Consider the following 115343-nt stretch of genomic DNA (forward strand, 5'->3'; position numbering starts at 1 on the left):
CGTCATGGCATCGATATGCGGCTCGAGTGCTGCGTAGTCATAGGCCAGGGCCGTTTGGGCGAAGCCCGTGGCCAAAAGGGTGCCTGTCTCCTCGTCTTCTCCATCCCCACTACTGCAGGCACTTAAAAAAGCCGAGCCGATGACACTACTGCCGATGCCCAGCGCTAAAGTGGCCTTGGTGCTTCGCTGTAGAAAGCTTCTGCGCGAAACATTCCAGGTAGTTTTTTTCATAGAATAAGGTTATTTTTGATTAACAATAGATTGCTACTTCATAGAATACCTGCTTAAAGGTAATAGAAAGGCAGTACATTTAAAACCGCTCTCGGACATTTAGTCGCTTTTCCTGACAAATGTTTATGTTTGCAGAACCGATTTAGCTTGGTTTAGTTTTTGTTCCTGCCTACTCTTATGAAACAAGACCTCCCTTTTTATAAATATCAAGGTACTGGAAATGACTTCGTCCTCATCGACGGCTTTCGGGAAACCTTCCCCTATGCGGACCTAGAACGGGTGCGAGCGCTCTGTGATCGGCGCATGGGCATCGGGGCGGATGGACTGATCGTCATCCGACCTGCGGAAGGATACGATTTCGAAATGGTCTATTACAATGCCGATGGCTCCCAGTCCATGTGTGGAAATGGTGCGCGCTGCGCCGTGGCTTTCGCACATTTCTGTGGGCATATTCAGGAGAGTACCTCCTTTCTGGCAATCGACGGCCCACATGAGGCGCATTTCAGTCCCGACGCGGTGCGCCTGAAAATGGGAGAAATCAGCTCCATCTCTTCTGTGGGTGAAGATTTTTTCGTGCACACAGGGTCGCCCCACCATGTCTGCTTTGTGCCGGATGTGGCGCATTATCCCGTGGTGGAAAAAGGGCGGGAGATTCGCTATGCTGACCACTATACGCCGGGGGGAACGAACGTGAATTTCGTGCAGGAAATGGGGCCAGATCGCCTCTTTGTGCGCACCTATGAGCGTGGCGTGGAGGACGAAACGCTTTCCTGCGGTACAGGTGTAACGGCCGCGGCATTGGTTTTCGGACAACAAAAAGCTGTCAACCAAGTACATATTCATACGAAGGGAGGGGATCTTCGGGTAGAATATGACTGGGATGCCGAGACGGCTACCTTTCGAGAGGTCTGGCTGACGGGGCCTGCGCAACAGGTATTTCGAGGAGAAATCAACCGAAGGGAGGACTGAATGCGGTCTTTCTTGGATTAAATTGTCAAAAGTAATAAATAAGCCCTAATTTTAGGGGTTGAAAAGTGAACCTATATGTTAGATTTTGTCGCAAAAGGACTGGCTAAAATCTTCGGAACGAAGTCAGATAGAGATATTAAGGAGCTGCTCCCGAAGGTGAAGCACATCCATGCTGCCTATGAGGCCTTGCAAGTAATTTCGGATGATGCCCTGCGGGCCAAAACAGCGGAATTTAAAGGTCGGATAAATGAAGACCTAAAATCCTTCGATGAGCGGATCGCCCAGCTGAAAGCAGATATCGAAGCGCTTTCGGAAGAGAAGGTGCAGGAAAAAGATGCGCTTTTTAACCAAATCGAGCAGGTAGAAAAAGAGCGTGATGAGGCCTTAGAAGTTTCCTTAGAAAAGGTGATGTTCGAGGCCTTTGCTGTGGTGAAGGAAACGGCCAGAAGGCTGAAAGAAAACAAGCGCCTGGTGGTTACTGCCACGGATCTAGATCGCATGCATGCTGCTGCCAAGCCTCATGTGGAGCTGGAGGGTGAGCAGGCGATCTGGCATAATAGCTGGATGGCAGCGGGCACCGAGGTCGTCTGGGATATGGTGCACTACGATGTGCAGCTGATCGGGGGGATGGTACTCCATAAAGGAAATATCGCCGAAATGGCCACAGGAGAGGGAAAAACCCTCGTATCCACACTGCCGGCCTACTTGAATGCACTTGCCGGCCGAGGCGTACACTTGGTAACGGTAAACGACTACCTGGCCAAGCGTGATAGCGAGTGGAATGCACCGCTTTTTGAGTTTCACGGCATGCGTGTAGATTGTATCGATAAATATCCGCCGAATTCTCCGGAGCGCCGAAATGCCTATACGGCAGATATCGTTTACGGCACAAATAATGAGTTTGGCTTCGACTACCTGCGCGATAACATGGCGCGCGATGCGAATGACCTCGTGCAGGGCAAGCATCACTTCGCGATGATCGATGAGGTGGATTCTGTCTTGATCGATGATGCCCGAACGCCGCTCATCATCTCTGGACCGGTGCCGCGCGGCGATCAGCATGAGTTCGCCGAAATGAAGCCGAGGGTGGCGACCCTAGTGGATGAGCAGCGTAAAATGGTGCAGAACTTTCTCACCTCAGCGAAGAAGTTAATTGCCGAAGGCAATGAAAAAGAAGGTGGCCTGGCACTTTTCCGCGCTTTCCGTGGGATGCCAAAATACAAGCCCCTTATCAAGTACCTTTCCGAGCCGGGAATTCGCGTCATTCTCCAGAAAACAGAAAATTATTACCTGCAGGACAACAAGCGCAATATGCCGGAAGCGGATCAGCCGCTCCTTTTCACGATCGAGGAGAAATCGAATGGAGTGGAGCTCACCGATAACGGTATCGAGGTGATCACGAAGAAAAACGAGGACCCTAGCTTCTTTATTCTTCCTGACATCGGCGTGGAAATCGCCGAAATGGAGAAAGATGAGAGCATCGACGAGCGTGAAAAGTTAATCCGAAAAGAAGAGATCATCAAAGACTACAGCATCAAGGCACAGCGTATTCACACCGTGAACCAGCTACTTAAGGCCTACTGTATGTTCGAAAAAGATACCGAATACATCTTGGTAGATGGCAAGGTAAAAATCGTCGATGAGCAGACGGGGCGTGTGATGGAAGGTCGCCGCTATTCGGATGGCCTACACCAGGCGATCGAGGCGAAAGAAAATGTGAAGGTAGAAAATGCTACGCAGACCTACGCCACTATTACCCTACAAAACTATTTCCGCATGTACCACAAGCTTTCGGGTATGACCGGTACTGCCGAAACGGAAGCGGGAGAGTTTTGGGAAATTTATAAGCTCGATGTGGTCGTCATCCCGACGAACAAGCCGATCGTACGGAAGGATATGGAGGACAAGGTCTACAAGACCGTCCGTGAGAAGTTTAATGCGGTAGCGGACGAGGTGGTAACGCTGACGGAGGCTGGCCGCCCCGTGCTGGTAGGTACTACTTCTGTGGAGATTTCCGAGCTCCTCAGCCGTATGCTTACCATCCGTAAGATCAAGCATCAGGTGTTAAATGCCAAGCAGCATGCGCGTGAGGCCGACGTAGTAGCTGAAGCAGGTAAGCCTGGCACCGTGACCATCGCCACCAACATGGCAGGTCGTGGAACAGATATTAAGTTGACAGCAGAGTCCCGCTCGGCGGGTGGCCTAGCCATCGTAGGCACAGAGCGCCACGAGTCTCGCCGTGTGGATCGACAGCTCCGTGGACGCTCCGGCCGCCAAGGGGATGTGGGTTCTTCCCAGTTTTTTGTCTCTCTGGAGGATAACCTCATGCGTCTCTTCGGCTCCGAGCGTATCGCTAAGCTGATGGATAAAATGGGGCTGGAAGAGGGTGAAGTCATCCAGCACAGTATGATCACGAAGTCCATCGAGCGCGCACAGCGCAAAGTAGAGGAAAACAACTTTGGCGTTCGGAAGCGTCTCCTCGAGTACGACGATGTGATGAATTCCCAGCGGGAAGTAGTCTACAAGCGTAGAAAGAATGCGCTCATCGGAGACCGCCTGGAGCTGGATATATTGAATATCATGTACGATGTGAGTGAGGGTCTGGTAGAGGTGGCCAAGTCCTCTGAGGATATGGATAACCTCCGTATGAACATCTTTAGCTCGCTGGGTATCGACTATCAGTTCGATCCGAATGATATCAAGACGAAGGACAGTGCCGAGCTGACGTCTATGCTATTCGATGCTGCACGTAAGCGCTACGCGGAGAAAAATACGCGTATTTTAGAGAAGGCGCTTCCTGTGTTCCAAAATGTCTATGAGCAGCGTGGTGGCACAGTGAAGGAGATCATGGTGCCGATCACCGATGGCATCAAGCAGATCGGCGTGGTCGTTAACCTAGAGTCTACGCTGGCGAATAAGGGACGCGAGCTGATCCGCGCGATCGAAAAAAATGTGACCCTGGCCATCATCGATCAAAACTGGAAGGAACATCTCCGGGATATGGATGATCTCAAGCAGTCGGTACAAAATGCCGTTTACGAGCAGAAGGATCCGCTTTTAATTTACAAGTTCGAGTCCTTCGAAATGTTTAAGCGCTTCGTAGGCCGATTAAATGAAGATGTGATTTCGTTCCTGGCGAAAGCCGAGCTGCCTACACAGGATCCCGGGCAAGTGCGTGCCGCACAACAGGCACGACCGAAGTCCGAACCGAAGGTGGAGGCATCGAAAGAGGAGGCGAACAGTGCACTGCAGGCGGCATCAGCACGACAAGCTGCAGCTGCGGGGGCAGCCGTGGCGGCGAGCCGCAAAGCAGAGGCGCAGGTGGTGGCTCCACGTGCTTCGGATAAAGTATATGGTCGAAACGATCGGGTTACCGTCAAGTATGCCGACGGTAAAGTTAAAAAAGACGTCAAGTACAAAACAGTAGAACAAGATCTCCAAGACGGAAAATGTGTAGTTCTCGACGCATAAAGCCTGCACCAGGTTTTAGCCTCGCGGTTTCGCGCAGGCTTTTGCCTTTTCTGCTGCTCACACTCCTAGGAAGTGCCTGTAGTTTGCTGCGTCCAGCAGCTTCGGATAGGGATGATTTTGCGAGCTGGGAGGAAGATCTAGGGCCTTTTCTGCCCCGTTTCGATGCCGATGCCGAGGCGGTAGAAGAGGCACTGAGTAGCAGCAGCCCCTCGGTGATCGCTTTTGACCCCACTTTAGCAGAGGTGGCGGAGGCTTTGCGCGAGCAGCGCAGCAAGCAGCCCTACTACAATGCCTATACGGTCCTGGTCTTTAGTGGTATTAGTCGGGAGGGTGCTTTTACTACCCGAGAAGAGATCCAAGAGGATTTCCCTGAGTATGAGGTCATCATGCAGTACCAAGACCCGCGCTACCTCGTGAAAGTAGGCAAGTTTTTGCATCGTTTTGAGGCATTGGAGACGTATTTTCAGTTGAAAGCACAGTTTCCGATGACGCGTATCATTTCCGATCGCTTCGTGCGGGAGGGATATAAATTACCTGAAATAGAAGAAATAGGTGAAGGAGAAGATTCAGGCCCTGGCGAAGGCCTATAAGCAGGCATTTATCGCCGATAGAAGACATTTACATGCACACCCGGAGCTTTCCTTCGAGGAGCACGAGACGGCAGCCTATGTAGAAGCAGCTTTGGCCAGTTATGGAATCACAGCGGTGGAGCGCAAGGCGGAGACGGGAATCGTGGCCCTAATTGAGGGTAAAAACCCGAGAAAAAAAACCATAGCCCTACGCGGAGATATGGATGCCCTACCCATTATCGAGGCAAATGAGGTGACGTATCGCTCTACTCGAGAGGGTGTTATGCATGCCTGCGGTCATGATGTGCATACAGCCTCCCTTTTGGGCGCAGCCCGCATTCTGCAGGACTGCAAAGAGGATTTCGAGGGGACTATCAAGTTACTTTTTCAACCTGGAGAGGAAAAAATTCCAGGTGGTGCCTCCCTGATGATCAAGGAGGGTGCACTCCAAAATCCTGCCCCCCAGGCGATTTTAGGGCAACATGTGATGCCGCTGATTCCAGTTGGGAAGGTGGGCTTTCGCAAAGGGATGTACATGGCTTCAGCCGATGAGCTATACATCACTGTCCGAGGAAAAGGGGGGCATGGCGCTATGCCGGAAACACTAGTGGATCCTGTTCTGATAGCGGCACACCTAATCGTGGCCCTGCAGCAGGTCATCAGCAGAAACTGCTCACCGAAAGTGCCGGCGGTACTTTCTTTTGGCCGAATCGAGGCCTTAGGCGCCACGAATGTCATTCCGAATGAAGTGAAAATTCAAGGTACTTTCCGCACCATGAACGAAGTGTGGAGAGCAGATGCTCACGAGAGAATGGTGAAAATCGCCACCGGCTTGGTGGAAGGCATGGGGGGAACTGTGGATTTTGAGGTGCGAAAGGGCTATCCTTTCCTCCAAAATGCCGAAGACCTCACGGAGCGCGCTATTCAGGCGGCGAAAGATTATTTGGGAGAAGAGAACGTCCTGCCTCTTGATTTATGGTTGGCAGCGGAGGATTTCTCCTACTACACACAGGAAATGGACGGCTGTTTTTACCGCTTGGGAACTCGAAATGAAGCCCGCGGCATCACCAGTGGTGTTCATACGCCGACTTTCGATATCGACGAAGATGCTATGGAGATCGGCGCAGGGCTATTGGCCTACCTGGCTATTCAAGAACTATCATCTACTTCATCTTAAACATGAAACATTTAAAATCGCTTAGCCTGACGCTCGTTTTTGTGGTCGGCTTATATGCTCAAGCTTCTGCTTGGGGCGCCTTAGGGCATTATGTGATCGGTCAACTGGCAGAGTGGCAAATGAAGCCCGTGACAGTACAGCGCGTGGAGGCCATCCTGCAGCAGCAGTCTATTTCGGGTGTAGGCGTCTGGATGGATAATATCCGCTCGGATGAACGCTATGCCTATACTTATACTTGGCACTGGGTGACTACAGTGGATGGTACCTACGATCCGTCCATCCAAGAAGAGGCGGGCGATGCCTACGAAGCGTTTCTGCGCATAAAAGATATCCTCAAGAAGGGCGGCCTAAGCCCTGAGGAAGAGCGCGACTACCTGCGCATGCTGATCCATATCACCGGCGACTTACACCAGCCTTTTCATGTAGGGAAACCAGGAGATCGTGGCGGAAATGATGTGAAGGTGAAATTCTTCAACAAGGACACGAATATCCATGCGGTGTGGGATTCCGACCTGATCGGAACCAAGCAGATGAGCTACTCCGAAATGGCCAAGGAACTCCATAAGCGCGTGGACAGTGAGATGGTGCATAAGTACACGGCAGGCACTCCGGCGGACTGGTTGAAGGAAAATGTGGCCCTTCGTCCTTTCATGTACGATATCCCGGAGGACGGCCGCATTGGTTACCCGTATATCTACAAGTATTACCACCATGTGGAGGAGCGCCTAATCGCAGCAGGTATCCGCCTGGCACAGGCATTAGAGGAAATCTACGGATAAGGTCTTTTGTGCGGAGCACAAAGGTCCTGTACCTCACCTTTTCCTGTGGGAATGAGGTGGGGTATTTTTGTTTTCTGGAGGCTGCGCGGTGCTCAGAAAAAAACCTTCGCAAAGGATAATTTTAGTATTTTTACACTCTTAAAATCGTGTGGTCACCCCCTACGGTTGATCCCCCTTATCTCCTTTGAGCCGTTTTTTTGAGCAACATATCGAATACCTGAAGGGCGTGGGCCCCCAGCGGGCTGCCCTGCTGGAAAAGGAGCTCCAAATCCGGACCTTCGGAGACCTGCTGCAGCACTATCCCTTTCGCTATGAGGACCGCACCCAGTTCTATAAGGTAGCCGACCTACAAGAAGGAATGGAAACGGTGCAGTTGATTTTGCGCCTGCGCCCTGCACAGACAGTAGGAGAAGCGCGTAAAAAACGGCTGGTGGTACAGGCCTACGATGAAACGGGGGTGCTAGAGCTGACCTGGTTTAAAGGGTTGCAGTGGGTGCTCAAATACCTGCAGGCGGAGGTGCCTTATGTCGTCGTGGGCAAGCCCGCACGCTATGGACGTCAGTTTAGTATCGCCCATCCAGAAATGGAACTGCTGTCGGAGGCGCGGCAGCGGGGCAATGCCTTTACGCCTGTTTATGCTACGACGGAAAAGCTGCGTGCCCGCAATTTAGACCCGCGCGGTATCGGCAAGCTCCTGCAGCAGGTGATTCCGCTGGCGATCCCTCACTTGCGTGAAACGCTTCCTGAAGCGCTTTTAAAGGAACACCGTCTGATGCCAAAGGCGGAGGCGATTCGCCAAATTCACCTACCCGAGGATCAGGACAGCCTGCAGCGCGCCCGCTTTCGCTTGAAGTTTGAGGAGTTTTTTTTCGTGCAGATTCGGCTGCTCCTATTGAAACTTACGAACCGTGAGCGCTCTCCGGGGCTTCGGCTAGGCAGCACCCATCTGGTAAGCACTTTTTATGCGGAAAAAATCCCTTTTGACCTCACAGGAGCACAGAAGCGGGTCATCCGCGAGGCATTCGAAGACATGCGCTCCGGTCAGCAGATGAACCGACTGATTCAGGGAGATGTCGGCTCCGGCAAGACGATGGTGGCCTTTATCTGTGCGCTTATCGCGATTGGCTCTGGTGCGCAGGTATGTCTGATGGCGCCCACCGAAATTCTCGCCCAGCAGCATTATGAGGGGCTTAAAGGTTTCGCAGCCAGTATGGGCCTGGAGCTGGCGCTGCTCACCGGAAGTACACGTAAAGCCCAGCGTCGTGTTATCCACGAGGCGCTGCTGGATGGAAGCTTGAAGTTGCTAATCGGCACACACGCGCTGCTGGAAGACGTGGTCCGCTTCCAAAACCTCGGCCTGGCGATTGTCGATGAGCAGCATCGCTTTGGCGTAGCCCAAAGAGCCAAGCTGTGGGCTAAAAATGAGCGAGCTTTTCCCCACGTGCTCGTCATGACGGCCACGCCCATCCCGCGGACACTGGCCATGACCCTGTATGGAGACCTGGATGTCTCCTTAATCGATGAGCTGCCGGCAGGAAGAAAGCCCATTCAGACCGTGCACCGCTATGAAAAAGATCGGCTGACGATTTTCAGCTTTCTTCGCAAGCAGATCGAGGAGGGCAGGCAGGTATACATCGTCTACCCGCTGATAGAGGAGTCCGAAACGCTAGAGCTAAACAACCTGATGGAAGGTTTCGAGAGCATCTGCCGTGCCTTTCCAGAGTATCCTGTGAGCATCGTGCATGGCAATCAAAAGCCTGCGGATAAAGAGTTCGAAATGCAGCGCTTCGTGAAAGGGGAAACGAAAATCATGGTAGCCACCACCGTGATCGAGGTGGGTGTAAATGTACCGAATGCCTCGGTGATGGTCATCGAAAATGCGGAGCGCTTCGGACTCTCCCAGCTCCATCAGCTGCGTGGTCGGGTAGGGCGGGGCGCAGCCCAAAGTTTTTGTATTTTGATCACTAAATATGCCCTTTCGAAGGACAGCAAAGTCCGGATCGAGACCATGGTGCGGACGAATGATGGCTTCGAAATCGCCGAGGTGGACTTAAAGCTGCGTGGCCCAGGCGACCTGATGGGGACGCAGCAGAGCGGTGTGGCCGATCTTATCATCGCGGATTTAGCCCGCGATGGCGCGATCCTGCAGCTGGCCCGACAGGCTGCTGAACGAATTCTGCAGACAGATCCCAGCTTGGCACTCCCCGAAAATGCCCGCATCCTCACCCAAATTCGTGCACAGGGCAAGCATCAGCTCAACTGGAGCCGGATTTCTTGAGGGCTTTTTTTATCACACGTTAAGGGCTGTTGGTACACAGAAATAAACAGTGCTCTAAACTGCTGCCCTGTTCGGTAGGATATCCCGCTGTATTTCTGTAACTTTCTTTTTGAGCGCAAGCGGATAGTGAGTACAGACGAAAAGCTTCCGCTCCTTTGATTAAAACCACGTTTTCAAACAACCGCTTTATCCATGAGTAAAGAAAAGTACACCGTGGAGCAAATTCTCTCCATGGATCTCCCCAACATCATTTTATACGCTGCACCAGTCATGTTCGTGCTGGTAGCTGCAGAATGGATACTTTCCGCCCGCCAAAACCGGCACTATTACGATGGTAAAGATACGTTAGCCGCGACTTTTATCGGCTTAGTAAATGTGGGCATGAGCGCCGCCATCAAGGTTCTAACCTTTGGGATAATTTTATTCTTTTACAACCTAGTACCCTGGACCATACCGCACACTTGGTGGGCCTATGTGCTCTGCTTCGTGTGGATCGACTTCTGGCGCTACTGGGCGCATCGGATCGCCCATGAAAATCGCTTCTGGTGGGCCACACATGTGACGCATCATAATTCTCAAAAGTACAATTGGTCCGTCAGCTTCCGCCTTTCTTGGACCCAGCACATCAAAATCGTCTTTTTTATCCCTGTGGTGTTGGCGGGTTTCGATCCTATTGTCTTCTTTATTTGCCATCAAATCGCCGTCTTATATCAGTTCTGGATCCACACGGAGTACATCGGCAAGCTGCCCGCGCCGATCGAGTATATTTTCACGACGCCTTCGCATCACCGGGTGCATCATGCCACGAACGCGCACTATCTAGATAAAAATTATGGCTCCACATTCATCATCTGGGACCGCATGTTTGGGACTTTTCAGCCAGAGGAGGAGCGACCGACCTATGGCTTGACCGAGCAGGTAGAAAGCTACAACCCGCTAACACTTAATTTTCACGAATGGCAGGCGATCGTGCAGGATGTCCGCGCGAGTCGCTCTTTAAAGGAAGCCTATGCCATGGTGATGAGCCGGCCGAGTGAGCTGAAGGCAGTGAAAGCCAAGTTCGAGGAGGAAAAACGGGTGCGCGTTTAGGGGCTTTCCGTGTTTTTTTATGGATGGAGGAACCTGAGGAGGTCTTTTCGGTTTAGGGTGTAGGAACTTTCTAAACTGACCCCTGCAGCTATGCGCTTGGCCTCCTTTCTTACCTTTGTATGTTTGTTTGTTTTTTTTGCGCTGGAAGCGCAAACGGTCCTACAGCTCCGTGATCAGGGCAGTGGTGTACCCATTCCGCTCGCGCTGGTGCGGATGGGAGAGGTCCGCCTGGTGAGCGATGAGCAGGGGCAGGTCATGGTGCCCGAGACGGTGGCGCTGGCTGGGCAGGAGGTACAGGTGCAGCATCTGAGTTTTGCGCCTTTCCGCATTCGCCTGACTGCTGAGCAGCTAGGTAAGGAGGTGGAGCTGGCGCTGGTACCCCTAAGTCAGTCGCTGGAGCAGGTGACGGTGCAGGGTTTTGACTCCCCCAGAGGCTTGCGTGAGCAGGCGGGGGCCATTTCCCGCATCAGTGAAGCCGAGTGGAAGCGTTTCGATGAGACTTCCCTGCGAGCACCCTTTAATACGCAGCCCGGCATTCGGGTGGAAGAGCGGGCGCCTGGATCCCTGCGCGTCTCCATTCGCGGCAGTGCCCTGCGCTCCCCTTTCGGCGTGCGAAACACTAAAATCTACTGGAATGATATTCCTCTCACGGCGCCCGATGGAACGACGGACTTAAACCTGCTGGACATCGCGAATGTGGCAGACACGGAGGTCATCCGTGGGCCTGCGGGCAGCATCTATGGTGCCGGAAATGGGGGTGTCATTAATTTTCGCCCACGGGGTGAGGTGCAGGAAGATCTGGTAGAAGCCGCCTATCAGGTGGGGAGCTTTGGCATGCAGCGCTATCGGTTCGGGCTGGAGCAGAAGATCGGAGAAACCTCCTTGCGTGCTTCCTATGTGCGCCAAAGCGCAGACGGCTACCGCGAGCATTCGGCGCTGGACCGCCAGGTGCTGCAGCTGCAGGCGATATTACCTGAGCAGCAGACGGGCCAACTTTCCCTGCACCTTTTGTACTCCGACCTGGACTATCAGATTCCAGGCGCCTTAAATGCGGAGCAGATGGCAGCGAATCGCCGACAGGCCCGACCGGGATCTGTGGAACAAAACAGCAGCATTCAGCAGCAAAGCCTCTTTGCGTCGGCAGTCAATGAGCTGCGCTGGGGTGCGGAGGAGCGCTGGGCGAATACCACTTCCTTTTATGTGGGCACCAAGGAATTTGAGAACCCCTTTATACTCGATTACAAGCGGGAAACGGCCTTTTTCTATGGCGGGCGCAGCACTTTTTCTTTAGATACAGAGATGCTGGGGCGCTCCTTACGCTTGGTGGCAGGCGGGGAGTATCAGTACGGCTTGACGGCGGCGCTTAACTTCGGAAATGTGAATGGGGTGGCGGATACGGTGCGCTTTGCGGATGATCTGCGCACGGTGCAGGGCTTTTTCTTTCAGCAGGCTGAGTGGCAGCTAGACGAACGCTTTTTGGTGACCTTTGGCGCGAGCCAAAACTTTACTACTTTCGGCATCGACCGCTCGATCGATGCGGGGGGAGGTCCTACGGGTGCACTGGAGCGGCGGTTTAATCCGGTGCTTGTGCCACGGGTGGCGCTGGCCTATACCGGTCCGCGTGCGCGCATGTGGCATGCCAGCATCAGTTCTGGCTTCAGTCCCCCGACGATCGCGGAGGTACGCACGAATGAGGGCAGTATCAATGAGGACTTGGAGGCGGAGCGGGGCATCAATTATGAGCTTGGGCATCGGGGCACCTATGCGGGCATCGAGTTGGACGCAACAGCCTTCCTCTTTTTGCTCTCCGAGACCATCACCACGTTTACGAATGAGCAGGGCGTAGTGCTCTTTCGAAATGCAGGAGCGACGCGGCAGCGGGGGATCGAGATTTCTGCGCGCAAGGCCCTTTACAGCTCCAGCAGCACCTGGCTTTCACAGCTTAGCACGGGGCTAGCCTATACGGGACATTTCTTTAATTTTGCCGATTTCGAAAGTGGCGGTAATGATTTTTCGGGCAATCAGCTCACGGGTGTAGCGCCCCATACGGTGGTGGTGACGCTGGATGTACGCTCACGCCCAGGGTTTTACCTGAATTTCACGCATCAGTTTGTGGATGATTTACCGCTAAATGATGCCAATACTGTTTTTCAAGATTCCTTTCAGCTGATGACCTTCCGCTTGGGCTGGCAGCGCTTACTCCGTTCAGGCATGGTGCTAGAGGTTTTCGGCGGCATGGATAATGTTTTGGACGCGGAGTTTAGCTTGGGGAATGATTTAAATGCCTTTGGCGGCAGGTTTTTTCAGCCCGCGCCGGGGCGCAATGTGTTTGCAGGCTTGAAGCTGGGTTTGCGCTAGCTTTTTCGCGCGAAGCGGCCGGGATGAAAGGCTTCCAGGCTAATGGAGGGGCTTTTTCCCGTGATTTTTTCGGCTAGGAGCAGTCCTGTGGCGGGCGCCATGCTGACGCCCATCATGCCATGGCCAGTGCCGACAAAGGCATTATCGCTACCGGGGAGGGCGCCGATATAGGGCATGCCATCAGGTGAGCAGGGGCGGTGTCCGGTCCAGATGGCCTCTTGTTTGGGAAATTCGAAAGGGAATTCGGGATAGAAGTTTCGGGCGGCTTCGTAGATTCCCTGTACCCGAGGCTGGCGGATGCGGTTATCGGTGGTGGCTTGAATTTCGAGGGTGCCCCCAAAGCGTACTTTTTGCCCGTAAGGGCTGACGGCTACCTTCGCTTCACAGAGGATGGCGGCTTGGCGGATGCCGGGCGAGGGGTTTGTTTGGAGAAAGCTGTAGCCTTTTCCACCCAGCAAGGGCAGTTTTAGGCCGAGCTGCTGGGTGAGGGTGCTCGTCCAGGCGCCACCGCAGAGCACGAGGCTGCTGCAGTTCCAGCTATTTTCTCTGCTGTGCACGCGTAGGATCTGTCCGCTAGTGCTGCGCTCGATTTTTAGGACTTCGGTGTCAGTGTGGAGGAGGATGCCGCTGGCGCGCAAATGGTTTCTTAGGTACTGCATGAGGGCGGCGGGGTCGAGGTGGGCATCTCCGGGGAAGAGGATGCCTCCGCGGGCGTTTATGCGGGTTCCCGGTTCAAGGTGGGCGATGTCAGCAGGGCTTAGGGCATGTGCTTCTATGCCGTTTTGGCGGGCGAGTGCTCCGAATGTGAGCTCTTCCTTTTCCATGGCGGCGGTTTGATAGAGCATGAGCAGGCCTTTTTGCTGGAGGGTGAAGGCTGCGGTTTCGGGGGCATGTTTGGTGAAAAATTTTTGGTATTCCCGTAGGCTGAGCAGGGAGATATTTTTCAGGTGAGGGATGGCACGCTGTACCTGTTTGGCGGTGGCGGCGCGGCGGAAGCGGAGTGCCCAGTCCAGAAGTTGCCAGTTCCAGCTGGGGTGGATGTAAAAGGGGCTTTTAGGCGAAAACATCCAGCGGATGCCTTTTTCGATCATGCCGGGAGCGGCGAGGGGGACGATGTGGCTGGGGACGACCATGCCTGCATTTCCGGTGGAGGTGCTTTCGGGGCTGCTATTTCTGTCAAGGAGGATAACTTCGCGGCCCATTTGGTGCAGGTAATAGGCGGTGTAGAGGCCGATGATGCCGCCACCGATGATGAGGATAGGGGCTGCGGAGTTAGGGCTGTTAGCGCACTTGGAAGCCATAGGCGTAGGGGTCTTGGTCGTCGATGAAGAGGGTGTTATAGCCGTGGATGCGTGCCCATCCGCTGATGCTGGGGATGATGGCGGGGAAGTCACCTACTTGGCTGAGTGCCTCGATTTTTCCGGTGAAGGTGGAGCCGATGATGCTTTCGTGGATGAAGTTTTGGTTTGGGGCCAGGCGCCCCTGGGCATGCCACTGTGCCATGCGTGCGGAGGTTCCGGTGCCGCAGGGGGAGCGGTCGAGGGCTTTTTCGCCGTAGAAAACGGCATTTCGGGCGCTGCTGTCGGGATGGGTGGGTTTTCCTGTCCACATGACATGGGAGATACCTCGGATGGTCGCGTTTTCGGGGTGGATGGGGGTAAGGGTTTCACGCAGGATGCGGCGTAGGGAGCGCGCTAGGGAGGTGAGTTGTTCAGCGCTAAAGTGTTCCATGCCGGGGAAGTTGTGCTGGGGGTCGATGATGGCGTAGAAGTTTCCTCCGTAGGCGATGTCGGCATGAAGGGTTCCTAGGTCGGGGTGTTGGACGGAGACCTTTTCTTGATAGAGGAAGCTGGGGACATTGGTGATGGTGACCGAGGTGATGCGATTTCCTTCGCTGGAGTAGCGTGCTAGGACGAGTCCAGCGGGCGTTTCGAGGCGTAGTGTTCCGGGGGTTTTTGCTTGGAGGAGACCTTCTTCTAGTGCGATGGTCACGGTTCCGATGGTGCCATGTCCGCACATGGGCAGGCAGCCGGAGGTTTCGATAAAGAGGATGGCGGCGTCATTTTCGGGGTTTGTGGGGGGGAAGAGCATGGCTCCTGACATCATATCATGTCCTCGGGGCTCGAACATGAGTCCTGTTCGGATCCAGTCGAGGTGTTGGATGAAATATTCTCGTTTTTCGGCGATGGTTTTTCCGGGGAGGAAGGGCACTCCTCCTGTGACGAGGCGGACGGGATTTCCGCAGGTGTGCGCATCGATGCAGGCGAAGGTTTTTTTCATATGTTTTTTGGGTGGGGGAGGTTTTCGGACAGGAAGGTAGTATTTAATGAGGAAAGGGTCAAGGGGATTTTTTATGGGTGTTTCGGTTGCTTTATATGATCTACACGAATAGGCTAGGAAAATGAGCGGATCTCCAATTCCCCTTCTTTGTCACTATAAAATGGGGGGGAAAGACTGCCGCGAATAGCCTGACTTTGAGGGAAGCGCCCTGCATGAGCAAACGACAAAATAAATGAAAGATTAATGGGTTAGCAGTTAGTAAAGTCATTTGATTATTGACATAAATTTACTATATTACTTTTTTAAATCTTTTTATTATGAGATTCTTATTACTTATCCCCGTATACTTCTTTGCTAATATTGCGCTATATGCAGATGAGGAAAGAATAGTTTATTCTGCAGGTATTGCCTTCATTAGTTTACTACTTCTTTTTTTCTGGATCCCAGATTATCGCCGTCGTCGAGATGAAAATAGAAGAAAGGCAAGAATAATGCAGGAGTTGAGATGGGAGTATGAGCAAAGAAGAGCTTTAGAAAAAGAGTTTAAGCGAAGATACAGATAAAGGATTAGTTATCTTTAAATCAGGTCTTTATTTTTCCTTTTTGCTGCCACTTATAGTTTTTGCAGTGAGGTCAATACATCCCATCCACTAAAACAACGGACGCGGGAGCGGAAGGGAGCTGCGGCTGAGCAGCCCCGTTAGCGTGCATGCCGAGAGAAGGGGTCTTCAGGACTAAGACCTGTGAAGCAAGCGATAACACGGAAGAACCTTACGTAGTGGGCCGAAGGACGTTATAGGACCCACCTAGCATTTTTAGTAGTTTTTTTAAAACGAAAGCAAACGAAAGCAAACGAAAGCAAACGAAGCCAAACGATCAGGTCTAAGGCGAAAATAGAAAGCAAACGAAAACAAACGAAAGGAAGCATTCTTAAGCGAGCAGGTGAATAGCACAGGCCTTGCTGATCCGTCCTTTCACCTATGCTAAGCCTGTCGTCTACAGCTGCAAGGCTGTCTGTCCCTGAACCGAAACGATGTGCTCTTCGTACAGATCTTCATTTTCGATTTAAGAATTTAGTAGTATATTTGGTTTTGGCTGTACCAGCCCATCACGTACCCCTTCCATTACCGGGCAACTATTTTTACATCATGGAAAACGCTTCACACATTATCTTTATCGAAAATTACGTAGAGGAAAACCTAAGGATTTATATCTACCACGACAAGGATAAGTTGTATAGCATTTGCGAAGGCTCTATGGGGGACTATAAAAGGCTCTGTGAAGCCGTGAGCATGTACCACGATAAGGAGCTCACCTCCCACCATATCGAGCGCAAGTCCCGTCTAGGCTCTTTTTTGCTGATAAGCACCACGGCCGATGCCCAACGTATCATGACCCCGCTGCCGTATTATAAAAACCTGGATAAACAGGAAGATATCATCCGTGAAAAGGTAATTTCTTTAAATTCGTATGTCTCCTATCATGAAGAACTGGAGCTGCGGGTGAAGGCGCTCAGTGCTTTCCTGCAAGAAGAGCTGCTGCTAGACGAAGGCCAGGTGCAGGAGTTTATCGAAGTCTGCATGCAGAAAGAGGGCTGGAGTAGCGTGAGAGATAATCGTATCCACATCCGAAAGAAGCGTCTCTAGATTTTATTTTTTTCTCGTAAATGCGCAGATAGCCTGCACACTTGGACTGTTATTTTGTAGCATGATCAGCAAGCGATAAGCCGAGACATGCGCTCCCTTAAGCTTCTACTGATCGCGTATCTGCGGGTACGTATGGGTTCTGTTTTGTTCACTTTAAAGGGTTATGGTTATGACAAGCATATTTCGATTATTAGGATTTAAGGGACAAAAGTCCCCGGCAGCGGCGGCGCCCGTAGATGTAAGGGATGATGATTTTCGTAAAACCTTCCTTGAGGAGGAAGATCCGACCCCAGAGCAGGCAGCCCTAAGCACAGTAGATGCTTTTTTGGAGCAGGACTTTGTCCGACTAGGACACGCCGATGGCTATCAGCTACGCGATATGGCAGAGCTTGATGACCGAAAGGCTTTTCTGGTAGCTCGCTTCAAGGATGTCGTCGGCAGATCGCTGCGGGAAGTGGAGGAGCGCTTCTACACCGTCAGCCATGAGGTGGACAGGATTCAGGAGTTAGGCCATGCCAAGCGGTTCTACACGCTATTTCTCGAGCGCGATGCACTGGATCGTCTTCGGAAGGACTTGCTGGCCCAGCTGGACCTAGCTACCGTCTGTGAGGGACGTGTCGAGTCTGCCGTACTGGCGTACAAGATGGGTTTCGAGGCGGGCTATCAGCAGTGGATGGAAGAGGAGTTTCTCTTTAAGGGGAGGCATATCTTCTAAGGCATAGCGCCATTTTTAAGTCTGATCGTGCCTCGGGTGATGATTTTTTAGGCACAGCCCTGCCGGCAGCATATCAATGCCGGAGGGCTTTATTATTTTCTAGATATCCCACGAATCCGAGAAAAGACGTTCGGCTATGGGGAAAAAAGGGGTAGATATACATCCGTACGCATAAAGTACTGAAAACGATAGATATTCGGTTCTCATTTAAATAAAACTAAAGATGACAAAGATAACAGACCAAACATCCGAAAAAGAAAGTGCCAGCCTGGGTATAGCGGGATATTTTCATCCTAGCATGGGAAAACAAGACTGGCCTTTTCCCATAGGAACTCCTCCAATTCCATGGCCTGGAAGAAAAAGCGATCCGATGGATACGCTGGAAAAACCCCTTCAGGTAGCGGCCGGAATCGGCTTGGTGGTGCTTATTTCCTGGGTAGCAAAGAAACTGCTGTGAGCGCATGTGGCCCTGCCGAAGCGATAAGCTCTAGCTACTTTTGATACACAGCGCGAGGGGCCTGGCGCCCCAAAAGGCGTGCACAGCGCGAGGGGTAGTTTAACGTTTCTTTACCGAATACCTACGTTTGTTGGCGATACCTTGCATCTATAAAGTCATCGGGTATCGCTTAGTAAAGAGCGATAACTTGCAGTCCTTACAGGTTCGCCTTATTTAACTTATTAATTTCTAAACTCACTTGAATCATGAAAAATCAAAAATCTGTAGTAAGTTCCCTTATCTATGACCCGGATCAGCAAATGCCACCGTTCGGTAAAAACGTAGATCCTAGTACGATTATTTGGAAGGTCGTCTCGCCTAACTTGATTAAGGGGGTGGTGGTAGCTGGTGTTATCGGTGCGGCTTATGGGGTAATTCGGCTCTTAGAGCACTTTGCGCAAAAGTAAGTGCAATCCTGATCCTCTCCTGTTAGTTTAAAACAAATATTTCTTTATGCAAAACTCAAGATCAACACTCCGCCCTACGTTAACTGAGACAAGCGGACCGAAAAACAAAGCGCTCGATGCAATGATCATCTTGCTTTCGTTACTGTATATCATCTCGCCCATCGATTTTATTCCGGACTTTATTCCCATAGTGGGATGGCTGGATGATTTGGGTGCGGCAGTGATCGGGATCAGCACGACGCTCAGTAGTTTTACGTCGATGGCGGCAACGCGCCTCGGCGCGCTGCTGCGTTATGCAAAATGGATTATGATCGCCGTCTTCGTGGGGCTAGGACTAATCGTGCTGCTCCTCGGTGTGCTGGTTTTCCAGATCTTCAGCCTTAGCGGTGGATCCGCTGCGGTCTAACTCTAGGTAGGAGGGGAAGAGCGCTCAGCGCTTTCCTCCCTGTTCTTTTTCTGAATAAATTCTAAAAACGTATGCCTCTTTATAAAGTAACTGTAACCATGACCGGCTTTCGTAATGGTGTGCGCCTCGAAAAAGGGATGCAAGTAGACGTCATTACAGACAGTGATGCCCATTATCCTCTTTCCTTTAGGGGCGGGCAGCTGATCGTGGATGCCTTTCTTCGCATCTATGGAATCGATATGAAGAAGGCGAATGCGCTGACGAGCAGTGTTTTATCTATTCAGCGTGTGCAGTGAAGCGTTTTTGCTACCTGACTAAACGAGTGCGATGGCGGTATGTCGCCTATCCGTATAGACTTTTATACCATGTCCAGACATAAACGACCTTTTTGCCGCATACAAATCGAAGCCGACTTCGAAAAGCAGCGGGCTAAGCTTTTTGCCGCGGCCGTAAGGCGCGGCGAGGGGATCGCTATGTTTACCGATTGCTTCTGCGGTGATATTTTGCGTGTAGGAGATTCCTATGCCTTTATCCATATCTTTAGCCCAGAAGAAATCTTTGAGCAGCACCAGTATAAGTTGACCGATGAAGAAATCTCTAGCCTGGTGAACTGTCCCGAAAATGTCCGTGTCACGCGTCGTATGCTGCGTGACTGGAAGGGGAATAAGAACCCGAAGGCCTGGCTACAAGAAATGCTGGACTCGCGTGCTGGAAACATCGATCCCGGCCTCACGCGGGAAACCATCGCCAAGGCCGAAAAGGGGATCAAGTACCGCCTGGCTGAAATGAGTCCTTTAGGGCGAATGTTGAACTTATTTTTATCTTTTCCCATTTTTAAGGGTAAAAAATAGACCAAAATGGAAAGACCAGATATCGCGCCACAGGCTGTTACCCAACTTTTACGTGGCCGACGCTCCATGTTTATGGCGCAGTTTAAAGAAAATGATCCTGTAGACGACACCCTCATCGCTGAGCTTCTGGAGAATGCGAATTGGGCCCCTACGCATAAGTTGACCCAGCCCTGGGCCTTCACCGTATTTACGGGGGAGGGCAAAAAGAAATTTGCCAAGTTCCAGGCCGAGACCTACAAGCAGCGCAGTGAGTCGGCAGGAAATTTCGTGGAGGCCACCTACCAGAAATTGTATGAAAATCCGCTGAAGGCTTCCCACATCATCGCCATTAAAATGATCCGCGATACGCGGGCGAACTTACCGGTGATGGAGGAGATTGCTGCCGTCGCCATGGCGGTGCAGAACATGTATTTGACTGCCACGGCCCATGGTTTAGCGGCCTACTGGGGGACGGGAGGCTGTACGTTTTGGCCGGAGGCCAAAGCTTTCTTCGACCTAAAGGAGGAGGACATGCTGATGGGCTTTTTCTATGTGGCCAAGCCAGCTACGGATCGCTATCCGGCGGGCAGAAGAGGCGATATCGCCGAAAAAGTCACCTGGATAGATGCCGAATAAGGATCCAGAGGAATCGGTCTCATGGATGAGGTAAGCCAAATAAAAAATCCGATTCCTCTTGGGTATAACCAGGGGGGATCGGATTATTTTTTTGTCCCGCGCTTCGCGCGAAGGGCACGAGATTAAAGTCCGCGGTAGCGTGGAGGCTCGATGCCATTCGCACGGATGTAGGCGATGGCTGCTCCCCGGTGATGGGTGGCGTGGTCATCCATAAGGGCGAGCAGCTGACGCTTCGTGACTGTGCCGGCAAAGCTCTCTACCTGTGTTTCTAGATCTTCAGGGCTGAGGCTGGCCGCCAGATTTTTGCCGTAGGCGTAAGAAGCCTCGACAAGGGCCTTCAGCTCGGCCTTATTAGCAGGGGTGGCGCTGGTGTCAAAGTCCGGATCAGGTCCGTCCAAGGTGTTTTTCGCGATCCACACGATGGACGTAGCGGAGTGGGCCACCTGTTCCTTAAAGCTCATCGCGGAAGCATGGGGCTTGTAGTCGAGTAGCTCATCTGGCATGGCATCGATGGTTTCTAGGGTAAAGGCCAGACCATTATCCCATTTTTTTACAAATTCCTCCATGGACGTCTGGGCCTGTGCGATGGTGCCGGCGAAAAGCAGCCCGAGGCTGAACATCCAGGCCGCTGCTTGGGTAAAAGTTGGTTTTCTCATGTTTTTAGTATTCCTTTTAAATGATTACTTTTGACTATGTCAAAAAGCATAACAGCGCTTGTTTGCGTATTGTTTCTCTGCATGGCCTGTGGGGAGAACTATCTCCCCAAGCCAAAGGGCTATAACCGCATCGATTTACCGGAGTTTGCTTTCACCGATCTGGAGGAGCCTTTTCCCTATCACTTCGAGTATTCGGTGCACAGTCAGGTGGAGCCCGATCATTTTAATGCCTCGGAGCCTTACTGGATTAATTTGTACTATCCGGAGTTCGGTGCCAAGGTGCACTTCACGTATCAGCCGATCGGTGTGGGTGGCAAGTCGCTGCGGATGGTGTTAGAGGATGCGGTGAATTTAACGGCACAGCACCAGGTGAAGGCGTATGGTATCGAGGAGCGGGTGCTGCGCACGCCAAATGGCTACACGGGTGTGGTGGCAGAGCTGAGTGGGGAGGTGCCCACCCAGTTTCAGTTTTTTGTGACCGATTCCACGCGCCATTTTTTGCGCGGAGCGCTATACTTCGAGACAGCAGTAAAAAATGATTCCTTATCCCCTGTGATCGAATACATCAAGGTGGATATGATGCATCTGATGAATACGGTAAAATTTAATCCTTAAGTGATCGCTATATGAGCAAACAAATTATTTACACGGCGGAGGCTCCGGCTCCGATAGGTCCTTATAGTCAGGCAGTTCTGGTGGGAGACACCTTGTATGTGTCGGGGCAGATTTCTTTAGATGCAGAGACGGGGGAGCTGGTAAATGAAAACCTGACCGAGGAGACCCACATGGTGATGAAGAATCTGGAGGCGGTGCTCCGTGCGGCGGGTTTCGGCTTCGCGGATGTGGTGAAGTGCACCCTTTTTATTCGTGACATGGGCGCTTTCGGGACGATTAATGAGGCCTATGGCCAATATTTTAAGGAGAACCCCCCAGCGCGAGAGACGGTAGAGGTAAGTCGCCTGCCGAAGGATGTGCAGGTAGAAATCAGTTGTATAGCAGTAAAATAGGTGGAAAAAAGGCTGGGTGGTGCGAACGAATCCAGCCTTTTTCAGTTTCGTAAGCATGAGTCTTTTACCACGCTATGAGGAAGTGATCGTTTGTTCGCTGGAGAGCCGCGAGATTCTCAGTCGCCTCGAGGAGGTGACCGAGCAGGTGGATTATTTGGATTACCGGCGGCCCCCGGCAGGGGCGGGTCAGGTGCATTTTAATGGCACGATCGAGGAGACCGGCTTTCGGCTTTCGGTTCGGCTGCGGAAGGCGGACAGTTTCGTGCCTTTAATTCGGGGGCGACTGGAGGAGTGTTCGCGTGGGGCGATTTTATTTCTTTCGTATCGGCTATTTCCGGGCTCGCGGTTTTTCCTGAATTTTTGGTCTGTGCTGACCTTGGCTTTGTTCCTGTTTTTTGGCTTCGTGGCGCGGGAGTGGCCTTATGCGTATGGTGCCTTGGGCTTGGGAGTGGTGAATTTGGGCTTTGCCTGGTTTCATTTTTACCGAAAGGTAGCGGAGTCTCGTAGGCAGATGCTGGCTTTGTTAGGGAAAGAGGAGCGGGATTCTTAAGCTTCGCCCTTCGGGCAAAACTTTTTTTGCCTGATTATTAGAAAATTGACTGTGGGGCAGGATTTTTTTTCTGGTGATGTTTTGCAGAATTTAAGGAAAGCACTACCTTTGCATCATACTTCAGGGGCTTAGCAGCTCAGAAAGTTAAAAATTCCTCCTTAGCTCAGCTGGTTAGAGCACATGACTGTTAATCATGGGGTCCTTGGTTCGAGCCCAAGAGGGGGAGCTAAAAAATAAGCACTTTGAGGATTTTCTCGAGGTGCTTTTTTTATTCCCATACCATTTGCACAATAAACAGTCCTTAGCGCACATTCTAGCTTACTGGCTGGATCCACTCTCCTAAATCGATCTGGGTAATAAAAAGGCGCTTACATCAGGAGCTGACCGGAGTATGCGGCGTACAGGGGAATTCTATCTTTTACCTCGAATAGATTGTAGGAACGTCTTTCGCTTTGATTAAATAAATTTTTTTGTTTGACACTTTTCTTACCTTAATTTAAAATTAGATAGGTAGATTTAGTTAGTGTCTTTGTTCGGGAGTACCTGGTTCAGGCAGTGTTGGCCTTATTTTAGCATGCCCATTTTTCCGTTTTTTGGATTAGGGTCTAACGTTTTCTATGTCCAACGATCAGATTTCTTTCAGAAGCCTCGTTTATGTCAGTTTTGTGAAAACGTACCTTATAATGGGCCACTCTGACTCAAAAAGATTTTAGGTTCACTACATATTTTTCTGGGTATTTCTTTTTAAAATGCTTAAATTAGTTTTGTAAGGTCTGTCACCTTGATTTTGAGATAGAATTAGGCGTTAGTGCACTTGAAATTACTGCGAAATTTACTAGGTGCCTATAATTGTATTTTGTCTCTTATTTGATGCCTACGTTAAGTGTGTGAGGTAGAGTGCTTAGATAGAAGGTATGTATAAAAATAATTTTTACAGTACGGGTTGTTCATTTTTTATATGAAGGAATTTTATTCTCTTTTATTTTTGTTTTTATTAGCTCAATCAGTATGGTCACAGCACGTGGTCATTAATGAATTTATGTCCTCAAATCGTACGACTATCACGGACGAAGATGGTGACTATGCAGATTGGATAGAGCTCTTTAATTACGGAGAGACTCCTGTTGATTTAGCGGGCTTTGGGTTATCTGATAATCCGAATAATCTTTTTAAATGGGTTTTGCCAGATGTAACCCTGCTTCCTAAAAGCTATTTACTCGTTTGGGCATCTAATAAGAACCGTATAAATCCTGCATTCCCTTTACATACCAATTTTGCGATAGCGGCAGAAGGGGAGCGCTTAAGTCTTACACACCCCAGCGGTAGTTTACTTGATGCGGTAGAAAAAGTGCATGTTCCTTCTGATGTGTCGTATGGGAGGGGAATAGGGGATCATTTCGACACATATTTTTTCTATTATACTCCGACTCCCAATGGCACGAACGCTACTTCACCCTCTTCAGCGCTTGTAACTGTACCTGAGTTTTCTCACCCCTCAGGGTTTTATCCTGCTGAATTCTCGCTTACTCTTTCCCATCCAGACCCGGATGCTGTAATCCTATACACGCTAGATGGAAGTGACCCCAAGTCAGAGCATACTGCAGGTACTCGTTATTTTTATAAAAATCAGTACGCTCAGTTACCTGGACAAAGTTCGGGACCTTTTCTTACGAACACTGTTGAAACGCTCACGTACACGACACCGATCGCCTTACGGGACAGGAGTACAGAGCCAAACAAACTCGCTTCTATTTCTTCTACTTGGAATTATACTCCAAGCTATATACCAAGAGAAGCGGTTAAAAAAGCAACTGTAGTCAGGGCTAGGGCATTTAGTAAGGGGGTGATGAGTCCGCCGGTGACGCATACGTATTTTATTTCATCTACGGCTGCGTTTCATACTGATTTACCCATTCTCAGCATTACAGTGGATGAGACGGACTTTTTTGACTATGATAAGGGTATTTATGTGGCGGGTGTTGATTTTGATGACTGGCGTTCTGTTAATCCTTCACACATTCCCAATGGAAACACCGAAAGTAATTACCAAAGAAGAGGGGCAGAAAATGAGATTAATGCGCATATAGCTTATTTTGTAAGCAATGAGGAACAGATAAGTCAGGATATAGGAATCAGGATTCATGGTGGCATAAGTAGGTCATTTCCAGTAAAATCTCTTCGGCTGTATGCACGTTCGGAGTATGGTAAAAATACCTTAGATTATGCCTTCTTTGATGCCTATCCTTATTTGAGTTTTAAAAGACTGTTAGTCAGAAATTCAGGTCAAGACCGTAATTTAACGCTCTTCAGGGATGCGTTTATACAGCGCTTAGTAGCACATTTGAATTTTGATACTCAGCAGTATCAGCCGCTTGTTCATTACCTTAATGGGGAGTATTGGGGTATAGCGAATTTAAGGGAGCGCTTCGATAAACATTATTTTAAAAGAGTTTATGCTATTGAAGAAGATGAAATCGATTTGTTAGAAAAAAATGGCGAAGTGCAAGAGGGAGATAATCAGCACTGGTTTAACTTTATCGATTTTATAACTCAGACGGACCTAACCCTTACTGATAACTTCGAAATCGTAAAGACTTTTATAGATGAAAAAAGTTTTATTGACTATCAAGTTGCTAATATTTTTAGTGCAAATACAGACTGGCCTGGCAATAATATACGTTTTTGGAGAAAAAAATCGGAATTTGTGCGAGGTGCTCCAGCAGGACACGATGGAAGGTGGCGCTGGTTAATGTATGATACCGACTTCGGCTTTGGTTTGAGGGAAGAGGCTGACCATAATACATTAGCATTTGCTACTCAGCCGGGCGGGACCTCTTGGCCGAATCAGGATTGGTCGACCTTAGTTCTACGGAAACTATTGGAAAACAATGAATTTAAAACTGAATTTGTATTACGCTACGCAGACTTGTTAAATACTGCTTTTTTACCACAGAGAGCTATTGATTTAATTGACCAAATGAAGGCTGTCATTGAACCCGAAATTCCAAAACATAGGGAGCGATGGGCAATGCCCACCAACTGGTCAAGTCATGTGGAGACGATGGCTCACTTTGCTGCTCAGCGTCCAGAGTTTGCAAGGCAGCATTTGATGAAACAATTTAATTTATCGGATACTTATCAGCTTGAAATTGATGTAGCCGATACCCCTACTAGCCTTGCAGATTCCTTACAGTCATTAGCTGGGTATATCCGTGTAAATACGTTGGATATTTTGCCGATGACTCCAGGAGTCTCTGATACCCCTTACCCTTGGACAGGCATTTACTTTAATGAAATACCTATTTCAGTGACGGCTTTTTCGCTACCAGGTTATGCATTTAGCCATTGGAGTGGTGCTGTTCAAAGTAGTGATAGCACTCTAGTAATTCGTCTCAAGGAAGACACCCAAATAACCGCACATTTCAGAGCGCTTACTGAATTTGAGTCCTCAGAGATTATTCACTTTTGGTTGATGGATAATAATATCCCTAACAATACACCACTTACATCTCTTCAGGCTACTTATACTAAAAAAGACAAGCCGGGAGTCATAGAGTATACGTCATCTTTAGAGGGGTATCCTTTTGTCAGCGGGCACCCAAGTTGGCGGAAAGCTTCCATGGAGCGTAGAAATAGCCCAAGTCCACTTAACTACTTTCCGGAGGCAAGTGGTGGGTTAGCGTTCGAACAGGTAAACATGAGAGGCTTACAGGTTAAACAGCCCTTTCAAGAGGGCAGCAAGGAAAATACGCTGAACTTTGCGGTGTCAACTGTAGGATTTGAAAATATAAATCTCTCATTTGCGGTCTTAGACGAAGGTGCTGCGGAGGAGATAAGCGTCATGTATTTTGATCAAACATCAGGGACTTGGTCTGATGCTACTCTTCTTAATGCTGCAGTTCCCATTAAGAGCACATATACAGTAGTTGAGTTTGATTTTAGCACTGTCGCTTTAGCTGCTGATAATCCTAATTTTTTATTTAGATTACGATTTACAGGAAATGACATGCAGCGAGATAACGGAGATAGGGTTACTTTTAACAATATTGCTCTATCAGGAACTCCTCTAATGCCCGCTGAGTCACTTTTAGTGACGAGTACAACACCCGGTTTTAGATGTGATTTTGGGTCTGTCATGCTTTATGCTACTGCTAATGCTGGTGAAATCCATTGGTTTGATGAAGTAGCAGGCGGAAACGCTTTAGCCGTAGGGGAGTCCTTTCTTACCCCTTTTCTAACTGAAAATACAATCTTTTATGCGGAAGCCTCAACAGAAGCCGGCGTATCTCCCCGAGTTCCAGTAGCGGCCACTGTGGTAGACGATATCAGCCCAGAAATCAGCGCGAAAGCTACCTATGTCCTAACTCTAGATTCTTATGGCTATGCAAGTTTATCGTGGGAGGATATCGATGAGGGAAGTTGGGATAATTGCGAAATCGTTGAAAGAATATTATCCAAAAACGAGTTCACTAGGGAGGATCTGGGGGAACACGATGTTATCTACACGGTGAAAGACGCTAGTGGCAACGCGGCACAAGCGGCAATTAAGGTGAGGGTAGATTTGGTTTTGTCCACTGGTACTCTTTTTTCGGAGAAACAGGTAGGCTACAAACTTTTTCCAAACCCAGCTAAAAACGATCTTTTTGTAAGTTTCGATGAAGGGATCGATTTAAATCAGTATGAAATTGAGTTATTAGATGCTACTGGCAGAAGTTTGGGTGAATTTGAATCTTTCTTGCGTATAGAAAAAGGATTCGAGCTGGACATCAGTCGATTAAGTAATGGGCTTTATATTTTGAGAATTTCTTCCGATAGTTCTGTTAACCTTTTAAAATTCATTATCGAACGGTAGGCGGGACCCAAGCAGATTTCAGAGAGCTAGCGCCATACTTGAGGCCTTATAAAGACGCTTATTCAGGTTGCCTATAAAAATCTCTTAATGAACGGGTATATTCGTAGTTATTCATGGGCCACTTTCTCTGAAATACCGTTGGCTGCTTGGCACCTAGGGGAACGAGCATGAGGTTTCCCTTACCATTTACTTTAAGTAACTCATCATTGGGAACTTCTCTCTGATCGAAGGCGAAATCAAAATAATAAAGATAGTGAGGGATAAAATTCATGTATCCCTGTTTAAACTGGGAATCTACTTCACCCTTAATGTTCACGAGCTTAAAATTTTTGCCTTGTATAATTGCATTCTGAAACTCTACAGCATTCAAGGGTATATCGTCAAGAACGGGAACAATGTTAAATTGCGCATCTAGCATAAACCACTTATTAAATTGAGGAGACCATACTTCTGTAAGTACATGACCAGCCCCATACTTAGTAGTTTCCACATCCCTTGTTTTTAACCCTAATGTTCTAGCGCTAAAATCATTACTCGCTAAGACAGTCCTGAGAACAATGCCATATTCCACGCATCTGAATTTTTTCCCTTCACTGGCTTCCTTCAAGATTGTAAACGTATTTGATTCTGATGGTTCATTGGAGCCGCTATGTTCCCACCTACCATTTGTCCATTTGAGCAAGTATAAGATTTTTTCAAATTCAGAGTTTCCTAAATCTGCGACACTATCTAGTGCATATAATGATTTAAATACCTCTAAATTGGGTGAGTTTTCGAAATTCTGATAAACGAAGGTGTACTTTTCATTCGCCGGGTCATCTGAAAATTCTATGTGTTGAATTTTCTTTGAGGGTAGTGTATGAAATACGGTACAGGAACTTAATAATAAGATCCCTGCTATTTTAAATGTAATAAAAGATAAATTAATTTTTGTCATTTTTTTAGATTTTACTAAAGTGTCTAACCTCAATTTAACCAAAATATTATTAGAGACAAGCTTACCTGTGTCGATCAAAATGCCACCTTTAAACTCAAATTCACAAATAAATTCTCCTGAAACGTAGGGTTAGCATACGCTCCCCAACGGTAATATGCCCCGACACCAATACCCTGCAAGCCAAAGCCTGAACGGTATTTGATTATGTTTTGTAGTTCTATACCTGACTCTAAATACCCTTCTTCCATCGTCTGAAAAGGGAATGGCTGGTCTCCAAAAGAATGATTCACGGAACCTATAGCAACACTTTGCACCAAGTTAAGCTGTGGAGCAATAGACAGCAGCGACAGATCTTGCTGAACCAGAGGGCCTGTCAGGTAGTAATAATTCGCAAAAACGGCTCTATCTGAGAAAAACTCGTAAATCCGCATGGTCTGAAAGTATGCGGGTAGGCTAAATGAAAAGGTTCGCTCCTGCGGCTGAATCCCAAAGCCCGTATTGAAATAGGATATCGGAATGTCTGCTCCCCAAACACTCATCCCCTCCACATTCAGCTGATGCGTAGAAACCCCTTTTCTCCATTGATGCTGTGTTTTGAAAGCCAGCCTCCAAAAATCAGCCGTTCCATTCAATAGATCCGGAATGGCACGGGATGCATGCAGGTGAAGTACAGGATATCCTACGGGCCCAGGCAGGATCTGTCTGCCTATTTTAGAATTATTTTCTTTAGAAATATACCTGAGATTGAGGCCTACCTCAGTGGCTTGAAAAGGCTGATATAATTCTTGAATAGCTGCCAAATCGGCTACATGGGTAGTCCATAAAGGAATCCGACTTTCGGTACTAGCAGTGAGCCCCAGGCGCCAGTTTTGAAACGGAAGTTGAGAAAACTCAATCGCATACCGCTGCACAGCATCCATTTTCTCCGCTAAAAAATTCCGAAACAAGTCACTTGATAGTGCAAATGTTCGGGTACGCAAAAAAGGATTTGCACCGATTTCAGCTATATCCTGACTATAAGCAAAACGGAGTTTTGACTCCCGAATATCATTAAACAAGATGCTAGAACCAACACCATACTTCCATGCACGGTCCCGAAAACCATATCGAATATATCCATCTAATTCCAAATACCTGGAAAACTGTTGGTTGGTAGCAAGCCCAAGGCCTAATGCCAATCCTTCGTGCTGATTGATCCGGAATAGCTGCCCAGCCACCACATCAAAACTCCCTACAGCGACCCTCCCTGTCAATAGCTGAGAAAATACCCGTACTACATTCTGGGCCCTTTGACGGTTTTTTGCATCCATGTCCTCAAATCGTGAAAAAGCACGGGTCTCGGCAACTGTTAAAGAGTCTCTGCGAAACTGCGCTAGGGGATATCGCTCATTTTGAATAGCATAAATCAACCCCACTCGAGAGATTTCGCTACTTGCAATCGGTTCATTCAGCCTGACATCCGAAATGAAATTTTGACTGACCAACTTCATGGGGCTGCCGTTAACATCAAAGTTTTTAAAATAATAAATGCTATTGATTTGCTCAGGGAACCAGTGCTCTCCATCCCAACGGTTTTTTTGTTGTAGTTCAAACTGCAGATTGCTTTGATTATTGAAAGAACTGAACACGATATTTTCAAGTGCATATTGATGCTGAGAAATCGTCATAAATCCGGTACCCAATAAGTAGCCTTTAGATTCCTTCGGCTGAAAGCTGACCACATAGGACGTCCTCCCGTAAGATTGAATACTGTCTTCCAAAAAATAGTCGTACTTCCTCATGCCATCACGCGTCATGGGATGCAGGTAGGGAATCTCCAACAAGGTGATATAGTCCTCATAGAATGAAAATGGCTGTATGGTACTCGATACCAGCGCTGTCAACAAATTTTCAATACCTGATATTTGTGAAGCTTTAACTTTTTCATGTCTTTTCCCTGGTTTTTTATACGTAACCTCGGATAAACTTTCGGATACCAACAAATGCCCCCCATCAAACAAGGTGTCCAACTTTGTTCGTCGAATACCATCCTCACTGATTCCGTCTACCGTAAAAATCATTTTGTCATACGATTCATATCGGTAGCTGCTCAAATTGGATGGATTATTCAATTTTTTGTTCGCTATTGCCTTTCGTACGATCGGAAGTGCGGGATTCTCCCCTGCTACAAAAAGGAATTCCTTCAATTCAACCTGCTTCGAATTCATAAAAAAACGAGCATCCTGCTGTAGCTTGCTTACAGGAATCTTCAATTTTACATGACTGACATGGGAAAAAACAAGCGTATCCGCCCCAGGCTGCACCTTCAGCCGAAAATCCCCCAAAATATCCGAGACTACCCCTTGAGATTCATAACCAGTCCAATAGACGTGCGCAAAAGGAATGGGCTCATCAGTTCCGAACTGCAGCACTTTCCCCTGAAGTAGCGAAGAATTCTGAGCAGTAGACTCCGTGGGAAAAGTCCAACCAACAACATAAAGAATACACGCTACCAACCAAAATCTTACATTCATAAAAGACGTTAATTTGAAAATGATAGGCCCACCACTCCAAAAGACTCAAGAGTGGCAGGCCTCATAAACTTAATCAATCTTGCAGACTTACTTTTTTTACATTGTCTCCGGGCACTCTGTCAATCAAATAATTGTATGGGTCGATCCCCACAAAATGTGGTTTCTCCTTCGTCTTAAACTTAAATGTATTTCCTTCCTGAGTTACTTTCAGTCGTTCATAAACCAAAGGCTCTCCCAAAAGATTCTTGTTTTCAGTATATCCAAAAACCCCAACATCTATAAAATCTGCGATCGGAATAGAGGTCTCTTTACCTAAAGAGTCTGATCTGAATTTCTTGGACTCAGTAGTAAATTCCACCAAATACTCATCCCCTTGTTGGGAGAAACTGGCATCTATCACTCGGTTGGAGAATAAAGTAATATTCAGGAAAAGGTCATCGATCACATACTGCAGGCTATCCGGCGTATGATCCCTGAACACGCGTATGGCATCCATAGAGGTAGGATAAGGAGGCTTCTGGTGCTTAAATTCCTCAATCAGCTGGCGCAAAGCAGCATTTACCTGCGCTTCTCCTATCATTTCTTTTAGGTAATACATGGCCACAGAACCTTTTTCGTAGTGAATGTATCCTTGCTGCTCGGTTTCTACCAGCGGGCGTTCGGCGACAAACTCACTTCCTCTTCCTCTTAAATAGCCATCCATCTCATACCGAAGGAATTTTCTCATTTTATCCCGACCATACTCCTGTTCCATCACCATCAAGGCAGAATATTGTGTAATCGCTTCCATCAACAACTCAGCACCCCGCATATTGGCGGCAATTACCTGATGTGCCCAGTACTGATGGGCAGTCTCGTGCGCAGTCACGTAAAATACCAAATCAATATCATCCTCCGTAACTTTTCGAAGATCTGTGATAAAACCGATACGTTCACTGTAGGGCATGGTGCCCGGAAAGGACTGGGCAAAGCCAGCATATCTTGGAAATTCCACAATCCGCAACTGACTGTGGTCATAAGGCCCAAAATTAGCTGTGTAATAATCCAAGGATTGGGTCATGGCGCTCACAAAATTGGGGATATTATACGCATGGCTTGGGACATGGTAAACTTCAATGTCCACATCATTCCAGCGTCCTCTTTCGACTTGATACGCCGCAGACAAGAAGGAGGTGAAATGCACGGAAGGCGCCTCTTGTTCATAAGCAAAATACTTTCTGTCATTTTCCTCCCACTCCCGTACTAACTTACCCGGGCTCACAGCAATCTGATTGGGAGATGTTCCTATGACTGACCTCACGGTGATCCAATCACTGTCTTTTCCGATGTAATGATAATTTCTTGCTGTTAAGTTGTTTTCATCCAATTCAGGCATACGCTTTCTTTCTGGCAAACCTTTTTTGCGTCGCTTATTTCGATCTGCCATTTCAAATCCAGCTTGATAACCGAAGCTAGGAACCATGTCAGATGAATAGAAAAAGCTTCCATTCTTCAAAATGCTGGTATTGGACATCCTGTTTTCAAAGCCTTGGGTACGTTTTTCTCCGCTTACTTTCATGACAAGCTGCTCTCCTGGAAGTAAAGCTTGTGCCAAACTATAAATGCTATAGCCTAATCGCTCATCATTCATCGTTACTTCAGCCCCGTCTATCGTCAGCTGATAAGAATTCTTGGTATCTGGTAGGGTGAAATGAAGTTCGGAGATAGGCCCGTCTGTTCTATTTTCCATGACCCCAATGACTTCAAATGTCAGATCACGCTCTTCCGGATACAACTCGATGCGATAATCCATACTCACCCATTTAGGCTGCGGAAGTTCTTCATACACTTTATACGTTTGCTCATATTCCACTTGCTTGTCTTCCACTTGCTTACTCGTCTCATATGTATTCAACACTTGGGTATTGTAATAGACATTCGCTCCAATAGCGAAGAAAGCCCCTATGAACACCAAGAAAACCACCTTGCTACGAGCAAATCGTTCCTTTGCCTCATCCCATCTTCCAGTAAATGCAGTAGTTTTTCCTCGCATAAAAAAGAGGTACGAAATGTAAATCAGGATCAAGGCAAAAGCCCCCCAGTAGGCCTGAAACCAAGCAGTAGCTGTAGTCCATGGACCAAAGCCATTGACATCCGAATAGCTCCCTCTGGAAACAGCACCATAGCTCAGCATCAAAGTTTCGATTTTGAGGAGTTCTAAGACGTAATCCGAGGCTATGATAAATACCACAAAGACAAAATAAGCAATGTAGCGATTGTTGATCAGGTAATGGAAAAAGACAGCTAATACGGTCAAATAGGTAAAGAAGAAAAAGTCATTGACCAGTAGGGAGCGCGCATACACCCCTAATTCAAAATTGAAATATCCATAGGAAGCTTGGGCAATGACCCCAATCAAGATAGTCGTGATCAAAATCAGTTGAATGCTGACCAATAAGGCTACTATTTTGGAAGAAAGAAACATTGCTGTTGCCGTAGGCGTAGCATCTTTGATTTCATCCAATTTGGCATCCCGATCCCTCCATACCAATACTCCGGAATAGAAAATAATGATACCGATTAAGAATAAGTAAAATGCTCCCGAAATGCTATCAATGACATCGTAGGTAAGGGGGTAATTGGAACTCCCATATCTACCGGTAAAAAAGGTGAGCCCCGTAATCAGGTTGATGATACCAATGATCAAGATAATCAAGAAGGTCTGATTCTTGACGATAGCCTTCAATTCAAATCCAATCATTTTTACGAAGACTGAAAGTGAAAAACCCGTATTGCTACTCAGCGATACTTCAGGTCTTTCCATCACGGGCATAAGCTCCTGACTAGTGGATTGAACTTTTCTTTTCTTGCTTACTTTTTCTTTTTTCTGCTGGAAAGAAAAACGTGCAAATAGCCCTACCAGTACAAGTGCAGCCAATCCCACCCAAACCAATCGGTTGATCAACAAATCTCCTTTCAGCATCACGGCTGTGGTATTGAGCTCTTCTACTGTGGCATATTTGTTCGCCAGTGAAACAGGGTAAAACCCAAAAGGGTCTAACAAATTCGCCAACCATTCTTTTTCTATATCCGCTATAAAATTTCCTGCCACGGCATACAGGACCAATAAACCCATGGCGCCGATATAGGAAACCATGTTGTTTCGAAACGTGACTGCAAGGGCAAAAGTCAACACTCCAATAATAAAGGTATTGGGAATCCCAAAACTCAAAAAGCCTTGAATATGTCCATCCCAGTAAACAGGTCCGAAGCGATTAGGGTCTGCCCAAGGCATCAAAGGACCGATAAGCGCACCCACAGAAATTCCTAATAAAGGAATAAGTGCGATTAGAAACGCACCAAAAAACTTCCCGAAAAAGTAGGAGGAGCGCTTGATGGGGTAAGCGAATAGAATACCCGCAAACCCAGATTCAAAATCTCTGTTGGCGGTGGCATTCATAAAGGCTGTCGTCATCAGCAAAGCAATCAAAGACATCACTCCATAGTATTGCTGAATAACAGATGGAGCATTTTTCTTGACACTGGTACTCGCTCCCCCTATTTGAATATCATCGCTGCTCACTGCTCCAAAGACCAAGAGCCCGATTACCAGGAAAAAAATCCACAACATGGGACTGCTTAGCCAGGTTTTTATTTCTTTTTTTAAGAATACAAACATGATCGAATGGGTTTAGGGAGGGGATTAAACAAGTTGGTTGATTTTGGCAAAAAAGACATCCTCCAAATTAGCCTCAGCCGAAACAAAATCATTGGATGGATGCGCTTCTGCAAACACATGGATTAAAGGCTTGCCACCGACGAGTTTATCCGAGATTACGGCATAATTCTCTCTGTATTCGGATAGTCTCCCCTTTTCTATACTTTTCTCATACACTTTCCCTTCAATTAGCTCCAAAGCCTCATCGACTCCTCCATTGTATAATACTTCTCCCTTATTCATGATGGCCATTTGGGTGCACAACTCCCGTACATCCTGCACGATATGCGTAGACAAAATCAAGATGGCCTCTTCTCCAATTTCGCTCAATAAGTTGTAAAAACGGTTCCGTTCTCCTGGATCCAAGCCTGCGGTAGGTTCATCCACAATAATTAATTTGGGATTGCCAATCAGACACTGTGCAATACCAAAGCGCTGCCGCATCCCGCCTGAAAATGATTTGACGGCTTTTTTTCTGTGTTCAAATAGGTTGACCTTTTGCAATAAGTAATCTACCAAATCCTTTCTTTCCTTGGCATGATTTACTCCCTTCAGCAAGGCGAGGTAATCCAGTAAATCTACCGCTGAACTTCGAGGGTACACGCCAAATTCCTGAGGCAAATAGCCCAATACCTGTCTGACTTTATCCTTTTCTTTGAGTACATCGATATCGCCTAAGCGTACATCACCGCTATCCGCTTCCTGAAGTGTAGCGAGTGTGCGCATCAAGGAGGATTTACCAGCGCCATTGGGGCCTAAGAGCCCAAACATGCCTTTCCCGATGGATAGGCTAACATCTTTCAGGGCATGCACCCCGTTGCCATATTGTTTGTTGAGATTGTTGATTTCTAGTTTCATCGTGTTTGGAATTATGAAGATTGAGGATGTGTCTAATAGGGGTTGACGTAGGGTTGACGAAAATTTTAAAAATATTAAATACGAATAACACGTGTTGATTTCCAAACGAAACCCATGCCAGTATTAAGAATAAGTATTTAATGCCTTTTTAAGCAGTTTTATACAAAATAATGGTTCGATTATGGACATATTTTGAACGAGATCGGTCAGTCAGTTTGATCATAAGCAGAGAGAATTTTCTCCGTCTGCTTAATAAAATCCCCAAAAGCTTTCTTATGCATCCATTTCAATAAAAAATACAAAAGAGGCATGGTCAGTAGGCTCAACCCCATCCCCTTTACCAAAAAAGATACATTTACAATCAGGTCATCTGCATTGACTTCATCTGTTGTACCACCGATCAGTAAGCCGGCCAAATAGGCCAAGGGAAGGAACAACATGGATTGAAATTCAATCAGTTTAATGGTCTTCCGGGTCAAATCAAGCTGCTGCTGAAGGGTGGGTAGGATGGGTTGATCCCAGTTGTCCAAAAGTCGATCAAATGCTTTGATCCGCTGGTACATCAACCAGTTAAAATACTGGTATATGACGATAAGTACACCCAATGTCATTTTTAGAGATATTTCGGGATATATGACCAGTAAATAAATCCCAACGATAACGCCCAGCAAACCAAAGATCAAGTTGCCAATCAAGTTTTTTCTCAGGGTCTTAATGGGGTTTTTGCTAGCTTCCAGTTTTTTCAGGACCAGATTTTCCTGTTCTTCTGAAGCTTGTCTCCCCTTCATCTGTTGCCATAATTTATCAATCTCCATGGGCTGTCGCTTTTAAATAGCTGGTGATTTTTTCTTTTATTCTGTGAAGTTTTACCGTCAGATTATTAACCGTAACCCCCATAAATGCGGCAATTTCCGGATTCGAAAATCCATCCAAATGCATGGTGATGATGGTTTTATTTAAATCATCCAGACTAGAGATGCAGCGATAGAGTAATTCCACCTGTTCTTGATCTGGTTTATCCGCATAGGCAAGACCCTCGGCTTCTTCGAGATTTACTTGACTGATTTTTTGCAGCTTTCGCTTCGATGTAAGAATAGTGTAAAGGGAAAGTTTATACAGCCAGGTATTGAAAGAAGACTCCTGCCGGAATTTATCTCTACTTTTCCAAGCCTGAAGGATAATCTCTTGCTTGAGATCATCCTTATCGGTAGCATCAGGGACATAAAGTTTCAACAGGTGAAAGATTGTTCCCTGGTGCGTATGGATAAGTTGTAGGAATTCTTTTTCCTCCATAAGAAGTGCTACAAAGCAATCGCTTCTACGGTATAGCCCTTTTGTTTGAGTAAGGAAATCACCCCAAGCTCTCCAGGAAGGTGGCCCGCGCCCACGGCTACAAAGGAGGATCCTTCTTTAAACAAACCTTCTAGCGTCGGTATCCACGCTATATTTCTATTATCCAAGATGACCGCTTGAAACGCTTGCATCATTTCATTTTGGGACATGTAAGCATACAGGCGATCCAAATCCCCCGATTCATAAATCTCCATCATTTGGTACAGCTCTTTCTTTCCTGTATCATCTTTTAATGATCGGATAATTTCTTGAATTTGAAAATCTACGGGAATATTATAAAAGATTCCCACCTGAAAGGCTCCTGTCTCCAAATCAATCACAGGCATTTCTTTCGCACTAGCTATACCCGCCAAATAAGTTTCCAAACTGAACGGCACCTCGCAGTCCAAGAAACCCATTGTTAACATAGAGGTCAAAATAAATGGTTTCAGCACTCCCATTTGAGCCAAGCCTGCCCCAAACTTGCTGGAGAGATACGTGTCCAATAATTTAAAATCCTCTTCGGGTAAATCTGTGTAGATATTTTTAAATCCAGGGTTAACGGCTAACTGCTGCATCTCTTGCATGACAGCAGGATCAGTAGGGTTCAGCTCCATCACAAGTGTCTGACTCTCGGCGAGTGCTTCTTGGAAACCGGGCTTTTCTACGATTTCTTGATCACATAAGATATGCATGGTTCCAAATAGGTAAGAAGGTGACTCTAAGCCGTTCCCACTTACCTTCCATAGCAAGGTATTTTCCTGGGCATACCCATTGAGGATAATGAACGTTAACGTAAGAATTAGTGTAAACTTTTTCATGATTTTCATTTTTGTGTTTGTACAACAGTGTCATTAGAGAAGCAAATATTACAGCCGAGCAGTAGAAAAACAATTGATGGCGTATAGATGTCGTCTTTATGTCATACTTTTAAAAGTCAGGGATATTTACATTTGCACATGAATTTGGGGACACAAATCAAACAAGCCAGAACAGCTCAAAATTTAACACAAAGTCAGCTGTCTGAAAAGACAGGGGTTTCGCTAAGAACGATACAGCGGATAGAAAAAAATGAGGTACAGCCTAGCAGTTATTCTCGGCAACAACTCGAAAAGGTATTATCCATTGATCTGAAAAAGGTAGAACATACCCCCCAAGAGATGCCTCCCCAAAAAGTGTATAACATATCGCTAAACATTAATGCCGCTGAAATGAGAGAGTTGATCGAAGATCTGAAAAAGTTGCTTTTAAAACACTGGAAAATTATTCTCGCGTGTGTGATTTTCTTTTGGATAATAACTAATTATACAGAGATTAAATCGGGACTAATGGCTGGATGGTCAGGTGACTGAGCGGCGCTCCAAATGAAGGCGAGACAAATGAAGACCGTAAAGCTTCTTGAAATTTGAGATGCTGCCGATGAGATTGTAAAATCCAGTAAATCAGAAATTTGAGATTTATTGATGTGCTTTTGTGAAAATGAATAGTAGCTCATGATGTACTATTGATGTAGTGTTTATTGTGGCTTCTAAACATTTAATCAGCATCTTGCGTGTCAAGAATTAGTTCATTAACAATAACCAAAACGCACATGAACCTACGTTTAAAATTCAATTGGCTCTTTGTTATCGCAGCCTTACTATGGGCCTGTAATGATGTCGAGCAGCCCTCCATTATCATTCAAACTCCCGCCACCATTTTGTCCGCTCCTTCAGAAATTTTAACCGCTGATGCTGACGAGGATGGGGTCTTCGTATTTACCGTTTCGCCAGCCGATTTCGGAGCTAATGTAGGTGTAGAATACACCATCCAAATGGACCGCCCTGGAAATAATTTTGCCAGTCCGGCCAACCTAGGCTCTTCTAACGAAACCAGTGTAGAGGTGAGCATCAGTGAAATTAATGGAAGAGCCATCGCCTTGGGCGTGGCACCAGGTGAAATGGGGCCTATGGAGTTTCGTGTACGCGCCATTCCTGCCGCTGCCCTTCCGACGCTTGTAGGTGCTGCAGTGACGATAAACATCGGTACCATGATCTCTGTAAACCCAGATGTACCCCTTACTCTAGAGGAGTTAACAGGAGATGGAACGAAAGCATGGAAACTTCGTCCTACCCCAGGCTCCTGGGGAGTAGGTCCAGCACCAGGAGACATTCAGTGGTTCCCAGGTGCTAGCGTTAACCTTTCTTTAGAAAGACCTTGTACCTTTAATGATCGCTACATTTTCAGCGCAGATGGTACCTTCGAGTTCGATGCTCAAGGCGACTTCTGGGGTGAAGGTTGGATGGGCGTTGGCCCAGGTTGTCAGCCAGAAGCGAACCTAGAAGGCACTCCATCGGCAGCATTCCAGTCCGCTACGCATACCTTCAACTTAGTGCCAGGAGCACCTAATGTGCTTCCACAAGTGGCGGTAACAGGAACAGGCGCCTTTATCGGCTTCTCCCGAGCCTTTAATGGTGGCGAAATCGCCGAGGGTCAAAGCCCTACAAACCGCACCATCACCTACACCGTCAGATCCTACAATCCTGATACGCAGGAAATAGTGTTGTCCATCAACTCTGGAGCAGACGGTGATGTGTTCTGGACATTCGTTTTGATTCCAGCAGAAGATTAAAGCTTATGTATTAGGTTCTGGTGGCGCTCCCGCTAAAACCCAAGTGCATCAGTGCTGTAATAAAATCACAGTAAAAGGGCCTGGATCATGTATCCGGGCCCTTACTTTTTCTAGCCATCATTTCATTCACGGAGGGATTCATTGTCCCTGACTGTATTCTGGAGGAGATGTTTATGTCTCAAAAGCTACTATTCATCAACCATTTGCTGAGAAGATCAGCGTACTAATTCTATCGTGCAGGCCCTGTCAAGTAGTAGCTGAAGCAGGCCTAAACTTCCTGGTAGATGGCCGGCACCGAATCTTCCAGAGCAAGGTGTTGTCTTACATCTGAAGCACTAATACTACATAACGAAAGAGGTATAAAGGAATTTTTTTTCATGATAATTGGTGTTGTAGAAGAAAAGAATCGAGGCCGAAAATTTATTTGTCTTTTATAGATAAAGCGAAATTAAACCCTTAAATCGCTTCGCTTTTGACGCCTGCCTACGCTATTTTCGCTTTTTTCCATAAAAATCTGCACGTGAGATACTGTCTTATTGCTTATATTGAGCATAAAAATAGACTCCTATGCATGTAAACCCTATGAATTTCTACCGGGCAGGGCTGCTGGCTATAGGCCTCCTGGTCAGCGGGGCCGAAGTGGCGCTGGCGCAAAGTGCAAGCCCGGCAGCGAAAACCCTCCAGCTGGAAGATCACCTGGATTTAATTTCAGTCTCCAACCCGCAGCTGGCGCCTGACGGGAAAGAGCTCATCTACACCCGAGGCTGGGTGGATAAGGTGAACGACAGCCGAAAAAGTGAGCTATACATCATGGATGCGGATGGCAGCCGTAACCGCTTCTTTGCGAAGGGCTCCTCTCCCCTCTGGTCTCCCGATGGTAAAAAGGTGGCCTTTTTGGCCGCAGGCGAACCCTCCGGCAGCCAAATTTTTATCAAACACCGTGATCTGGAAGGGCAGACCCAGCTCACACGCCTAGAGCGCAGCCCTTCCTCCATGGTCTGGTCCCCCGATGGCAAGTACATCGCCTTCACCATGCTGGTCCCGAACCCGGAGGCCCTGTCGATCAAGCTTCCCGCCCGCCCGAAAGGAGCCAAGTGGCTGGAAGGCCCTCGTGTCATCGATAAGCTGACCTATCGCCGCGACCGGGTGGGCTTTCTCGAAGATGGCTACACCCAGATTTTTATCGTGCCTACGGATGGGGGGCGCCCGCGCCAATTGACCAGCGGTCCGTACAACCATGGCAGTCTCAGCTGGACTCCCGATAGCAAGGAGCTTTTATTTAGCAGCTACCGCGAAGAAAATGCGGAATACGCCTACCGGCAGTCCGAAATTTATGCCGTAAAGGTGGAGGACCAAAGCGTACGTCAGCTAACGAAAAGAAACGGCATCGACCGCTCCCCACTTGTATCTCCGAATGGCAAGCTAGTCGCCTACGTCGGCTACGACTGGACTGACGATACCTACATCGAAAATAAACTGTATGTGATGAACATCGATGGCACAGAGCCGCGCGAGCTTGCAGCCGACTTCGATCGTTCGCCGAGTGATCTGATGTGGGCACCGGATAACTCCGGCATCTACTTTAATGCCGATTATAACGGGACGCGCAATTTGTACTTTGCACCCCTCCGTGGGGGGCACCGGGCCATTACCAGCGGAAATCACATGCTCACTGTGGGCTCCATCAGCAAGGACGGCCTGGCGGCAGCGGTGATGACAGATTTTTATCGCCCGGCAGAGCTGTACACCTTCCGCCTGAATAATCCCTCTTTAAAGCCTTTAACGGAGTTTAATAGCTCCCTGCTCACCGATGTGCAGCTGGGTGAGGTGAAGGAGATCAACTACCACTCTACCGATGACCTTCCCGTGCAGGGCTGGCTGGTGCATCCGCCAAATTTCGATCCTGCGAAGAAGTATCCGATGATTTTAGTTATTCATGGTGGCCCCCATGGCATGTATAATGTGGGCTTTAACTTCACCTGGCAGCATCATGCCGCGGAGGGTTACTTAGTGCTCTACACGAACCCACGCGGCTCCTCTGGCTATGGTTCTGACTTCGGCAATGCCATCAAGAACGCTTACCCCGGAAAGGATTACGATGACCTGATGAATGGCGTAGACGAAGCCCTGAAGCTCGGCTATGTGGATGAACGTAATCTCTTCGTCTACGGCGGCAGTGGAGGCGGAGTGCTGACCTCCTGGATTGTAGGCCAGACGGATCGCTTTGCGGCAGCATCGGTCAACTTTCCGGTGACCAACTGGCTCTCCTTTGTGGGCACCACAGACGGGGTGAGCTGGTATAAAAATTTCGCAAAGTACCCCTGGGAGGATCCTTCCGAGCACCTACAGCGCTCCCCGCTGATGTATGTTGGGAATGTCACGACGCCGACTATGCTCATGTGTGGAGAGGATGACCTACGCACCCCGATCGCTCAAACGGAAGAATATTACCAAGCCTTAAAAATGCTGGAGGTGCCTACCGTGATGATTCGCTTCCGAAATGAGTTTCATGGAACGGGAAGTGTGCCCTCGAACTATCTGCGGACGCAGCTCTATTTGTATGCCTGGTTCGACAAGTACAAGCGGTAGATGAGCGGGCATGTAAGCGATTCACCTGCGGATCAGGGTTAGGGCTTCGCCCAAAGTGGAGCCACCGGCACGGATCAGCGGTAACCATAGAAAATTAGCGTTTTCCGCGTTTATTTTCTATGGTTATTCAGCTGGCGGGTGTTAATTTAGCGTGGTTAAAACAAAATTCCAAAAGAGACCATGAGCATACGCATAGAAAAAGACACCATGGGGCCTGTAGAGGTGCCTGCAGACAAGTACTGGGGAGCACAGACGCAGCGTTCGATTAACAATTTTAAAATCGGAGGTGCGCGTAACCGCATGCCACTGGAAGTGATTCACGCTTTTGCGATTTTGAAGAAGGCAGCAGCCCTGACAAATGCAGAACTGGGTGTACTCGCTCAGGAGAAGGCAGACATCATCGCGCAGGTTTGTGATGAAATTTTAGCCGGGCAGCATGATGAGCAGTTCCCCCTAGTGGTCTGGCAGACAGGCTCTGGAACGCAGTCGAACATGAACTCAAATGAGGTGATCGCTTATCGCGCGCATGTGCTTCAGGGCGGTAGCCTGACGGATGAAAAGAAAAGTATTCACCCGAATGATGATGTCAATAAATCCCAGTCTTCAAATGATACCTTCCCCACGGCCATGCATATCGCTGCCTACAAGATGGTCGTGGAAACGACCATTCCTGGAGTAGAAAAACTGCGCGACACCTTACAGGCCAAGTCGGAAGCGTTTATGGAAGTGGTTAAAATCGGCCGCACCCACTTCATGGATGCTACACCGCTTACCTTGGGACAAGAGTTTTCTGGCTATGTGGCGCAGCTCAACCATGGCCTGCGGGCTTTAAAAAATACCCTTCCGCATCTGTCCGAGCTGGCCTTGGGAGGTACGGCAGTTGGAACAGGTCTGAACACGCCAAAAGGCTATGCGGAACTGGTGGCCAAGAAAATCGCTGAGTTTTCTGGCCAGCCTTTGGTAACAGCACCGAATAAATTTGAGGCCCTGGCCGCCCATGATGGCATCGTAGAGGCACACGGCGCACTCAAGCAGCTCGCCGTTAGCTTAATGAAAATCGCTAATGACATCCGCATGCTGTCTTCTGGCCCACGCTCAGGTATCGGAGAGATCTTAATTCCTGAAAACGAGCCGGGATCCTCTATCATGCCTGGGAAGGTGAATCCTACACAGGTAGAAGCCCTAACGATGGTAGCGGCCCAGGTGATGGGGAATGATGTCGCTATTTCTGTAGGCGGTGCGAATGGCCACTTTGAGCTGAATGTGTTTAAGCCCATGATGGTGACCAACTTCCTACAGTCTGCCCGTCTTATCGGAGATGCTTGCGTGTCTTTTAACGATAACTGCGCAGTGGGCATCGAACCGAATTATCCGTTCATCAAGCAACACTTAGAAAATTCGCTGATGCTGGTTACGGCTTTGAACCCGCACATCGGCTATGAAAATGCCGCTGCTATCGCGAAAAAGGCACATAAGGAAGGAACCAGTCTTCGTGAGGCCGCCTTGGCACTTGAATTGCTAACAAATGAGCAGTTCGACGAGTGGGTGAAGCCCGAAGATATGATTGGAAGTCTAAAATAAACGATATGAAGACCCTAGTAAAAATGTTTTTCGCCTTGCTTTGCGCTGCCTTCTTGGCGGCCCCAGCATGGGCTGCCGGTGATGTTTCTGAGCGTGTCGCAGCCATCGATGCACGCGTGCAGGAAGTTTATGCCATGGATTTTTCGACCCTTAGCGCGAAAGAACGTGCCGCGCTCCGTAAAGAGATGCGTGCGCTTAAAAAGGAAGTAAATACCTTATTTACTCCGAAGGAACGTGCTGCGCTCCGCAAAGAGATGCGCGACCTCAAAAAGGAAATGAAGGCCACCGAAAAAGAGCCTAGGGCTAACGCCACAGCCTCGGAAAACATGAAAGAGGGTCCAAGAGGAAATGGGCTGTATATTTCTACAGGTGCTTTAATCATCATTCTGCTCCTGCTAATCATTCTGCTCTAAGCGTTATGATCTAGGGAGTGGCTTCTAAGTAAGCCAAAAAATACAAAAAAGCCTGACGCTTCACACGTCGGGCTTTTTTGTGCAAAAGCTATAGGGTGCGTAAGGACGAGATTTCCAATCCAATCAGGCCCTTTTTCGAGCGCCATCTACTTTTATACATACATTCTTTTTAGCTACTCGGATTTTAATTTAAAAACGCGTGATTCGTCTCTCCTTCCAGAGGGCTTCTTCCTAACGCTGCTAGTTTATAAAGCAGCGGAATCACAACTCCAATCCAGCCCGCTGAGGTGCGTATAGGCAGTCTGAATCGCTTGTAGCGGCTCCTGAGTCAGGTCTTTTTCGAGGAAATAATGTTGGACCCCCGCCTGCTGTGCTGCGCAGAGGATGTCTTGGAGTGGGAGTACTCCCGCCCCTACATCGGTTAAGAAAGGAAACAGGCTCATCCATTCCTCAGGACTTCCGCCATCCCCTTGGAAGCGGCGAAGCTCCAGCATGTCTTTAACATGCAGCGACACAAAGCGCTTCGGATGCTCCCGCAAGTAGCGCAGCGGGTCAGCTCCGGCGGCTGTAAACCAGAAGATGTCTAGCTGCATCTTTACCAGCTCCGGGTCTGTACGTTCCAAGAGCAGGTCGAAAGGGATGACCCCTTCCAGCTCTTGATGTCCATAGCCATGGTTATGGTAGAAAAATTGCAGGCCCTCTTTTTGGGCGGCAGCCCCCACTTCATTAAAAATATCGGCACTGCGCTTATAGCCGTCCAGGTTCATGCGCATGGGAGCCGGCAGCATGGCGATCCCTACTTTTTCATGGCCCACGATCTGAGCGGCTTCGGCTATGGCTCCCATGTTTTCCTGTAGGCTATCCAGCTCGATATGGATGCTGGGTGCACGGAGACCATTTTCGTCCAGCAGGGCGCGCACCTCTTTCGGGCTGAGGCCATAGTAGCCACTGCCGCTTAGGCCCATGGAGCCTGCGCCCACCTTCCAGGCTTCCTGTGCTGCCCGGGTGCTGTAGGCATAGGGTCCGAAAAGCTCTATTTCCGCGTAGCCGGCAGCGGCGATTTCGCGGAGCGTCCCAGCGAAATCCTTATCTAAGGAGCGGGGTAGGGTAAAACAAGCCAAGCCCAGCGGCGGATGGGAGTGATTTTTTTGTTCGGACATCTCTTCGGTACTTTCGGTATCAGAGGTAGCGGCGGGGCCGCAAGACCAGGCCAGCCCGGCACCTAAACCGGCCAAAGCCAGAGAGCCAGACTTTATAAATAGGCGTCTTTGCATGGTTTGAGGACGTTTTTGGTTCAATTAAATCAATTTTACGGAGAAAAACGTCCCTTGACCTGCTTTTTTACTGTTTTTTGTTTTGGGAAAGCCCCTTTTTTTGCCCAGCGGGCGCCTCTTCTTCCTCCGGAAGGCTCGCGATGTAGCGGCGTACCTGCCAGCCTCGCACCAGAACGATGCCGAGGGGGATGAGCCAAAACAGCTCGGTGAACAGGAGGTGAAAAAGACTACGCTTGTTCCATCCGAGCTCCGGCGCGAAGCCGACGCTGAACCAGATAGCGGCGATGATTTTCCCTACCATGCCGGCCATTAAGAGGTAAATCCAGCTAATCGGATAAAAAGCACTTAAAAACAGTAAAAAGCCGGTAAGCATTCCGAAGGCGCCGAGATACTGCGCACTTAGGCTGCTTTCCCAGGTGCTTTGCATGGCGAGCCAGCGCAGCACATCTTCGCCGAAATACCGAAAAAAGGCCGCCCAGGCGAAGCTGTACATGCCTGCCAGGAGCAAAATGCCGCGCATGGGCATCGGAAAAATAGGGATGGAAGTGTTCGTCGTCGACATAATTTAATTTCGTTTCCTCTACCTATGCTAACCATTTCGGGCGAAGAGATGTTAAGCGCTTAAAAGTATTTTCTATCTTTAACGCATCAGATACAACAAAGCTACGCAGTTTATATGAAAAAAAAATTACGTTTTGTCCAAGGGCTGGCTGCGGCGGGTCTGCTCGTGATGGGCGGCTACCTCCTCGGGCGCCAGCAGATAGTGGCGCTGACTCCGGAGATGCTACAGCAGGCGGCACAGGTGATCGACCTGGAATTCGAAGCAGCACAGCTGGATAGTATGTTGGGAAATGTGACGGCAAATAGGGCCTCTTACGGCCGCATCCGGCAGCAGGAGTTGGAAAATTCGCTGGCTCCAGCGCTCTACTTCAATCCGCTTCCACATGGGTTTACGCCTCCTGGGCCTAGTGCGGAAGCGCCGGACTGGGGACTGCCTGCAGCCGCTGCGGTAGCCCTGCCTGAGCGGGAGGTGGATATTGCTTTTTTATCGGTGGCAGAGCTGTCGGTCCTGATTCGGGAGCGTAAATTGAGTTCGGAGCGCCTAACACGGATTTACATCGACCGGCATAAGGCATTCGGAGATACGCTGGAGGCAGTGATCACCCTGCTCGAAGAGCGTGCATTGGCGCAAGCCCGCCGTGCTGACTCCCTTTTGGCCGCAGGCACCTACTTGGGGCCTTTGCATGGGATCCCCTACGGGGCAAAGGACCTGCTCGCCGTCAAGGGGACGAAGACTACCTGGGGTGCGATGCCTTTTAAAGAGCAAGTGATCGAGGAGACGGCACATATCGTGGAGCGGCTAGAAGCAGCAGGCGCGGTGCTGGTGAGCAAGCTGACGCTGGGGGCGCTGGCGATGGGGGATGTGTGGTATGGCGGTGTGACGAAGAACCCTTGGAACCTACAGCAGGGGGCGAGTGGCTCCTCCGCGGGCTCAGCATCGGCGGTGGCGGCGGGTTTAGTCCCCTTCGCGATCGGCACGGAGACGCTGGGCAGCATCGTGTCACCTTCCACGCGGAATGGAGTCACTGGGCTGCGGCCTACCTTCGGGCGAGTAAGCCGGCATGGAGCCATGGCGCTCAGCTGGTCCATGGATAAAATCGGGCCGATTTCACGCTCTGCGCTGGATAATGCGCTGGTGCTGGACGTGATTCAGGGAGCGGATGCGAAGGATAAAAGCACAGTGGCGGCAGGCTTCACCTATCAGGCGGGCCGAAAAGTGGAGGACTTAAAGATCGCCTATATCGAGTCCTATTTTCGTGGGGATGGCGCCGGGGCGCAAAATGACCTGGCTGTCCTGGAGTCGCTACGGGCGGCGGGACTCCGTTTGGAGCCAGTGAAGCTGGATGTTGACATAGCTTCGCGTGACCTTATTATCATGCTCTATGCGGAAGGTGCTGCAGCTTTCGATGCGCTCACCCGAAGTGGGGAGGATAAGCTTCTCGTGGCGCAAGATAGACGCGCCTGGTCGAACACGTTTCGCTCAGCGCGCTTTATTCCGGCGGTAGAATATATCCAGGCGGCACGTGTTCGGAGTCAGCTGCAGGAGGCTTTTCATGCTTGGATGCAGGAATACGATGTGGTGATCAGCCCCTCCTTTGGCGGTAGCCAGCTGGCCATCACGAATCTGACAGGCCACCCGGCCCTGTGCATGCCAAATGGCTTCACGGAAAATGGCACGCCCACTTCGATTACTTTTTTGGCAAATTTATTCGAGGAGGAGAAGCTGATCATGCTGGGACGCTTTTTTCAGGAGCGTACGGACTGGCAAAACCGGCGTCCTGTGCTCTTCGATCGGGACCCGACAGCTGCTGAGCGTGTGGCGAAACGCTCCTTTTACCTAAATTAGGGAGTCGCCACACGGGCTAAAGCCTAAAAAAAGCCCTTTTGGTCCGCTAACTGGTACCAAAGGGGCTTTTTTATACGCGTTTTCGGACTTACAGGCGGAAAAGGGCCTCCAGAAAGCCCATGTTCTCCCCTTTTTGCTTCAAGATAAGCATGGGAATTGTATAATTGGCATGGACTAATTTTTCAGCCGTGCTGCCCAGTAGGACGGCCGCTGAGCCACTACGTCCTCTGCTCCCCATGAGGATGAAGTCGGATCTGTGGGCTTCCGCGAGGCGAAGAATTTGTTGGCCACTTTTCCCCTCTTCTTTGGCCTCGAAGAGGCAGTCGAAGGCGGGGAGCTTATTTTTTTCGAGGAAGCGCTGAAAGGCCTTTCGCGCATGCCCTTCCATGATGCTGGTAAACTCCTCGCGGGATTTACCCGTTTTTGAGTAGCCAGCGGGGACATCAAAGAGGTGCAGGCCAGTAAGTCGGGCTTGCTCCGTTTTCAAAAACGTCTGTGCGCTCTCCCAGGTCCGCAGGGAGTGGGAGGAAAAGTCCATGGGCATGAAGAGATGCTGTGGCGCCAGCGCCTCCGCTCTTTGGGTAAGGAAGAGGACCGAGCAGGGGGCCTTTTCCGCTAGGGACTTGGACAGGCTTCCACTGCCGGGCAGCTGCTCCTTTCGGCCGCTGATGAGCAGGTCTACGTCCTTTATTTTCGCCCAGCGCAGGACGGTTTCCAATTTATTCCCTTCTTTCACCAGCACCTCTACGGCTACTTTATGGCCGGAGAAGGCTTCTGCGGCCGCTTGTTCCAGTGCGCTGGCGATCCCTTCGTCCACGGGGGCGAGCAGGTCTGGGTACTGGCTGCGTAGCTCCTCTGGCAGCTCTAGGTTGGCCGCCACGTGGATCAGGTACAGGCGCTCGATGCCCAGTACATCGGCCATAGCGGTAGTTTTTTTCAGTAGAAGGGCATCCATTTCGCTGAGATCCAGCCCCAGCATGGCGGTTTTAAATTGGCTCATGGTTGAATAAGGTAAATTTTCACCGGCAGTGCCGGCTACAAAGGGTTAAAATAAGCAGCTTATCCCTAACTTTACAAAAAAAAGTTGATAGACATGCCAAAAACGCTGGCGAAGTACTTCCTGGCATGGATTCCACCCGATCCGCTGTATGCCGCCGCGGAGGAGCTGAAGGGGGAGTTGGAGCGGCGGTATGCTTTGCGCTACGCGCAAAAGTCCCCTTCTCATGTCACCCTCAAGATGCCTTTTTCCCTGGTAGCATCCAAGGAGGGGCTGCTGATCCGGCAGCTAGAGGCCTTCTTTGAGGGCCAGGAGCCGATTCCGCTTCATCTGAAAGGCATGGGGCAGTTTCGGGGGCGCGTGATCTACATGCGGGTGCTGCCCAGTGAAGCCCTCGCGCAGCTGCAAAAGGCCTGCGTTCAGCATCTGCGCAGGAGCTATGGATGCCCGGAAGAACTGAGCGATCTAAACTTTCAGCCGCATTTGACTGTTGCCTTCGGGGACATAAAGAAGCGAGATTTTCCCGAGGTGTGGGCTTGGGCACGAACCTTGAGGCCCGACTTCCGAGTCAGGTTAGAGTGCCTCCACCTGTTAAAAAAAGTCGATGGCCGCTGGCAACCCCTGCGCGCTTTCCCACTCATGAGACCTTAAAAAAGTATGAACAAACCTTTCCATTCTCTTACGGCTTATTTAGCTGTATGTCTTTTGCTTAGCCTCTTTTCTGCCTGCGGGGTGAAAGAGGTGACTTTAAACGTAAAGGAGCGTAAGGCCCTGCCTAAAAATAGTGAGGCCTTCCTGCTGCTGTATGCTTCGTCGAATTTTGAGGTGCAAGAAATTAATGAGACCAATTTTGAGCGGATTTTGCTGCCGGCATTGAAGGACGAGCAGCTTCTGGGTCGTGGACAGCTCCTGCGTGATGCCCTTCAGAAGGAGGTGCGGCCGACGCTGGTGATGAGTCCCGAACGCATCTTTCGACGGAATCCCCCCACTGGCCTGAAGGATTTCTTTTACCGTGTGAAGTATGAGCTGGAGGTAGATTATGTCTTGCTCTATGTCGAGCAGCAGCTGCATACTTTCCAGACGAACCCCGAGGCCATCGGCACGAAAGGCACCTTTCTGCTGATGGATGCCCGTGATTTAGGGGTGGCCTGGTCGGCCAAAGTAAACGCTACCGCAAGCCGTTTTTCGAATGAAAAAGTAATTCTAAAGGCCTTGGCACCCGACATAAAAGAGGCTTTAGCTGAAAGTGGGATGCGTTTTTAAGAGGAATCTCCTTTACATGCGTTCTTTAGCGCAATTTCAGACTTCCGGAGGGCTTGTTTTTCGTTAAAATCAAGCTCTTCGGTTTTTTATCGCGGAAAAAGTTGACGATGTTCTGCTGTCCGCGGAAATCGTCTACCAGTATGGTGCAGTGAATTTCCACCTCCTCGGGCAAAGTGGCAGGCCCGGACTCCAGGTAAAACCAGGCGGCATCCTCTTCGATTTCGAATCCCAAGTAGTTCATTTCCATCCACTTTCCATTTATCCGCACACGGTTATGCGTCAAGAGATAGCGCTCGATCTGCTGCTGCAAGCGCTCCGGATCCGCGGGATTAAGGAAATCTACAGGGCTCTCGGCTTCTTTGGCCAAGGCCACCTCCAGATCATCCCAAAATATCTTTTGGGAGATTTCCAGCTGGGTCGTCTGTGGATTATACCGAATGTCGGTGAGACTGATATAAAAAGGATGACTGTTCCACCAGAAAATGAACGTAAAAAGCAGTGAAGTACCGAGCATTCTATTTTGATTTTTTTACTATATGTGCAAAATATGCCTTAATATTACGCTTCGAAATTAAGGATAAGTTTTTCAATTTCCAGATATGAATCAGTTTCAGTTGTATTTCCAATTGGGTATTCAGCACATTTTAGACTTAGACGGCTTTGACCATATATTATTTGTTATCGTGCTTTGTGCCCTGTACATGCCGCGAGACTGGAAGCGTATCCTCATATTGGTGACCGCTTTTACGCTGGGGCATTCGTTGACATTAGCGCTAGCCACCCTGAACGTTTTACAGGTGAATGAGGAGCTGATCGAGTTTTTGATTCCGGTTACGATAGCGATTACTGCGCTGACAAATGTGTTTAAGCCCCGCCCGAAGGTGGGCAGTGGTCTGCAGTTGAACTACCTCTATGCAGGACTTTTCGGTCTTATTCATGGGCTGGGCTTTTCGAATTACCTGCGCTCTCTTTTGGGTAAGGAAGCTTCTATACTGCAACCTCTTTTTGCTTTTAATGTGGGTTTAGAGGTGGGGCAGCTGGTGATTGTGGCCTTGTTTCTGATTTTCACGAGCATTTTTGTGGGGATTTTCAGCATGCCGAGGCGGGACTGGACGCTGGTAACCTCTGCCGTGGTGCTGGGGATGGCCATCATGATGCTCCTCGACGCCCGTTACTGGTAGCAGACCCGCTTTTTAAGGGTTTAGGTGGGGCGGCTTGTGCTATCTGGTTTTTTTAGCTCCGTTTGCAGTGGAAATTTCGGCTTGATAAAGAATTTTCTTTGGGTTCTGCGTCCTGCTGTGTATCTTGGCATTTATTATTTTGGTTAAAGAAGTGCTTATGGCACAAAAATTAGTGATATGAAAAAAATTCTTTACTTCTTAGCTGCTGGTTTACTGGTTTCGTCTCTGGCGGAGGCGCAGTGGAGTGAACAGCGGCATGCGGAGCGTTTCGAGCAGCTCGGGCCGATGCTCCGTTCTCCAAATGTGTACCGTACGGCTTCGGGAGCTCCTGGTCATCTGTATTGGCAGCAGCAGGCCGATCATGACATCGAGGTGGAGTTAGATGATGAGAAGCAGGCGATTAAAGGGTTTCAGACCATCACCTATTATAATAATTCTCCTGATCCGCTTTCGTATTTGTGGATTCAGCTGGACCAGAACGAACGCGCTGCTGATTCGAATACACCGAAAATTCAGGAGTCTCGCATTAATCCGCGCATGAATTTGCGCCAGCTAGAGGGAATTCTCTGGCATGATTTGGATATCGGGCTGAAGATTAACTCGGTGAAGGATATGCAAGGAAACGATATTCCGGTCACCATAAATAAGACGATGATGCGTCTGGACTTGCCACAGGCTTTACAGCCAGGTGCGCAGGTGCAGTTTACGGTGGACTGGGCATTTAATATCCATGACCGCATGAGCTTTATAGGGGGACGTCCCGGGTATGAGTTTTTCGAGGCGGATGGAAATTACTTGTACACGCTAGCAGAGTGGTTCCCGAAGATGGCGGTGTACTCAGACTTTGAGGGCTGGCAGAACAAGCAGTTCGTAGGTCGTGGAGAGTTCGCTCAGGTTTTTGGCGATTATAAGGTAAAAATTACGGTGCCAGCAGATCATATGGTGGGGGCTACGGGCGTGCTTCAAAACCCGGAAGAAGTGCTGAGCGCACAGGAGTTGGCACGTTATCGTCAGGCGCAGCAGACTTACGATAAGCCGGTGATTATCCGTACGCAGGCGGAGGCCGAGCGTCTGGAAAAGCAGCGTTCACGCGAAAAGAAAACATGGATTTTTCATGCAGAGAATGTGCGTGATTTCGCTTGGACGTCGTCCCGCAAATTTATTTGGGATGCGATGGCTGTGAAGCAGGGAGGGAATGACGTACTGGCCATGTCGTATTATGGCAAGGAAGGCAATCCACTTTGGGAGCAGTATTCTACCCGTGTGGTGGCGCATACCATCAAGTCTTATTCTGAGAAGACTTTCGATTATCCATATCCGGTGGCGATCTCGGTAGAGGCCAGTAATGGGATGGAATATCCGATGATCTGCTTTAACTATGGCCGACCGGATTCGGATGGCACGTATTCGGACGCGGTTAAGTATGGAATGATTTCCGTGATTATCCATGAGGTGGGGCATAATTACTTTCCGATGATCGTCAATTCCGATGAGCGGCAGTGGTCTTGGATGGATGAGGGCTTGAACACCTTTATGCAGTTCTTAGCCGAGCAGGAATGGGACAGAGACTACCCTTCACGTCGCGGCCCTGCTCATAAAATAGCTCCTTACATGCGTAGTGAGAAGCACCTTCTGGAGCCGATCATGACCAATTCAGAAAATATCATTCAGTTCGGGCCGAATGCTTATGCCAAGCCCGCTACGGCCTTAAATATTCTGCGTGAAACGATCATGGGGCGTGAGCTTTTTGATTTCGCTTTCAAGACCTATGCACAGCGCTGGATGTTCAAGCATCCTACCCCAGAAGATTTTTTCCGCACGATGGAAGATGCTTCAGGGGTGGACCTCGACTGGTTCTGGAGAGGTTGGTTCTTCGGGACGGACGCGGTAGACATTTCCATTGAACATGCGAACTGGTACAAGCTGGATAACCGTACACCTGCACAGCGTAAGGCGGCGCTGCGTGAGGCCTTCGATCGTGAGGAGAGCTCTGTTTCCAGAACGTATAATAAAGAAGACATCGCACAGACGGTAGTGGAAGCGGATCCTGCCACGCGTGATTTCTACAACAGTTACGATCGTTTCACGGTGACGCCTGAGGATGAGAACGCGTACAAAAACTTCATGTCCTCGCTTTCTCCGAAGGAAAAGGACTTGTTAAACTCAGGCATGAACTTTTATGAGTTGCACTTCAAAAACATCGGCGGACTAGTGATGCCACTGATTCTACAGTTTAACTACACCGACGGCACTTCTGAGGTGGAGCGTATTCCGGCGGAGATTTGGCGACTAAATGAGCAGGAGGTCACGAAGGTCTTTGCGAAGAAAAAAGAGGTAGCAAGTATTGTGCTGGATCCTTATCGGGAGACGGCAGACATCGACGAGTCGAATAATTACTGGCCGCGGCAGTTTACACCTTCCCGTTTTGAGCTCTTTAAGAGTAGTGGGGGAGCCCGCGGGGTCAGTACGGGGGATAATCCAATGAAGCGCGCGCGCAGCAGACGATAAGTAGGATTTCCTTTGGCCCTAGGCCAAAAACAAAAAAGCACCCGAATAGCGATGAAGCTGTCAGGGTGCTTTTTTTTAGCTGCACTCAGGCCATGAAGTGCCGGCGGCAGCGAGGTGCTACTTAAGCGATGCGCTCGAAAGAAGAAAAGAAGAAGTTTCCTTCGATCTGAGCGTTTTCGTCAGAGTCAGAACCGTGTACGGCATTCGCTTCGATGGAGGTAGCAAATAATTTACGGATCGTGCCTTCAGCGGCATCTGCTGGGTTCGTGGCGCCGATTAATGTACGGAAATCTGCTACAGCGTTTTCTTTTTCTAAGATCGCGGCGATGATCGGTCCAGAAGACATGTACGCACATAGATCCGCGTAGAAAGGACGCTCCTTATGTACAGCGTAGAACTGTCCTGCTAATTCAGCGCTTAGTTGAGTCGCTTTTAAGGCAATGATTTTAAAACCAGCCTCTTCGATCATTTTAAGGATAGCTCCGGAGTTTCCTGCGCCGAAAGCATCCGGCTTGATCATGGTAAACGTTCTGTTAGTTGCCATTTAATTTTCTTTAGAAATTATAGTCAAAATCTTTAAGCTACAAAAATAGGCAGATCCGGCGAAGTTCCGAAGAAAGCCAGTAAAATAGTCGGTAGCCGCTTGTAGGTGAACGGATTAGTGAAATTCGGAATTCTCGAATAAAATCATGACCTTTGCAAATTACGAAGCTCATAACGAGAGGAATAAGATACAATGCCATTAGATTCGTTTAAAAAACAAATCGCCACGCCCAAGAAAATCGTTGTTACCATGCATTATAAGCCCGATGCGGATGCTTTAGGCTCTTCATTAGGATTAGCGCATGTGTTAGCGAAAAAGGGACATGAGGTGACGGTGATTAGCCCTTCGGATTATCCGGAGTTTTTACATTGGATGAAGGGAAATGAGGGAGTGCTAAATTTTGAGAATGAAGCAGAGACAGCGCATGTTATAAAGAAGCTAGAAGAGGCGGAGATGATATGCTGTTTGGATTTTTCCTGCTTGAGTCGCTTGCAGGCGATGGCTCCTTACGTACGTGAGAGTTCGGCGTACAAGGTGATGATCGACCATCACCAGGACCCGGAGGACTTTGCTGATTTTGTTTATTGGAGTACGGATGCGGCGGCCACCTGTGAGTTGGTGTATGAGTTATGCTGTAAAATAGGCGAGACAGCGCTGATCGATAAAGACATAGCGGAGTGCTTATACGCAGGTATTATGACCGATACGGGTGGTTTTCGCCATCCGAATACCACGAAGAATGTCCATCTGATCACGGCAGAGCTGATCGGCTTAGGTGCAGACAATAGTAAAATATCTCGGCTTATTTACGATACGAATAGCATCAATCGCTTGAAGTTTATTGGCTTCGCGATTACGCGTCGATTGGTGATATTAGAGGAGTATAAGACTGCCTATTTCGCGATAAGCAAAAAAGATTTGCGTAAGTATGCCTCGAAAACGGGAGATACGGAAGGTTTAGTCAACTATGCTTTATCTTTAGATGGGATAAAGGTAGCGGCCTTATTTACAGAGCGTGAGGATGCGGTAAAGATTTCTTTTCGTTCGGTAGAGCAGGTGGCGGTAAACAAGTTCGCTGCGTCTTATTTCGATGGTGGAGGCCATAAAAATGCAGCTGGCGGAAAATCTAACTTGACATTAAAAGAAACGGTCTCCAAATTTGAGGGACTAATAAAAGAAAACTATTCAAATTTAATTACTCAATCTGAGCTTGTCGATGAAAACAGCTAAAGCGATCGTTTTAGGTCTTGCCTGCGTAGGTGCGGCCGCCATTTTTACATCTTGTGATTCTACGGAAACGCGTGAAACTACGGATGGTATCAAGTACACATTAATCAAACAAGGAAAGGAAAAGCCTAAAAACGGTGAGTTCATCCTGTATCATTTACAGGTAACGAATGCGAAGGATTCTGTTTTTATTTCCACGGACGATCAGGGATCTCCTGGTGTGCTGCAGTATAATGATTCGATACCTGCTCAGACGGGTATGGATGAAATCTTTTTAAATTTAAAGAAGGGGGATAGTATTTTCATCGAAGATAAGGCGGTGAAGGTGTTTGGTGCTGGCTCTGTACCCTTCTTTTTACAGGAAGATGATAAAGTAAAAATTAGCATCGGTGCGTTTGCAGTGATGGGCCAGGAGGAAGTAGAGGCCTACTTTGCGCAGCTCCAGGAAAAGCAGGCACAGCGTGAGGAAGAAAAAGCTTTAAAGCAGCTGGAAACAGATACGCAGCTGATCGAGGACTATTTAGCAGAAAATAATATTAAAGCTACTAGGACAGAGTCAGGCCTTTATTACGTTATAAAGGAGAACGGTAATGGACCGGCCATCGAGGCTGGTAAAACAGCGGCTGTACATTATGCAGGCTTCCTTTTAGACGGAACTATCTTCGATACGAGCATGAAGAGCGTGGCACAGGAAAATGGCATTTTCAACGAGCAGCGTGATCAAGCTGGCAACTATACACCATTCGAAGTTCAGGTGGGTGTAGGTCGTGTGATTCGTGGCTGGGATGAAGGGCTCGCTTTACTGAAAAAAGGTGACAAGGCGACTTTATATATTCCTTCTCCGCTAGGTTATGGTCCGCGACAGTCGGGACCTGTGATCGGCCCTAACTCCGTTCTTGTCTTTGATGTAGAAATCGTAGACGTGATGGATTAATAAATTAAATGAAAAAGTTTACAGTATTTGGGTGGCTCACCCTGCTAGGCGTTCTGGGTTTCTCCTGCATAAACGAGCAAGAAAGTGTAGAAGCGCAGATAGAGCGTGAATCGGTTCAGCTGCAGAGTTTTCTGGACCAGAACGATTTTACGATTCTACGTGAGGAGAGCGATCCGAATAATGGGCTGCGCATTCTTTTTACCCAGCTGGGCACGCAGATGCAGCGCCCAGGCCAGAACCCTGTTTTAGCTACCCTGCCAGAACAAGGGGATACCTTACGGGTGGACTATGTGGGACGCTTTGTGAATGGTGTCGCCTTCGACACTAGCATAGAGGCCATCGCCCGTGAGGAGGGGATTTTCAATCCACAACGTACCTATGCGCCCTTAGAAGTGCGCTTTTTGGTGAACCCTTTGATTTTAGGATTTAACTGGGGCTTAGACCAAATGCGCGTGGGGGATAAGGCCATCGTCCTCATCCCTTCTATTTTCGGCTACGGGCGTGCTGGCCAGGGCTCCATACCACCGAATACACCGCTTGTCTTTGAGATCGAGATGATTTCATTAAATGGACACCGTGTTCCAGGAAGTTTCGACGATGAGGAGAATGAGGATGAGGACGAAGAATTAGAAGAAGAAGATGATGCATAAGAAGAGAGGAACCTACTTAGGAACTTTGCTAGCGCTGATGCTGCTCTGGAGCTCTTGTGAAGAGCAAAATTTCTTTGGAGGACCTGTATATGACTTTGAAGGAAACCTAAGAAGAGATCGCGCGATTCTAGCAGACTTTATCGAAACATTTGAAGTGGATAGCGTGCGGCGCATTCATGATCCTTCTGGGGTGATTATTATCGTCCAAGAAGAAGGTACTGGTTCGCAGGCAAGACCTGGGAATGTCATTTACACGGAATTCGATCTTCGCTTACTGGATGGATCTATCGTCGATACTACCCGCGAGGATGTAGCGATAGCCAATGACATCTGGAACGAAAATGTGACCTATACCTTTTTTCAGTTTGTCATTCCGACAGCTGGTCAGGGAGTAGCCGTACAGGGTCTGAACATCGGTTTTCAACGTTTACGGAGTGGTTCTAAGGCAATCATTATCGTCCCTTCAGCCCTGGGTTTTCAGGATAGAGACGATATTCCAAATATACCGCCGGACAGTAACTTGATTTATGAGGTAGAGTTCCTCGGGTTCGACTAAGCACGCTAGCGAGGTCCTGAGGGTTCGGATAAAGCCTTCTCAGCTGCATGCTGGGGAGGTTTTTTTTATGCCTACTTCTTACTCTGGAGAATACGTCGTGGATCTGGAAAAAGGGCTGGGACCTCTCGGCGGTACTTTCGATAGCTTTCACCGAATTCCTGCATAAGTTTACGTTCTTCCAGCCAGATGCCTAGGGGTAGGTAGAGGACGGTGGCGAGCACATGGCAGGCCACAGCCGCTGTGGGTAGGTAACTAAAAAAGCCTGCCAAAATCAAAAGTGTTCCCGCGTACATGGGATGGCGCAGGTAAGCATGAAGGCCTTTGCGCGAGAGCGCGGCCCCTGATTCCTCTCTTTCTTTTAGGCCCAAAAATACTGCTGCCCCGAGATGTTTAAAGGATTTTACGACTAAAATGGTCCCGAAGGTGGCTAGCATGTAGCCCACATAGGTGCTGACCTCATGCGGAGGGAAGAGGTAAATGGCAGGGATGCTGGCGCCGAAAAGCAAGAGGTAGAAGAGAAATAGGGAGGAGAAAAGACTGTAGACGAGGCGGTAGTTTTGTCCCTTTCTGCCGAGGAGGTCCCCCAATTTATGTTTTAGTGCAGGGGTGGCAAGCAGGGAGTGCGAAGCGTAAAAGGCAGCCCAAAGTAGCAGCAACTGTAGGTAAGGGGACATAATTTTTTTAACTTTAAGCGATCACTTGTAAACCATAGTACCATGTTAAAGATAGGTCTTATCCGGGAGGGAAAAAATCCACCGGATAAAAGAGTTGTGTTTTCGCCGGCCCAGTTAAAGCGCTTACAAGAAAGGTATGCGGGAAAAGTAAGCTTTTTCGTTCAGGAGAGCCCAGTACGTTGTTTTGAAGATGCTGCCTATACGGAGGTGGGTTTTCCTCCTCAAGCGAGTCTCTCGGACTGTGAGGTCTTGCTTGGTGTAAAGGAGGTGCCGATCGAGCAGCTCGTAGCGGGTAAGCGGTATTTTTTCTTTTCACATACGATAAAGGCGCAGCCGTATAATCGGGATTTACTTCGCGCTATTTTAGCGAAAGGCATCACGCTTTACGATCATGAGGTGTTAAAAAAGCCTTCGGGTGAGCGCGTGGTGGCTTTCGGCCGCTGGGCAGGAATCGTGGGGGCCTATATGGGGCTTTGGACTTATGGTGAGAAGTCTGGGCGCTACCGGATCAAGCAGGCAAAAGATTGCTTCGATTTGGCGGAAATGCTGGAGGAGCTCAAGAAGGTGAAGCTACCGCCCCTCAAGTTGGTCCTTACAGGAAAGGGACGCGTGGGGATGGGGGCATTGGAAATTATTCGGGCACTGGGTATTTCTGAAGTAAGCCCTGAAGCACTCCTGCATGAGCGCTTTCCCGAGGCGGTATTTGCTGTGTTGGATTGTCAGCATTATGTGAAGCGTGCTCAGGATGGAGGCTTTCAGCGGGAGGAGTTTTTCGCACATCCTGAGCGCTATGTGAGTTGTTTTCAGCCTTTTACTGAGGTGGCTGATCTCTTAATTGCTGCAGCGTACTGGGATCATCGGGCGCCACGCCTTTTCGAGCGTGAGGATGTGGGGCGGGCAGGGTTTCGCCTGCGGGTCATCGCCGACATCACCTGTGATATCGATGGGTCTATTCCAACTACGATTCGTCCGAGCACCCTCGCGGAGCCTGTTTATGATATGCATCTAATGGATTTTCAGGAGCTTCCTCCTTTTTCGGCGGGCGAAACGCTTTCTGTGATGGCGATAGACAATTTACCTACAGCGCTACCGCGTGATGCTTCGGAAGATTTTGGGGAGCAGTTTGCGCAGTATGTGCTTCCAGAGCTACTTTTGCAGCATTCTGAGGTCTTGGAAGGCGCATGCATCGCTCGCGGTGGTCAGTTAGGGCCTCATTTTACCTACTTACACGCTTATGTCCATGGAGATTAATACGCAGGCGGTAGCAGCGCTAGCGCAAACAATAGAGCACACGGCCTTAAAGCCCGATTTGGATGCTGCGGCGATCGAGCGTCTAGTGGATGAGGCGAAAGTACATGGGCTTTTCGGAGTTTGTGTGCCCCCTTTTTGGATCAAGAAAGCGAAGCGTGACATCGGTTTAGCGCCAGTTCAGCTGGTGACGGTAGTTGGCTTTCCACTCGGCTATCAGCAGACGGAGGTGAAGGTGCTGGAGACGGAGCTGGCGCTCAAACATGGGGCGGATGAAATTGACGTGGTCTGGTCGTTATCTGCCTTCAAAGCGGGGATGACCTGGCCGAAGATCGAGCTAGCTAAGCTGGCCAAGATATGTCACGAGCAGGAGAAGCTACTGAAGGTAATCGTAGAGACGGCTTATCTGAGCGAGGAGGAGCTGGGGGCTGCTTGTATGCTCTGCGCAGATGCGGGGGTGGATTTTGTGAAGACGTCTACGGGTTTTGCGCCGACAGGCGCTACGGTAGAGGCGATTCGTATCATGCGTGCCTCACTTCCTGCTCATGTGGGCATCAAGGCAAGTGGTGGGATAAAGACCCTAGCAGATGCAGAGGCGCTACTCGCTGCGGGGGCGGATCGGATCGGGACCAGTTCCGGCGTGGCTCTCGTTCGTGAGGCTCGTGCTCGTATGGGGGAGTGAGGTGTTTTTTTGCTCTTCGGGGCTGTCTTGGTTGAAGTAAATCAAGAAAAACGGCACCACGAAGAAGGTGAAGAGAATGTAAGCGAAGCCCACGAATCGGGTTTTTACCGATTGACTTCCGAGGTAGGCGGCCATCTGCACGGGTACATTTCGAATGCTCGGGATAGGGAGTAGAACCAGAACGCCGATTACATTAAAGAGTAAATGAACGATGGCGATGCTGATGGCGGCTTCTGTGCTGTAGAAGGCAGCGATCCCGGCGGTGATGGTAGTGCCGATGTTCGCGCCCATGATAAAGGGGAAGGCCCTAAAGAGGGATACTTTGCGCGAAGCGACGAGGGGCACGATTAACGAGGTTGTGATCGTACTCGACTGCACGAGTGCCGTGAAGAATATGCCGTACAGGAGTGCCAGGTAAGGGTTTCGGAAGATGTGTCGCTTCACCTTGTGGAAGCTGGTCGACACGTATCCTTTCAGTGCCAAGTTAGAGAGTAACTTGATAATACTAAAAACAGAGGTGACGCCGAGTAGAAGTGTAAGCAGCGGCATCTGTATGCCATTTACGATCCAGAGGGTAAGTGGCCGCAGGAATAGGACGGGGTAGGATACGGCGGCGCCACCTTCTACTGCACCGAAAAAGGTCTGTGTTAGGTACTGGGCACTGCTGCTGAGGAGTTTAAAGTGTATTTCCAGTGGAAGCAGGAGCATTACAGTCAAGATATTAAAGGCATCGTGGAGGACACCTGCTGAGAGGGCTTTTTTAAATTCTCCCTTTTTTAAGATGTAGGAAAAGGAAACCAGCGTGGAGGTAAGTGTGGTGCCGATGTTCGCACCCATGACTAAGGGGACAGCTTGCACTAAGCTTAAATTCCCTGAAGCCACTACTGCCACGGTCATGGCGGTCACGGTGGAGCTGCTCTGCAGAAGGGCCGTGCTAAGGATGCCGACAAACAAGCCGATGTAGGGATTTAGCGTGGCCTGAAAAATTTCGTTTGCGATGCTGTTGTTCAGTTGCAGCATGGAAACGGTGAGTAGATCGATCGCCATGATGAAGACCAGAACGCCGAGAATACCTTTTACCAGCAAAAATAGCTTGGCAGAGGTAGGGGAGGTAGGTGTCAATAGCTTCACGGTCATATAAAAAAAGGCCAAAAGGCCAGGGCTCATGGGATAGAATGATTCAATGAACAAAATAACGGTGTTCCCACTGCAAAAGCCGTAAAAGTAGATGAAGCTTTTGTTAATATTCGTCCAGGGGTCTGTTTTGGATAAATGGTCTATGTGGCTGATATTTGGTAATTAGGGTGCGATTCCATGCCAGATTTTGTTTTCGAGACGCTTTCTGCTTAGATAGTAGGACTTCGGGAGCTGAATGGATTTTCTTCTGTAGTTAACAATAAATTAACATGAAGACCAAATAATCTTTTCTAACTTTGTAGCACGAATCATCGTGATTACCACCCGCCATGGCGAAATTAAAAGACCAAAACATCAATCAGGATTCGCTTTCCAAAGCGGCCTATGCACTTTTTGATTTTACGAAAAAGGAGAAGTCTTTTTTACTGATCATCTGCATCATCGTATCGCTCGCGGGAATCTTAACGGAGTACACCTACCTATCCATGTGGTTTGGGTTCGCCTTAGCGGCCTATTCCGCCATCGCGAATGATAGTATTCAGACGATCGGAACATTCATCGCCTCGAACCAAAATCGCAAATGGTACTTCCTCTGGTTATTTATGGGGCTGATTTTCGTCGCTACGGTGACGTACAGTTGGTTTGTTTTTGATGGCGATGTGAGTTATCAGCGTCTCCAAGTACCGGGTCTCGATAAGGCTCCGGAGGGTTTTGTGTTTTTACAATTAGCAGCGCCTATCGTCCTATTGGTGATGACACGTTTGCGCATGCCGGTGTCGACTACTTTTTTACTGTTAAACGTATTTACGTATAAGGCAGGGACGATCGTAGACGTGATGACTAAGAGTTTATTGGGATATTTTTTAGCCTTTACCATTGCGATCGTCGTGTGGTTTGTGCTCGAGCGGTTCGTCAAGTCCTATCTTAAAGGAGAAGCAAAGCCCTACTGGTATATTTTGCAGTGGTTTACGTCAGGGACACTTTGGGCAGTATGGATCATGCAAGATGCAGCGAATATCGCTGTATTTTTACCCCGACAGCTTAATGTGTGGGAGTTTGTGGCCTATGCAGGTTTTGTCTTCTGTGGCTTAGGCTTTTTGTTTTACCTGAAAGGGGATCGGATTCAAGGGATTGTGAACGAAAAAACGAAGGTGACAGATGTGCGGGCGGCTACAATCGTAGATTTCGTCTATGCAATCATCCTCTTTTATTTTAAAATGCTCAGCAACATCCCGATGAGTACCACTTGGGTATTTATCGGTCTTCTAGGGGGGCGGGAGCTGGCCATCGCCATGTCAAAGTCTAAGAAGCTCACCAAGAAAAAAGCGCGTCTGGTGCGGGCCTATCGCCTAGCTAAAAACGATGTGGTGAAGGCGCTTATCGGCCTTTTGGTATCGCTTATTCTGGCACTCATCATTAATGAGGGCGTGCGCCAAGAAATTTTTGACCTTCTTTTCTAAGGGATGCTTGACGATGCTTTTTTCATGCGGGAGGCATACAAGCAGGCACAGCTGGCCGCCGAGGCAGATGAGGTGCCAGTGGGGGCTGTGATCGTTTCGAAAAATCGGATCATTGCGCGTGCGCATAACCAAACGGAACGGCTACAGGATGTGACTGCACATGCGGAGCTGCTGGCCATCACAGCAGCAGCGAATTTTTTAGGAGCTAAATACCTCACCGGATGTAGCCTGTATGTGACACTGGAGCCCTGCGTGATGTGCTCGGGAGCACTTTACTGGTCGCAGCTAGCAGCGGTGCATATCGCTGTGGCAGACCCGAAGAGAGGATTCCGTGCCACTACTTTGCAGGGACTGCACCCGAAAACCAAAACCCACTGGGGACTGATGGAAGCTGAATGCCAAGCGCTACTACAGGACTTTTTTAAAAGAAAGAGAAGCTAGGGTTTCTATTGGTTTTTAGAACCAATTTGATTTATCTTTGGTTAGCATAGGTGTATAACTTGTATATACATCTTTTTATACGTTTTCAATGTCTAACCTTTAAATAAGAAACAATGGCTTTTGAACTTCCAAAATTACCTTATGATGTAAATGCGCTAGAGCCGCATATCGATGCGAGAACGATGGAAATCCACCATGGTAAGCATCACAACGCGTATGTGACCAACTTAAACAATGCAATCGCAGGCACAGATCTAGAGGGCAAGAGCTTGGAGGAGTTAATGCAAGTAGCCGGTAGCAATGCAGCCGTTCGTAATAACGGAGGCGGTCATTATAACCACACACTTTTCTGGTCTATCCTTTCTCCAAATGGTGGCGGAACCCCTACCGGTGAGTTAGCGGCTGCTATCGATGCGAAATTCGGCTCTTTCGATGCTTTTAAAGAGGAATTTAACAAGGCGGGAGCGACGCGCTTCGGCTCTGGATGGGCTTGGCTATGTGTGGATGAGAAAAAAGAACTGTGTGTATGTTCTTCTCCAAACCAAGACAACCCGCTAATGGATGTTGCTGAGTGCCCGGGAACTCCGATTCTAGGGTTAGATGTATGGGAGCACGCGTACTATTTAAACTACCAAAACAGAAGACCGGATTATATCGGTGCGTTTTGGAATGTAGTGAACTGGGAAGAAGTTTCGAAGCGTTACGCTGCTGCTAAGTAAGCGAAAAACAACTTTTATAGAAGGCCACTTTCTTAAAGAAAGTGGTTTTTTTTATGTCCTTTCCGAACAATTCACTGTTCGATTTCGCAACAGTGTTTTTTCAATCCATTTTTTAAGTAACTATAAGTCAGGCTTTTGTAAATAAATTTTTGACTGGCATTCTTTTCTCCTATGCATGTACAGAATCGCTAAAAACAAAATCGCATGCATACACGCCTTACACTCTTCTTTTGGTTAATGGGACTGAGCCTGAGTCCACTGATGGGAAGCCCGCTGACCTACAGTCCTTCTGTTCAGCCTTCTTTTGATTTCGATGCTACCTTAAAAGGGCGCATTTTAGCTAGCAGCGGGGAGGGTATTCCTTTCGTGTCTATCGGTATCGTGCTTCCAGCCACTGGAGAACTTTTAGGTGGAGGGACTTCCGATGAGCACGGATCCTTCAGTCTAAAAATTAGCAGTCCTGAAGCACTTACCTTACGGATTTCTGCGGTCGGCTATGAGGAGCTCCTGTTTCCACTGGAGCCACTGGCCTCTGGAGAATCCAAAGAAATCGGGGAGCTGGTGCTCCGTGAAAGTGTGGGCGACCTCGAGGAGGTTACCGTCCGCGCTGCACGTCCCGATGTGCGGATCGAAGCAGATAAAACAGTTATGCGTGTGGCTGGAACTGTATTAGCGGAAGGCAATCACGCCCTGGATGTCCTGGGACGCGCCCCTGGGGTTTTTATCGACCAAGAGGGCCGGATCCAGTTGAATGGTCGCTCCGGAGTGGTGGTTTTTATTAATGATCGCCAAACGTATATGAGCGCCGAAGACTTGGCCACCTTTCTCCGAAGTATGCCTGCTGACAACATTGAAAACATCGAGGTTATCGCCAATCCGGGAGCTCGATACGATGCCGAGGGAGCAGGTGGGGTCATTAATATTCAGCTGAAGAAAAATACGTTGGACGGGATTTTCGGAAATGTGCAGCTGGGCAGCCTGTATAATGGTCGCTATTCTCCCACGATGGGGCTGGCCTTAAATGCTAAAAAAGGCGCTTGGACCACCCAGTTTAACGTGAATTATAATGAGTTCGCTTTTGATAATGATCTGGAAATCTTTCGAAACTTTAGCCAAGAAAATGGGGTCGCTACCTTCGATCAGCAAAGCCGCATCACACAGCGTAACCGTAACCTCTTCACTAATGCCACAATAGATTATGCCCTAAACGATCGGCATACAGTGGGGATGAATGTACAGCTGTCGGGTACACGGAGTACGGAAAACACCCCTTCCTTTACCCAGATCGATACTCCTGGTGCGCTCCAGCCGGATTTCTTCGAGTCTTTTAATCGTGGGGACGTACAGATCGGACGTGTTTTCGCCAACTTTAATTATGTCGGCAAGCTGGATACGATAGGTACGCGATTAAGTGCTGATTTGGATATCACCCGTATGGACCGGGGCCGCGAGGCTCTGCTCACGAACTTCTTCTGGACGGGCAGTCAGCGTGAGGAGGCTTCCATGAGCAGAATTCTAAACGAAGAAGCGATGGACTACCGCATCCTTACCGCGAAGGTAGACCTTTACCGGCCGCTGGCCAAAGGGTCCTTCGAGGCAGGGTTAAAGGGAAGCTGGGTGTACTCGGATAATGACTTGCAGATGTTCCGCTCCGAAGGTGAAAATCCCTTTGTCGTAGACCCTAACACAAATACCTTCCTGTACGAGGAGCGAGTCCTCGCTGCTTATGCGACGCTAAATGGGAAACTTTCTCCGAAATTTAGCTATACCGGCGGACTACGCTTGGAACATTCCGGCATCTCTGGGACTTCCCGAACTTTAAATGAGGTCAATACGCAGCGCTACACCGATTTATTCCCCAGCTTACTGCTGCAGCATAAGGTGAGTGATACCTATCAGATCGTCTACAGTGCAAATCGAAGAATCTCGCGCCCAAATTATGGCCTGCTAAACCCGTTTGTGTTCTTTATCGATCCCCTCACGACACAGACCGGCAATCCTCAGCTGCGGCCGCAGTACGCCAATACGCTGGAAATGAACCATATCGTGCAAGGCGCCTACCAGTTTAGCATTTCCTATGCCCAAACACAGGATATTTTCCAGCAGGTTTTCGAGCAGGATGAGGTGGCTAAGACGACAAATACCTTTACCACGAACCTGGACCGCTCCCATAATGTGAACGTTCGGGCCATGCTTCCAGCATCTATCGCCTCTTGGTGGTCGACATCGAATATGCTCCAGGGGACCTACGTGGCCTGGAAATCCCCCCTGGGTGATGGCTTCTTGGATGTCGCGCAGTTCTCCTACATGGCACGTACACAGCATAACCTGATGCTGCCAAAAGGCTATAAAGTAGAGCTCGTGGGCATGTATATGGGACCGATGCTTTGGGGTCAGGCCCTAATAAAAAGCATGGCTTGGATGGATATGGGCGTATCGAAAACAATGCTGCAGGATCGCTTAAGCGTTTCCCTAAATTTTAACGATGTTTTCCGCTCCCGCTGGGTGCGTGCCGATGTGCAATTCGACCAGATCGACACCCGTTTCCGGCAGTACAATGCCGATCAGTCGGTGCGGCTCACGCTACGCTATAAGTTCTCCAAAGGCGAAAGCTTTCGCCTGAACCAGCGCAGTGGTAGCGAAGAAGAGCGCAGCCGCTTGAATTAAAGAGAATAGATTTCTAATAAGGTTTGATTGATTAGTTTAGTGTTGCTAAAGAAGGTCTGCATTGCAGGCCTTTTTTGCTGTTTTGGCCGCTGGCCAAAGTCCTGGTAGTACGCGGGAAAGGCTTGTTTTCGAAGAGCTGAAAAATGTAGTCTCCATGAAATAGGGTTTTTTAAAATGCTTTTTTGGGCGTATTTTTTGTTTAAATATAGGTTTTAGGGGTCTGAAAAGGCCTGTAAAATTAAAAATAATGTAAATTACTGTAATGTAGGTTTTATTTTATTTATCATCTATGTAACTTAGTTCTAATTCTTTACCAGCAGTTTAAACCAGCAAACAGGATGAAAAGCACAACACACAGCACGCCGGAGAACTTACTTCCCGGCATTAAACGAGGCGATCCCCAAGCCTTTCAAGCCATTTACGATCAACTGTGGGAACCTCTATTTCACTTTGGCTATCAGCAGCTTCGCAAGCCGGAAGTCGTGGAGGGATTTATCCAGGAAGTTTTCCTAGACCTGTGGCAGCGCCGCACTGAAGTAGAGATCTCGGTTTCCATTAAAGCCTATCTCTACGCGGCTCTACGCTATAAGGTCATGCATTACCGAAAGCGCATGAGTGTCCGTGAAGCATTTTTACATGTGGAAACCGTGGATCAGTTTTCTTGTAATGTGGAGGAGCGACTCTACTTTAAAGAGTTGAAGCGCGCCTTAAAGTCAGCACTCGCCGGGATGCCCGCACGGCAGCGCCAAGTCTATGAATTGCGCCACGAAGCGGGCCTGAGTTATAAGCAAATTGGCGAAAAGTTATCCATTAGCACCAGCACGGTGGAAAAACACCTCCATACCGCTACTTGCTCCATTAGAGAATCTTTAAGAATAAGTGGTCAAAATTACGGATAATATATTTTTTCAACCTAAAGGATAAAAAATAGCCAATTTACTTAGGGGATTTTTCTCCCTGAGGGCACTAGTTAGGAAAGGGCTTATTTTCTTTGCGCGGAAGCGCAAAGGAAACCCTCCACTGATTTTACTGACCAACAACCACAATGAAAAACTGAATTCCGGCCGGGTTTAGTTGAACGGGAGCTTTGCTCACCTGCAGCGGCAGGATAGGGCAGTGGTGCTCGCGCGCCTGTAACGATGTACCCAAAATACACAGGAGCTTATTTACCACTAATAACCCATACAACTATGCTTAAACGATGGATTACCTGCACCGTTCTGGGCCTGCTCTTAAGTAGTGTTCCGGAGCTGATGGCCGAGGGATCGGGTAGCAAAACGGTTTTGCTGCACGAGTCGAAATCGGAAACGGTCGAAAAGAAAAAAACACAGCAGCGGTTTCAGAAGAAAGACCGTACCCTGAGTGGGATGGTCACAGAGGAAAACGGAGCGCCTATTTTAGGAGCTTCCATTTTAGTAAAGGGCACGATGATCGGTACGGTTACGGATCTGGACGGAAGTTTTTCTCTTCAAGTGCCGGAAGAGGGGGACCTGACTCTGGTGGTTTCCTTTATCGGCTTTAAAAACCAGGAGGTGAAGCTGGGCAACCGCTCTCGCATCGAGGTGGTCTTGGCTTCGGCGGACATCAACCTGGGCGAGGTCGTCGTCACCGCCTTCGGATTGGAGCGAGAAAAAAAGGCCTTGGGCTATACGACCCAAAGCGTGGATGGGAGTGCCCTGACGGAGGCGCGACAGGCGAATGTGGCCAATAACCTGTCCGGACGTATAGCCGGCGTACAGATTACAGGCAATTCCATGCCCGGCTCTGGCGCCCATGTGGTGATTCGGGGCTCCTCCTCGGTGGCGGGAAATAATCAGCCGCTGGTCGTCGTGGATGGCGTTCCGCTGGAACAAAGTGCAGACCGTCGCTACGGAAATGGCTTATCTGAAATTAATCCCGATAACATCAAGGAAATCAATGTGCTCAAAGGAGCCACGGCGGCAGCACTTTACGGTTCACGCGCGGCGAACGGTGTGATCATGGTAACCACGAAAGATGGCGCTGGAACGAAAGGTATCGGCCTGGAGTATAATGCGAACACCACCTTCGACCGCACTTTCGTGCAGCCCAACTTTCAGAATATTTATGGTGGAGGCGCAGGCTACCGAACCTGGTATGTAGATGGTCGAAATGGCTTCGATGCCAATGGTGTGCGCGGTACTGCGGGCGTGGATGAAAGCTGGGGAGCCCCCATGGATGGACGCATGGTGCCGCTTTGGTTCTCTGCCCCCGGGCTGGCGCCGCTCACTCCTCAGCCGAATAACTGGAACGATTTCTGGGAAACGGGCCGCTCCACGAGCCATAATATTGCGCTGGCCGGAGGAAATGAACAGGGGAATTTTCGCCTTAGCATCGGTCGCCTCGACCAGCAAAGCATCATGTATAACAATGACTATTTTCGCAACAACTACAAGCTGAATACCAGCTATAAGTTTACGGATAACCTGCAGGTGACGGTGAGTGCCGAATACGTGAAGTCGGGAAGCGATAACAGACGCTTTACTTCCAGCTCTGATTTTATCTGGGCACATCGGCACACGGATTATAATAAGTTGAAGGACTGGAGAAGCTACTACGCCATTCAGCGGGAGACCTTCCGGCCTGGAGATGATTACCCTTATGCCAACTGGCAGCACGAGTACTTTTCGAATCCTTTTTTCTTACAAGACGTCTACACGAATGCGAATGATAAAGATCGACTCTTAGGTAACATCGCTTTAAATTATAAAATAAGCGAACATTTTAGCGTCATGCTGCGCTCTGGAACGGATTTCTGGTCGGATACCAGAAGAGATGTGACCGGTGTGGAGTTTACAAAAAACAATGTGAAGCGTTTCGGCTCCTACCGCGAGACAGTCATCAGCAGCCAAGAGACGAACTCTGACCTGATCTTGACCTTCGATAAGGATCTAAGCAGCACCTTTTCTCTTCGCGTACAGGGTGGGGCGATTAACCGGGTGAATAATTTTAAGCGCAACTCGGTTCTCGTGGGTGAGCTGACCATCGATGGTCTGTATAACCTGGGAAACTTTGCCAGCCCTGTGGTACCTTCCAGTATGATTCGCCAGCAAGTGGTGAACAGTGTCTTCGGGGCGGCGACGCTCGGGGTAAACAATTACCTGTTCATCGATGTCACAGGGCGTAATGACTGGTCTTCCACCCTTCCGGTGCAGGCCAATAGCTTCTTCTATCCTTCCGTGGCAGTAAGTGCGGTGCTAACGGATATGTTCGACTTTAACACCCGCATTCTTTCTTTTGCTAAGGTGCGGGCGAGTATCGCGCAGGTCGGAAATGATGCAGACCCCTATATGCTGAACCAGGTGTACCGCGCACAAGGGCTTTGGGCGGGCACGACCCCCATGTACTCGGAATCAAATGCGATCGCTAACCGTAACTTAAAGCCAGAAATCACAACAGGAAAAGAGCTTGGCCTGGACCTGCGCTTCCTTCAGGGCCGCATCGGGTTAGATCTTACCTACTACCACCAGTCTACTGTCAATCAGATTTTAGCCGTCTCCATCTCGAACGCTTCCGGATATGCCAGCCAGACGCTAAATGCTGGCCAGATCACAAACCAAGGGGTAGAAATCATGCTTTCGGGCAACCCCGTAGCGCTTCCAAACGGTTTCAGTTGGGAAACGCAGGTCAACTTCGCGCGTAACCGGAACCAGGTCGTGGCCTTAGCCGAGGGACTGGAAAATTACATCCTCGGCGTGCAGAATAGCCTCACCTCTGAGGCCCGCGTCGGTCAGCCCTATGGTACCCTGTATGGACGTAGGTACCAGCGTAGCCCTGACGGGCAAATTATCTATCGGAATGGGCTCCCTCAGCTGGAGGAAGGCACCCATGCGCTCGGAAATATTCAGCCCGACTGGATAGGAGGATTTTCGAACACCTTTCGGTATAAGCGTCTTTCGCTCAGCACCCTTATCGATGTGAAGATGGGAGGAGATATTTTCGATGTCGGCACTGGGCTGGCGCGCAAGACCGGGCAGCTTGCCGAGACTGCTTTCGGTAGAGAAGAAGGGCTGATCGGGCAGGGTGTCATGAACATCGGTACGGTAGAAAATCCCGTCTTCGTTCCCAACGATGTGATCGTGGATGCAACCACTTTCTGGAACAATCAAAACCCCAGGACCTACCATGAAGCAGGCATTTTCGACGGCTCCTTCGTCAAACTCCGCGAAGTAGCCCTTAGCTACACCTTTCCGAAGGCCTTCCTCGGTAACCGCTTCATCCAGTCGATGCGCCTTTCGGTAGTGGGCCGGAATCTCGCCTTCCTGCACCGTAATCACCCCCATATCGATCCCGAAGTGGATATGAAAGGCGGCAATGCGCAGGGTTTTGCCTCCGGCGAAATGCCTTCCACCCGAAATATCGGCTTTAACTTAAATGTCAGCTTTTAATGCTTACCAGCACACCTTAGCCTATGAAACGTACCTTAACAACATACACTTTACGGGTATTTGGCAGCCTTCTCTTGCTGCTGGCAGCCTGTACCTCCGAGTTCGAGGAAATGAATATCGATCCGAATAATCCGACCCAAATCTCGCCGGCGCTGCTGCTGCCTTTCGCTATCCAGACGACCGCAGATCGCTACTGGGGCCATAGCACGCGCTATGAACGGCTAAACATCGACGCCGCCATGTGTTGGGTCCAGCACCTGTCCCGAAATATTTACATCAATGCCGAGGGAGATAACTATGAAATCCCGCTGACGATCGCCTCTGCTACGTGGCAAAAAATGTATAACGATGCACTCATCAACTTCGAGAAGATTCTGGAGCTTTCTGCTCCTGAGGCTGCTTATTCGAATCCTAACTATGAAGCGGTGGGGCTTATCATGAAAAGTTTTGCTTTCGCGTATTTAACTGATGTGTTCGGCCCAATCCCTTATACGGATGCATTAAAAGGAACGGCAGATACGCCAGTAAATGCGCCTGCTTACGATGATATGGAGACGATTTATGCTGGTATGCTGGCGGATTTAGCGTTGGCAAACGAAAAAATCCGTATCGGCAGAGACGCTATCTCCGGAGACATCTTGTTTCAAGGGGACATGCTGCGCTGGAAAAAATTTGCGAACTCCCTCGCTCTTCGGCTTGCCAACCGGCAGCGTGCTCAGGCTCCGGCTGCTTCGGAGGCGCTACTGAAAAAAATCTTCAGTGACCCGGTGACCTATCCCGTCTTCACGACGCAGGAGGACTTCGCACAGCTACATCATGTAGACGTGATCGGAAGCCGGAATAAAATGTTTGATGTCTTTTCCACGCGCTCGGACTGGAATATCAGCAGCACGCTGATCGATGCGCTGCTGCAGTATGACGATGCGCGCATTACGATTTTTGCAGAGCCGCTGGCGGATGGCAGCTACCGAGGGCTGCCGAATGGCCTTTCCGACGCTGCTGCAAATGAGATCGACGCCTCCCGCATCGGCCTATACTACATGCGCCCGGAGGCCCCCAGCATTCTGATGACCAGCGCGGAGGTACGCTTTATTCGCGCGGAGGCAGCCCTCGCCGGCATTATTTCCGAGGATCCGGAAGTCCTTTTTGCTGAAGCCATCGCCTCTTCCTTTGCCCAGTATGGGCTGGACATGCCTGTAGATTACCCAAGTCGCCTCGGCACGCTAAACATGGAAACGCTCATGACCCAAAAGTGGATATCGCTCTTCGGTCAGGGCGTGGAAGCGTGGTCGGAAATGCGGCGCACAGGTCTCCCGAAGCTGCCCTCGCCGCATCCACAGGCGACCTTCGTGAATGAAGGCATCCTGCCCACACGGATCGAGTATCCGGTCTCAGAATACTCTCTTAACCGCAGTAACTTAGACGGCGGCATCTCGAAATTAGGCGGCCCAGACACGATGCGCACGCCCTTATGGTGGTCGAAATAAATGAAATCATGATGAAAAATACACTTTATACCGCATTTCTCGCCCTGCTTCTCTTGGCCTTCGGCCAAAGCTGCATCGAGGCAGATGATTTAGTAACCCCTAGCGTGGAAGCTCCCGTGCTGCTGCTGCTCTCGGGCAACCAGTTTCAGGCAGATGCGCCTGTCTCGGTGGAGACACGTGTTTATACCTTGGATAAAACGCATATTCTGGATCATACGCGGGGGATCGACTCCATTCCTGTGGCGGGGCTAAGCCTTCAGGTGTTTCTGAATCCTACTACCCAGATCGGTACCTTAGAGACTGACGCGCAGGGGCGGGGGACGTTTACGAGCTCCTGGTCTGCGCTTGGGCTGACGACCCCGCGTGCCGGTAGCCAGGTGCGCCTAGAATTCGCCGGACAACATAAAGGAATAAATTTCCGTCGCTACCATACCGTCCGCGTGCAGTAAACAGCATGCCGACCATTTCCCTGTTGCTTACCGGAGTTTGTGTCCGTTCTACGGGCATGAGCTCCGTTTTTTTTGGGGCCGAGCCCCAAAGCCCCCGCTATACGCAAAAAAATGTGGCTAATTTCCTGTATTTTCGGACATGGAAGCTACTCGAGCCGCTGAAGCCAGCACCTTTACGTCCTCCTTTTTCGATTGTCATCGGCACAGTCCGGGGGAGGGAGGGCTTTATGTGCTGGAGGAGCCCTGGAGGCAGCGGCCTGAAAAGCAGTTTTTTACGGTAGGCTTTCACCCTTGGCAGCTGGAGGAGGCAGATTTCCATGCCCGCAAGGCACGCTTTCGAGAAGTTTTAGCAGCGCCTAACTGTCTGGCAGTAAGTGAGTGTGGTTTGGATCGGGTCCGAGGGCCGGCGGAATCTCTCCAAGTCGAAGCCTTAAGCTGGCAGTTGCGCGCTGCTCAGGAGCTGGGCATTCCCGCTGTGCTCCATGTGGTGCGTGCCCAAGATCTTTTGCAGTCCGTTTGGAAGGCTGTGGACCTACCTCCTTTTTGTGTTTGGCATGGCTGCACACTACCTGCCCGCCGGGTGGAGGCCTTACTTGCCTACCCTTTTCTGGGCTTTTCCTTTGGCGAAGCCCTGCTGTACAAGCCCTACTTAGAGGAAAGCTTGCGGCTGATTCCTGAGGATCGAATTTTTTTAGAAACGGATACCAGCAGCCTGCCCATTTCCATGATTTATGAAAAAGCTTCCGTAATTTTACGCCGGGAGCTTCACGAACTCCATGCCCTGACGATCGCCAACTGGAACAGACGTACTTCTAGACCCATCTCTTTATGACAGATCCTTTTGCTTGGCTCTCACGCACTGAACTTATCACAGGACGTGCAGGCCTAGAGAAGTTAGCACGCAAGCATGTGCTTGTCGTCGGACTCGGGGGCGTAGGCTCCTTCGCTGCCGAATTTATCGCCCGTGCAGGTGTGGGCGAGATGACCATCATCGATGGTGATACCGTGGATATCAGCAATGTAAACCGACAGCTCCCCGCTACACAGCTGAATGTAGGGGAATCGAAAGCCAAGTGGATGGAGCAGCGACTGCTCGCCATAAACCCAGCCCTGAAGCTGCATGTCATCCAGGAGTTTTTAGCACCCATCCCGATGACGGAGCTGCTGGCCGAGCAAGATTTCGACTATGTGGTGGACTGCATCGATAGTTTTACGCCAAAACTACACCTTATAGAAGGGGCTGTGAAGCGCGGATTTCCTGTGGCCAGCTCTATGGGTGCCGGGGGCAAAGTCGACCCTACCCAAATCCGTATCGGTGACATCAGCGAAACTCGCCACTGTAAGTTGGCCAAGATGGTGCGGAAGCGCCTGCGCCGGAAGGGCATCGCGAAAGGGGTAAAGGCTGTCTACTCCTTAGAGCTCCCCATAAAAGAAAGCTTGATGCTGACCGATGGCAAAAACTATAAAAAATCGGCTTACGGAACCATGTCCTTTTTACCGGCGGCTTTTGGCTGCAGCTGTGCCTCGATCGTGATAAACGATCTGCTCGCCGGCGACTAGTTTCTAGGGAAATGATTCCCAGGGCTTTCCCCTGTCCGTGAAAAGACTTTGGCGCCAGCCTGCTCCTTAAAAAGGGGGGGCTGGCGCCAAAAAACAAGAGCTTAGGCGCTTTCCTCGGGTAAAAAGTGATACAAGAAGACCAAAACCCCCGTGAAGGCCGGCTTTTTCTGGTCTTTGATTGCTAACTTAACGGCCACTTCAGCCTTTATCGTGCCACGGAGGTTGCTGACTTTTTGCAGGCTAGCCTGCAGGCGTACCTCACTATCCACTAAAACGGGAGCGGCGAAGCGCAAGGACTCCACCCCATAGTTTACCATCATTTTCAGATTTTCTACGCGGACGATTTGATCCCAAAGAAAGGGAACGATCGACAGGGTCAGGTAGCCATGCGCGATGGTATTTCCGAAGCTGCCCTCTGTTTTCGCACGTTCCGGATCGGTATGAATCCACTGATGGTCTAAGGTCGCAGCGGCGAATTGATTGATCTGCTCTTGACTGATGCAGTGATAATCGGAGGCGCCCAGTTCCTTTCCTTCATACGGGAGAAAATCTTCAAAAGAGCGAATGGTAAGTTGTGCCATAGTAAAAAACAGGTTTCATGTACGTGGATCTGCGGGTTTTAGCTAAGCAAATCGGGGTGCAGGATCCTTTGGAGCGGTGAATTTAGGGAAAATCTGCCGAATTCACGTGGCCTACTCGGGAAGTGGGGCGAAAATAAGCGGATTCCGGCCCTGTTTATTGCGTGCTCTGCGGCAAGGGGACTGGTATTCTGAAGGGAGTTTTGGAAATCTGTTTTTTTTAGTGGAAATTTCCTTCCTGAAATAGTGGCTTCGGGTTTTTTATCCCTGAGGGACCTGTGCGGGCCAAGCTGCGGGATATGCAGCCCTTAAAAACGAGATAATTTTATGAGTGAACATACATCAACCCCACGCTACATCCATGGCTACCTCAGCGAGGAGCAGGAGCGGCTTCGTGAGCAGGCGGCAGTCATCGAGGGGCCCATTTACGATGCCCTAGACCTTAGCGGCGTGCAGCGGCTACTGGAGATCGGCTCTGGCGTAGGCGCACAGACGGAGATCCTACTGCGACGCTTTCCCCAGTTGCACATCACCGGCCTGGAGTATGAACCCAGCCAGATCGCGAAGGCGAACTTAAACCGGGAGGCTTTCGGGATGCCTGCCACGCAGGTGGAATTCGTGCAGGGGGATGCGCATGCCATACCGCTAGCGGGAGGCTTTGATGGAGCCTTTATTTGTTGGGTTTTAGAGCATGTGCATACTCCCTTACAGGTTTTAAAGGAAACAGGGAAGCAGCTTTTGCCTGGCGGCAAAGTTTGGGTCACCGAGGTTTTTAATGCGACTTTTTACACCTATCCCTACCAGCCTGCGGTCATGCACTACTGGCAGGTCTACAACACCTTCCAGCGCGAAATCGGAGGTGATCCCGATGTGGGCGCTAAGCTGGGCAGTTTACTTGAAAAAGCGAATTTTCGGGAGATAAAATTGCGGGACGATGGCTTTCATTTGGATGCCCGCATGCCTGAAAAACGCGCGGAGGTGCTGCGTTACTGGAAAAACCTGATGCGCAGCGGGGCGCCGGTTCTTTTGGCCACTGGCCGCATAGTGGAAGCAGAACTAGAGAAGATGCTCAGCGAGATGGACGCGCTGCTAGCCAATCCGGAGGCGGTTTTTTATTACCGTTTTGTACAGGCAGAGGCTGTCCGATAGGGTTTATAGCCCTTCTGGCAGTCTTTTTTAGCATAATTTTTTATTTATGAACTTGACTTTTATGAAGTTTTTTATTTTTTTTATCATTGAATGATTTAGAACTGATTCTTCAATTAAAACAAATTTTATTATGAAAACATTACAGAACATTACAGAACATTACAGAACATTACAGATTTAGTTTTGTAGACAGGTTATGGAAAAACGGTTTGACTGTTTTTGTCATGATAGGATTGTTGTTTTTTGGATCTTGTCAAGAACTGAAAGAGCAATCATTAGCAAAGGCACCTGAACGTATTAGTCAAAAGTTTGATAGGCTCACGTTTTTGGGTGTGGTTAACAAAGCTACCCTAGCTTATCAGGAGAAATAAGCGGATTCAAAAAAAGGTAAAAACTTCAGATTAATTTATGAAAGTGAGAATCGGATAGAAAGGTATATTGAGGACATTGGGAAAAGAGTCAATTTATGCAGCGGTAAAGGTCGCATGGTGATATGAAAAAAGCTATTTTAGCATGCTTAGCATTCCTGATCTCATTTGCCACGAATGCGCAAGAGTCTTTTTGGAATACTGTCAGAGATAGGTCTGACTATGATAGAGGATTTAGTGTGTCCTTGATCCTTCCTTCCTTTATGACGTCAACGCCAAGCAATCTAAATCAGTTACTGGTTGCTTCGGGATACCCGCACATTCTTCGGGGTAGTCTGAATTTTGGACTTGGAGTACATTACAGAATGAAGCGTTTTGAGACTGGGATTAATGCGTTGATTGGCTCTCAATCCGTATCTATCGATGCATTGAACGCACAAATAAATCGAACTCCTCTTACGGCAAACATCTTCTTGCAGTATCATTTATTTAGAAAGGGGTCGTTTACATTTTATCCCTTGGTTGGCCTATCTCTGACGGATACCAGACTTATCCTGTCTAAAGAAATAGCATCTGATGATATAGGAAATTTGCTGCAAAACCCAGGTACTTCCATGAACCTTCAGCACTTTTCAGAAGGAATATTGGTGGGCTTCGGGGTTGATCTATCAGAACATTGGGTAGAATCCACAGGTATGTTTCGGGTGAAGTTTGCCTATAGAATCCCCACCGGAAAATACCCGTGGGAGTCCTTTTTTACAGATTTACAAAACGCACCTAAAGATTCTTTTCCTTACTTCTTTGTACAACTAGAAATAGGCTTTCCACACAACTGGAATAAGGGGAGTTTATAAAGTAGGGTTCATATCAAACGTTGAAAGGAACTATTTTTTCTCGGACTCCTAGGAAGGTAGTAAGACACCCTATATGCCCTAACTTATAAAGTTAGGGCAATTATAGATAGAATCTTTATTTAGTCGGATGACAGTATTTTTTTCACGCCTTTTTCTCCATGAGCTGCAGAATTTCGTCGATGTAGCTACGATCGTTTGAAAGACGCGGAACTTTATTTTGGCCTCCCAACTTGCCACGCTGGCGCATCCAAGCTTCGAAAAGCCCTTCTTCCACGAAGTGGATGAGTGGTGCCGTGAGCGCTAAGTTGCGATACCGCTTGGCGTCATAATCTGAATTGACCTCCCGAAGGTGCTCGTCCAGACGCGCTGCGAAGGCCTCGCGATCCTCTGGCATACGCGAAAATTCGATGATCCATTCATGGCGGCCTTTTTCTTTCGCCCCGTTAAAGTACACGGGTGCAGCAGTAAAGTTGACGATCCGAGAATCGGTGTCTCCCGCAGCTTTTTCGATCGCCTGCTCTGCATTTTCGACGATTACCTCCTCGCCGAACGCATTGATAAAGTGTTTGGTGCGACCTGATATCTTGATTTTATACGGTTTTATCTGGGTGAATTTTACGGTGTCACCGATTTTATAGCGCCAAAGTCCCGCATTCGTGCTGATGATCAGGGCATAGTTTTTTCCCAGCTCCACTTCAGAAAGAGGCAGCACGCGGGGATTGCTGCTTTCCCAGTCCTCCATAGGAATAAATTCGTAGAAGATGCCGTAATCGAGCATCAGCAACATATCCGTATCCTCGCGGTCATTTTGAATACCGAAAAAGCCCTCTGAGGCATTATAGGTTTCCATGTACCGCATATTGTCGGAGGGGATAAGCTCACGAAACACCTCCCGGTAGGGGCCGAAGGCGACGGCGCCATGGAAAAACACTTCCAGGTTCGGCCATACTTCCAAGATGTTTTTGGCCTTTTTTAGTTCTAAAATTCGACGTAGCAGCACGATAGTCCAGGTGGGGACACCCGAAATGCTCACCACATTTTCTTCCATCACTTCCCGGGCCATTTTCTCTATTTTTTCCTCCCACTCGCTCATCAGCGCGATTTCCAAGCTTGGCGTCCGCGCGAACTGCACCCAGAGGGGGAGGTTATGCATGATCACCGCCGAGACATCGCCCACCTGCTGTTCATCGTCTTTTCGAAAAGGGTTTTGACTCAAGCTACCTCCGATGCTCAGGGTTTTTCCGGTAAATAATTTGGACTCTGGGTAATTGTTCAGGTAGAGTGAAAGCATGTCCTTTCCCCCTTTAAAATGGCAATCCTCCAGAGATTCCTGCGACACGGGAATAAACTTACTCCTGCTGGACGTGGTGCCTGAGCTTTTAGAAAACCATTCGATTTTTCCGGGCCAGAGCACCCCCTGCTCCCCTCGCATCGTCTGCTCGATATAGGGCTGCAGGTCTTCGTAGGTGTGTATGGGCACCTGCCGTGCAAAGTCCGCGTAACTTCGAATCTTCGCAAAGCCGTATTTCTTTCCGAAAGCGGTATCCTTCCCCGCCTCTATTAGTTCATCGAAAATGCCCTGCTGGACTTCTTCAGGATCTTCCATAAAGCGCTCGATCTGTCCGACGCGATTTCTGAAAACCCAACTCATAAAGGCGTTTACTACTTCCATTAGTTAAAAATTTTACGTTTCAGTTCGAAATGCTGGCCCAAATATACACGGCGTACCTGCTCATCGGCGGCGAGTTCTTCGGCTGTACCTGCTTTTAAAAGTTTTCCTTCAAACATCAGATAGGCACGATCGGTGATGGAAAGTGTCTCGTTTACATTGTGGTCCGTAATGAGGATACCAATATTTTTGTTTTTAAGTTTCGCCACGATCGTCTGGATTTCCTCCACTGCGATCGGATCTACTCCAGCGAAAGGTTCATCTAAGAGGACGAACTTGGGGTCTACAGCCAGCGCCCGGGCGATTTCGGTACGCCGTCTTTCACCACCAGAAAGTACCATGCCGAGGTTTTTACGGACATGCGTTAAGCTAAATTCCTCTAAAAGGCTCTCCACTTTTTCCTTCCGCTCCTGACGGGTCTTGTCGGTCATTTCGAGCACCGCCATGATATTTTCCTCCACACTGAGCTTGCGAAAAACAGAGGCTTCCTGGGCGAGGTAACCGATTCCCAGCTGCGCACGTTTGTACATGGGTAGCGAGGTGATGTTCTCACCTTCCAAGAAAATATTCCCCTCATTCGGCTGAATAAGCCCCACGATCATGTAAAAGGAAGTGGTTTTCCCCGCACCATTGGGCCCTAGTAGGCCCACGATCTCCCCCTGTTCTACTTTTACGGAGATATCGTTCACGACTCTACGGCCTTTATAGATTTTAACCAGATGTTCTGCTTTTAAGATCATGGCATTTTATTTTCTGGGCGTATAGCTAAGTTAATCAAATTGTATGTCTTTCACGTAAAGTTGCAGCGTGCTGTTATTACGGAACGTATTTTCACGAATTTCGAAGGCCAAGTCGAAGGTTTTCTTTGCTTGAAGCATTTTGGAGATAAAATCCCCCTCATATTTATTTTTATCTGCTAAACCGAAGGCGATGCATACGGGCTTCGTTTCCTGACCGGGCTGGCTCACGGTGAAGCGCAAGTGTTTTTCTTTAAGGACGAACACCTGATCGGCGGTAGCCTGTCGGATGCAGAAGATGGGCTCAGGGTTTCCGGGCCCGAAGGGAGCCATTTGTTTGAGGATCTGGTGCGCCTTATAGTTTACTTGGTCCAGCAGAATTTCATCATCGATTTCCAGGACGGGCTTCATATGAATGTCATGCAGCTGCTCGCTCACTACCTGCTCAAATTTGGCCTGAAAGGCCGGAACATTAGCCACAGGCATAGTGAGTCCTGCCGCATACTTATGCCCACCGAACTGCTCTAAATATTCCGAGCAGGCACTGATGGCATCGTAAATGTTAAAGCCGAAAACCGACCGCGCACTGCCCGTCGCCTTTCCGTTCGATTCGGTCAGGATGATAGTGGGCTTATAAAAGCGCTCGATGCATCGGGACGCTACGATGCCGATTACCCCCTTGTTCCAGTTGGCCTTAAAAAGGACAGTGGTCTTCAAGGTAGTTTCCTGGTTCATGCTTTCGATCATCTCCAGCGCTTCATGCGTTATCGCCTCATCGAAGTTTTTACGCTTCGTATTCACATCATCTACCAGCTCTGCGCGACGAAGGGCATCTTCTAAATTATCCGTAATCAAAAGCTCTACGGAGGCTTTCGCATGCTCGAGTCTGCCGGAAGCATTAATGCGCGGCCCGATCTTAAACACGATATCGGAGATGGTGATCTCCTTGTCTTTAGCGATCTTCGAGGTTAAAATAAGTGCCCGAATGCCCGGTCGTGGCGTGGTATTGATGCGCTCCAACCCGCCAAAAGCTAATATTCGGTTTTCGCCCGTGATCGGAACGATGTCTGCGGCTATGCTGATGGCCAGCAAGTCTAAATACTCCATCAACTCCATCTCCGGATGGCCATGTATCCGCGCAAAAGCTTGCATAAATTTAAACCCTACCCCGCATCCACTCAGCTCCTTATAAGGATACAGACAGTCGAGGCGCTTCGGATCCAAGACCGCCACCGCTGGGGGGAGCGTGTCTCCCGGAGTGTGGTGGTCACAAATGATAAAATCTACCCCTAGGGAGGTCGCTAAGGCCACCTTGTCGATGGCTTTAATGCCACAGTCTAAGGAAATGATCAGGCCAAACCCCTGTTCGGCCGCATAGCGAACCCCTGTCTCCGAAATGCCATAGCCTTCCTTATAGCGGTCGGGAATATAAAATTCTAAATGCGGATAGAAGCGACTCAGATAACCAAAGACCATGGCCACAGAAGTCGTGCCATCCACATCATAATCACCGTAAATTAAAATTTTCTCCCCCCGTTCCATTCCTTGGCTAAGCCGCTCGACCGCCCGGTCCATGTCTCGCATTAAAAAAGGATCATGCAGACGATCCAAGTCAGGGCGGAAAAAATCTTTCGCCTTCTGGAAGGTATCGATACCTCTGTTGACAAGTAAGTTCGATAGCGTCGGGTTCACATTAATCGCAGCGCTTAAACGCTCCACCTCGGCCATCGGGGCCCTCTCTTTTATCTTCCAGTTATACTCCATGTGGTAAAATTACTAAACGTATGGCGATATTTCGGTGCTTTCGCTATTTCCTTTTCGCTTTCCTGGAGGCTATCGCCTCAATGCCGCTTGGCTTCCTCCCAAAGGGCGTCCATTTCGGTGAAGCTCAGCTGGTCGATTTGCTTTCCGCCGGCCGCTGCTTTCCGCTCCATATATTGAAAGCGTTTGATAAATTTCCTGTTCGTGCGCTCCAGCGCCTCTTCCGGGTTGATGGCAGCAAATCGGGAAAAATTAATCAAGGAAAAGAGGAGGTCACCGAACTCCGCTTCCATGGCTTGCTGCCGGCTGCTGGCTACTTCTTCCGAATGGGACTCTGCTGCAGGGGTACTGTCCGCCAAAGAGGCCTCAGCGTCTTCGCGTGTGTTTCCATCTGGGTAGCGTCCCTGTTCGGGCTGGTAAGCTTCTTCGAACTCGGCAAGCTCTTCTTTCACTTTGGCCCAAACCTGGGCCTTATCTTCCCAGTCGAAGCCCACTCCCCGTGCTTTTTCTTGGATACGCATGCTCTTGATAAGTGCAGGCAGGGAGCGTGGCACACCACTTAAGACCGAACGTGCCTCCCCTTTCGGTTTCTCGGCGAGCTTGATCTTTTCCCAGTTTTGCTTGACGGCCTCCTCATCATCAGCGGCAGTATCTCCATAAATATGCGGGTGGCGGCGAATGAGCTTTCCACATAAAGAATCGATGATGCTGGCCACATCATACTCCCCCTTTTCCGATCCGATGCGTGCATAGAAAACCAGGTGGAGGAGGAGGTCTCCGAGCTCCTTTTTTATTTCTTCCGGGTCTCCCTCGAGGATAGCATCCGAAAGTTCAAAGGTTTCTTCTATCGTGAGATGACGTAGGCTTTCAGTGGTTTGCTTCCGGTCCCAGGGGCATTGTTCGCGCAGCTCATCCATGATGGTAAGTAAACGGTCGAAAGCGGCAAGCTGGGTGGCTCGGTGGGCAGATGAGGACATAATTTCGGGAAACTATTCAGATGATGTGGACGTTTTCAAAGTATTCCGTAAATTTGTAAAAATATCTTCGTTATGACAACTTTATATTTGACCTTAGGGCTGATCGGACTCTTCTTCGCTATGATGTCGGTGCGTCTGCTCTTCCTTAAAAATGGCGAGTTTAAAGGGACTTGTGCTTCTCAGAACCCCTTCCTAAATAAGGACGGTGGGACGTGTAGCTACTGTGGAAAAAACGTGGATGCAGACAGCTCCTGTGGTAATCCCGATAATGAAGTCGATAAAGTTTTAGCGAAATTTAAGTAATTTCTCTTTTCCCTACATTTTCTATAATCCCGGTATGCTGTCGGGATTTTCCATTTAAATTTTTATTTCGTGGCATTAATTCAGTCTATTTCTGGTATTCGAGGAACGATAGGCGGCGTTCCCGGTCAGGGGCTCACACCTTTCGATGTAGTTAAGTTCACCTCAGCCTACGGTGCGTGGATTTTAGAGAAGGCGCCTAGCGCCAAAGTGGTCATCGGTAGGGATGCTCGTCTCTCTGGAGATATGGTAAATAAGCTGGTCGTGGGCACGCTCCAAGCACTAGGTATCGATGTTATCGATCTGGGGCTCAGTACTACCCCTACAGTAGAGCTGGCTGTTCCTGCAGAGGGAGCTCAGGGAGGGATTATTCTGACGGCCAGTCATAATCCTATTCAGTGGAATGCTCTCAAACTATTAAATGAGAAGGGAGAGTTTATCTCCGATGCGGAGGGGAAGCGCCTAGAGGCGATCGCTGAAAAAGGAGATGTCGCTTTCGCGGAGGTCAAAAAGCTAGGAAAGCATACCTTTATTACGGATTATATCGAGCGCCACGTGCAGCATGTACTCCAATTGGATTTGGTCGATGTAGAAGCCATTAAGGCCCGTAAGTTTAAAGTGATCGTGGACGCAGTAAATTCAACGGGGGGAATAGCAGTTCCTGCCTTGTTACGTGCGCTGGACGTAGAAGTGGAGGAGCTTTACTGTGAGCCGACTGGGCATTTTCCTCATAATCCTGAGCCTTTGCCAGAAAACCTTCGGGACATCGCCGATAAGCTGAAGCGAGGCAAGTATGACATGGGCATCGTGGTAGATCCAGATGTGGACCGACTCTGTTTCATGTGTGAAGACGGCACTCCTTTCGGGGAAGAGTATACGCTCGTGGCAGTAGCAGACTATGTGCTGTCGCAGACCCCTGGAAACACAGTTTCCAATTTAAGCTCTACACGTGCATTACGTGACGTGACCGAAAACCATGGAGGTGCCTATGCAGCGGCAGCAGTAGGGGAGGTGAATGTAGTGGATAAAATGAAAGAGGTCGCAGCCGTTATCGGAGGTGAAGGCAATGGCGGCGTCATCTACCCCGCCTCACACTATGGCCGAGATGCTCTGGTGGGGATCGGTCTCTTCTTGACGCACCTGGCCAAAAGCGGAAAGAGTATCTCTCGCCTGCGAGCCAGCTATCCAAACTATCATATCAGCAAAAATAAAATTGAGCTAACCCCTGACATCGATGTAGATGCAGTTCTAGAGGCGATCAAGGAAAAATATAAAAAGCAACCGGTAAATACCATCGATGGCGTGAAGATCGAATTCGATAAGGAGTGGGTACACTTGCGTAAATCGAATACGGAGCCTATCATTCGTATTTATTCCGAATCCACACATTTAGCGACGGCAGAGCATCTGGCCAATAAGCTGATTGGAGACATTCGAGATGTGATTAAAGGTTCGGCCTAAATCGTGGCGGGAGCAGAGATTTCAGACTCCCGCAGCGATGCTGAAAATAGATTTAACCCAGAGGATTATGAGACAAGTATATGCCGATAATGCGGCCACGACTGCGATGGATGATCGTGTGATCGAGGCCATGCTCCCCTTTATGCGGGAACACTACGGAAACCCTTCTTCTGTCCATAAGCATGGAAGAGCAGTTCGTACGGCGATAGAAAAGGCCCGTAAGAAGGTGGCAGAATTACTTCATGCTAGTCCTTCTGAAATTATTTTCACCTCGGGTGGTACAGAGGCCGATAATACCGCACTCCTGTGTACGATAGCAAGTTATGGCATTCAGCATGTAATCTCCTCTCCGATTGAGCATCATGCCGTGCTGCATCCATTAGAACTTATGGCCAAGCGTGGCCAAATCACCCTGCATTTACTTCAGGTCGACCCGCAAGGGAGGATATCCCTAGACGAGCTAGAGCAGCTGCTTAGCCAGTACCCGAATGCCCTAGTGTCTCTAATGCATGGCAATAATGAAATCGGAAATCTCCTTCCCATCGAAGAGGTGGCTGCCTGCTGTAAGGCCTATGGTGCTTTTTTTCACTCGGACACCGTGCAGACCATGGGACATTATACCCACGATGTCAGCCAGCTACCCGTAGATGCCATGGCCGCAGGTGCCCATAAGTTCCATGGCCCGAAAGGTGCAGGATTCTTGTTTCTACGAAAAGATAAAAAGATTACGCCTTTCTTACATGGGGGAGCGCAGGAGCGCAATATGCGGGGAGGAACGGAAAATGTCATCGGTATCGTCGGCGTGGCGAAAGCCTTAGAGATCGCTTACGAAGAGATGCAGGCGCATCAGACGCATATTCAACAGCTAAAAAGTGCGTTTATCGATCAACTAAAAGCGGCGATTCCTGGGGTTGCCTTTAATGGACTGTCAGCTTCAGCACATGAAAGCTTATACACGGTACTGAGCGTTAGCTTACCCCCATTAGAAGCTATGGCCGGTATGCTGCTTTTTCAGCTGGACTTGCACGGTATTTCGGCTTCCGGAGGCTCTGCATGTAGCTCGGGCGCCAGCGTAGGCTCACATGTCCTACGAGCAATCGGACATCCCGCGGAAAGAGAAGCTGTACGCTTTTCATTTAGCCGATTTACGCGTATGGAGGATGTACATTATATGGTAGACGTACTCAGTAAACTTTACGTCCCTGAAAACGCCTCCATCAAATAACGTTTATGAACCCTCCACGCGAGGGTTCTTTATTTTTCTAGCGATATAAGCCTGTAAAAAAAGGAGGCCGATACCAAGACTGAATACGATACTGTTCCCTAGCAAGTAACCTTGTCCGAAGGCATTTAATTGATCATAATACTTGATAAAAAGCAGTATGTTGTTCGCTCCGTAGAGGAGGATAAGGATACTTATGGTTAAGATGAGGTAACGAAGTAAACGCATGGGGAAGAGGCTAGGTAGCGTTAATGGAATAGGGAAGTGCTCATGCACTTCCCATAAAGCAGGTTTCGAAAATGTGATTTCGATTATCTTCTCACGATTGTGGTCGTAGGCGTATATATCCCAAACGTGATCGCTGCAATGAGTCCATCGATGAAGGTATGCTGGATCGTAATGTCATAATCTTCTGCACCTTTAGCCATTTCTTTCGGATCAGATACAGATACAGGAGCTAGACCTGCTATCAGGTAATGATTCATTTTACGCTCCGTCATCCCCGTCTGTGCACCATTTCCTACGGTTACAGTGTAGGTGTAGCAGGAGCTCATAGAGACTAATAAAAGTAAAACGACACTTAAGTTTAACATGAACTTTTTCATAACATGTAATTTAAAAGGTTAAAATTAAAGGAATAGATGTACTACTTCGGACAAAACCAATACGTAATGGAATTACCAGTTACTGGATGGATGACTCGTTTTACCTTGCCTTCCATTTATACTAAAAACATACTGTAAATATAGCTAATTTTTTAGCGATTGTGAATGAAAACAGACCCCTTGTTCGCATGATAACCCCACTTTCTTGTTTTTATACCTACAGCCTACTATATATGCCATGTAGCTGAGACCCAGTCTCTACGGTAAGACAAGTCGGACAGTATAAAAAAAGACTCTTCTTTTGAAAAAGAAGAGCCTGAATGCGTTTATCGATGAGGTTTACGCTTGCATTTCCTCCTGTCCTAGTGTCGCGTGAATACCGTCCCAAAGCACTTTTCTTGCCTCTAATGCGGCCAAAGCTGCTTGCTTCGCTTCTTCCCACTTCTCGGCATCATCACCGCAAAGCAGAGCGATCATCTTTGCTGCTAGCGGGCCGTGATGGTCTTCGTCTAAGTGTATGTGGCGCTCAAAATAAAAGGCAAGGGTGGCAAGTTCCTTAGGATTTGAAGCTACTAACTCGTTTACCAGCTGCCGAAATAAATCAGGAATCAAGTCTTCTCTCCCTAAGGTGAAAGAGGCGGCGATCTCATGAGGCTTTCCGCCCTTTACGACGGCATAATTCACAGACAGAAACTGCTGAATATGCTCTGGGAGCTGATTCTCTGCCAAGATTTCGTCAAAGGATTCGCCTTCCTGTAAGCGGCTTACCAGTCGCTCTATGGCCAGGGTAGACGCTCCCGCTTCTCGCATCGCACGGAGGTATAGCTCGAAATGGCTGCAATAGCCCCCCTGCCCATCTTCATCGCTTTCTTCGGCCATGACGATGTCATTAATCAGACGCGTAACCATCGGGTCCCGGCTAGGCACCCAAGGTAACTGCATGCCGGTAAGCTGGTGCTGAAGGGCTTTTAACAAGCTCATGAAGTCCCAGACCGCATAAACATGCTGTTCCATGAAGCGGTTGAAAGTGGCTGCATCCCGTAGATCGTTATAGATGGGATGTGCCAATAATGAGGCACGAATTGGCTCCGTCGCCTCTTTTAAATACTCAAAATTTTTCATCCTTACTTGTTCGATACTTGCTATATGATAACACGTTATCTACGAAAAAGATTGCTTACAAGGTGCTTACCTGCTCTGAAAATTGAAGTTTTACTAAATTCGCATAGAAGCCATCCGCTTTAGCCGACAGGCTTTCGTGGTCTCCGGTTTCTATGATCTCACCATCTTTCAGGACGTAGATGCGATCTACCTTGCGTATGGTAGCCAGTCGGTGTGCGATGATGATGGTGGTACGGCCTTGCATAAGCGTGTCTAGCGCCTCTTGTACCAGCGCCTCTGATTCCGCATCTAGAGAAGAAGTGGCTTCGTCTAAAATTAAGATAGCTGGATCCTTTAAAATCGCTCGGGCGATGGCGACCCGCTGGCGCTGACCTCCTGAAAGCTTGATGCCTCGCTCTCCCACGAGGGTATCTAAGCCCTCAGGGAATTTCTCTATAAACTGCCAGGCATTTGCCTTTTTCGCAGCTTGAATAATTTCTTCCTCGCTTGCCTCCGGACGTGCGTAAGCGATATTCTCCCGAATACTGCCACCGAACAGTAGCACCTCCTGCGGTACGATGCCGATATGACTGCGCAGCTGTGCGAGATTCCAGTCGTCTAAATCACGTCCATCTACTAGGATGCTGCCCTTGTCGATAGGATAAAAACGCATGAGTAGCTGTATGATAGTGGACTTACCTGCACCACTATGCCCTGCTAGGGCTATTTTTTCTCCCGCGCCGATGCGCAAAGAAAGGTCTTTTAGCACCCTCACCTCTTTCCGGGTAGGGTAGGCAAATTGCACGTTTTTAAAGACGATGTCCCCATTTAGTGGGACACTTTCATATTCAGTAGCTAATGCTTCTGGCGTTTCCTCTAAAATTTCCAGCACGCGTTCAGAAGAACCGATGGCTTTCTGCAGTTGTCCGTAAATGTCACCCAGTCCCGCGATAGAACCTCCGATAAAAGTAGTGTACAGCACGAAGGAAACCAGATCTCCTACACTCATAGCGCCAGAGGCCACCAAAGAAGCGCCGTACCACATGACCGCCACAATACCACCGAAAAGCGCAAAAATGATAAAAGAGATAAAGGCCCCTCTGAAGCCTGCTGCTTTTAAGGCAACATGCACCACACGGTTTAGTCCACTCTCGTAGCGCTGGCTTTCATAGCGCTCTCCAGAGAAACTTTTTACCGTGAAAATAGACTGAAGGGTTTCTTCTACGATGACATTGGCGGCAGCCAACTCATCCTGGGTCTGCTTGGACAACTTTCGAATGTAACGGCCGAAAACCATCGCGATGATCACCAATACAGGGAAGGTCCCTAACATGAAAAGGGTTAGCTTCGGGGTGGTAAACAATAGGAAAGCTACCCCAGCAATAAGCGTCACGAGCTGACGGAAAAGCTCTGCCAGCGTGGTCGAGAAGGCATCTTGCAGCAAGCTTACATCTGAAGTGATGCGGCTAATAAGTTCTCCGGTCCTACGCTTATCGAAAAAAGTCATCGGCAGCTGTACCAATCTTCCATAGAGCGCGATACGAATGTCACGCATGGAGCGCTCGCTTACCAAGGCGAATAACCATACGCGGAAAAAGGAGAAGACGCTCTGAATAAGTAGAATGCCAAGCAGTAAAAAAGCGATGCTATTGATGTCGTTAATCCACCAGCCTTCTCCTGAAGCGGCATCGATCAGCTTTCCTGCCACAAAAGGGAAGGTCAGCAGGGTGAGGCTGGAAAACAATAAAAACCCTAAGCCGAGGATGAACTTGAATCGATAAGGTAGTATGAAGCGGAATATTCCACTCAGTTTACTGAAACTTTCCTTGTTTAACTTGCGCTTTTCGTGCTCCTCCAGGGCTATCCCTCGTTTCTTCGCCATTATTCTTTTAATCTAATCTGCAAATTTACCTCTTAAACCACTCCTAACCCAATGAAAACACGTTTCTTTCGTCCTTGTTTCTGCTTAGGATTTACTGCTTCCGAAGATTCTTCGGAAAAGCGCTTTTTCCTTTTCCCAGAAAAACGAAAACTGCCCGAGCAGGGCGCCATAGAAGAGTAGAATCAGCTGGTATAGGGGAAGTACGAAAAGCAGATAGAGGACGGTTTTCCAAGCTCCACCCTGACTCATGTCGACCCCCAGAAGTTGAAGCAGGGGCTGCTTGATGAGTAGGACGGTTGTGCCCGTAAGGGCAAAGACAAGGAGGATAAGGCCTACCTGCCACATACTTTTCAGTCCCCACTTTTCCTTTAATCGGGTCATAAAGTTGGAACCTGCCGCTGATTCAGCTCCTGTATCTTGTTTTTTCATCGTTCTATTCGGTATATGGGATAGCGCATGTGTGCGGGATCCTTCCACGGGGAACGCTCATACACCCAGCGCAGCTGTCTAGGGCCGCTTTCGGCTAACTCCGGGTCTGCTGCCTTCGCTTTTTCTAGGTCCGCCTTTAGCTCAGGGTTCTCTTCTAAGTAGCTCGCGGCCAAGTCCTCAAATACATACGCAGAAAACCCTTCTTTGGCCTGCAGGATGGTGTCAAAGAAATTCCATACAAAGAAACTGTCTTCTGACTCGGGTTCCAACACTTCGATTAAAAATCGATTAGCTTCCTGGTCGAGAAGCACGAGATAATCCCCTTTTCGGAACTCACGAAGCTCCTTTTCTTCTATCAGGCTTACATTTCGATGCATAAAGTGTCCCTCAAAAGGACTGCTACTTGTCTGATAAGAAGCGATCTTATAGGCCGTCACCTGTAAGGCGCTGTCCTGCTCCAGGACTTGGAAGCGGACATTATTTCGTTTTAGGTTTTCGATTACGGAATGCCAGCCCTGCGGAATTACATAGGCTTTTGGAGCCTTTTTTTGAAGGCTAGGGGTATAAAATTCATAGAAAGGAATGGTCGCCGTGAAGGGTTGCGCGCGGTCGTAATATAAGCGGTCTTTTCCTGACAGCGCAGAGGGCTTCAGTCCAGAACGGTAGCCCATAAATTGCATGGGAGTAGATCGGCTGCGGTCTACTACGAAATTTAGAGGAAATAGCTCTTGGCGCTTTGTGGCGGCTCGATCGGCTTGCACATGACCTACTATTTCGGTTCCCGATGCTGCCAGTACCTCCATCACTACCTCGAAAAAGGCATAGGTGGAGGCTACCCGATCTGCATAAGGTTTTAGCATGTGGGTCTCGGGCATAAAACTCATGGTCGAAAAGAGTGCCGCATAGCCGCTGCTGTAACGACCGAGGTCTTTAAATTGGGGCCAGCCGTCTTCGGGCTTGTTGCCGTAGGCACTCATATAGGGAATCATAGGGAAGCCCTTTTTTTCCATTTCAGCATATAAAAGCGGGTTCATTTGCTCCCGCAAATACCTACCTGCGCGACCACCTAGACGATCACTTTGGGTGGAGATCATCGTCATCACATGCTGATAGTCCGCCCCATTACTGACGTGTGTGTCGATAAAAACATGAGGCTTTAAAAACTGAAATAGCTGTTGGAAACTGCGGGCATTTCGGGTGTCTGCCTTTAGGAAATCACGGTTAAGGTCATAGTTTCGGGCATTTCCACGGTAGCCGTAGGCCTCCGGGCCGTTTTGATTGACACGACTACGGGTATTTCGGTTGAGATGGCCTCCGACATTATATACCGGGACGATAGCCAAAGCCACTCGAGGATCATGTGGGATTTTTTTCAATAAAATATCGCGAAGAAAAAGCATGCTGGCATCAATGCCATCAGGCTCGCCAGGGTGAATGCCGTTTTGAATAAAAACGATCGGACGTCCCTTTTCATGCCAGGTGGCAGGGTCGAAGTCCAATTGTTCATCGAGGATAAGCAAGTGCAAAGGCTCCCCGGAATCGGTAATGCCCATCGGAAGCATCCTGACAGCTTCAAAATCAGCTGCCAAGCGCTGAAAATAAGCGATAACCTCCGCATAAGGAGGTGTTTCGGTGCCTCCGCTACGCTCAAAAAGGGTTTCATATGCGCTAGCAGTAGGCGCCTGCCGCGCCAAAAGGGAGCCCTGAACTAAGAAAAAAAAGCAAAAAAGGAAGTATAGTTTTTTCATGCCTAAAATTGATGAAAAATGCCTACACTTCCTTTCCATTAAACCGATTATTCTGCCTCCCAATGAAAAAGGCCTTCGTTTAACTGCTGTAATGCCTGCTGTTTGTACTGGGCATCCACTAAAATAGACACATTATGCCGGCTACCTCCATACGAAACCATGCGGATGGGGAAGTTCGTCAGGCAGTCCATAATCCCCGCCAGGCTGCCCTTCTCATTGGCAACTTGGTTGCCAACCACCGAAATAATCGTCTGATTGGCGTCGATTTCTACAGTCCCGAAATCTTTCAGCGCCTCTTCAAGCTGCTTCAGGTGGCTGGTGTCATCGATGGTAAGGGAAATGGCCACCTCTGAAGTGGTAATCATATCGATCGGCGTTTTGTACCGCTCGAAGATCTCAAATACCTGACGTAAGAAGCCATAAGCGAGTAGCATACGGCTAGACTTTATCTTGATAGCAGTTATGCCATCTTTGGCCGCCAAGGCCTTCACGCCTTTTCCGGTTTCCTGACTGGTAATCGTGGTGCCCGGCGCGTCGGGATCCATCGTGTTCAGTAGCTTCACCGGGACATTTCCCTGCTGGGCAGGCCAAATAGAAGCGGGGTGTAAAATTTTCGCCCCAAAATAGGCGAGCTCTGCGGCTTCATCAAAGGATAATTTAGCTACCGGTCGAGTTTTATTCACCACACGTGGGTCATTATTGTGCATGCCATCGATGTCCGTCCAGATCTCAATCACCTCCGCTTGGCTGGCTGCCCCGATAAGGGAGGCGGTGTAGTCTGAACCCCCTCGCTTCAGGTTGTCCACTTCGTTTTTATGGTTTTTACAGATGTACCCCTGCGTGACGAAAAGCTGGTCTTGCGGGTAGCGACCGAGGATTTGCTGGAGCTTTTCACGGATCTTCGCTAATTCCGGCTCGTTGTTTTCGTCGATGCTCATGAAGTCTAGGGCGGGTAAAAATACCGCTGGGATATCTTTTTCCTGTAAAAGCGTGTAAAACAGCTTCGTGGAGAGCAGCTCGCCCTGAGCTAAGATGTCACGGTTAATCGCCTCGTTAAAAGAGATTTTTAGCAGGATTTCTAAGAATTCGAAATGCTCTTTTACGATTTTATTTGCCTTCGCTTTGGCAGCAGTGCTGCTAAGAAGCTCCTCGACAAATGCCTTATAGTGTGCATGAAGCGTATCGATAAGGTTTTTGGCCTCGTCCTTGTCTCCTTCAGCTAAAGCCTCCCCGATCTTTACCAGCGCGTTCGTCGTGCCAGAAAGTGCAGACAAGACCACGATCTTTCGCTTTTCGTCACGGGTAATCAAGTCCAGTACCTGGTGCATGCGCTCCGGCTTCCCAACCGAAGTGCCCCCAAACTTCATGATTCTCATAGTTGTATCAACAGTTAATTGCGTTTATTTTTAGGACTGAAAAAAGCCCAGCATTTTAATTGCTGTTATGGCCGCTTCATCGCCTTTATTGCCATGCTTGCCGCCAGCGCGATCTAAGGCTTGCTGCTGGGTGTCGGGGGTCAAAACACCGAAAATTACCGGTTTGTTATATTTCATGCCGACCTCTGTAATCCCATGTGCTACGGCATCACAGATAAAGTCGAAATGCCGCGTCTCCCCTTGGATGACACAGCCTAAGCAAATGACCGCGTCGATTTCCTCTTCCTGAGCGAGGTACTGCGCACCTAGCGTAAGCTCAAAGGATCCGGGCACATCGTAGCGGTATAAGTGCTCTTTTTTAGCACCATGGCGGAGTAAGGTATCTAGGGCTCCTGCATACAGCGCCTCCGTGATGCTATCGTTCCACTCGGAGACGACGATGCCAAATTTTTTTCCACTGATGTCTGGAAGTTTGTGGGTGCGGTAAGCACTTAAGTTTTTTAAATTGCTGGCCATCTGTTTCTTCTTTTATAAGGTATAGCTAAATAAAAAAGAGTAAGACCGATAGGGGCCTTACTCTTTCGTTTCATGCATGTGTGTAAGCAGTTACGCATTAGCGAGAAGCAAGGCCTTCTAGGCGGGCCTTGTGTTTACGTGCATTCGTGTACTCAAAAGACTCGAAGTATTTTTCTTCGATTTCCGTCAGGGTACCGATGGCAGCGTTCAGCTCTCCAGCCGCTTCTTGTGCGATCGCTAACTTCAGTAAATATTTCGGAGTAAAGAATTTGTTCTCACGATGGTTCGCCGCTTTCTTGTAAAAAGAAATCGCCTCCTTGGTATTGTTCAGCTCTAAGTAAGCATCGCCTAAGAGCGCAAAAGCCTGTGCCTGCACGAAGTAGTCGTTCGCAGTAAATTTCTTTAAATAGTCCACAGCATCGCTGTACTTGGACTCCGACATGTAGATAGAACCTACATAGTAATGCGCCAGGTTGGCAGCATCTGTACCGCCGTACTGCTTGATGATATCTAAAAAGCCTTTGGCATCACCGTCACCGGCTAATGCTAAGTCTGTTTGATCTTGCTCGAAATAATAGACCGCTTGGAACATTTCTGCTTGCGCCTTCTTATTTTTATTTTGCTTGTCGATCTGGAAATAAAGAATCCCTGCCATCAGTAAAATCACCGCTGCGATGATTCCACCGAAGATTTTGGAGTTCTTTTTTACGAAATCTTCGCCACGACTTAAGCTGCTCGCGATCGCTTCTGGGTTCTCTAATACTTCATTTCCCTGAGTGACAGGTTCCTTGGTGCTTGTTTTCTTCGCCATGCTCTACTAAAATTTGCTCCGCAAAGTTATATTTCTTTTATTCATTTACAAAACTTGCTATTCTTTTCTCTCCACATAATACGCGGCCGTAAGGAGAATAAAAAAGCCGGTAGCATACATCTACCGGCTTTTCCTTTGGCCCGGCAGGGCCTATTCCATTACGAAAGGGTAGTCCTCTTGCTGGTATACATCCTTAAAGGCATCCTGACCTTCTGGCCAGGGAGACTCTTCGGCGAACTTTACGGAGTCCTCCACTTGTTTTTTCACGCGCTTATCGATCTCTTTAATCTCCTCTTCGGTCATCAGACCGTTTTCTAGGATGGTGGCCTTCACCTGCTCGATCGGGTCACGCTGCTTGTACTCCTCCACTTCCTCGCGGGTACGGTATTTTTGCGGGTCGGACATGGAGTGCCCCTTGTAGCGGTAGGTTCTGAATTCCAAAAGGGTAGGGCCTTCACCAGAGCGCGCTCGCTCCGCAGCCTCAGCCACCGCTTCGTGTACGGCTTCCACATTCATGCCGTCCACTGCGAAGGAAGGCATGTCATAGGCTTCTCCGATGGTGTACAGCTCCTCGACATTCGAAGAGCGCTTTACGGAAGTTCCCATGGCGTAACCATTATTCTCGATCACGAAAATAACGGGTACCTTATAGAGCATAGCGAGGTTAAAGGCTTCGTGAACGGCACCCTGGCGCACCGCACCATCCCCCATGTAACAGATACATAGGTTCTTCGTGCCTTGATACTTCTCCGCAAAGCCGATTCCAAGCCCCATAGGCACCTGAGCACCCACTATCCCATGACCGCCCATGAAGTTTTTCTCCTTATCGAAAATGTGCATGGAACCGCCCTTGCCTTTCGTAGTGCCCGTAGCTTTTCCATATAATTCCGCCATAACAGCCCCCGGGTCAGTGCCGAGCCCCAGCGGGTGGGCATGGTCCCGGTAAGCCGTGATCCACTTATCATCAGGAGTTAGGGCCGTGATCGCGCCAGAGGCGCAAGCTTCCTGTCCAATATATAAATGACAGAAACCACGAATTTTCTGCTGTCCGTAGAGCTGACCTGCCTTCTCCTCAAACCTCCTCATCAGGAGCATGCTCTCGTACCAGTAGGCATAGGTCTCTTTCGAGTATTTCGTTTTTGACTTTGCTGTCGTGCTCTTTTTTGCCATATGATTAAATCTTATCTATCTTTGCTACTTATTCTAGCTGCGGAAGGGCTGCCTTCGCTCCCGAAAATAGAGGGGGAAATGCACTTACGCTAATTACGCTGCAATATAAGGATTTCGAATGAAAATCGTAACGTAAGTGCCGGAATTCGGTTACTTTCGCTCTCTCCCCTGCCATGTACCTCGCTCAGTTACAACTACACTTTTTTAAAAATTACGAACGCAGCGCGCTGAAGTTCGTGGAGGGAATCAACTGTTTTGTAGGGCCTAATGGGAGTGGCAAGACAAATTTACTAGATGCCATCCACTACCTCTGCTTGACGAAAAGTGGTTTCGGCTTTACTGATTCGCAAAGTATCGCACATCAATCTCAGTTTTTTACGCTGCAAGCGGAAGTGGAAGGGAGCGAGACCTTTTCAGCTCTAAAATGTATCCAAGAGCAAGGAAAGCGAAAGCTTTTCTATCAGGATGGCCGACTCCTGGAGCGACTGAGTGAGCATGTGGGCGCCCTGCCCGTGGTGCTGATCGCTCCTGATGACGCCGACATGGTAAAGGGCCCCGAAGAGAACCGACGTAAGTTTTTCGACAATACGCTCTGCCAGCTGGACTCCACCTATTTAAAACGGCTGAGTCGCTACCAGCATCTGCTCAAGCAGCGGAATGCCCTCCTGAAGACGATGCATGCGAAGGGACGTTTTCAAGCGGATTTCTTGGCGCCCTATGATAGTCAGCTCCTTCCGGAAGCCCTCTGGATCGCCCAGCAGCGGCAGCTCTTCTTAGCGGACTTCGAACCGCTCCTGCAGGCGCAGTATCAGGCCATTACCGCCGGTCAGGAGCAGCTACAGCTGCAGTATGAAAGCCAGGCGCTAGACCCTGCCCACTTCGAAAAAGCCTTTCATGAAGCCGCCTATCAGGATTATCTGGCGAAGCGCAGCACCGTGGGGGTGCACAAAGATGCCTTTCACCTACAGCTAGACGGCCATCCAATCCGCAAGTTTGGTTCCCAAGGGCAGGTGAAATCGGCCGCCATAGCACTCAAGCTAGCGCAGTTTCTGGCTCTAAAAGCACGCTTGGGCTTTCCTCCGATCTTGCTGCTGGATGATATTTTCGATAAGCTGGACGATAAGCGGATTGAGTTTCTTTTGCGCCTGGTGGCGCAAAATGAATTCGGCCAACTTTTCCTTACCGACGCCCGCCCAGAGCGGTCAAAAAAAATGCTCGCCTCCTTACAGACGAGCATTCGAGTATTTCCGGTTTCAGGAGGACAGGTGCTCGAACCTGAGGATATCGGGCAGGCCTCTCCTTCTGTCTAAATTCTCCTATCAGCCGAAGCCTGTTTGCTACAGCATGATTAGACGCCATTACCTTCTGCGCGGGAGAAGCTGCTTATCCAAGGATAGCGTGCCCGGCCCGGCGAGAAACTGAATCACAAAAATCAATAGAAACAGGAGCGATTTTTCCTGCTGAGGAAAGGGGTCGGCGCCATGCACCACAAAAGCAGCCACCACCATAGTGATGATAAGGGGAATCAGCGCGATGCGGCTCATAAAGCCTAAAAGAAGTAAGATCGCACAGAAAAACTCCGCGAAAATGGCCAGCTGTAAGGACACTGCCGGGCCTAGGCCGATAGGGTCCGGGAAGCGCTCCAGGTTCGTGGTGAAATTCGCGATTTTCGCCCAGCCATGGGTCAGCATCATCAGCGCCGAACCGATGCGTAGCAGGCTAAGCGCGATGCCGCTGAAGAATGGCTTGCTGCTGAAAAGGATTTTTTTCATTGTTATTCGGGTGATTTATGGGTTTAGGACCAAAGTCCCTCGGGGTATTCTCCTGCTTCGTGAAGAGCTTTAAGGGCCGCGATCACTACAGGCTTATCCGCGGTATAGGTGACGCCAAACCAGGTTTTGCCGCCAGGCAAAATCTCGAAAGCTGCCTGCCCCTCTTCGATCAGCGTGTTGGCCACGGTAGGAATGTAAAATTCAGACTTCAGATTTTCTTTATTCGCCGGTAAAAAAGCCTCCCACATGCGTGCCGTATCCTTAAAAACACTAGGATGAAAGCCCCAGCAATTCATGGAAACAGGGGTGTCGGGCTGAATCTCAATCACCTCGTCCCCTGCCTTATGGAGAATGCGATCCCCTTCCAGAGCGATGGCCGTGCGCTCAGTCATGCCGATGAGCTGCCCCTGCGCATTCGTCTCGCAGATGCCACGGCTGACAGTACCATTATCGGATAGCACATTTTGGATCGCGAAGCCTACCATGGCATGCAGGTCAGGACGCACCTGCTCGCTGAGAAAGCGGCCGAGCACTTGAAAGGCCTTCTTGCCATAAAAATCATCGGCGTTAATGACCGCGAAAGGAGTCTCTACCGCCTCTTGGGCACATAACATCGCATGTGCAGTACCATAGGGTTTCTGACGTTCTGGATTTTGGAAAGCGGCGGGGACATGGCTTTCAAGTGCTTGTAGCACAAAATCTACTTCAATTTTACCCTCCAGCTTAGGTAAAAACTTTTCTTTAACCAAGTCTAAGATCTCTTCGCGGACGATAAAGACTACCTTACCGAAACCGGCTTGAATGGCATCAAAAATAGAGTACTCTAAAATCGTTTCTCCGTTCGGGCCGAAGCCATCGATCTGCTTATTTCCGCCGTAACGGCTTCCCATGCCTGCAGCCAGGACTAAAAGTGTTGGTTTCATCTGTTTGTGTTGTTCTAACAAAACCCAAAGGTAAGGCTTTTCATGGATACCGAAAATTTTTTTCTGTAATCGGCCCTACTAGCGTGTGGTGTGCTTTCTTTCCCTCCCATGACAAAAAACGAAAGAACTTCTGAGCGGCTGGCTTTCTAGTGGATTTCAATTCGTGCATATAAAAACACCCTTATTTTCTCAATAATATGCTAAAGAGGCTTGGTAAGGCTTAGCTTAGAGGCCTAAACTATTTTTTAGGCAAAAAATCTGATAAAAGTGCATAAAAAAAGACCCTGACTTTTCATTTTCGAGAATTTCGCGTACATTAGCTGCATATTTGCAATGAAACCACTAATTTATTATGTAAAATGAAAAAAATAGAAGCGATTATTAGAACTTCGAAATTTGAGGCTATCTACAGTTGTGTGGCAGGTCTGGGGGTGAAGTTTCTTACCTTTTATGAAGTGAAGGGAATGGGACTAGAGCAGGCCCGTTCGCAAACCTATCGAGGTGTGGCCTATGAGCCGGCATTTATACCGCGTACCAAGCTAGAAATCGTGACCGTGGATGCGCTCGTCCAGCCTGTCATCGACTGCATCTTACGTGAAGGAGCCACTGGAGAGGTGGGAGATGGAAAAATCTTCGTGTATGATGTATTAGAGGCCTACAGAATCCGAAATAAAGACCAGGGCGAGGAGGCACTGTAGCAGCGGTCGCATCCAGTACGAGTGGGGGAGGTACCGTTTTAGACTTTTTCCGCTGCGCCTGAGGCGCAAAAAAATGAGTACACGATTTAAAGCATTTTAAACCTATACAACCTATGAATCAAGAAATCTTTACCATTAACAATTTGTGGATTTTGGTTGCCACAATTTTGGTATTCATCATGCACTTGGGCTTCGCGAGTCTCGAGGCGGGGCTGACGCGGTCGAAAAACACCGTCAACATTCTATTTAAAAACACGCTTATCCCGGCGATCGGGCTACTTACCTATGCCTTTATCGGTTTTAACTTGATGTATCCGGGTGATGCCTTCGCGGGGATGTTTATCGGCCTCGGCGGTGTCGGGCTAAGCCTGCCGGAGGGCTGGAACACGAGTGAGTATGCGGACTTCACTTTTTACACGGACTTTATCTTTCAGGCCATGTTCGCGGCCACGGCAGCCACGATCGTATCGGGCGCTGTGGCTGAGCGCATTAAGTTGGGCCCCTTTTTGACATTTTCCATCCTATACGTAGGGGTCTGTTATCCTATCGTCGGCATGTGGAAATGGGGGGGCGGCTTCTTAGACACCCTGGAGACTCCATTTTACGATTTCGCGGGCTCGACGATCGTGCATTCCGTAGGTGGCTGGGGGGCTTTAGTGGGAGCCTACCTTTTAGGGCCTCGAATCGGTAAGTACACCGAAAAAGGGATGAAGGCGATTCCAGGGCATAGCATTCCCATGGCAACCATCGGCGTGTTTCTGCTGTGGTTCGGCTGGTTTGGTTTTAATGGGGGTTCGGTGCTTTCCGCAGACCCTGGCGATGTGTCCTTGGTTTTCGTGACTACAGCCATAGCAGGTGCAGCTGGAGCTTTCGGAGCCTTGCTCGCTTCTTACTTGAAATTTAGAACGTACGATATCACGATGGTGCTGAATGGCATCTTAGCTGGCCTGGTGGGTATCACCGCCGGCGCAGACCTAATGGGACCCGGAGAGGCCGCTATCATCGGTTTTATCGGAGGAATACTCGTTGTGCTTGGTGTCGTTTTATTCGATAAATTAAAAATAGATGATCCAGTGGGTGCCATCGCAGTACATCTCGTCGGGGGTATTTGGGGAACCTTAGCGGTCGGATTATTCGGAGATCTGGCGGGTGGTGCCCAAGTGCTGAGTCAGCTGATTGGCATCGGTGTGACAGGAGCATTTTGTTTTGCCACTAGCTGGCTCATTTTCTTTAGCTTAAAGCGCACGATCGGCATCCGAGTGCCTGCGGCTGAGGAAATCGAGGGCTTAGACATTAATGAGCACGGCATGCATGCTTATCCCGATTTCGCCAAGCAGGGATAAGAGAGAAAAAATGTTCTTTATTTTTTCAAGGGGAGAGCGCGTCTCGCGGCTCCCCCTCTTTTTTTTCGTAGGTTCTACTTTCCCTCCCTACTGTGGAAGTTGGACAGGAGACTAGAATACACCTCCGGATGAAGGCTTTGCTTAGCAAGCTTTTAGAGAGATGTCCATGCTTTTCACATGATGCGTGAGTGCACCGATAGAAATGTAGTCTACCCCGCACTCGGCTACATCGCGCAGCGTTTTTTCAGTAACACCGCCGGATGCTTCTACTGGATAGCGTCCATCGATTAGCGCTACAGCAGCACGCATGGTGGGATAATCCATGTTATCTAACATGATTAAGTCGATTCCTCCCACGCGTAGCACTTCCTCTACATCTGCCAGGGTGCGGGTTTCCACCTCTATTTTCAGCTGTAGGTTTTCAGCTTGTAGGTAGGCTTGTGTGGCGCGTATCGCAGCCTCTATGCCTCCGGCAAAGTCGATATGGTTATCCTTCAGCATCACCATATCGTACAGTGCATAGCGATGATTCAGGCCACCCCCTAAGATGACCGCCCACTTTTCCAGCATGCGGAAGCCGGGAGTTGTTTTCCGCGTATCCATGACCCGCGCTTTCGTATGCGCGATAAGACTATTAAAATAATGCGTCTTCGTAGCGATGCCACTCATGCGCTGCAGACAGTTGAGCACCACACGCTCGGTACTTAAAATGGCTGCTGCGGGACCTTTAACGAGCAGTCCGACATCACCCTGCTGCACCTGACTACCATCTTCGAGCAGCATTTCCACCTGCAGGCGTGGCTCGTAGGTTTGAAAAATCTTTTTTGCCAGCTCTAAGCCTGCGATGATGCCGTCATCTTTTATGAGTAGGCGGGCACTGCCTTCGCGATCAGCGGGGATGCTGGCTAGGGTAGAATGATCTCCCGGGCCGATATCTTCTGCGAGAACAGCACGAATAAACTGATCCAGTTTTTCGTCACTGAGGTAAGGTAAATGTTTCACGTCGTAAAGGTAAGCAATTCTAGGGGAAAGCTGCCCCTGTCCTTTGCGCGGAGCGCGTATCCTCCCTTTCTGAGCGCAGTCTAGGGCTTAGCGCTCCACGATGGCGAGGTAAAACAGGTTCGTTTCGTCGCGCTGCTGATTGAGCTTAATGATTACCTGAAAGCGTAAGGATGAGGTACTTAATTCTCCTACATAGGTCTGTACCTGCTGCTGCCGGCTGCTGTGGGAAATGGAAAAATCCTTCGGAGGAAAGCGCTTGAAAAAATCTTTTAGCACATACTCAGCTTGCACGGGAGAGTACTCTGCCTGTACGCCACTCAGTTTAATTTCCGCACTGGAACTGATCATGCGACTCAGGCTGCGTGCATCTCCGCTTGTGATGACCTCCACTAAGGAAGATTCATCCATACGCGCTTCTGGAGGCTCCACCCCTATGAAGGTGAGTAAAAACAGAATGCCGATATAACTGAGTACTTTCATTTCCATGGCTTACACAAAGTGTGCGCCAAAATTAAAAGATGCTTCGTTTTTTTGCAACCTTCCTGTATTCTGAATCGTATTCAGTTTTTTTTCTCTGAGGTGTGTGGCCTTTTCTGTGTGCTGCCTTTTGGTTTTCAGGCTGATTCCTGAAAAAAAAGGAAAGTTTAGGGCTGATTTTTTTACAAATGTGTAATTTAGCGCAAGCGAAAAGCTTTCGCTCTATCTTTTCATCTGCAAATTTAAGCCAAGTATATAATGGACAAGAAGGTCTTACTCATGATCTTAGACGGCTGGGGCCTAGGCACAGACCCTTCCGTATCGGCCATCGCGAAAGCGAAAACGCCATTTATTGATAGCCTATTTGCCGACTATCCCCATAGTAAACTGGAGGCCTCAGGTTTACAGGTCGGTTTGCCCGAAGGGCAAATGGGCAACTCTGAGGTAGGGCACATGAATATCGGTGCGGGCCGCATCGTCTATCAGGATCTCGTTAAGATTAACCTGGCCGTACAAAATGGGGAGCTAAAGGAGCATCCTGTGCTTCAGGAGGCCTTTCAGTACGCAAAAGCGCAGGGAAAGCGGGTGCATTTTATCGGGTTGGTATCTGACGGCGGTGTGCACGCACATGTAGATCATGTGAAAGGCTTGTGTGATGCGGCGGCGGCCTATGCTTTAGAGGAGGTGTATGTGCACGCTTTCACCGATGGTCGCGATACGGATCCGAAGGGTGGGGTAGCCTACCTCCAAGATTTGATGGCCCACATGGAGGGGAGCACGGGTAAGCTGGCTAGCATCATCGGGCGGTACTATGCCATGGATCGAGATAACCGCTGGGAACGTGTCAAGCTGGCGTATGATGCCATGGTAAAGGGTGAGGGAGAAAGGGCCTATGACCTGATTGGAGCCCTGGAAAAATCATATGCGAATGGTGTCACGGATGAGTTCGTGCGCCCTATTATCGCAGTGAACGATCTGAAGGAGCCCCTAGCAACCATCGCGGCGGAAGATGTCGTGATATGTTTTAATTTCCGAACGGATCGAGGCCGAGAGATCACGCAGGCGCTGACGCAAAAGGATTTCCCTGATTTTGCGATGAAAAAACTGCCGCTGCATTACATCACGTTTACGACCTACGACCATACGTTTTCGGATGTACGTGTGCTTTTCGAAAAGGATAACCTGACGAATACGCTGGGTGAGGTGTTGGCCCGTGCGGGCAAAAAGCAGATCCGCATAGCGGAGACCGAAAAATATCCCCACGTCACCTTTTTCTTTTCCGGAGGACAGGAGGCAGCGTTCGAGGGAGAGCAGCGGATCCTGTGTCCTTCGCCGAAAGTGCCTACTTATGATCTAAAGCCAGAAATGAGCGCTTTCGAAATCGCCAGCAAAATTAATGTAGAGCTGCAGCGAGGAGAGGTGGATTTCGTTTGCTTGAACTTTGCTAATCCCGACATGGTGGGACATACCGGTGTCTTTGATGCTGCGGTGAAGGCGTGTGAGGCTGTAGATAACTGTGCGGAGAAAGTGATACAGACGGCTTTGGCCGAAGGCTACACGACGATCGTGATCGCTGATCATGGAAATAGTGATGTGATGGTGAATCCGGATGGCAGCCCGAACACAGCACATACGACGAATCTAGTCCCTTGTATTTTAGTGGATGGAGCAGAACGCCTGCCGATTCGAGATGGCAAATTGGGAGATCTGGCTCCGACCATTTTAGCGCTCATGGGGATTTCGAAGCCTCAAGAGATGACAGGCATCAACTTGATAGCAGGTTTATGAGGCAGCTGGCGTATAGCCTCTTCCTAGTCTTTCTGCTAGGTATTCTCGGCGCCTGTGCATCGGGAGGGGGGGAAGAACAGGAGGAGCCTGCTTATTTTCCTATTAAAACTTGGGCGGAGGTTCAAGCTGAAAAATTAGACGGTTTCCAAGTGCGCAAACAGGTACGCGTCGGGACGCAAGAGGAGATTTTAGAAGCCACCTTAGATACGGAGGGCTGGCTAGAACTTTTCGAGGTCTTTTTAGATGCGGATATCAATACGTCTTCGTTAGCGGCTGCCTATGCGACTAGCCGAAAGGATAATGTCCTTCGGCATGAGTTGCGGCCGGGAGAAAAGGGGCGTGTGAAGTGGATCGAGGTGCGCTACTTACAAAATGAGGTGAAGGAGGTGTCATTTTCTGCTGAAACGGATAATTTTTTCTATAAGACGGCGGTGTCGGGGCGTTTAATTATGCATGCGGCGCGCCAGCATCTGGACCAATTCCGTATTACTGCGAAGCAAAAAATCTTGTTTCGCTCATCTACGGCGCTGCAGGTTACAGGGCATATTTTGCCGAAGGAAGAAATGGTGGTACCTCGTTTAGATCCTTGAGAGGAGGCGTAGCGCTGCATACTGTTTTTCTGGTAAGTCGTGGCAGGAAAGGGAGACTGCCCGGGAGAGAATTTTTCAAAAAGAAAGAAATCGATCAGAAACGAACAGTAAAACGAAAGCAAACGAAGCCAAACGAAAGTATATTTAGCGGAAAAGGAAAGTAAACGAAAGCAAACGAACGTATTTTCTTTTAAATCGAAAGTAAACGAAAGTAGCTTGGTGGAAAAGTGAAAGCATCTGGAGCAGGTTTAAAGGCACTGTTTCAGATGCTTTTTTTTAGCCAAATATCCTTTTGGGTTTAGGCAGCGAAGGCGAAAAACACGAGCCAAACCAAGAACAGCACGGGCAGCAAGAGGGGCAGTGAAAAGCGTAAGATATACCCGAAGAAGGAGGGCATTTTGATGCCGCTTTGTTCTGCGATGGACTTCACCATAAAGTTAGGGCCATTTCCGATATAGGTCATGGCGCCGAAAAATACGGCGGCTATCGATATGGCCATCAGCTCAAATGCCGAGTTTTCGTAGCCTCCGAGTGCAAATTCCCGGACCATTTCTAAAGAGCCGATACTGGCGCCCTGCGAGGCCATGGCGGCGGCGAGGAAATTCAGGTAGGTCGGTGCATTATCCAAGAAGCCGGAAAGAATGCCCGTGCCCCAGAAGAGGCTGTTGGGGGTAATGAGGGCGGCGCCTTCAGGGGATTTAGCGAAATTTCCCACCAGCTCCAGCGCTGGCATCATGGTGCCGAAGATGCCGATAAAAATAAAGGCAACTTCCCGGATGGGTTCAAAGTTAAATTCGTTGCCCTTTAGGGCGCGTGTATCTGCAAAACGGTAGGACAGGTAGGCCACGCTGAGCATGATGAGTTCCCGAAGAAAGGAGAAGGTCTGACCATCGTAGTGGATGCCCGGCACCCAAGGCAGTACATTCGGGTCTAGGAATACGGCGATAATCACGATGAGGAGCCAAAGAAAGTTTTTGCCTCCGATGAGTTGAAAGCCCTTCCCAGCGGGAGGGCTGAGGGGCTTTTGCTGCTCTGCAGCGCCTCCAAATTTACGATCGATAAAGTAAAAGGCGACCGCCAAGAGGCTGAGGGCAAAGATCCATGCGGGCCAGTTATGGCTGAGGGTCCAGAAGAAGGGGACGCCTTTCAGGAAGCCCAGGAAGAGTGGTGGGTCGCCGATCGGGGTGAGGGCACCGCCGATGTTACTAACCATGAAGATAAAAAATATGATGTGGTAGGCCTGAATATTGTCCTTATTTAGGCGGATGAAGGGGCGGATTAGCAGCATGCTGGCTCCTGTGGTGCCGATAACATTCGAGATAAGGGCGCCGATGAGGAGTAAGCTGACATTCGCCAAGGGGGTGGCTTCTTTATCGATCTGGATGAGGATGCCTCCAGAGGCGATGTAGAGGGAGGCCAGTAGGGCAATAAACTGGACATATTCGGCTAGGGCATGTACCGGTTCGTGGGCATTATGCAGCACGAAAAGGTAGTAGCTGATGACGATAGCGGCCAGGCCCATGGCCACCTTCGGGTAGTGATGGTGCCAAAAGTGTTCGTAAAAAAGCGGGCCGGTGGCGATCATCAGCAGCAAGGTAACGAAGGGGATGACTAGCCAAAGGGGGGCGGCGGCATGAGCTGCGTGCTGTTCTTCCGTATGTTTATCCGACTGCAAGCTAGGGTCTGGATTCGCTGCCTGCATGCTGTCCATCGTAGTTCCACTGAGCTCCTCGACCTGTGTCTGGGTTTCCTCCGAAAGTATTTCTTCTACCAAGACGCTAGCATAGGGCGCTTCTTCGCGGTTATTTTCAGCGAAAAGTGCTTCGCTTAGGGGTAGGAAGAGTAGGGTACACAGGAAAAATAAACCTAGTAAAGGGTACTGTTTCATTCGGGTGTTTCAGCTAGTAAGGTGATGCCGAACGCCTCTCGTAGATGCGGTCAGCGGGTAAATCGGGCATTAAACTACAGATATTTTTGCAATGCAGCCTAATTTTTCTCGGACTTACGCAAGAATTTACGGTGTCGGCTTTTTTAATCGGTTGATTGGTCGCTGCAACATGTGTGGAAATTTACGGTTTAACCAGCGGAGGCGCCGAAAGGAAGTTAAATTTAGCTATTTTTGTGCGCGATAAACCCTATATAACATGAAAGAGCTACTGAAAAAATTTGAGAATCAAGCGCCCGAGGTGGTATTCGAATGGCATGACAGCGAGACGGAGGCCTGCGGCTGGGTGGTGATTAATTCGCTCCGTGGTGGTGCGGCGGGTGGCGGCACGCGCATGCGCAAGGGTCTGGACAAGCGCGAGGTGGAGTCGCTAGCCAAGACGATGGAGGTGAAATTTACGGTCTCCGGTCCGGCCATCGGTGGGGCGAAATCAGGCATCAACTTCGACCCGGCGGATCCGCGGAAGGCGGGGGTGCTGGAGCGCTGGTATAAGGCCGTTATGCCCCTGTTAAAAAGCTATTATGGTACAGGCGGGGACTTGAATGTAGATGAAATTCACGAGGTCATCCCCATTACGGAGTCTTATGGGCTTTGGCACCCGCAGGAAGGCGTGGTAAATGGTCACTTTAATGCGACAGAGCCGGAGAAGATCCGTAAGATCGGGCAGCTGCGCCAAGGGGTTTCCAAGGTCCTCGAGGATCCTAAATTTACGCCGAACGGACCGAGAAAGTATACCGTAGCCGATATGATTACGGGCTACGGTGTGGCAGAAGCGGTACGGCATTTTTACGGCATCTACGGGGGGACCCTGGCGGGCAAAAAAGCAATCATCCAGGGCTGGGGAAATGTAGGGGCGGCGGCAGCCTGTTTCTTAGCCGTAGAGGGTGTGCAAGTGGTAGGCATCATCGACCGTGCCGGCGGCCTGATTCGGGAGAAAGGCTTTAGTCTGGATGAGATCCGCCAGCTGTTTATCGATAGAAAGGGCAATACGCTCGTGGCGGAAGATATGCTTTCTTTTGAGGAGGTGAATGCGAAAATTTGGGATGTCCCGGCAGAAATTTTTATCCCTGCGGCGGCATCGCGCTTGGTGACCTCGGATCAGGTGGAGCGCATGGTGGCGGCAGGTTTAGAAGTGATTTCCTGTGGTGCGAATGTACCTTTCGCTGATCCGGAAATTTTCTTTGGCCCGATCGGCGTACTGGCAGACGAGCGGGTGGCTGTGATTCCAGATTTTATCGCCAACTGCGGCATGGCGCGTGTATTTGCTTACTTGATGAGTGAGGGTGCCCAGGTGACGGATGAGGCCATTTTCCATGATGTAAGCGAAACTATCGCACGGGCTATGCGCAAGACGTACGCGGACAATGCCTCTCGAACGGGGATTGCCCAGCGCAGCTTTTCTCTAGCGCTGGCGCAGCTGGTCTAAGTGACACCGGCCCTGTCAGCTCGAGGTTGAAAGCCTAAATGGCCTTACAGCCCTAGAAAAAAAGGCAGCTTCCTACTGGGGAATCTGCCTTTTGTTTTTTTGCCCTTTCGGGCAAAGTATACCTGTCGAAACGTCTACCTTGCTATGGTTTCTCCGTAGTAGGCGCCGCCTAGGCTGTCTCGGCTAGCCCCTGTGACCGCGTGGAGGGTGTTTACTTGACCACTGGCTTTTAGGGCGGCCATAAAGGCGAAGATGAGGGCTTCTTTAAACTCGATAAGCTGCGCTGGGGCAGGAAAGATGGAGAGGTGTTTGCTGCTGAGTGCTTTGGCAAGCTGCTGCATAAAAAAGCTGTTATAGGCACCGCCTCCCGTAACCAAGATTTGGGCAGGCTTTTCGGGGGCGGCTTCGGGGATGCTAGCGGCGATAACTTGTGCGAAGTGCTGGACGAGGGTGGCCAGAGCATTTGTGGGGTTAATGGCAGTGCCGAGGGCCTCGAAAAAAACGGGCATGTCTTCTCTTCCGAGGGATTTTGCGCCCAGGCGCTGGTAGTAGGGCAGTGCATGAAGTCGGGAGAGGGCTTCTTGGTCGACCTGTCCGCTGGCAGCCCATGCACCACCAGCATCGTAGGGCTGCCCCATTTTTTGTGCAAAGTGGTTGAGCATGAGGTTAAAGGGGCTGCAGTCGAAAGCGCGCCGGGGTCCTTGGGTGGAGAAGCTTACATTAGCGATCCCGCCGAGATTCAGGCAGGCATGAAAGGAGCCGAAAAGAAGGGCATCTCCGATGGGAACTAGGGGCGCTCCCTGGCCTCCGAGCTGCACATCCAGGGTTCTGAAGTCCGCATAAACGGGAATACCGGCAGCGGCATATAGGGCCCAGGGGTTGCCGATTTGGATGCTGATGCCAGCTTCTGGCCGGTGAAAGACGGTGTGTCCATGGGAGGCAATAAGGCTGGGCTTTAATTTATTTTCGGCACAAAATTTCGCCACGACCTCTCCCATCCATTTTCCCAGCTCACGATCGAGAAGAAAAAGTGCTTCCGCGCCGAGGGTGTGTGCCTGAGGGAGCTGATCGGCTAATTTTTCTGAGAAGGGCAGGGTTTCTGAGGCGAGTATGCGGTAGGTCCAGCTGCTGTCTTCGTCTTGTTTAAAGGTGCAGCAGGCGATGTCCAGCCCGTCTCCTGAGGTGCCTGACATGAGCCCTAGGGTGGTAAATGTTTTCATGGTCGGGTTAATTCTTGTTAAAATGACTCCATCACTGTTAAATCTTTCTTGTGTAGCCTGTAGACCAAAGGTATTTGGTTAATTTAGCATTTAAAAGAATACAAGTGAGGAATTTTCTGGTCGTGGACAGTGGAAATACATGGGTGAAAGCTGCGCTCTTTCGAGAGGATAGCCTTCAGGAGCTGTTTCTTTCTGAGGATCTGGGGGAAGTTTGGCGCTGGGCGCAAGGTTTTCCTTATGCGGAGGCTCTAGTAAGTTCTGTTAAATACGATGAGACTGAAATTCGGGAGATTTTCGGTCCCGACGTTCGCGTTTTAGGTCCTGAGACGCCAGTGCCTATCCGTGTGGCGTACAGCACCCCGCTGACTTTAGGGGTAGACCGTAAGGCTGCTTTAGTGGGTGCTCGGGTCTGGTTACCTGAGGGGCCACTATTAGTGGCGGATATGGGCAGCTGTGTGACCTATGATATCTTGACGGCCGACGATGTATTTCCGGGAGGGGTGATCGCTCCAGGTTTTCGCATGCGTGGGCGCGCGATGCATGCTTTTACGGCACGTTTACCGGAAGTAGCGATTGCCGGTTTCGATCCAGTGCCTTTAATCGGGACGGACACTGTTTCTTGTATGCGGAGCAGTTTGTATTATGGAATTGAATTCGAATTACTTGGCTATTATGAGCGGCTCAGAGCCGAATATCCGGGTTTACAGGTGATTATTTCAGGAGGAGATGCCCATTACTTTGAAAGATTAGTAAAAGACCACATATTTGTAGTTCCGAATTTAGTTCTGTATGGGCTGAATCGCATATTGAAGTATCATGTATAGCAGATATAAAAGGAGTGTAATGGCTGCCCTGGCAGTCTTTTTTATAGCAGGTGGCGCCAGAGCGCAAACGGGCGTAAGTACCTATAGTGCTTTAGGTTTAGGGGAGTTTAACTTCAGTGGCCTGACGCATAATCAGGCGATGGGAGGGCTGGGGATCAGCTACGGTTCTGGCTGGGCGATCAATAATGTGAACCCGGCGCTATCGACAAAGAACACAGTGTTTAACTTTCAGTCTGCGCTTAATTACCGAAATGTACAGGCGGCCACAACGGAGCAGACGGAAGAGCTAGACGGAGGGGGTTTGTCCTATTTGGCGATCTCCTTACCGATTAAGTCTGGGAAGACGACGGTGGGATTAGGACTAAACCCGATCACAGGATCGAATTTTTCCCTGCAGTCGGAGCGGCCTGTGGTGAACAGCGATCTGCTATCCCGTTCTGAAACCACCGGTGAGGGCGGAATTTCTGAGGCCTATCTGTCCTTAGGCCAGGAGCTTTTTAAGAATTTTAGCCTAGGTGTTCAAGGATCCTTTTTATTCGGGTCGGTGACCACCTTAAATCGGATCAGTTTATTAGATGCGGAAGGGAATCAGACAGGCACGCGTTCGGAACTATTTAATCGCTTTTCTGCTGCCCACTTTTCCTATAAACTAGGGGCGCATTATTTTTTCCGCATGGGAGAGCGAAACTTCATTCACTTAGGTGCCATTTATCAAGCATTTGGGGATGTAAGTGGAAATCAGTTTGCGCAGATCGCAGATTTTGGCGAAGCTCGTGATCCGAATTCAGGGGGGAATATTCTAATCGATAATGAAAATACATCCTTTTTCCTGCCTCCACGCATAGGATTTGGTGTAACTTATGAAAAAATTAATAAATTTGTAATAGGCCTCGAAGGGCAGTATCAAGACTTCTCCCAAGCCACAGGATTCGATGGCGTAAATGCAGGACTGGGAGAAACGGTCAAGCTGGGTTTTGGAGGTCAGTATGTTCCAGACTATTTTGCTTTCGGTAATTTATTCAAAAGAATTACTTATAGAGCGGGTCTGGAGTTTCAACAAACGCCTTTTGTTGTGAATCAAACCCAAATAAATGATATTGGCATAAATTTTGGCGGATCCATTCCGCTGAATAGTTTATCTCTCGCCAATGTAGCCGTGAAGCTGGGGATGAGAGGGACGACAGACGGGGGTCTTATCCGAGAGAATTATGTAAATGTCAGCTTAGGGTTTAGCTTAAATGACAACACGTGGTTCTTTAAACGAGAATTTGATTAAACTATACTAATTACTATCATGAATTTAAAATCTGCATGTATTGGTTTGATGGCCTTCGCTATGGCGGGAGCAGCACAAGCGCAGGTCTTTAATTGGCCTGAGGATGAACAAATGGAGGCCAAAGCGCGCGAGTACAATGCCGCTTACGTGGACTACATGAAGTCGGAGCAGTTCGTAGACGCGACCAAGCCGCTTCACTGGTTACTTGTAAATGTCCCTAATTTAAATGAGTCTATTTACATTAATGGCGTAAACGTTTACAAGGGTGCTGCTGATCAGACTAGTGATGCTGCGAAAAAGCGTGCTTATCAGGACTCGGTCATGATCGTGTATAACCTGAGAAACGAGGTTTACCAAAACGAAAATAAGTGGGTAGAAACGAAGGCCTTTTATGCGTATCAGTTCTATAAGGACGATAAGGCGATGTTAGGCGATGCGATCGGGGTATTCGATCGTGTTTTCGAAATAAACGGTACATTAAATTATCCTTACACCGTGGCTTATTTCGACTTGGTGAGAAGACATTATGTATACAACAAGGCATTCGAAGATTCGGATATATTAGAAGTGTACGATAAAATCGATGCTATCTTAAAAGAAGCAGAGGGAGATGGTAAGGATGTGTCTACGCAGAAATCTCAAATGGAGCAGCTATTGGTTTCCATGAATCTAATCGACTGTGACTTTATCGAAAACACATTAGGGCCTCGCTTTACTGCGGACCCGGCAAATGAAGTGCTGGCACAGCAAATCTTCAAGTATGCCTATCAGTATAAGTGTATGAATACGAATGCTTTCTTGGCGGCCTTGGAGTTAATCGATTCTAATGATCCTACCTACTCTACTTCACAGGTACGTGCCATGCGTTACATGCAAAACAAAGAATACGATAAGGCGCAGCCTGTCTTAGAAAAAGCACTTACGCTGGCAGAGACGGATGCACAGAAGGCTTCTGTTCAGATGGACTTGGCGCGCATTCATGCGCAAAATGGCCGTAAGAGTGCATCTAGAACGGCTGCTCTGGAGGCGGCGAGACTAGACACGGAAAAAGCAAAAGATGCTTGGGACTTAGTAGGTAACTTGTACATGACGTCTTTTAATGACTGTAAAGGTGGGGTGAGCCGTGCAAAGGATATGTCGGTTTACATCGCTGCTTATAATGCCTTCCAGAAGGCAGGTAACAGCAAAGGCATGGCAGAAGCTAAGTCTCGCTTCCCTTCTAAGGAGGAACTCTTTACAGAAAGCTTAGCAGTAGGTGACAGCATGAGCGTCGGCTGCTGGATAGGTGAAACTGTAACACTAGCTACTCGTGATTAAAGATTAAGCGTCTGAAATGACGGCATAGCAGGTGAGGGACGGCTTTCTGAGTTGTCCCTCATTTTTTTGGGCTGCTGTGTGGCTTCCCTGTGGTAAGTGCCAGCCAAATGAGGGCATGCTTCTGTGCTGAACTGCTTGTAAAATTATGTTATCTTTGCTGTATGCATCGGTTGAAAATATATGTCGTCTTCCTCGTTTCTGTTGGGCTGCTGCTAAGTTGCCGGGAAAATATGGACACCTCCTTGCTGCAGCCCTACTTAGGGCCTATCTCTACCGTTTATGATGTGGATTTAGTACACTCCGATTCTGCTATCGTACGCATCCGAATGGAGGCGAAGAAGCAGTTGGATTTTGAGGAGGGCAACAGGGAGTTTCCAGAAGGTATTTTCATTCGTTTTTATGATGAGAACGGGAAAATGACGAGCACCATTCGGGCGGATGTCGGGTATTACGACAGGAGTGCCAATTTATACCGTGGTGTAGGAGATGTGCAGGTGGAAAATATAGAAAAAGAGCAGCGTCTAAACACGGAGGAGTTGTTTTGGGATCCTACGGCAAAAAAAATCTTTACGGAAAAATTTGTGACCATTCGCGAGGGAGAGACCTTTTTACAGGGGACCGGAATGGATGCGAAGGATGATTTTTCTGAATATACTATTTATAAAATTTCGGATGGAAGAACGATTCTTCCAGAGGATTCGTGAGCAGCTATAAGCCAAATATCAAGTGAAAACAGCCGATACGATATTACTTTCTTTAACTGCAGCCTGTTTTATCATCGCTGCGCATCAGACGCTGGTGGCGGGTATTATGGTAAGTTATCCTTACTTTATGTTGGTGGCGGCTATGCTTTTCTGGTATCAGTTTCGCAGGAAAAAGCGTGAAGAAGCTGAAAAATCAGCTGAAAATCAAAAACAGGAGAGGTCTAAACCGAAGAAAAAGCCAAGGCGCTAAATATGATAAGCACGACATTTATTTTTCCTGTTCTGGTAACACTATTCTTTTCGGCCTTTTTTTCGGGGCTGGAAATGGCCTTTATTTCTGCGAACAAATTGCAGATAGAGGTAGAAAATAAACAGGGGGCCCTGACGGGGAAGATTCTTTCTTCTTTTTTACAGCAGCCGGGCCAGTTTTTAGGGACTACGCTGATCGGTAATACCATAGCCTTAGTTCTTTATGGGATTTTTATGGCCAATCTGTTAGAGCCGCTGTTTTTAGATTTGTTGCCCAATAGCATGGAAAATCAGGCCACGCTCTTAGTCACCCAGACTGTAGTGGCGACCATTGTGGTCTTGATCACCGCTGAGTTTATTCCGAAAAGTATTTTCATGCTAAATCCGAACGGTCTTTTAAATGCCCTCGTGATTCCATTTTTATTTGTATTCTACCTGATGTATCCAGTGGTATGGGTTGTGGTGGGCTTAAGTCGCTTTTTTATCACTCAGATATTACGTTTGCCCTATAGTGAGGATAAGCCAGTGTTTAAGGTGACGGACTTAAACGCTTTTATTCAGGATAAATTAAATTTATCGAAGGGTGAGCTTACTGAAAGAGGTATGGAGGTGGATGCGAAAATATTAGATAAGGCAGTTGAGTTTAAGACCATTCGTATTCGGGAATGCATGGTTCCGCGTACCGACATCGTCGCTGTAGAAGTGGGCGACAGTATTCGTGAGCTGCAGGAAGCCTTCGAGACGAGTGGACATTCGAAGATCATCGTGTATAAAGAGTCGATCGATGATGTAATCGGCTACTGTCATCAGCTAGAGCTCTTCAAGCATCCAAAGACTATTCAGGAAATTCTTACCCCGATAATCATCGTTCCTGAGTCGGCTTTAGCAAATGAGCTGCTCATACAGTTTATTCGGGAGCGGAAGAGTATGGCACTCGTAGTGGATGAGTTTGGCGGTACTTCTGGGATCGTGAGCATGGAGGATATCATAGAAGAAATCTTCGGAGAGATTCAGGATGAATACGATATAGAGGAGCTTACCGAGCAGAAAGTGTCGGATACCGAATATCTTTTAAGTGCACGGCATGAGGTAGATTACTTAAATGAAAAGTATAATTGGCAACTCCCCTACGGAGAGTTTGAGACCTTATCAGGATTTATACTATCTTTGACCGAGAATATCCCACAAAAGGGGGAATCCGTGACTTTCGGCCCATTTACCTTTACAGTGGTAGCCAAGCAGGACCATCGGATAGAAACCATACGCGTAAAAATTCATGAGCCGTTAAATTCTTAATACTTACTGTATTGATGGACATTTAATTTTGAATTTCCATTGAGATGTAATTATTTTGCGGCACTTCAAAAATTAGAAGAATGGCATTAATAAAGAAAATCAGACAGAAAACAGGTCTAGCGATTGGAGTTATCGCAGTAGGATTAATTTTTTTCCTCGTAGGAGGAGATATTTTAAGTCCGAATTCTACTCTATTAGGAGGTACTTCTAACAAGGTGGGGGAAATAGCGGGTGAGTCAGTCACCTATGAAGAATATGTGGCAGCTATAGAGGAGGCCAAGTTCGTTTTTCAGCAAAACACCGGAAGAAGCCCTTCAGATGCTGAAATGTTCAGCATCAGGGAGCAGGCTTGGCAGGCGCTTATTGTAGAACGCGTTTTCCAGAAGCAATACGATGCCTTGGGTATGATGGTTTCTGATGCCGAGCTTGTGGATATGGTGCAGGGGAAGAATATCATCCCTGAGCTTCGCCAGTCGCTAACGAATCCCGAAACCGGAGAGTTCGATCGCAGCCAGCTAATAGCCTTTCTTCAATCCTTAGACGGTGCCGGTCCGGAGCAGCGTGCCATGTGGGCACAGCAGGAGCAAACTTTTGCTAAAGCTCGTTTACGTTTAAAGTATGATAATTTATTAGCGACGTCAGAATTTGCTAACTCCAAAGAAGGACGCATGGAGCATATCGCTTCTAACTCTGTGGCGGATGTAGATCTGGTTTTTATCCCTTTCTATGCCTTAGAGGATGCCTCCGTGGAAGTGTCAGATGCTGAAATCAAGCGCTATTATGATGCGAATAAAGAAAAGTTTCGCGTCGATAAGGCTGCCGATGTAGAGTATGTACGTTTCGATATGCGCCCAAGCGCGGAAGATTCTGCAGCCGTACGTGATGAAATCCTACGATTGACAGAGGAACTTAAAGGAACTACTCAGGATTCGGTTTTTGTGCTACGCAATTCGGATATGAGAAGGCCTTTCCTGACGGTTCTTCCAGGAGATAACTTGCCAGAAACGCTTCGTTTAAATGTAGATGAAATCGAAGCAGGTGAAACATACGGTCCTTTCCTTTCTTCTCGCTCTACTTTCGTTTCTTATAAGATTACCGATAAATTTGACGGCACGCCACGCATGCGTGCCCGGCACATCCTTTTCGGTACGCAAGGTTTAGCGGATAGCGAAAAAGAAGTGGTTAAAGAACGTGCGCGCGGGATTTTAACAGAGATTAAAGAGGGCTTAGAATTCGCCGCGGCGGCTGCTCAGTATGGGGAAGACGGAACTTCTCAGCGCGGTGGAGACTTAGGCTGGTTCGCGAAAGAAGACTTTGTAGATGAATTTGCGAACGCCGTATTCGCAGCACGTAGTACAGGCCTTCTGAATGATGT

General features: G+C 48.9%; 104 protein-coding genes and 1 tRNA gene (2 of these 105 running past the window's edge). 66 read left to right on the plus strand and 39 right to left on the minus strand.

Features of this window, described 5'->3' with window-relative positions:
* Positions 1 to 231, minus strand: the 5' portion of a protein-coding gene (locus ACXIT9_RS06935; RefSeq protein ID WP_458055498.1) for a superoxide dismutase. 546 nt of this gene lie to the left of the window's left edge; 231 of the gene's 777 nt are visible here — the first part of the coding sequence; its start codon is at positions 229 to 231; its stop codon lies off the left edge, out of view.
* A 177-nt stretch (positions 232 to 408) separates the two neighbouring features.
* On the opposite strand from ACXIT9_RS06935, the gene dapF reads away from it, so the two are divergent.
* The 8 genes from dapF to ACXIT9_RS06975 all read left to right on the plus strand — a co-directional run bounded on the left by dapF (position 409) and on the right by ACXIT9_RS06975 (position 12921).
* Positions 409 to 1200: a diaminopimelate epimerase gene (dapF, locus tag ACXIT9_RS06940; RefSeq protein ID WP_458055499.1), complete on the plus strand. Its 792-nt coding sequence runs from the start codon at positions 409 to 411 to the stop codon at positions 1198 to 1200.
* 75 nt (positions 1201 to 1275) lie between these two features.
* Complete coding sequence (gene secA / locus ACXIT9_RS06945) at positions 1276 to 4671, plus strand: preprotein translocase subunit SecA (protein WP_458055500.1); 3396 nt, start codon at positions 1276 to 1278, stop codon at positions 4669 to 4671.
* Complete coding sequence (locus ACXIT9_RS06950) at positions 4650 to 5261, plus strand: hypothetical protein (RefSeq protein ID WP_458055501.1); 612 nt, start codon at positions 4650 to 4652, stop codon at positions 5259 to 5261. Before secA ends, ACXIT9_RS06950 begins: the two co-directional genes overlap by 22 nt.
* Positions 5224 to 6417, plus strand: a complete 1194-nt coding sequence (locus ACXIT9_RS06955) for a M20 metallopeptidase family protein (protein WP_458055502.1) — start codon at positions 5224 to 5226, stop codon at positions 6415 to 6417. The genes ACXIT9_RS06950 and ACXIT9_RS06955 overlap by 38 nt, the downstream gene beginning before the upstream one ends.
* Positions 6418 to 6419: 2 nt before the next feature.
* Positions 6420 to 7196 carry a S1/P1 nuclease gene (locus ACXIT9_RS06960; protein WP_458055503.1) on the plus strand — a complete coding sequence of 259 codons (777 nt, stop codon included), beginning with the start codon at positions 6420 to 6422 and terminating at the stop codon, positions 7194 to 7196.
* A 184-nt stretch (positions 7197 to 7380) separates the two neighbouring features.
* Complete coding sequence (gene recG / locus ACXIT9_RS06965; protein ID WP_458055504.1) at positions 7381 to 9474, plus strand: ATP-dependent DNA helicase RecG; 2094 nt, start codon at positions 7381 to 7383, stop codon at positions 9472 to 9474.
* Between the two features lie 192 nt (positions 9475 to 9666).
* Positions 9667 to 10563, plus strand: a complete 897-nt coding sequence (locus tag ACXIT9_RS06970) for a sterol desaturase family protein (protein WP_458055505.1) — start codon at positions 9667 to 9669, stop codon at positions 10561 to 10563.
* 123 nt (positions 10564 to 10686) lie between these two features.
* Complete coding sequence (locus ACXIT9_RS06975) at positions 10687 to 12921, plus strand: TonB-dependent receptor family protein (RefSeq protein ID WP_458055506.1); 2235 nt, start codon at positions 10687 to 10689, stop codon at positions 12919 to 12921.
* On the opposite strand, the gene ACXIT9_RS06980 is transcribed toward ACXIT9_RS06975, so the two are convergent.
* The gene (locus tag ACXIT9_RS06980) at positions 12918 to 14222 is read right to left on the minus strand and encodes an NAD(P)/FAD-dependent oxidoreductase (RefSeq protein ID WP_458055507.1); all 1305 of its coding nucleotides are present in this window, start codon (positions 14220 to 14222) and stop codon (positions 12918 to 12920) included. The genes ACXIT9_RS06975 and ACXIT9_RS06980 overlap by 4 nt on opposite strands.
* Positions 14203 to 15201: a 4-hydroxyproline epimerase gene (locus tag ACXIT9_RS06985; RefSeq protein WP_458055508.1), complete on the minus strand. Its 999-nt coding sequence runs from the start codon at positions 15199 to 15201 to the stop codon at positions 14203 to 14205. Before ACXIT9_RS06985 ends, ACXIT9_RS06980 begins: the two co-directional genes overlap by 20 nt.
* A 317-nt stretch (positions 15202 to 15518) precedes the next feature.
* On the opposite strand from ACXIT9_RS06985, the gene ACXIT9_RS06990 reads away from it, so the two are divergent.
* The 9 genes from ACXIT9_RS06990 (at position 15519) to ACXIT9_RS07030 (ending at position 20337) form a co-directional block, all read left to right on the plus strand.
* A complete protein-coding gene (locus tag ACXIT9_RS06990) occupies positions 15519 to 15764 on the plus strand; it encodes a hypothetical protein (RefSeq protein ID WP_458055509.1) in 246 nt (81 codons plus the stop codon).
* Positions 15765 to 16349: 585 nt separating this feature from the next.
* On the plus strand, positions 16350 to 16847 hold the full coding sequence (locus tag ACXIT9_RS06995; RefSeq protein WP_458055510.1) for a hypothetical protein: 498 nt from the start codon (positions 16350 to 16352) through the stop codon (positions 16845 to 16847).
* 169 nt (positions 16848 to 17016) lie between these two features.
* Positions 17017 to 17562, plus strand: a complete 546-nt coding sequence (locus tag ACXIT9_RS07000; protein WP_458055511.1) for a hypothetical protein — start codon at positions 17017 to 17019, stop codon at positions 17560 to 17562.
* A gap of 223 nt (positions 17563 to 17785) precedes the next feature.
* Positions 17786 to 18019 carry a hypothetical protein gene (locus ACXIT9_RS07005; RefSeq protein WP_458055512.1) on the plus strand — a complete coding sequence of 78 codons (234 nt, stop codon included), beginning with the start codon at positions 17786 to 17788 and terminating at the stop codon, positions 18017 to 18019.
* 245 nt (positions 18020 to 18264) lie between these two features.
* Positions 18265 to 18465 (plus strand): hypothetical protein, encoded by a 201-nt coding sequence (locus tag ACXIT9_RS07010; protein WP_458055513.1) that lies wholly within the window; start codon positions 18265 to 18267, stop codon positions 18463 to 18465.
* Between the two features lie 46 nt (positions 18466 to 18511).
* The gene (locus ACXIT9_RS07015; RefSeq protein WP_458055514.1) at positions 18512 to 18871 is read left to right on the plus strand and encodes a YkvA family protein; all 360 of its coding nucleotides are present in this window, start codon (positions 18512 to 18514) and stop codon (positions 18869 to 18871) included.
* Between the two features lie 71 nt (positions 18872 to 18942).
* Positions 18943 to 19167 (plus strand): DUF6140 family protein, encoded by a 225-nt coding sequence (locus ACXIT9_RS07020; RefSeq protein ID WP_458055515.1) that lies wholly within the window; start codon positions 18943 to 18945, stop codon positions 19165 to 19167.
* Between the two features lie 69 nt (positions 19168 to 19236).
* A complete protein-coding gene (locus ACXIT9_RS07025; RefSeq protein WP_458055516.1) occupies positions 19237 to 19722 on the plus strand; it encodes a hypothetical protein in 486 nt (161 codons plus the stop codon).
* Between the two features lie 6 nt (positions 19723 to 19728).
* Complete coding sequence (locus tag ACXIT9_RS07030) at positions 19729 to 20337, plus strand: nitroreductase family protein (protein ID WP_458055517.1); 609 nt, start codon at positions 19729 to 19731, stop codon at positions 20335 to 20337.
* A gap of 122 nt (positions 20338 to 20459) precedes the next feature.
* Here the strand turns inward: ACXIT9_RS07030 and ACXIT9_RS07035 are convergent, their stop codons facing one another.
* Positions 20460 to 20993, minus strand: a complete 534-nt coding sequence (locus tag ACXIT9_RS07035; RefSeq protein WP_458055518.1) for a DinB family protein — start codon at positions 20991 to 20993, stop codon at positions 20460 to 20462.
* A 36-nt stretch (positions 20994 to 21029) separates the two neighbouring features.
* Between ACXIT9_RS07035 and gldD the strand changes: the two genes are divergently transcribed.
* The 5 genes from gldD (at position 21030) to ACXIT9_RS07060 (ending at position 27402) form a co-directional block, all read left to right on the plus strand.
* Positions 21030 to 21608 carry a gliding motility lipoprotein GldD gene (gene gldD, locus ACXIT9_RS07040; RefSeq protein WP_458055519.1) on the plus strand — a complete coding sequence of 193 codons (579 nt, stop codon included), beginning with the start codon at positions 21030 to 21032 and terminating at the stop codon, positions 21606 to 21608.
* A gap of 11 nt (positions 21609 to 21619) precedes the next feature.
* Positions 21620 to 22000, plus strand: coding sequence for a RidA family protein (locus ACXIT9_RS07045; RefSeq protein ID WP_458055520.1), 381 nt, complete (start codon positions 21620 to 21622; stop codon positions 21998 to 22000).
* Between the two features lie 55 nt (positions 22001 to 22055).
* Entirely contained in the window at positions 22056 to 22550 is a 495-nt protein-coding gene (locus ACXIT9_RS07050; RefSeq protein WP_458055521.1) for a hypothetical protein, read from the plus strand.
* Between the two features lie 152 nt (positions 22551 to 22702).
* A tRNA-Asn gene (locus ACXIT9_RS07055) sits at positions 22703 to 22776 on the plus strand.
* 732 nt (positions 22777 to 23508) lie between these two features.
* A complete protein-coding gene (locus ACXIT9_RS07060) occupies positions 23509 to 27402 on the plus strand; it encodes a CotH kinase family protein (protein ID WP_458055522.1) in 3894 nt (1297 codons plus the stop codon).
* Between the two features lie 58 nt (positions 27403 to 27460).
* Here ACXIT9_RS07060 and ACXIT9_RS07065 read toward each other — a convergent pair whose 3' ends face one another.
* The 7 genes from ACXIT9_RS07065 to ACXIT9_RS07095 all read right to left on the minus strand — a co-directional run bounded on the left by ACXIT9_RS07065 (position 27461) and on the right by ACXIT9_RS07095 (position 37560).
* Positions 27461 to 28339: a hypothetical protein gene (locus ACXIT9_RS07065; protein WP_458055523.1), complete on the minus strand. Its 879-nt coding sequence runs from the start codon at positions 28337 to 28339 to the stop codon at positions 27461 to 27463.
* A gap of 74 nt (positions 28340 to 28413) precedes the next feature.
* The gene (locus tag ACXIT9_RS07070; protein WP_458055524.1) at positions 28414 to 30852 is read right to left on the minus strand and encodes a DUF5686 family protein; all 2439 of its coding nucleotides are present in this window, start codon (positions 30850 to 30852) and stop codon (positions 28414 to 28416) included.
* 73 nt (positions 30853 to 30925) lie between these two features.
* Entirely contained in the window at positions 30926 to 34510 is a 3585-nt protein-coding gene (locus ACXIT9_RS07075; RefSeq protein ID WP_458055525.1) for a M1 family aminopeptidase, read from the minus strand.
* Positions 34511 to 34534: 24 nt separating this feature from the next.
* Positions 34535 to 35407, minus strand: a complete 873-nt coding sequence (locus ACXIT9_RS07080) for an ABC transporter ATP-binding protein (protein WP_458055526.1) — start codon at positions 35405 to 35407, stop codon at positions 34535 to 34537.
* A gap of 206 nt (positions 35408 to 35613) precedes the next feature.
* The gene (locus tag ACXIT9_RS07085) at positions 35614 to 36222 is read right to left on the minus strand and encodes a hypothetical protein (RefSeq protein WP_458055527.1); all 609 of its coding nucleotides are present in this window, start codon (positions 36220 to 36222) and stop codon (positions 35614 to 35616) included.
* On the minus strand, positions 36212 to 36700 hold the full coding sequence (locus ACXIT9_RS07090) for an RNA polymerase sigma factor (protein ID WP_458055528.1): 489 nt from the start codon (positions 36698 to 36700) through the stop codon (positions 36212 to 36214). Before ACXIT9_RS07090 ends, ACXIT9_RS07085 begins: the two co-directional genes overlap by 11 nt.
* 8 nt (positions 36701 to 36708) lie before the next feature.
* A complete protein-coding gene (locus ACXIT9_RS07095; protein WP_458055529.1) occupies positions 36709 to 37560 on the minus strand; it encodes a TraB/GumN family protein in 852 nt (283 codons plus the stop codon).
* 138 nt (positions 37561 to 37698) lie between these two features.
* Between ACXIT9_RS07095 and ACXIT9_RS07100 the strand changes: the two genes are divergently transcribed.
* The 5 genes from ACXIT9_RS07100 to ACXIT9_RS07120 all read left to right on the plus strand — a co-directional run bounded on the left by ACXIT9_RS07100 (position 37699) and on the right by ACXIT9_RS07120 (position 43933).
* Positions 37699 to 38091 (plus strand): helix-turn-helix domain-containing protein, encoded by a 393-nt coding sequence (locus tag ACXIT9_RS07100; RefSeq protein WP_458055530.1) that lies wholly within the window; start codon positions 37699 to 37701, stop codon positions 38089 to 38091.
* 239 nt (positions 38092 to 38330) lie between these two features.
* Positions 38331 to 39350 (plus strand): SusE domain-containing protein, encoded by a 1020-nt coding sequence (locus ACXIT9_RS07105; protein ID WP_458055531.1) that lies wholly within the window; start codon positions 38331 to 38333, stop codon positions 39348 to 39350.
* A 567-nt stretch (positions 39351 to 39917) separates the two neighbouring features.
* Entirely contained in the window at positions 39918 to 41939 is a 2022-nt protein-coding gene (locus tag ACXIT9_RS07110; RefSeq protein ID WP_458055532.1) for a S9 family peptidase, read from the plus strand.
* Between the two features lie 180 nt (positions 41940 to 42119).
* Positions 42120 to 43520, plus strand: coding sequence for a class II fumarate hydratase (fumC, locus tag ACXIT9_RS07115; protein WP_458055533.1), 1401 nt, complete (start codon positions 42120 to 42122; stop codon positions 43518 to 43520).
* Between the two features lie 5 nt (positions 43521 to 43525).
* Positions 43526 to 43933 carry a hypothetical protein gene (locus ACXIT9_RS07120; RefSeq protein WP_458055534.1) on the plus strand — a complete coding sequence of 136 codons (408 nt, stop codon included), beginning with the start codon at positions 43526 to 43528 and terminating at the stop codon, positions 43931 to 43933.
* A 245-nt stretch (positions 43934 to 44178) separates the two neighbouring features.
* Here the strand turns inward: ACXIT9_RS07120 and ACXIT9_RS07125 are convergent, their stop codons facing one another.
* Entirely contained in the window at positions 44179 to 45207 is a 1029-nt protein-coding gene (locus ACXIT9_RS07125) for a sugar phosphate isomerase/epimerase family protein (protein ID WP_458055535.1), read from the minus strand.
* 67 nt (positions 45208 to 45274) lie between these two features.
* Positions 45275 to 45769: a hypothetical protein gene (locus ACXIT9_RS07130; protein ID WP_458055536.1), complete on the minus strand. Its 495-nt coding sequence runs from the start codon at positions 45767 to 45769 to the stop codon at positions 45275 to 45277.
* 114 nt (positions 45770 to 45883) lie between these two features.
* On the opposite strand from ACXIT9_RS07130, the gene ACXIT9_RS07135 reads away from it, so the two are divergent.
* A complete protein-coding gene (locus tag ACXIT9_RS07135) occupies positions 45884 to 47614 on the plus strand; it encodes an amidase (protein WP_458055537.1) in 1731 nt (576 codons plus the stop codon).
* Positions 47615 to 47702: 88 nt separating this feature from the next.
* On the opposite strand, the gene ACXIT9_RS07140 is transcribed toward ACXIT9_RS07135, so the two are convergent.
* Positions 47703 to 48614 (minus strand): universal stress protein, encoded by a 912-nt coding sequence (locus tag ACXIT9_RS07140; protein ID WP_458055538.1) that lies wholly within the window; start codon positions 48612 to 48614, stop codon positions 47703 to 47705.
* Between the two features lie 93 nt (positions 48615 to 48707).
* On the opposite strand from ACXIT9_RS07140, the gene ACXIT9_RS07145 reads away from it, so the two are divergent.
* Positions 48708 to 49262 carry a 2'-5' RNA ligase family protein gene (locus ACXIT9_RS07145; RefSeq protein WP_458055539.1) on the plus strand — a complete coding sequence of 185 codons (555 nt, stop codon included), beginning with the start codon at positions 48708 to 48710 and terminating at the stop codon, positions 49260 to 49262.
* A 6-nt stretch (positions 49263 to 49268) separates the two neighbouring features.
* Positions 49269 to 49874: a hypothetical protein gene (locus ACXIT9_RS07150; protein ID WP_458055540.1), complete on the plus strand. Its 606-nt coding sequence runs from the start codon at positions 49269 to 49271 to the stop codon at positions 49872 to 49874.
* 25 nt (positions 49875 to 49899) lie between these two features.
* On the opposite strand, the gene ACXIT9_RS07155 is transcribed toward ACXIT9_RS07150, so the two are convergent.
* A complete protein-coding gene (locus ACXIT9_RS07155; protein ID WP_458055541.1) occupies positions 49900 to 50388 on the minus strand; it encodes a DUF6702 family protein in 489 nt (162 codons plus the stop codon).
* An 85-nt stretch (positions 50389 to 50473) separates the two neighbouring features.
* Here ACXIT9_RS07155 and ACXIT9_RS07160 point away from each other — a divergent pair, with 85 nt between their 5' ends.
* Together ACXIT9_RS07160 and ACXIT9_RS07165 are read left to right on the plus strand one after the other, a co-directional pair.
* Positions 50474 to 51055 (plus strand): HupE/UreJ family protein, encoded by a 582-nt coding sequence (locus ACXIT9_RS07160; RefSeq protein ID WP_458055542.1) that lies wholly within the window; start codon positions 50474 to 50476, stop codon positions 51053 to 51055.
* 177 nt (positions 51056 to 51232) lie between these two features.
* Entirely contained in the window at positions 51233 to 53563 is a 2331-nt protein-coding gene (locus ACXIT9_RS07165; protein WP_458055543.1) for a M1 family metallopeptidase, read from the plus strand.
* A gap of 121 nt (positions 53564 to 53684) precedes the next feature.
* Here ACXIT9_RS07165 and ACXIT9_RS07170 read toward each other — a convergent pair whose 3' ends face one another.
* Entirely contained in the window at positions 53685 to 54107 is a 423-nt protein-coding gene (locus tag ACXIT9_RS07170; RefSeq protein WP_458055544.1) for a nucleoside-diphosphate kinase, read from the minus strand.
* A 249-nt stretch (positions 54108 to 54356) separates the two neighbouring features.
* Here ACXIT9_RS07170 and ACXIT9_RS07175 point away from each other — a divergent pair, with 249 nt between their 5' ends.
* Genes ACXIT9_RS07175 through ACXIT9_RS07190 form a run of 4 tightly spaced genes read left to right on the plus strand, consistent with a single transcriptional unit; the run spans position 54357 to position 57474 of the window.
* Entirely contained in the window at positions 54357 to 55337 is a 981-nt protein-coding gene (locus tag ACXIT9_RS07175; RefSeq protein WP_458055545.1) for a DHH family phosphoesterase, read from the plus strand.
* Positions 55324 to 56268 (plus strand): FKBP-type peptidyl-prolyl cis-trans isomerase, encoded by a 945-nt coding sequence (locus ACXIT9_RS07180; RefSeq protein WP_458055546.1) that lies wholly within the window; start codon positions 55324 to 55326, stop codon positions 56266 to 56268. The genes ACXIT9_RS07175 and ACXIT9_RS07180 overlap by 14 nt, the downstream gene beginning before the upstream one ends.
* A gap of 8 nt (positions 56269 to 56276) precedes the next feature.
* Positions 56277 to 56918 (plus strand): FKBP-type peptidyl-prolyl cis-trans isomerase, encoded by a 642-nt coding sequence (locus ACXIT9_RS07185; protein WP_458055547.1) that lies wholly within the window; start codon positions 56277 to 56279, stop codon positions 56916 to 56918.
* On the plus strand, positions 56908 to 57474 hold the full coding sequence (locus tag ACXIT9_RS07190; protein ID WP_458055548.1) for an FKBP-type peptidyl-prolyl cis-trans isomerase: 567 nt from the start codon (positions 56908 to 56910) through the stop codon (positions 57472 to 57474). Before ACXIT9_RS07185 ends, ACXIT9_RS07190 begins: the two co-directional genes overlap by 11 nt.
* Positions 57475 to 57545: 71 nt before the next feature.
* On the opposite strand, the gene ACXIT9_RS07195 is transcribed toward ACXIT9_RS07190, so the two are convergent.
* On the minus strand, positions 57546 to 58148 hold the full coding sequence (locus ACXIT9_RS07195) for a methyltransferase family protein (RefSeq protein WP_458055549.1): 603 nt from the start codon (positions 58146 to 58148) through the stop codon (positions 57546 to 57548).
* Positions 58149 to 58190: 42 nt separating this feature from the next.
* On the opposite strand from ACXIT9_RS07195, the gene ACXIT9_RS07200 reads away from it, so the two are divergent.
* Together ACXIT9_RS07200 and deoC are read left to right on the plus strand one after the other, a co-directional pair.
* Positions 58191 to 59399, plus strand: a complete 1209-nt coding sequence (locus ACXIT9_RS07200) for an NAD(P)-dependent oxidoreductase (RefSeq protein ID WP_458055550.1) — start codon at positions 58191 to 58193, stop codon at positions 59397 to 59399.
* Positions 59389 to 60078: a deoxyribose-phosphate aldolase gene (gene deoC / locus ACXIT9_RS07205; protein ID WP_458055551.1), complete on the plus strand. Its 690-nt coding sequence runs from the start codon at positions 59389 to 59391 to the stop codon at positions 60076 to 60078. Before ACXIT9_RS07200 ends, deoC begins: the two co-directional genes overlap by 11 nt.
* Here deoC and ACXIT9_RS07210 read toward each other — a convergent pair.
* The gene (locus tag ACXIT9_RS07210; protein ID WP_458055552.1) at positions 59995 to 61245 is read right to left on the minus strand and encodes a Na/Pi symporter; all 1251 of its coding nucleotides are present in this window, start codon (positions 61243 to 61245) and stop codon (positions 59995 to 59997) included. The genes deoC and ACXIT9_RS07210 overlap by 84 nt on opposite strands.
* 299 nt (positions 61246 to 61544) lie before the next feature.
* Here ACXIT9_RS07210 and ACXIT9_RS07215 point away from each other — a divergent pair, with 299 nt between their 5' ends.
* The 10 genes from ACXIT9_RS07215 (at position 61545) to ACXIT9_RS07260 (ending at position 74404) form a co-directional block, all read left to right on the plus strand.
* Entirely contained in the window at positions 61545 to 62675 is a 1131-nt protein-coding gene (locus ACXIT9_RS07215) for a hypothetical protein (RefSeq protein WP_458055553.1), read from the plus strand.
* Positions 62676 to 62678: 3 nt separating this feature from the next.
* Complete coding sequence (locus ACXIT9_RS07220; RefSeq protein ID WP_458055554.1) at positions 62679 to 63116, plus strand: nucleoside deaminase; 438 nt, start codon at positions 62679 to 62681, stop codon at positions 63114 to 63116.
* Positions 63117 to 63229: 113 nt separating this feature from the next.
* Positions 63230 to 63835: a superoxide dismutase gene (locus ACXIT9_RS07225; protein WP_458055555.1), complete on the plus strand. Its 606-nt coding sequence runs from the start codon at positions 63230 to 63232 to the stop codon at positions 63833 to 63835.
* A 204-nt stretch (positions 63836 to 64039) separates the two neighbouring features.
* Positions 64040 to 66502: an outer membrane beta-barrel protein gene (locus ACXIT9_RS07230; protein ID WP_458055556.1), complete on the plus strand. Its 2463-nt coding sequence runs from the start codon at positions 64040 to 64042 to the stop codon at positions 66500 to 66502.
* Between the two features lie 338 nt (positions 66503 to 66840).
* On the plus strand, positions 66841 to 67401 hold the full coding sequence (locus tag ACXIT9_RS07235; RefSeq protein WP_458055557.1) for an RNA polymerase sigma factor: 561 nt from the start codon (positions 66841 to 66843) through the stop codon (positions 67399 to 67401).
* Between the two features lie 291 nt (positions 67402 to 67692).
* The gene (locus ACXIT9_RS07240) at positions 67693 to 70908 is read left to right on the plus strand and encodes a SusC/RagA family TonB-linked outer membrane protein (protein ID WP_458055558.1); all 3216 of its coding nucleotides are present in this window, start codon (positions 67693 to 67695) and stop codon (positions 70906 to 70908) included.
* 23 nt (positions 70909 to 70931) lie between these two features.
* Complete coding sequence (locus ACXIT9_RS07245) at positions 70932 to 72395, plus strand: SusD/RagB family nutrient-binding outer membrane lipoprotein (protein WP_458055559.1); 1464 nt, start codon at positions 70932 to 70934, stop codon at positions 72393 to 72395.
* Between the two features lie 8 nt (positions 72396 to 72403).
* On the plus strand, positions 72404 to 72844 hold the full coding sequence (locus ACXIT9_RS07250; protein ID WP_458055560.1) for a hypothetical protein: 441 nt from the start codon (positions 72404 to 72406) through the stop codon (positions 72842 to 72844).
* A 139-nt stretch (positions 72845 to 72983) separates the two neighbouring features.
* A complete protein-coding gene (locus tag ACXIT9_RS07255) occupies positions 72984 to 73676 on the plus strand; it encodes a TatD family hydrolase (protein ID WP_458055561.1) in 693 nt (230 codons plus the stop codon).
* Complete coding sequence (locus tag ACXIT9_RS07260) at positions 73673 to 74404, plus strand: tRNA threonylcarbamoyladenosine dehydratase (RefSeq protein WP_458055562.1); 732 nt, start codon at positions 73673 to 73675, stop codon at positions 74402 to 74404. Before ACXIT9_RS07255 ends, ACXIT9_RS07260 begins: the two co-directional genes overlap by 4 nt.
* A 101-nt stretch (positions 74405 to 74505) precedes the next feature.
* On the opposite strand, the gene ACXIT9_RS07265 is transcribed toward ACXIT9_RS07260, so the two are convergent.
* Entirely contained in the window at positions 74506 to 74985 is a 480-nt protein-coding gene (locus tag ACXIT9_RS07265; RefSeq protein ID WP_458055563.1) for a MaoC family dehydratase, read from the minus strand.
* A gap of 324 nt (positions 74986 to 75309) precedes the next feature.
* On the opposite strand from ACXIT9_RS07265, the gene ACXIT9_RS07270 reads away from it, so the two are divergent.
* Positions 75310 to 76131 carry a class I SAM-dependent methyltransferase gene (locus ACXIT9_RS07270; protein WP_458055564.1) on the plus strand — a complete coding sequence of 274 codons (822 nt, stop codon included), beginning with the start codon at positions 75310 to 75312 and terminating at the stop codon, positions 76129 to 76131.
* Positions 76132 to 76624: 493 nt separating this feature from the next.
* A complete protein-coding gene (locus tag ACXIT9_RS07275) occupies positions 76625 to 77353 on the plus strand; it encodes a hypothetical protein (RefSeq protein WP_458055565.1) in 729 nt (242 codons plus the stop codon).
* Positions 77354 to 77495: 142 nt separating this feature from the next.
* Here ACXIT9_RS07275 and ACXIT9_RS07280 read toward each other — a convergent pair whose 3' ends face one another.
* The 4 genes from ACXIT9_RS07280 to mazG form a co-directional block, all read right to left on the minus strand.
* Positions 77496 to 79025: a GH3 auxin-responsive promoter family protein gene (locus ACXIT9_RS07280; RefSeq protein WP_458055566.1), complete on the minus strand. Its 1530-nt coding sequence runs from the start codon at positions 79023 to 79025 to the stop codon at positions 77496 to 77498.
* Complete coding sequence (gene lptB / locus ACXIT9_RS07285) at positions 79025 to 79762, minus strand: LPS export ABC transporter ATP-binding protein (protein ID WP_458055567.1); 738 nt, start codon at positions 79760 to 79762, stop codon at positions 79025 to 79027. Before lptB ends, ACXIT9_RS07280 begins: the two co-directional genes overlap by 1 nt.
* 30 nt (positions 79763 to 79792) lie before the next feature.
* A complete protein-coding gene (gene recJ / locus ACXIT9_RS07290) occupies positions 79793 to 81523 on the minus strand; it encodes a single-stranded-DNA-specific exonuclease RecJ (RefSeq protein ID WP_458055568.1) in 1731 nt (576 codons plus the stop codon).
* A gap of 77 nt (positions 81524 to 81600) precedes the next feature.
* Positions 81601 to 82497 (minus strand): nucleoside triphosphate pyrophosphohydrolase, encoded by an 897-nt coding sequence (gene mazG, locus ACXIT9_RS07295; protein ID WP_458055569.1) that lies wholly within the window; start codon positions 82495 to 82497, stop codon positions 81601 to 81603.
* Positions 82498 to 82569: 72 nt separating this feature from the next.
* Between mazG and ACXIT9_RS07300 the strand changes: the two genes are divergently transcribed.
* The 3 genes from ACXIT9_RS07300 (at position 82570) to ACXIT9_RS07310 (ending at position 85483) form a co-directional block, all read left to right on the plus strand.
* Positions 82570 to 82800 carry a hypothetical protein gene (locus ACXIT9_RS07300; RefSeq protein ID WP_009056941.1) on the plus strand — a complete coding sequence of 77 codons (231 nt, stop codon included), beginning with the start codon at positions 82570 to 82572 and terminating at the stop codon, positions 82798 to 82800.
* A gap of 69 nt (positions 82801 to 82869) precedes the next feature.
* Entirely contained in the window at positions 82870 to 84258 is a 1389-nt protein-coding gene (gene glmM / locus ACXIT9_RS07305; RefSeq protein ID WP_458055570.1) for a phosphoglucosamine mutase, read from the plus strand.
* A gap of 67 nt (positions 84259 to 84325) precedes the next feature.
* Positions 84326 to 85483, plus strand: a complete 1158-nt coding sequence (locus ACXIT9_RS07310) for a cysteine desulfurase family protein (protein ID WP_458055571.1) — start codon at positions 84326 to 84328, stop codon at positions 85481 to 85483.
* 3 nt (positions 85484 to 85486) lie between these two features.
* Here the strand turns inward: ACXIT9_RS07310 and ACXIT9_RS07315 are convergent, their stop codons facing one another.
* From ACXIT9_RS07315 to pdhA, 10 genes are all read right to left on the minus strand, one after another.
* A complete protein-coding gene (locus ACXIT9_RS07315) occupies positions 85487 to 85708 on the minus strand; it encodes a hypothetical protein (RefSeq protein ID WP_458055572.1) in 222 nt (73 codons plus the stop codon).
* Positions 85709 to 85791: 83 nt separating this feature from the next.
* Complete coding sequence (locus tag ACXIT9_RS07320; RefSeq protein ID WP_458055573.1) at positions 85792 to 86085, minus strand: Bor family protein; 294 nt, start codon at positions 86083 to 86085, stop codon at positions 85792 to 85794.
* 339 nt (positions 86086 to 86424) lie between these two features.
* The gene (locus tag ACXIT9_RS07325; RefSeq protein ID WP_458055574.1) at positions 86425 to 87207 is read right to left on the minus strand and encodes a DUF3050 domain-containing protein; all 783 of its coding nucleotides are present in this window, start codon (positions 87205 to 87207) and stop codon (positions 86425 to 86427) included.
* Positions 87208 to 87262: 55 nt separating this feature from the next.
* The gene (locus ACXIT9_RS07330) at positions 87263 to 89068 is read right to left on the minus strand and encodes an ABC transporter ATP-binding protein (protein WP_458055575.1); all 1806 of its coding nucleotides are present in this window, start codon (positions 89066 to 89068) and stop codon (positions 87263 to 87265) included.
* Between the two features lie 84 nt (positions 89069 to 89152).
* Positions 89153 to 89497 carry a DUF6787 family protein gene (locus ACXIT9_RS07335; RefSeq protein WP_458055576.1) on the minus strand — a complete coding sequence of 115 codons (345 nt, stop codon included), beginning with the start codon at positions 89495 to 89497 and terminating at the stop codon, positions 89153 to 89155.
* Positions 89494 to 91245, minus strand: a complete 1752-nt coding sequence (locus ACXIT9_RS07340) for a M14 family zinc carboxypeptidase (protein WP_458055577.1) — start codon at positions 91243 to 91245, stop codon at positions 89494 to 89496. Before ACXIT9_RS07340 ends, ACXIT9_RS07335 begins: the two co-directional genes overlap by 4 nt.
* Positions 91246 to 91292: 47 nt before the next feature.
* A complete protein-coding gene (locus ACXIT9_RS07345; RefSeq protein ID WP_458055578.1) occupies positions 91293 to 92621 on the minus strand; it encodes an aspartate kinase in 1329 nt (442 codons plus the stop codon).
* Positions 92622 to 92651: 30 nt separating this feature from the next.
* A complete protein-coding gene (gene ribH / locus ACXIT9_RS07350; RefSeq protein ID WP_458055579.1) occupies positions 92652 to 93137 on the minus strand; it encodes a 6,7-dimethyl-8-ribityllumazine synthase in 486 nt (161 codons plus the stop codon).
* Between the two features lie 97 nt (positions 93138 to 93234).
* Positions 93235 to 93948: a tetratricopeptide repeat protein gene (locus tag ACXIT9_RS07355; RefSeq protein ID WP_458055580.1), complete on the minus strand. Its 714-nt coding sequence runs from the start codon at positions 93946 to 93948 to the stop codon at positions 93235 to 93237.
* Between the two features lie 150 nt (positions 93949 to 94098).
* Complete coding sequence (gene pdhA / locus ACXIT9_RS07360) at positions 94099 to 95118, minus strand: pyruvate dehydrogenase (acetyl-transferring) E1 component subunit alpha (RefSeq protein ID WP_458055581.1); 1020 nt, start codon at positions 95116 to 95118, stop codon at positions 94099 to 94101.
* Between the two features lie 173 nt (positions 95119 to 95291).
* Here pdhA and recF point away from each other — a divergent pair, with 173 nt between their 5' ends.
* Complete coding sequence (recF, locus tag ACXIT9_RS07365) at positions 95292 to 96428, plus strand: DNA replication/repair protein RecF (protein WP_458055582.1); 1137 nt, start codon at positions 95292 to 95294, stop codon at positions 96426 to 96428.
* Between the two features lie 48 nt (positions 96429 to 96476).
* Here recF and ACXIT9_RS07370 read toward each other — a convergent pair whose 3' ends face one another.
* Positions 96477 to 96890 (minus strand): DoxX family protein, encoded by a 414-nt coding sequence (locus ACXIT9_RS07370; RefSeq protein WP_009056299.1) that lies wholly within the window; start codon positions 96888 to 96890, stop codon positions 96477 to 96479.
* A gap of 23 nt (positions 96891 to 96913) precedes the next feature.
* On the minus strand, positions 96914 to 97813 hold the full coding sequence (locus ACXIT9_RS07375; protein ID WP_458055583.1) for a nucleotidyltransferase family protein: 900 nt from the start codon (positions 97811 to 97813) through the stop codon (positions 96914 to 96916).
* A 359-nt stretch (positions 97814 to 98172) separates the two neighbouring features.
* Between ACXIT9_RS07375 and ACXIT9_RS07380 the strand changes: the two genes are divergently transcribed.
* Positions 98173 to 98511, plus strand: coding sequence for a P-II family nitrogen regulator (locus ACXIT9_RS07380; protein WP_458055584.1), 339 nt, complete (start codon positions 98173 to 98175; stop codon positions 98509 to 98511).
* 113 nt (positions 98512 to 98624) lie between these two features.
* Positions 98625 to 99854 carry an ammonium transporter gene (locus tag ACXIT9_RS07385; protein WP_458055585.1) on the plus strand — a complete coding sequence of 410 codons (1230 nt, stop codon included), beginning with the start codon at positions 98625 to 98627 and terminating at the stop codon, positions 99852 to 99854.
* 141 nt (positions 99855 to 99995) lie between these two features.
* Here ACXIT9_RS07385 and nadC read toward each other — a convergent pair whose 3' ends face one another.
* The gene (gene nadC / locus ACXIT9_RS07390; RefSeq protein ID WP_458055586.1) at positions 99996 to 100856 is read right to left on the minus strand and encodes a carboxylating nicotinate-nucleotide diphosphorylase; all 861 of its coding nucleotides are present in this window, start codon (positions 100854 to 100856) and stop codon (positions 99996 to 99998) included.
* Between the two features lie 87 nt (positions 100857 to 100943).
* A complete protein-coding gene (locus ACXIT9_RS07395) occupies positions 100944 to 101336 on the minus strand; it encodes a DUF4783 domain-containing protein (RefSeq protein WP_458055587.1) in 393 nt (130 codons plus the stop codon).
* Positions 101337 to 101591: 255 nt separating this feature from the next.
* Between ACXIT9_RS07395 and gpmI the strand changes: the two genes are divergently transcribed.
* Together gpmI and ACXIT9_RS07405 are read left to right on the plus strand one after the other, a co-directional pair.
* Positions 101592 to 103121, plus strand: coding sequence for a 2,3-bisphosphoglycerate-independent phosphoglycerate mutase (gene gpmI, locus ACXIT9_RS07400; RefSeq protein ID WP_458055588.1), 1530 nt, complete (start codon positions 101592 to 101594; stop codon positions 103119 to 103121).
* Positions 103118 to 103711: a hypothetical protein gene (locus tag ACXIT9_RS07405; RefSeq protein ID WP_458055589.1), complete on the plus strand. Its 594-nt coding sequence runs from the start codon at positions 103118 to 103120 to the stop codon at positions 103709 to 103711. Before gpmI ends, ACXIT9_RS07405 begins: the two co-directional genes overlap by 4 nt.
* Positions 103712 to 104009: 298 nt before the next feature.
* Here the strand turns inward: ACXIT9_RS07405 and ACXIT9_RS07410 are convergent, their stop codons facing one another.
* The gene (locus ACXIT9_RS07410; RefSeq protein WP_458055646.1) at positions 104010 to 105413 is read right to left on the minus strand and encodes a sodium:proton antiporter; all 1404 of its coding nucleotides are present in this window, start codon (positions 105411 to 105413) and stop codon (positions 104010 to 104012) included.
* A 442-nt stretch (positions 105414 to 105855) separates the two neighbouring features.
* Between ACXIT9_RS07410 and ACXIT9_RS07415 the strand changes: the two genes are divergently transcribed.
* The gene (locus ACXIT9_RS07415) at positions 105856 to 107082 is read left to right on the plus strand and encodes a Glu/Leu/Phe/Val dehydrogenase dimerization domain-containing protein (protein ID WP_458055590.1); all 1227 of its coding nucleotides are present in this window, start codon (positions 105856 to 105858) and stop codon (positions 107080 to 107082) included.
* Positions 107083 to 107216: 134 nt separating this feature from the next.
* On the opposite strand, the gene ACXIT9_RS07420 is transcribed toward ACXIT9_RS07415, so the two are convergent.
* The gene (locus ACXIT9_RS07420) at positions 107217 to 108302 is read right to left on the minus strand and encodes an anhydro-N-acetylmuramic acid kinase (protein WP_458055591.1); all 1086 of its coding nucleotides are present in this window, start codon (positions 108300 to 108302) and stop codon (positions 107217 to 107219) included.
* Positions 108303 to 108406: 104 nt separating this feature from the next.
* Between ACXIT9_RS07420 and ACXIT9_RS07425 the strand changes: the two genes are divergently transcribed.
* The 7 genes from ACXIT9_RS07425 to ACXIT9_RS07455 form a co-directional block, all read left to right on the plus strand.
* Positions 108407 to 109126: a type III pantothenate kinase gene (locus ACXIT9_RS07425; protein WP_458055592.1), complete on the plus strand. Its 720-nt coding sequence runs from the start codon at positions 108407 to 108409 to the stop codon at positions 109124 to 109126.
* Between the two features lie 19 nt (positions 109127 to 109145).
* The gene (locus ACXIT9_RS07430) at positions 109146 to 110402 is read left to right on the plus strand and encodes a hypothetical protein (protein WP_458055593.1); all 1257 of its coding nucleotides are present in this window, start codon (positions 109146 to 109148) and stop codon (positions 110400 to 110402) included.
* An 18-nt stretch (positions 110403 to 110420) separates the two neighbouring features.
* Positions 110421 to 111719: a tetratricopeptide repeat protein gene (locus tag ACXIT9_RS07435; RefSeq protein WP_458055594.1), complete on the plus strand. Its 1299-nt coding sequence runs from the start codon at positions 110421 to 110423 to the stop codon at positions 111717 to 111719.
* Positions 111720 to 111880: 161 nt separating this feature from the next.
* Positions 111881 to 112423 (plus strand): LPS export ABC transporter periplasmic protein LptC, encoded by a 543-nt coding sequence (gene lptC, locus ACXIT9_RS07440; protein WP_458055595.1) that lies wholly within the window; start codon positions 111881 to 111883, stop codon positions 112421 to 112423.
* Between the two features lie 22 nt (positions 112424 to 112445).
* On the plus strand, positions 112446 to 112673 hold the full coding sequence (locus ACXIT9_RS07445) for a hypothetical protein (protein WP_458055596.1): 228 nt from the start codon (positions 112446 to 112448) through the stop codon (positions 112671 to 112673).
* 2 nt (positions 112674 to 112675) lie between these two features.
* Positions 112676 to 113968 carry a hemolysin family protein gene (locus ACXIT9_RS07450; RefSeq protein WP_458055597.1) on the plus strand — a complete coding sequence of 431 codons (1293 nt, stop codon included), beginning with the start codon at positions 112676 to 112678 and terminating at the stop codon, positions 113966 to 113968.
* 80 nt (positions 113969 to 114048) lie between these two features.
* Positions 114049 to 115343, plus strand: the 5' portion of a protein-coding gene (locus ACXIT9_RS07455) for a peptidylprolyl isomerase (protein WP_458055598.1). It continues 814 nt past the right edge of the window; 1295 of the gene's 2109 nt are visible here — the first part of the coding sequence; it begins with the start codon at positions 114049 to 114051; its stop codon lies beyond the right edge, outside the window.

The organism is Nitritalea sp., assembly GCF_054166705.1.

What these genes read in the sequence shown, in the direction of transcription:
- dapF (WP_458055499.1), top strand. Translation starts at nt 409, where the DNA reads ATGAAACAAGACCTCCCTTTTTATAAATATCAAGGTACTGGAAATGAC.
- secA (WP_458055500.1), top strand. Translation starts at nt 1,276, where the DNA reads ATGTTAGATTTTGTCGCAAAAGGACTGGCTAAAATCTTCGGAACGAAG.
- ACXIT9_RS06950 (WP_458055501.1), top strand. Translation starts at nt 4,650, where the DNA reads ATGTGTAGTTCTCGACGCATAAAGCCTGCACCAGGTTTTAGCCTCGCG.
- ACXIT9_RS06960 (WP_458055503.1), top strand. Translation starts at nt 6,420, where the DNA reads ATGAAACATTTAAAATCGCTTAGCCTGACGCTCGTTTTTGTGGTCGGC.
- ACXIT9_RS06970 (WP_458055505.1), top strand. Translation starts at nt 9,667, where the DNA reads ATGAGTAAAGAAAAGTACACCGTGGAGCAAATTCTCTCCATGGATCTC.
- ACXIT9_RS06980 (WP_458055507.1), bottom strand. Translation starts at nt 14,222, where the DNA reads ATGGCTTCCAAGTGCGCTAACAGCCCTAACTCCGCAGCCCCTATCCTC.
- ACXIT9_RS06985 (WP_458055508.1), bottom strand. Translation starts at nt 15,201, where the DNA reads ATGAAAAAAACCTTCGCCTGCATCGATGCGCACACCTGCGGAAATCCC.
- ACXIT9_RS06990 (WP_458055509.1), top strand. Translation starts at nt 15,519, where the DNA reads ATGAGATTCTTATTACTTATCCCCGTATACTTCTTTGCTAATATTGCG.
- ACXIT9_RS06995 (WP_458055510.1), top strand. Translation starts at nt 16,350, where the DNA reads ATGGAAAACGCTTCACACATTATCTTTATCGAAAATTACGTAGAGGAA.
- ACXIT9_RS07000 (WP_458055511.1), top strand. Translation starts at nt 17,017, where the DNA reads ATGACAAGCATATTTCGATTATTAGGATTTAAGGGACAAAAGTCCCCG.
- ACXIT9_RS07005 (WP_458055512.1), top strand. Translation starts at nt 17,786, where the DNA reads ATGACAAAGATAACAGACCAAACATCCGAAAAAGAAAGTGCCAGCCTG.
- ACXIT9_RS07010 (WP_458055513.1), top strand. Translation starts at nt 18,265, where the DNA reads ATGAAAAATCAAAAATCTGTAGTAAGTTCCCTTATCTATGACCCGGAT.
- ACXIT9_RS07015 (WP_458055514.1), top strand. Translation starts at nt 18,512, where the DNA reads ATGCAAAACTCAAGATCAACACTCCGCCCTACGTTAACTGAGACAAGC.
- ACXIT9_RS07020 (WP_458055515.1), top strand. Translation starts at nt 18,943, where the DNA reads ATGCCTCTTTATAAAGTAACTGTAACCATGACCGGCTTTCGTAATGGT.
- ACXIT9_RS07025 (WP_458055516.1), top strand. Translation starts at nt 19,237, where the DNA reads ATGTCCAGACATAAACGACCTTTTTGCCGCATACAAATCGAAGCCGAC.
- ACXIT9_RS07030 (WP_458055517.1), top strand. Translation starts at nt 19,729, where the DNA reads ATGGAAAGACCAGATATCGCGCCACAGGCTGTTACCCAACTTTTACGT.
- ACXIT9_RS07035 (WP_458055518.1), bottom strand. Translation starts at nt 20,993, where the DNA reads ATGAGAAAACCAACTTTTACCCAAGCAGCGGCCTGGATGTTCAGCCTC.
- gldD (WP_458055519.1), top strand. Translation starts at nt 21,030, where the DNA reads ATGTCAAAAAGCATAACAGCGCTTGTTTGCGTATTGTTTCTCTGCATG.
- ACXIT9_RS07045 (WP_458055520.1), top strand. Translation starts at nt 21,620, where the DNA reads ATGAGCAAACAAATTATTTACACGGCGGAGGCTCCGGCTCCGATAGGT.
- ACXIT9_RS07050 (WP_458055521.1), top strand. Translation starts at nt 22,056, where the DNA reads ATGAGTCTTTTACCACGCTATGAGGAAGTGATCGTTTGTTCGCTGGAG.
- ACXIT9_RS07060 (WP_458055522.1), top strand. Translation starts at nt 23,509, where the DNA reads ATGAAGGAATTTTATTCTCTTTTATTTTTGTTTTTATTAGCTCAATCA.
- ACXIT9_RS07065 (WP_458055523.1), bottom strand. Translation starts at nt 28,339, where the DNA reads ATGACAAAAATTAATTTATCTTTTATTACATTTAAAATAGCAGGGATC.
- ACXIT9_RS07070 (WP_458055524.1), bottom strand. Translation starts at nt 30,852, where the DNA reads ATGAATGTAAGATTTTGGTTGGTAGCGTGTATTCTTTATGTTGTTGGT.
- ACXIT9_RS07075 (WP_458055525.1), bottom strand. Translation starts at nt 34,510, where the DNA reads ATGTTTGTATTCTTAAAAAAAGAAATAAAAACCTGGCTAAGCAGTCCC.
- ACXIT9_RS07080 (WP_458055526.1), bottom strand. Translation starts at nt 35,407, where the DNA reads ATGAAACTAGAAATCAACAATCTCAACAAACAATATGGCAACGGGGTG.
- ACXIT9_RS07085 (WP_458055527.1), bottom strand. Translation starts at nt 36,222, where the DNA reads ATGGAGATTGATAAATTATGGCAACAGATGAAGGGGAGACAAGCTTCA.
- ACXIT9_RS07090 (WP_458055528.1), bottom strand. Translation starts at nt 36,700, where the DNA reads ATGGAGGAAAAAGAATTCCTACAACTTATCCATACGCACCAGGGAACA.
- ACXIT9_RS07095 (WP_458055529.1), bottom strand. Translation starts at nt 37,560, where the DNA reads ATGAAAAAGTTTACACTAATTCTTACGTTAACGTTCATTATCCTCAAT.
- ACXIT9_RS07100 (WP_458055530.1), top strand. Translation starts at nt 37,699, where the DNA reads ATGAATTTGGGGACACAAATCAAACAAGCCAGAACAGCTCAAAATTTA.
- ACXIT9_RS07105 (WP_458055531.1), top strand. Translation starts at nt 38,331, where the DNA reads ATGAACCTACGTTTAAAATTCAATTGGCTCTTTGTTATCGCAGCCTTA.
- ACXIT9_RS07110 (WP_458055532.1), top strand. Translation starts at nt 39,918, where the DNA reads ATGCATGTAAACCCTATGAATTTCTACCGGGCAGGGCTGCTGGCTATA.
- fumC (WP_458055533.1), top strand. Translation starts at nt 42,120, where the DNA reads ATGAGCATACGCATAGAAAAAGACACCATGGGGCCTGTAGAGGTGCCT.
- ACXIT9_RS07120 (WP_458055534.1), top strand. Translation starts at nt 43,526, where the DNA reads ATGAAGACCCTAGTAAAAATGTTTTTCGCCTTGCTTTGCGCTGCCTTC.
- ACXIT9_RS07125 (WP_458055535.1), bottom strand. Translation starts at nt 45,207, where the DNA reads ATGCAAAGACGCCTATTTATAAAGTCTGGCTCTCTGGCTTTGGCCGGT.
- ACXIT9_RS07130 (WP_458055536.1), bottom strand. Translation starts at nt 45,769, where the DNA reads ATGTCGACGACGAACACTTCCATCCCTATTTTTCCGATGCCCATGCGC.
- ACXIT9_RS07135 (WP_458055537.1), top strand. Translation starts at nt 45,884, where the DNA reads ATGAAAAAAAAATTACGTTTTGTCCAAGGGCTGGCTGCGGCGGGTCTG.
- ACXIT9_RS07140 (WP_458055538.1), bottom strand. Translation starts at nt 48,614, where the DNA reads ATGAGCCAATTTAAAACCGCCATGCTGGGGCTGGATCTCAGCGAAATG.
- ACXIT9_RS07145 (WP_458055539.1), top strand. Translation starts at nt 48,708, where the DNA reads ATGCCAAAAACGCTGGCGAAGTACTTCCTGGCATGGATTCCACCCGAT.
- ACXIT9_RS07150 (WP_458055540.1), top strand. Translation starts at nt 49,269, where the DNA reads ATGAACAAACCTTTCCATTCTCTTACGGCTTATTTAGCTGTATGTCTT.
- ACXIT9_RS07155 (WP_458055541.1), bottom strand. Translation starts at nt 50,388, where the DNA reads ATGCTCGGTACTTCACTGCTTTTTACGTTCATTTTCTGGTGGAACAGT.
- ACXIT9_RS07160 (WP_458055542.1), top strand. Translation starts at nt 50,474, where the DNA reads ATGAATCAGTTTCAGTTGTATTTCCAATTGGGTATTCAGCACATTTTA.
- ACXIT9_RS07165 (WP_458055543.1), top strand. Translation starts at nt 51,233, where the DNA reads ATGAAAAAAATTCTTTACTTCTTAGCTGCTGGTTTACTGGTTTCGTCT.
- ACXIT9_RS07170 (WP_458055544.1), bottom strand. Translation starts at nt 54,107, where the DNA reads ATGGCAACTAACAGAACGTTTACCATGATCAAGCCGGATGCTTTCGGC.
- ACXIT9_RS07175 (WP_458055545.1), top strand. Translation starts at nt 54,357, where the DNA reads ATGCATTATAAGCCCGATGCGGATGCTTTAGGCTCTTCATTAGGATTA.
- ACXIT9_RS07180 (WP_458055546.1), top strand. Translation starts at nt 55,324, where the DNA reads ATGAAAACAGCTAAAGCGATCGTTTTAGGTCTTGCCTGCGTAGGTGCG.
- ACXIT9_RS07185 (WP_458055547.1), top strand. Translation starts at nt 56,277, where the DNA reads ATGAAAAAGTTTACAGTATTTGGGTGGCTCACCCTGCTAGGCGTTCTG.
- ACXIT9_RS07190 (WP_458055548.1), top strand. Translation starts at nt 56,908, where the DNA reads ATGATGCATAAGAAGAGAGGAACCTACTTAGGAACTTTGCTAGCGCTG.
- ACXIT9_RS07195 (WP_458055549.1), bottom strand. Translation starts at nt 58,148, where the DNA reads ATGTCCCCTTACCTACAGTTGCTGCTACTTTGGGCTGCCTTTTACGCT.
- ACXIT9_RS07200 (WP_458055550.1), top strand. Translation starts at nt 58,191, where the DNA reads ATGTTAAAGATAGGTCTTATCCGGGAGGGAAAAAATCCACCGGATAAA.
- deoC (WP_458055551.1), top strand. Translation starts at nt 59,389, where the DNA reads ATGGAGATTAATACGCAGGCGGTAGCAGCGCTAGCGCAAACAATAGAG.
- ACXIT9_RS07210 (WP_458055552.1), bottom strand. Translation starts at nt 61,245, where the DNA reads ATGAGCCCTGGCCTTTTGGCCTTTTTTTATATGACCGTGAAGCTATTG.
- ACXIT9_RS07215 (WP_458055553.1), top strand. Translation starts at nt 61,545, where the DNA reads ATGGCGAAATTAAAAGACCAAAACATCAATCAGGATTCGCTTTCCAAA.
- ACXIT9_RS07220 (WP_458055554.1), top strand. Translation starts at nt 62,679, where the DNA reads ATGCTTGACGATGCTTTTTTCATGCGGGAGGCATACAAGCAGGCACAG.
- ACXIT9_RS07225 (WP_458055555.1), top strand. Translation starts at nt 63,230, where the DNA reads ATGGCTTTTGAACTTCCAAAATTACCTTATGATGTAAATGCGCTAGAG.
- ACXIT9_RS07230 (WP_458055556.1), top strand. Translation starts at nt 64,040, where the DNA reads ATGCATACACGCCTTACACTCTTCTTTTGGTTAATGGGACTGAGCCTG.
- ACXIT9_RS07235 (WP_458055557.1), top strand. Translation starts at nt 66,841, where the DNA reads ATGAAAAGCACAACACACAGCACGCCGGAGAACTTACTTCCCGGCATT.
- ACXIT9_RS07240 (WP_458055558.1), top strand. Translation starts at nt 67,693, where the DNA reads ATGCTTAAACGATGGATTACCTGCACCGTTCTGGGCCTGCTCTTAAGT.
- ACXIT9_RS07245 (WP_458055559.1), top strand. Translation starts at nt 70,932, where the DNA reads ATGAAACGTACCTTAACAACATACACTTTACGGGTATTTGGCAGCCTT.
- ACXIT9_RS07250 (WP_458055560.1), top strand. Translation starts at nt 72,404, where the DNA reads ATGATGAAAAATACACTTTATACCGCATTTCTCGCCCTGCTTCTCTTG.
- ACXIT9_RS07255 (WP_458055561.1), top strand. Translation starts at nt 72,984, where the DNA reads ATGGAAGCTACTCGAGCCGCTGAAGCCAGCACCTTTACGTCCTCCTTT.
- ACXIT9_RS07260 (WP_458055562.1), top strand. Translation starts at nt 73,673, where the DNA reads ATGACAGATCCTTTTGCTTGGCTCTCACGCACTGAACTTATCACAGGA.
- ACXIT9_RS07265 (WP_458055563.1), bottom strand. Translation starts at nt 74,985, where the DNA reads ATGGCACAACTTACCATTCGCTCTTTTGAAGATTTTCTCCCGTATGAA.
- ACXIT9_RS07270 (WP_458055564.1), top strand. Translation starts at nt 75,310, where the DNA reads ATGAGTGAACATACATCAACCCCACGCTACATCCATGGCTACCTCAGC.
- ACXIT9_RS07275 (WP_458055565.1), top strand. Translation starts at nt 76,625, where the DNA reads ATGAAAAAAGCTATTTTAGCATGCTTAGCATTCCTGATCTCATTTGCC.
- ACXIT9_RS07280 (WP_458055566.1), bottom strand. Translation starts at nt 79,025, where the DNA reads ATGGAAGTAGTAAACGCCTTTATGAGTTGGGTTTTCAGAAATCGCGTC.
- lptB (WP_458055567.1), bottom strand. Translation starts at nt 79,762, where the DNA reads ATGATCTTAAAAGCAGAACATCTGGTTAAAATCTATAAAGGCCGTAGA.
- recJ (WP_458055568.1), bottom strand. Translation starts at nt 81,523, where the DNA reads ATGGAGTATAACTGGAAGATAAAAGAGAGGGCCCCGATGGCCGAGGTG.
- mazG (WP_458055569.1), bottom strand. Translation starts at nt 82,497, where the DNA reads ATGTCCTCATCTGCCCACCGAGCCACCCAGCTTGCCGCTTTCGACCGT.
- ACXIT9_RS07300 (WP_009056941.1), top strand. Translation starts at nt 82,570, where the DNA reads ATGACAACTTTATATTTGACCTTAGGGCTGATCGGACTCTTCTTCGCT.
- ACXIT9_RS07310 (WP_458055571.1), top strand. Translation starts at nt 84,326, where the DNA reads ATGAGACAAGTATATGCCGATAATGCGGCCACGACTGCGATGGATGAT.
- ACXIT9_RS07315 (WP_458055572.1), bottom strand. Translation starts at nt 85,708, where the DNA reads ATGCGTTTACTTCGTTACCTCATCTTAACCATAAGTATCCTTATCCTC.
- ACXIT9_RS07320 (WP_458055573.1), bottom strand. Translation starts at nt 86,085, where the DNA reads ATGAAAAAGTTCATGTTAAACTTAAGTGTCGTTTTACTTTTATTAGTC.
- ACXIT9_RS07325 (WP_458055574.1), bottom strand. Translation starts at nt 87,207, where the DNA reads ATGAAAAATTTTGAGTATTTAAAAGAGGCGACGGAGCCAATTCGTGCC.
- ACXIT9_RS07330 (WP_458055575.1), bottom strand. Translation starts at nt 89,068, where the DNA reads ATGGCGAAGAAACGAGGGATAGCCCTGGAGGAGCACGAAAAGCGCAAG.
- ACXIT9_RS07335 (WP_458055576.1), bottom strand. Translation starts at nt 89,497, where the DNA reads ATGAAAAAACAAGATACAGGAGCTGAATCAGCGGCAGGTTCCAACTTT.
- ACXIT9_RS07340 (WP_458055577.1), bottom strand. Translation starts at nt 91,245, where the DNA reads ATGAAAAAACTATACTTCCTTTTTTGCTTTTTTTTCTTAGTTCAGGGC.
- ACXIT9_RS07345 (WP_458055578.1), bottom strand. Translation starts at nt 92,621, where the DNA reads ATGAGAATCATGAAGTTTGGGGGCACTTCGGTTGGGAAGCCGGAGCGC.
- ribH (WP_458055579.1), bottom strand. Translation starts at nt 93,137, where the DNA reads ATGGCCAGCAATTTAAAAAACTTAAGTGCTTACCGCACCCACAAACTT.
- ACXIT9_RS07355 (WP_458055580.1), bottom strand. Translation starts at nt 93,948, where the DNA reads ATGGCGAAGAAAACAAGCACCAAGGAACCTGTCACTCAGGGAAATGAA.
- pdhA (WP_458055581.1), bottom strand. Translation starts at nt 95,118, where the DNA reads ATGGCAAAAAAGAGCACGACAGCAAAGTCAAAAACGAAATACTCGAAA.
- recF (WP_458055582.1), top strand. Translation starts at nt 95,292, where the DNA reads ATGTACCTCGCTCAGTTACAACTACACTTTTTTAAAAATTACGAACGC.
- ACXIT9_RS07370 (WP_009056299.1), bottom strand. Translation starts at nt 96,890, where the DNA reads ATGAAAAAAATCCTTTTCAGCAGCAAGCCATTCTTCAGCGGCATCGCG.
- ACXIT9_RS07375 (WP_458055583.1), bottom strand. Translation starts at nt 97,813, where the DNA reads ATGAAACCAACACTTTTAGTCCTGGCTGCAGGCATGGGAAGCCGTTAC.
- ACXIT9_RS07380 (WP_458055584.1), top strand. Translation starts at nt 98,173, where the DNA reads ATGAAAAAAATAGAAGCGATTATTAGAACTTCGAAATTTGAGGCTATC.
- ACXIT9_RS07385 (WP_458055585.1), top strand. Translation starts at nt 98,625, where the DNA reads ATGAATCAAGAAATCTTTACCATTAACAATTTGTGGATTTTGGTTGCC.
- ACXIT9_RS07395 (WP_458055587.1), bottom strand. Translation starts at nt 101,336, where the DNA reads ATGAAAGTACTCAGTTATATCGGCATTCTGTTTTTACTCACCTTCATA.
- gpmI (WP_458055588.1), top strand. Translation starts at nt 101,592, where the DNA reads ATGGACAAGAAGGTCTTACTCATGATCTTAGACGGCTGGGGCCTAGGC.
- ACXIT9_RS07405 (WP_458055589.1), top strand. Translation starts at nt 103,118, where the DNA reads ATGAGGCAGCTGGCGTATAGCCTCTTCCTAGTCTTTCTGCTAGGTATT.
- ACXIT9_RS07410 (WP_458055646.1), bottom strand. Translation starts at nt 105,413, where the DNA reads ATGCAGGCAGCGAATCCAGACCCTAGCTTGCAGTCGGATAAACATACG.
- ACXIT9_RS07415 (WP_458055590.1), top strand. Translation starts at nt 105,856, where the DNA reads ATGAAAGAGCTACTGAAAAAATTTGAGAATCAAGCGCCCGAGGTGGTA.
- ACXIT9_RS07420 (WP_458055591.1), bottom strand. Translation starts at nt 108,302, where the DNA reads ATGAAAACATTTACCACCCTAGGGCTCATGTCAGGCACCTCAGGAGAC.
- ACXIT9_RS07430 (WP_458055593.1), top strand. Translation starts at nt 109,146, where the DNA reads ATGGCTGCCCTGGCAGTCTTTTTTATAGCAGGTGGCGCCAGAGCGCAA.
- ACXIT9_RS07435 (WP_458055594.1), top strand. Translation starts at nt 110,421, where the DNA reads ATGAATTTAAAATCTGCATGTATTGGTTTGATGGCCTTCGCTATGGCG.
- lptC (WP_458055595.1), top strand. Translation starts at nt 111,881, where the DNA reads ATGCATCGGTTGAAAATATATGTCGTCTTCCTCGTTTCTGTTGGGCTG.
- ACXIT9_RS07450 (WP_458055597.1), top strand. Translation starts at nt 112,676, where the DNA reads ATGATAAGCACGACATTTATTTTTCCTGTTCTGGTAACACTATTCTTT.